104 protein-coding genes, 1 rRNA gene, 2 pseudogenes, 2 riboswitches and 1 other annotated feature (1 of these 110 only partly in view) are annotated in these 105,821 nt (G+C 37.8%); of the genes and pseudogenes, 80 read left to right on the top strand and 27 right to left on the bottom strand.

Annotated elements, in window-relative coordinates; all coding sequences use genetic code 11:
- The first annotated feature begins 8 nt into the window (after positions 1–8).
- The 3 genes from rrf to purB all read left to right on the top strand — a co-directional run bounded on the left by rrf (position 9) and on the right by purB (position 2,040).
- Positions 9–124, top strand: a 5S ribosomal RNA gene (gene rrf / locus RCJ93_RS12760).
- A 180-nt stretch (positions 125–304) separates the two neighbouring features.
- Entirely contained in the window at positions 305–496 is a 192-nt protein-coding gene (locus RCJ93_RS12755) for an NETI motif-containing protein (protein ID WP_446739207.1), read from the top strand.
- Positions 497–744: 248 nt separating this feature from the next.
- Entirely contained in the window at positions 745–2,040 is a 1,296-nt protein-coding gene (gene purB / locus RCJ93_RS12750; RefSeq protein ID WP_150285279.1) for an adenylosuccinate lyase, read from the top strand.
- Positions 2,041–2,090: 50 nt separating this feature from the next.
- Here the strand turns inward: purB and RCJ93_RS12745 are convergent, their stop codons facing one another.
- A complete protein-coding gene (locus RCJ93_RS12745; protein WP_446739206.1) occupies positions 2,091–2,819 on the bottom strand; it encodes a hypothetical protein in 729 nt (242 codons plus the stop codon).
- Positions 2,820–2,969: 150 nt separating this feature from the next.
- Between RCJ93_RS12745 and RCJ93_RS12740 the strand changes: the two genes are divergently transcribed.
- The 10 genes from RCJ93_RS12740 to gatB all read left to right on the top strand — a co-directional run bounded on the left by RCJ93_RS12740 (position 2,970) and on the right by gatB (position 15,924).
- On the top strand, positions 2,970–4,700 hold the full coding sequence (locus RCJ93_RS12740) for an adenine deaminase C-terminal domain-containing protein (protein WP_446739205.1): 1,731 nt from the start codon (positions 2,970–2,972) through the stop codon (positions 4,698–4,700).
- A 158-nt stretch (positions 4,701–4,858) separates the two neighbouring features.
- Entirely contained in the window at positions 4,859–5,176 is a 318-nt protein-coding gene (locus RCJ93_RS12735; protein ID WP_147197654.1) for a YerC/YecD family TrpR-related protein, read from the top strand.
- A gap of 149 nt (positions 5,177–5,325) precedes the next feature.
- Complete coding sequence (locus RCJ93_RS12730; RefSeq protein WP_446739204.1) at positions 5,326–6,018, top strand: heptaprenylglyceryl phosphate synthase; 693 nt, start codon at positions 5,326–5,328, stop codon at positions 6,016–6,018.
- Between the two features lie 31 nt (positions 6,019–6,049).
- The gene (pcrA, locus tag RCJ93_RS12725) at positions 6,050–8,287 is read left to right on the top strand and encodes a DNA helicase PcrA (protein WP_446739203.1); all 2,238 of its coding nucleotides are present in this window, start codon (positions 6,050–6,052) and stop codon (positions 8,285–8,287) included.
- An 18-nt stretch (positions 8,288–8,305) separates the two neighbouring features.
- On the top strand, positions 8,306–10,312 hold the full coding sequence (ligA, locus tag RCJ93_RS12720; RefSeq protein ID WP_446739202.1) for an NAD-dependent DNA ligase LigA: 2,007 nt from the start codon (positions 8,306–8,308) through the stop codon (positions 10,310–10,312).
- Between the two features lie 17 nt (positions 10,313–10,329).
- Complete coding sequence (locus RCJ93_RS12715; protein WP_446739201.1) at positions 10,330–11,475, top strand: CamS family sex pheromone protein; 1,146 nt, start codon at positions 10,330–10,332, stop codon at positions 11,473–11,475.
- A 613-nt stretch (positions 11,476–12,088) separates the two neighbouring features.
- Positions 12,089–12,319, top strand: a complete 231-nt coding sequence (locus RCJ93_RS12710) for a transposase (protein WP_446739200.1) — start codon at positions 12,089–12,091, stop codon at positions 12,317–12,319.
- 409 nt (positions 12,320–12,728) lie between these two features.
- The gene (gatC, locus tag RCJ93_RS12705) at positions 12,729–13,022 is read left to right on the top strand and encodes an Asp-tRNA(Asn)/Glu-tRNA(Gln) amidotransferase subunit GatC (protein ID WP_446739199.1); all 294 of its coding nucleotides are present in this window, start codon (positions 12,729–12,731) and stop codon (positions 13,020–13,022) included.
- A 12-nt stretch (positions 13,023–13,034) separates the two neighbouring features.
- The gene (gene gatA, locus RCJ93_RS12700; protein ID WP_147197663.1) at positions 13,035–14,495 is read left to right on the top strand and encodes an Asp-tRNA(Asn)/Glu-tRNA(Gln) amidotransferase subunit GatA; all 1,461 of its coding nucleotides are present in this window, start codon (positions 13,035–13,037) and stop codon (positions 14,493–14,495) included.
- Position 14,496: 1 nt separating this feature from the next.
- Complete coding sequence (gene gatB / locus RCJ93_RS12695; RefSeq protein ID WP_150285271.1) at positions 14,497–15,924, top strand: Asp-tRNA(Asn)/Glu-tRNA(Gln) amidotransferase subunit GatB; 1,428 nt, start codon at positions 14,497–14,499, stop codon at positions 15,922–15,924.
- Between the two features lie 50 nt (positions 15,925–15,974).
- Here the strand turns inward: gatB and RCJ93_RS12690 are convergent, their stop codons facing one another.
- Positions 15,975–16,427 (bottom strand): ASCH domain-containing protein, encoded by a 453-nt coding sequence (locus tag RCJ93_RS12690; protein WP_446739198.1) that lies wholly within the window; start codon positions 16,425–16,427, stop codon positions 15,975–15,977.
- Positions 16,428–16,442: 15 nt separating this feature from the next.
- A complete protein-coding gene (locus RCJ93_RS12685; protein ID WP_446739197.1) occupies positions 16,443–17,579 on the bottom strand; it encodes an MFS transporter in 1,137 nt (378 codons plus the stop codon).
- Positions 17,580–17,724: 145 nt separating this feature from the next.
- Between RCJ93_RS12685 and RCJ93_RS12680 the strand changes: the two genes are divergently transcribed.
- From RCJ93_RS12680 to RCJ93_RS12630, 11 genes are all read left to right on the top strand, one after another.
- On the top strand, positions 17,725–18,285 hold the full coding sequence (locus tag RCJ93_RS12680; protein WP_150285269.1) for a thioredoxin family protein: 561 nt from the start codon (positions 17,725–17,727) through the stop codon (positions 18,283–18,285).
- A gap of 148 nt (positions 18,286–18,433) precedes the next feature.
- Complete coding sequence (locus RCJ93_RS12675) at positions 18,434–19,351, top strand: diacylglycerol kinase (RefSeq protein ID WP_150285268.1); 918 nt, start codon at positions 18,434–18,436, stop codon at positions 19,349–19,351.
- Between the two features lie 359 nt (positions 19,352–19,710).
- Entirely contained in the window at positions 19,711–21,057 is a 1,347-nt protein-coding gene (locus RCJ93_RS12670; RefSeq protein WP_066790052.1) for a cytochrome ubiquinol oxidase subunit I, read from the top strand.
- A complete protein-coding gene (locus tag RCJ93_RS12665; RefSeq protein WP_446739196.1) occupies positions 21,054–22,079 on the top strand; it encodes a cytochrome d ubiquinol oxidase subunit II in 1,026 nt (341 codons plus the stop codon). The genes RCJ93_RS12670 and RCJ93_RS12665 overlap by 4 nt, the downstream gene beginning before the upstream one ends.
- 14 nt (positions 22,080–22,093) lie before the next feature.
- Positions 22,094–22,213 carry a cytochrome bd oxidase small subunit CydS gene (gene cydS / locus RCJ93_RS12660; RefSeq protein WP_371859453.1) on the top strand — a complete coding sequence of 40 codons (120 nt, stop codon included), beginning with the start codon at positions 22,094–22,096 and terminating at the stop codon, positions 22,211–22,213.
- A gap of 150 nt (positions 22,214–22,363) precedes the next feature.
- The gene (locus RCJ93_RS12655; protein ID WP_249774882.1) at positions 22,364–22,705 is read left to right on the top strand and encodes a hypothetical protein; all 342 of its coding nucleotides are present in this window, start codon (positions 22,364–22,366) and stop codon (positions 22,703–22,705) included.
- Positions 22,706–22,731: 26 nt separating this feature from the next.
- Positions 22,732–23,100, top strand: a complete 369-nt coding sequence (locus RCJ93_RS12650; protein WP_446739195.1) for a hypothetical protein — start codon at positions 22,732–22,734, stop codon at positions 23,098–23,100.
- Positions 23,101–23,116: 16 nt separating this feature from the next.
- Positions 23,117–23,596, top strand: a complete 480-nt coding sequence (locus RCJ93_RS12645; protein WP_446739194.1) for a hypothetical protein — start codon at positions 23,117–23,119, stop codon at positions 23,594–23,596.
- A 244-nt stretch (positions 23,597–23,840) separates the two neighbouring features.
- Entirely contained in the window at positions 23,841–23,993 is a 153-nt protein-coding gene (locus RCJ93_RS12640; RefSeq protein ID WP_446739193.1) for a hypothetical protein, read from the top strand.
- Between the two features lie 21 nt (positions 23,994–24,014).
- Positions 24,015–24,212 carry a hypothetical protein gene (locus tag RCJ93_RS12635; RefSeq protein ID WP_446739192.1) on the top strand — a complete coding sequence of 66 codons (198 nt, stop codon included), beginning with the start codon at positions 24,015–24,017 and terminating at the stop codon, positions 24,210–24,212.
- Positions 24,213–24,352: 140 nt separating this feature from the next.
- Positions 24,353–26,005: a MutS-related protein gene (locus RCJ93_RS12630; RefSeq protein WP_446739191.1), complete on the top strand. Its 1,653-nt coding sequence runs from the start codon at positions 24,353–24,355 to the stop codon at positions 26,003–26,005.
- Between the two features lie 47 nt (positions 26,006–26,052).
- Here the strand turns inward: RCJ93_RS12630 and RCJ93_RS12625 are convergent, their stop codons facing one another.
- Positions 26,053–26,466, bottom strand: coding sequence for a VOC family protein (locus RCJ93_RS12625; protein WP_446739190.1), 414 nt, complete (start codon positions 26,464–26,466; stop codon positions 26,053–26,055).
- A gap of 166 nt (positions 26,467–26,632) precedes the next feature.
- Between RCJ93_RS12625 and rlmD the strand changes: the two genes are divergently transcribed.
- Complete coding sequence (rlmD, locus tag RCJ93_RS12620; RefSeq protein WP_446739189.1) at positions 26,633–27,994, top strand: 23S rRNA (uracil(1939)-C(5))-methyltransferase RlmD; 1,362 nt, start codon at positions 26,633–26,635, stop codon at positions 27,992–27,994.
- A 255-nt stretch (positions 27,995–28,249) separates the two neighbouring features.
- Here the strand turns inward: rlmD and RCJ93_RS12615 are convergent, their stop codons facing one another.
- Positions 28,250–28,951: a type 1 glutamine amidotransferase domain-containing protein gene (locus RCJ93_RS12615; RefSeq protein WP_446739188.1), complete on the bottom strand. Its 702-nt coding sequence runs from the start codon at positions 28,949–28,951 to the stop codon at positions 28,250–28,252.
- A 74-nt stretch (positions 28,952–29,025) separates the two neighbouring features.
- Here RCJ93_RS12615 and RCJ93_RS12610 point away from each other — a divergent pair, with 74 nt between their 5' ends.
- The 13 genes from RCJ93_RS12610 to RCJ93_RS12550 all read left to right on the top strand — a co-directional run bounded on the left by RCJ93_RS12610 (position 29,026) and on the right by RCJ93_RS12550 (position 39,515).
- A complete protein-coding gene (locus RCJ93_RS12610) occupies positions 29,026–29,376 on the top strand; it encodes a MerR family transcriptional regulator (protein ID WP_446739187.1) in 351 nt (116 codons plus the stop codon).
- Between the two features lie 528 nt (positions 29,377–29,904).
- Complete coding sequence (locus RCJ93_RS12605) at positions 29,905–30,357, top strand: HIT family protein (RefSeq protein ID WP_446739186.1); 453 nt, start codon at positions 29,905–29,907, stop codon at positions 30,355–30,357.
- Positions 30,350–31,162, top strand: coding sequence for a protein phosphatase 2C domain-containing protein (locus RCJ93_RS12600; protein ID WP_446739185.1), 813 nt, complete (start codon positions 30,350–30,352; stop codon positions 31,160–31,162). The genes RCJ93_RS12605 and RCJ93_RS12600 overlap by 8 nt, the downstream gene beginning before the upstream one ends.
- Positions 31,163–32,115: 953 nt before the next feature.
- Positions 32,116–32,697 (top strand): hypothetical protein, encoded by a 582-nt coding sequence (locus RCJ93_RS12595; protein ID WP_446739184.1) that lies wholly within the window; start codon positions 32,116–32,118, stop codon positions 32,695–32,697.
- A gap of 613 nt (positions 32,698–33,310) precedes the next feature.
- Complete coding sequence (locus tag RCJ93_RS12590; protein ID WP_066790021.1) at positions 33,311–33,631, top strand: PadR family transcriptional regulator; 321 nt, start codon at positions 33,311–33,313, stop codon at positions 33,629–33,631.
- Positions 33,628–34,182, top strand: a complete 555-nt coding sequence (locus RCJ93_RS12585) for a DUF1700 domain-containing protein (RefSeq protein ID WP_446739183.1) — start codon at positions 33,628–33,630, stop codon at positions 34,180–34,182. Before RCJ93_RS12590 ends, RCJ93_RS12585 begins: the two co-directional genes overlap by 4 nt.
- Entirely contained in the window at positions 34,175–34,963 is a 789-nt protein-coding gene (locus RCJ93_RS12580; protein WP_446739182.1) for a DUF4097 family beta strand repeat-containing protein, read from the top strand. Before RCJ93_RS12585 ends, RCJ93_RS12580 begins: the two co-directional genes overlap by 8 nt.
- 612 nt (positions 34,964–35,575) lie before the next feature.
- Positions 35,576–35,890 (top strand): YfzA family protein, encoded by a 315-nt coding sequence (locus tag RCJ93_RS12575; protein ID WP_446739181.1) that lies wholly within the window; start codon positions 35,576–35,578, stop codon positions 35,888–35,890.
- Between the two features lie 15 nt (positions 35,891–35,905).
- Positions 35,906–36,277: a GntR family transcriptional regulator gene (locus RCJ93_RS12570; protein WP_392996937.1), complete on the top strand. Its 372-nt coding sequence runs from the start codon at positions 35,906–35,908 to the stop codon at positions 36,275–36,277.
- Between the two features lie 5 nt (positions 36,278–36,282).
- The gene (locus tag RCJ93_RS12565; RefSeq protein ID WP_446739180.1) at positions 36,283–37,149 is read left to right on the top strand and encodes an ABC transporter ATP-binding protein; all 867 of its coding nucleotides are present in this window, start codon (positions 36,283–36,285) and stop codon (positions 37,147–37,149) included.
- Positions 37,142–37,747 (top strand): ABC-2 transporter permease, encoded by a 606-nt coding sequence (locus RCJ93_RS12560; RefSeq protein WP_446739179.1) that lies wholly within the window; start codon positions 37,142–37,144, stop codon positions 37,745–37,747. Before RCJ93_RS12565 ends, RCJ93_RS12560 begins: the two co-directional genes overlap by 8 nt.
- A 565-nt stretch (positions 37,748–38,312) precedes the next feature.
- On the top strand, positions 38,313–38,801 hold the full coding sequence (locus RCJ93_RS12555) for a DinB family protein (protein WP_150285255.1): 489 nt from the start codon (positions 38,313–38,315) through the stop codon (positions 38,799–38,801).
- Between the two features lie 213 nt (positions 38,802–39,014).
- Entirely contained in the window at positions 39,015–39,515 is a 501-nt protein-coding gene (locus RCJ93_RS12550) for a DUF6584 family protein (RefSeq protein WP_446739214.1), read from the top strand.
- 25 nt (positions 39,516–39,540) lie between these two features.
- On the opposite strand, the gene RCJ93_RS12545 is transcribed toward RCJ93_RS12550, so the two are convergent.
- The 4 genes from RCJ93_RS12545 to RCJ93_RS12530 form a co-directional block, all read right to left on the bottom strand.
- Positions 39,541–40,179, bottom strand: a complete 639-nt coding sequence (locus RCJ93_RS12545) for a hypothetical protein (protein ID WP_251647937.1) — start codon at positions 40,177–40,179, stop codon at positions 39,541–39,543.
- Between the two features lie 488 nt (positions 40,180–40,667).
- A complete protein-coding gene (locus RCJ93_RS12540; protein ID WP_150285252.1) occupies positions 40,668–41,216 on the bottom strand; it encodes a hypothetical protein in 549 nt (182 codons plus the stop codon).
- Between the two features lie 465 nt (positions 41,217–41,681).
- Complete coding sequence (locus RCJ93_RS12535; RefSeq protein ID WP_446739178.1) at positions 41,682–42,731, bottom strand: 2,3-butanediol dehydrogenase; 1,050 nt, start codon at positions 42,729–42,731, stop codon at positions 41,682–41,684.
- Between the two features lie 18 nt (positions 42,732–42,749).
- Positions 42,750–43,388, bottom strand: a complete 639-nt coding sequence (locus RCJ93_RS12530; RefSeq protein ID WP_446739177.1) for a GntR family transcriptional regulator — start codon at positions 43,386–43,388, stop codon at positions 42,750–42,752.
- Between the two features lie 390 nt (positions 43,389–43,778).
- On the opposite strand from RCJ93_RS12530, the gene RCJ93_RS12525 reads away from it, so the two are divergent.
- Positions 43,779–44,258: an NUDIX domain-containing protein gene (locus RCJ93_RS12525; protein WP_150285249.1), complete on the top strand. Its 480-nt coding sequence runs from the start codon at positions 43,779–43,781 to the stop codon at positions 44,256–44,258.
- Between the two features lie 235 nt (positions 44,259–44,493).
- A complete protein-coding gene (locus tag RCJ93_RS12520; protein WP_446739176.1) occupies positions 44,494–44,874 on the top strand; it encodes a VOC family protein in 381 nt (126 codons plus the stop codon).
- Between the two features lie 76 nt (positions 44,875–44,950).
- Here the strand turns inward: RCJ93_RS12520 and RCJ93_RS12515 are convergent, their stop codons facing one another.
- The 3 genes from RCJ93_RS12515 to RCJ93_RS12505 form a co-directional block, all read right to left on the bottom strand.
- On the bottom strand, positions 44,951–45,529 hold the full coding sequence (locus tag RCJ93_RS12515; RefSeq protein WP_392996922.1) for a TetR/AcrR family transcriptional regulator: 579 nt from the start codon (positions 45,527–45,529) through the stop codon (positions 44,951–44,953).
- 57 nt (positions 45,530–45,586) lie between these two features.
- Positions 45,587–46,330 carry an SDR family NAD(P)-dependent oxidoreductase gene (locus tag RCJ93_RS12510; protein ID WP_446739175.1) on the bottom strand — a complete coding sequence of 248 codons (744 nt, stop codon included), beginning with the start codon at positions 46,328–46,330 and terminating at the stop codon, positions 45,587–45,589.
- A 472-nt stretch (positions 46,331–46,802) separates the two neighbouring features.
- The gene (locus RCJ93_RS12505) at positions 46,803–47,699 is read right to left on the bottom strand and encodes a LysR family transcriptional regulator (RefSeq protein ID WP_446739174.1); all 897 of its coding nucleotides are present in this window, start codon (positions 47,697–47,699) and stop codon (positions 46,803–46,805) included.
- Positions 47,700–47,864: 165 nt separating this feature from the next.
- On the opposite strand from RCJ93_RS12505, the gene RCJ93_RS12500 reads away from it, so the two are divergent.
- Complete coding sequence (locus RCJ93_RS12500) at positions 47,865–49,034, top strand: MFS transporter (RefSeq protein ID WP_446739173.1); 1,170 nt, start codon at positions 47,865–47,867, stop codon at positions 49,032–49,034.
- A gap of 137 nt (positions 49,035–49,171) precedes the next feature.
- On the opposite strand, the gene RCJ93_RS12495 is transcribed toward RCJ93_RS12500, so the two are convergent.
- Positions 49,172–50,524 (bottom strand): MATE family efflux transporter, encoded by a 1,353-nt coding sequence (locus tag RCJ93_RS12495; RefSeq protein WP_446739172.1) that lies wholly within the window; start codon positions 50,522–50,524, stop codon positions 49,172–49,174.
- Between the two features lie 140 nt (positions 50,525–50,664).
- Here RCJ93_RS12495 and RCJ93_RS12490 point away from each other — a divergent pair, with 140 nt between their 5' ends.
- From RCJ93_RS12490 to RCJ93_RS12475, 4 genes are all read left to right on the top strand, one after another.
- Entirely contained in the window at positions 50,665–51,345 is a 681-nt protein-coding gene (locus tag RCJ93_RS12490; protein WP_066789990.1) for a TetR/AcrR family transcriptional regulator, read from the top strand.
- 76 nt (positions 51,346–51,421) lie between these two features.
- Positions 51,422–51,694: a binding site (T-box leader), on the top strand.
- A 53-nt stretch (positions 51,695–51,747) separates the two neighbouring features.
- A complete protein-coding gene (metG, locus tag RCJ93_RS12485; protein ID WP_446739171.1) occupies positions 51,748–53,382 on the top strand; it encodes a methionine--tRNA ligase in 1,635 nt (544 codons plus the stop codon).
- 75 nt (positions 53,383–53,457) lie between these two features.
- On the top strand, positions 53,458–54,273 hold the full coding sequence (locus RCJ93_RS12480; protein ID WP_446739170.1) for a MerR family transcriptional regulator: 816 nt from the start codon (positions 53,458–53,460) through the stop codon (positions 54,271–54,273).
- A gap of 60 nt (positions 54,274–54,333) precedes the next feature.
- A complete protein-coding gene (locus tag RCJ93_RS12475; protein ID WP_446739169.1) occupies positions 54,334–55,017 on the top strand; it encodes a DUF554 domain-containing protein in 684 nt (227 codons plus the stop codon).
- 5 nt (positions 55,018–55,022) lie between these two features.
- Here the strand turns inward: RCJ93_RS12475 and RCJ93_RS12470 are convergent, their stop codons facing one another.
- Positions 55,023–55,724 (bottom strand): metallophosphoesterase family protein, encoded by a 702-nt coding sequence (locus RCJ93_RS12470; RefSeq protein ID WP_446739168.1) that lies wholly within the window; start codon positions 55,722–55,724, stop codon positions 55,023–55,025.
- A gap of 194 nt (positions 55,725–55,918) precedes the next feature.
- A complete protein-coding gene (locus RCJ93_RS12465; RefSeq protein WP_446739167.1) occupies positions 55,919–56,878 on the bottom strand; it encodes a polysaccharide deacetylase family protein in 960 nt (319 codons plus the stop codon).
- 285 nt (positions 56,879–57,163) lie between these two features.
- On the opposite strand from RCJ93_RS12465, the gene RCJ93_RS12460 reads away from it, so the two are divergent.
- The 8 genes from RCJ93_RS12460 (at position 57,164) to RCJ93_RS12425 (ending at position 62,573) form a co-directional block, all read left to right on the top strand.
- On the top strand, positions 57,164–58,132 hold the full coding sequence (locus RCJ93_RS12460; protein WP_446739166.1) for a tRNA dihydrouridine synthase: 969 nt from the start codon (positions 57,164–57,166) through the stop codon (positions 58,130–58,132).
- A gap of 127 nt (positions 58,133–58,259) precedes the next feature.
- Positions 58,260–58,490, top strand: coding sequence for a hypothetical protein (locus RCJ93_RS12455; protein ID WP_446739165.1), 231 nt, complete (start codon positions 58,260–58,262; stop codon positions 58,488–58,490).
- 164 nt (positions 58,491–58,654) lie between these two features.
- Positions 58,655–58,762: riboswitch (TPP riboswitch) on the top strand.
- Positions 58,763–58,865: 103 nt separating this feature from the next.
- Entirely contained in the window at positions 58,866–59,555 is a 690-nt protein-coding gene (tenA, locus tag RCJ93_RS12450; RefSeq protein WP_446739164.1) for a thiaminase II, read from the top strand.
- Positions 59,555–60,178: a thiazole tautomerase TenI gene (gene tenI / locus RCJ93_RS12445; protein ID WP_446739163.1), complete on the top strand. Its 624-nt coding sequence runs from the start codon at positions 59,555–59,557 to the stop codon at positions 60,176–60,178. Before tenA ends, tenI begins: the two co-directional genes overlap by 1 nt.
- Positions 60,179–60,210: 32 nt before the next feature.
- Entirely contained in the window at positions 60,211–60,414 is a 204-nt protein-coding gene (thiS, locus tag RCJ93_RS12440; RefSeq protein WP_446739162.1) for a sulfur carrier protein ThiS, read from the top strand.
- Between the two features lies 1 nt (position 60,415).
- Positions 60,416–61,183, top strand: a complete 768-nt coding sequence (locus RCJ93_RS12435) for a thiazole synthase (protein WP_446739161.1) — start codon at positions 60,416–60,418, stop codon at positions 61,181–61,183.
- Positions 61,180–62,199 (top strand): thiazole biosynthesis adenylyltransferase ThiF, encoded by a 1,020-nt coding sequence (locus RCJ93_RS12430; protein ID WP_446739160.1) that lies wholly within the window; start codon positions 61,180–61,182, stop codon positions 62,197–62,199. Before RCJ93_RS12435 ends, RCJ93_RS12430 begins: the two co-directional genes overlap by 4 nt.
- Before the next feature lie 92 nt (positions 62,200–62,291).
- Entirely contained in the window at positions 62,292–62,573 is a 282-nt protein-coding gene (locus RCJ93_RS12425) for a restriction endonuclease (protein WP_066789958.1), read from the top strand.
- A gap of 55 nt (positions 62,574–62,628) precedes the next feature.
- Here the strand turns inward: RCJ93_RS12425 and RCJ93_RS12420 are convergent, their stop codons facing one another.
- The 3 genes from RCJ93_RS12420 to RCJ93_RS12410 all read right to left on the bottom strand — a co-directional run bounded on the left by RCJ93_RS12420 (position 62,629) and on the right by RCJ93_RS12410 (position 65,558).
- Entirely contained in the window at positions 62,629–63,120 is a 492-nt protein-coding gene (locus tag RCJ93_RS12420; protein ID WP_251647903.1) for a hypothetical protein, read from the bottom strand.
- A gap of 373 nt (positions 63,121–63,493) precedes the next feature.
- Complete coding sequence (locus RCJ93_RS12415; RefSeq protein WP_446739159.1) at positions 63,494–64,906, bottom strand: MDR family MFS transporter; 1,413 nt, start codon at positions 64,904–64,906, stop codon at positions 63,494–63,496.
- Positions 64,907–64,979: 73 nt separating this feature from the next.
- Positions 64,980–65,558 carry a TetR/AcrR family transcriptional regulator gene (locus tag RCJ93_RS12410; RefSeq protein ID WP_446739158.1) on the bottom strand — a complete coding sequence of 193 codons (579 nt, stop codon included), beginning with the start codon at positions 65,556–65,558 and terminating at the stop codon, positions 64,980–64,982.
- 219 nt (positions 65,559–65,777) lie between these two features.
- On the opposite strand from RCJ93_RS12410, the gene RCJ93_RS12405 reads away from it, so the two are divergent.
- On the top strand, positions 65,778–66,263 hold the full coding sequence (locus tag RCJ93_RS12405) for an HIT family protein (RefSeq protein ID WP_446739157.1): 486 nt from the start codon (positions 65,778–65,780) through the stop codon (positions 66,261–66,263).
- A 63-nt stretch (positions 66,264–66,326) separates the two neighbouring features.
- Here RCJ93_RS12405 and RCJ93_RS12400 read toward each other — a convergent pair whose 3' ends face one another.
- Entirely contained in the window at positions 66,327–67,127 is an 801-nt protein-coding gene (locus RCJ93_RS12400; protein ID WP_446739156.1) for a helix-turn-helix domain-containing protein, read from the bottom strand.
- Positions 67,128–67,679: 552 nt separating this feature from the next.
- A complete protein-coding gene (locus RCJ93_RS12395) occupies positions 67,680–68,441 on the bottom strand; it encodes an SDR family oxidoreductase (protein WP_446739155.1) in 762 nt (253 codons plus the stop codon).
- Positions 68,442–68,700: 259 nt separating this feature from the next.
- Positions 68,701–68,814: riboswitch (SAM riboswitch) on the top strand.
- A gap of 92 nt (positions 68,815–68,906) precedes the next feature.
- Between RCJ93_RS12395 and RCJ93_RS12390 the strand changes: the two are divergent.
- The 5 genes and pseudogenes from RCJ93_RS12390 (at position 68,907) to RCJ93_RS12370 (ending at position 74,936) form a co-directional block, all read left to right on the top strand.
- Positions 68,907–69,986, top strand: a pseudogene (locus RCJ93_RS12390) (LLM class flavin-dependent oxidoreductase).
- Positions 69,979–70,926: an ATP-grasp domain-containing protein gene (locus RCJ93_RS12385; protein WP_446739154.1), complete on the top strand. Its 948-nt coding sequence runs from the start codon at positions 69,979–69,981 to the stop codon at positions 70,924–70,926. The pseudogene RCJ93_RS12390 and the gene RCJ93_RS12385 overlap by 8 nt, the downstream one beginning before the upstream one ends.
- A 339-nt stretch (positions 70,927–71,265) precedes the next feature.
- Positions 71,266–72,735 (top strand): FAD-binding protein, encoded by a 1,470-nt coding sequence (locus RCJ93_RS12380; protein ID WP_446739153.1) that lies wholly within the window; start codon positions 71,266–71,268, stop codon positions 72,733–72,735.
- Between the two features lie 11 nt (positions 72,736–72,746).
- Complete coding sequence (locus tag RCJ93_RS12375; RefSeq protein ID WP_446739152.1) at positions 72,747–73,277, top strand: hypothetical protein; 531 nt, start codon at positions 72,747–72,749, stop codon at positions 73,275–73,277.
- Positions 73,278–73,712: 435 nt separating this feature from the next.
- Positions 73,713–74,936, top strand: a complete 1,224-nt coding sequence (locus RCJ93_RS12370; protein WP_446739150.1) for an MFS transporter — start codon at positions 73,713–73,715, stop codon at positions 74,934–74,936.
- 136 nt (positions 74,937–75,072) lie between these two features.
- Here RCJ93_RS12370 and RCJ93_RS12365 read toward each other — a convergent pair whose 3' ends face one another.
- Positions 75,073–75,972 (bottom strand): LysR family transcriptional regulator, encoded by a 900-nt coding sequence (locus tag RCJ93_RS12365; protein ID WP_446739149.1) that lies wholly within the window; start codon positions 75,970–75,972, stop codon positions 75,073–75,075.
- A 122-nt stretch (positions 75,973–76,094) separates the two neighbouring features.
- Between RCJ93_RS12365 and RCJ93_RS12360 the strand changes: the two genes are divergently transcribed.
- From RCJ93_RS12360 to RCJ93_RS12330, 7 genes and pseudogenes are all read left to right on the top strand, one after another.
- The gene (locus RCJ93_RS12360) at positions 76,095–78,101 is read left to right on the top strand and encodes a YhgE/Pip family protein (protein ID WP_446739148.1); all 2,007 of its coding nucleotides are present in this window, start codon (positions 76,095–76,097) and stop codon (positions 78,099–78,101) included.
- 335 nt (positions 78,102–78,436) lie between these two features.
- A complete protein-coding gene (locus RCJ93_RS12355; RefSeq protein WP_446739147.1) occupies positions 78,437–78,904 on the top strand; it encodes a MarR family transcriptional regulator in 468 nt (155 codons plus the stop codon).
- A 142-nt stretch (positions 78,905–79,046) separates the two neighbouring features.
- Positions 79,047–80,455: pseudogene (locus RCJ93_RS12350) on the top strand (MDR family MFS transporter).
- A 382-nt stretch (positions 80,456–80,837) separates the two neighbouring features.
- Complete coding sequence (locus RCJ93_RS12345) at positions 80,838–81,821, top strand: ATP-binding cassette domain-containing protein (protein WP_446739213.1); 984 nt, start codon at positions 80,838–80,840, stop codon at positions 81,819–81,821.
- 11 nt (positions 81,822–81,832) lie between these two features.
- Entirely contained in the window at positions 81,833–82,648 is an 816-nt protein-coding gene (locus RCJ93_RS12340; RefSeq protein WP_446739146.1) for an ABC transporter permease, read from the top strand.
- Between the two features lie 67 nt (positions 82,649–82,715).
- Positions 82,716–83,396 (top strand): response regulator transcription factor, encoded by a 681-nt coding sequence (locus RCJ93_RS12335; RefSeq protein ID WP_446739145.1) that lies wholly within the window; start codon positions 82,716–82,718, stop codon positions 83,394–83,396.
- A gap of 14 nt (positions 83,397–83,410) precedes the next feature.
- Positions 83,411–84,460, top strand: a complete 1,050-nt coding sequence (locus tag RCJ93_RS12330; protein WP_446739144.1) for a sensor histidine kinase — start codon at positions 83,411–83,413, stop codon at positions 84,458–84,460.
- A gap of 220 nt (positions 84,461–84,680) precedes the next feature.
- Here the strand turns inward: RCJ93_RS12330 and RCJ93_RS12325 are convergent, their stop codons facing one another.
- Positions 84,681–85,460 carry an aminoglycoside phosphotransferase family protein gene (locus RCJ93_RS12325; protein ID WP_446739143.1) on the bottom strand — a complete coding sequence of 260 codons (780 nt, stop codon included), beginning with the start codon at positions 85,458–85,460 and terminating at the stop codon, positions 84,681–84,683.
- 56 nt (positions 85,461–85,516) lie between these two features.
- The gene (locus tag RCJ93_RS12320; protein WP_446739142.1) at positions 85,517–86,794 is read right to left on the bottom strand and encodes an MDR family MFS transporter; all 1,278 of its coding nucleotides are present in this window, start codon (positions 86,792–86,794) and stop codon (positions 85,517–85,519) included.
- A gap of 219 nt (positions 86,795–87,013) precedes the next feature.
- Here RCJ93_RS12320 and RCJ93_RS12315 point away from each other — a divergent pair, with 219 nt between their 5' ends.
- The 3 genes from RCJ93_RS12315 (at position 87,014) to RCJ93_RS12305 (ending at position 89,190) form a co-directional block, all read left to right on the top strand.
- The gene (locus tag RCJ93_RS12315; RefSeq protein WP_446739141.1) at positions 87,014–87,142 is read left to right on the top strand and encodes a hypothetical protein; all 129 of its coding nucleotides are present in this window, start codon (positions 87,014–87,016) and stop codon (positions 87,140–87,142) included.
- A gap of 209 nt (positions 87,143–87,351) precedes the next feature.
- A complete protein-coding gene (locus tag RCJ93_RS12310) occupies positions 87,352–87,819 on the top strand; it encodes a DUF2306 domain-containing protein (RefSeq protein WP_150285289.1) in 468 nt (155 codons plus the stop codon).
- Positions 87,820–88,317: 498 nt separating this feature from the next.
- Positions 88,318–89,190 (top strand): YitT family protein, encoded by an 873-nt coding sequence (locus RCJ93_RS12305; protein ID WP_066789928.1) that lies wholly within the window; start codon positions 88,318–88,320, stop codon positions 89,188–89,190.
- 459 nt (positions 89,191–89,649) lie between these two features.
- Here the strand turns inward: RCJ93_RS12305 and RCJ93_RS12300 are convergent, their stop codons facing one another.
- The gene (locus RCJ93_RS12300) at positions 89,650–90,078 is read right to left on the bottom strand and encodes a hypothetical protein (RefSeq protein WP_446739140.1); all 429 of its coding nucleotides are present in this window, start codon (positions 90,076–90,078) and stop codon (positions 89,650–89,652) included.
- Positions 90,079–90,364: 286 nt separating this feature from the next.
- Between RCJ93_RS12300 and RCJ93_RS12295 the strand changes: the two genes are divergently transcribed.
- From RCJ93_RS12295 to RCJ93_RS12275, 5 genes are all read left to right on the top strand, one after another.
- Entirely contained in the window at positions 90,365–92,158 is a 1,794-nt protein-coding gene (locus RCJ93_RS12295) for a S9 family peptidase (RefSeq protein WP_446739139.1), read from the top strand.
- Between the two features lie 191 nt (positions 92,159–92,349).
- Entirely contained in the window at positions 92,350–92,550 is a 201-nt protein-coding gene (locus RCJ93_RS12290; protein WP_066789923.1) for a hypothetical protein, read from the top strand.
- A gap of 354 nt (positions 92,551–92,904) precedes the next feature.
- A complete protein-coding gene (locus tag RCJ93_RS12285; RefSeq protein WP_446739138.1) occupies positions 92,905–94,635 on the top strand; it encodes a pre-toxin TG domain-containing protein in 1,731 nt (576 codons plus the stop codon).
- A 12-nt stretch (positions 94,636–94,647) separates the two neighbouring features.
- A complete protein-coding gene (locus RCJ93_RS12280) occupies positions 94,648–95,151 on the top strand; it encodes an Imm6 family immunity protein (protein WP_190323497.1) in 504 nt (167 codons plus the stop codon).
- A gap of 586 nt (positions 95,152–95,737) precedes the next feature.
- Complete coding sequence (locus tag RCJ93_RS12275; RefSeq protein WP_446739137.1) at positions 95,738–96,292, top strand: DUF5105 domain-containing protein; 555 nt, start codon at positions 95,738–95,740, stop codon at positions 96,290–96,292.
- 73 nt (positions 96,293–96,365) lie between these two features.
- Here the strand turns inward: RCJ93_RS12275 and RCJ93_RS12270 are convergent, their stop codons facing one another.
- Positions 96,366–96,941, bottom strand: a complete 576-nt coding sequence (locus RCJ93_RS12270; RefSeq protein ID WP_446739136.1) for a DNA-3-methyladenine glycosylase — start codon at positions 96,939–96,941, stop codon at positions 96,366–96,368.
- A 97-nt stretch (positions 96,942–97,038) separates the two neighbouring features.
- On the opposite strand from RCJ93_RS12270, the gene RCJ93_RS12265 reads away from it, so the two are divergent.
- Positions 97,039–97,683: a hypothetical protein gene (locus tag RCJ93_RS12265; RefSeq protein ID WP_446739135.1), complete on the top strand. Its 645-nt coding sequence runs from the start codon at positions 97,039–97,041 to the stop codon at positions 97,681–97,683.
- A 443-nt stretch (positions 97,684–98,126) separates the two neighbouring features.
- Positions 98,127–100,187 (top strand): sensor domain-containing protein, encoded by a 2,061-nt coding sequence (locus tag RCJ93_RS12260; protein WP_446739134.1) that lies wholly within the window; start codon positions 98,127–98,129, stop codon positions 100,185–100,187.
- A gap of 78 nt (positions 100,188–100,265) precedes the next feature.
- Here the strand turns inward: RCJ93_RS12260 and RCJ93_RS12255 are convergent, their stop codons facing one another.
- On the bottom strand, positions 100,266–101,504 hold the full coding sequence (locus tag RCJ93_RS12255; RefSeq protein WP_446739133.1) for an MFS transporter: 1,239 nt from the start codon (positions 101,502–101,504) through the stop codon (positions 100,266–100,268).
- Positions 101,505–101,660: 156 nt separating this feature from the next.
- Here RCJ93_RS12255 and RCJ93_RS12250 point away from each other — a divergent pair, with 156 nt between their 5' ends.
- Together RCJ93_RS12250 and RCJ93_RS12245 are read left to right on the top strand one after the other, a co-directional pair.
- Positions 101,661–102,278 (top strand): histidine phosphatase family protein, encoded by a 618-nt coding sequence (locus tag RCJ93_RS12250; RefSeq protein WP_446739132.1) that lies wholly within the window; start codon positions 101,661–101,663, stop codon positions 102,276–102,278.
- Positions 102,272–102,652, top strand: a complete 381-nt coding sequence (locus RCJ93_RS12245) for an enoyl-CoA hydratase (RefSeq protein WP_147197322.1) — start codon at positions 102,272–102,274, stop codon at positions 102,650–102,652. Before RCJ93_RS12250 ends, RCJ93_RS12245 begins: the two co-directional genes overlap by 7 nt.
- A 50-nt stretch (positions 102,653–102,702) precedes the next feature.
- On the opposite strand, the gene RCJ93_RS12240 is transcribed toward RCJ93_RS12245, so the two are convergent.
- On the bottom strand, positions 102,703–103,329 hold the full coding sequence (locus tag RCJ93_RS12240; protein WP_446739131.1) for a TetR/AcrR family transcriptional regulator: 627 nt from the start codon (positions 103,327–103,329) through the stop codon (positions 102,703–102,705).
- 156 nt (positions 103,330–103,485) lie between these two features.
- Here RCJ93_RS12240 and kynU point away from each other — a divergent pair, with 156 nt between their 5' ends.
- Together kynU and RCJ93_RS12230 are read left to right on the top strand one after the other, a co-directional pair.
- Positions 103,486–104,760, top strand: a complete 1,275-nt coding sequence (kynU, locus tag RCJ93_RS12235; RefSeq protein ID WP_446739130.1) for a kynureninase — start codon at positions 103,486–103,488, stop codon at positions 104,758–104,760.
- 125 nt (positions 104,761–104,885) lie between these two features.
- Positions 104,886–105,821, top strand: the 5' portion of a protein-coding gene (locus RCJ93_RS12230; RefSeq protein WP_446739129.1) for an amino acid permease. Its footprint extends 426 nt past the window's final position; the window shows 936 of its 1,362 coding nt (coding positions 1–936); its start codon is at positions 104,886–104,888; its stop codon lies beyond the right edge, outside the window.

Here is a 105,821-nt window from a genome sequence, read left to right as displayed (position 1 = left end):
GCCGTAAGTCTAGTAATGATGGCAAAGAGGTCACACCCGTTCCCATGCCGAACACGGAAGTTAAGCTCTTTAGCGCCGATGGTAGTTGGGGGCTTCCCCCTGTGAGAGTAGGACGTTGCTAGGCATATTAAGACACTGCTGATTCAATCAGTAGTGTCTTTTTTTTGTTTCTCGGAAGTCTATTGTTTCTAGCACCAGACGTCAAACTTAGGTAAACTATAAAAGAGAGCAAATGGCCTTTTACAAAAAACAAAATGCATAGGCGGCGTATAAAGCGTTGCGAATCTTATAAGGAAGTGGCAATGTGGCAAAAAAACAAATTTGGTATGAAGTCGAAGAATCGGAAACAATAGAACAGTGCTTGGAGAGAATGAAAAAGGATGGCTATATGCCGGTCGGCAGAAAAGAGGAGCCTCTTTTTCAAATTATCAATGGAGAACCTGTACCGATTCGCCAAATCATAAAATTTAAAGGTATGCCCTTTGAACAAGAATAGACTGACTGTTCAAAATCGAACTTTATTTTATTTTAGTTGAAGTAACGTTCGGATATTGCGTTGACTTACTACTTTTGCATTGATAAAATGAAATTGAAAAAGTCTTCGTTAGGAAAGTAAAAATTGCGTCGGTTACAGCGTAAAAATCAATGATAATGAGGAGGGAACCGTAGAGTCAAATATGTGACATCTAAAAAGCCTAGAGTGAATAAGCTGTGGCTTTTACGGATTTTGACAGCGGGAAAACGATGATCGAACGTTATACTCGTCCGGAAATGGGCGCCATTTGGACAGATGAAAATAAGTACAATAATTGGTTGGAAGTTGAGATATTAGCTGCAGAAGCATGGGCAGAGCTTGGTGATATTCCAAAAGAAGATGTAGCAAAGATTCGCGAGCATGCTTCATTTGATATCAATCGGATTTTAGAAATTGAAAAAGAAACTCGTCATGATGTTGTGGCTTTTACTCGAGCTGTATCTGAAACACTTGGCGATGAACGCAAATGGGTGCATTATGGTCTTACTTCAACAGACGTCGTAGATACTGCACTGTCTTACCAATTAAAACAAGCAAATGCAATATTACGTGAAGATATTAAACGTTTCATTGATATTTTGGCAGTAAAAGCAAAAGAACATAAATATACGGTCATGATGGGCCGTACACATGGCGTACATGCAGAACCCACAACATTTGGTCTAAAGCTTGCTTTATGGTATGAAGAGATGAAACGCAATATGGAACGCTTTGAAGCAGCCGCTAAAACGATTGAAACAGGGAAAATTTCTGGAGCAGTAGGAACTTACGCAAATATCGATCCATTCGTGGAAGAGTATGTTTGCAGTAAATTAGGTCTTCAAGCAGCACCTATTTCCACTCAAACATTACAACGAGATCGCCATGCTGATTATATTGCAACATTGGCATTGATTGCTACTTCTATTGATAAATTTGCTACAGAGATTCGTGGCTTGCAAAAATCTGAAATACGAGAAGTAGAAGAATTCTTTGCGAAGGGACAAAAAGGTTCTTCTGCTATGCCGCATAAGAGAAATCCAATTGGATCAGAAAATATGGTTGGCCTAGCGAGAGTAATTCGTGGCCATATGGTGACTGCTTATGAAAATGTATCACTTTGGCATGAACGTGATATTTCTCATTCGTCTGCTGAACGCATCATTTTGCCTGATACAACTATTGGTTTAAATTATATGTTGAACCGCTTCGGCAACATCGTGAAAAACTTAACGGTTTTAGAAGACAATATGAAACGCAATATGGATAGCACATTTGGGCTAATCTACTCACAACGCGTGCTTCTTGCATTGATCGACAAAGGACTATCTCGTGAAGAGGCGTATGATACTGTACAACCTTTAACAGCTAAAGCATGGGACGAACAAATTCAGTTCCGCGAGCTTGTGGAAGGGAATCCAGTCATTAGTTCACATCTTTCTGAAGAAGAGATTGCTGATTGCTTTAATTACCAATATCACTTAAAAAATGTGGACTTAATTTTTGAACGTCTTGGCTTAAACTAAAAAAACTGCCCAACTTTGGGCAGTTTTTTTTGCATCATACTGTTTCTGTCTTACTGTTTTTGTGAAGATTGATTTGAATTAGAGGACTGGTTATTTTTATTTTGTTGGTTTTTTGATGATTGATTCGATGAGTTCGATGACTGGCTCATGTTTGATTGTTGTTGAGAATTGTTCGATTGCTGGCTAATATTCGATTGTTGGTTATTGCTTGATTGTCCACTATTATTCGATTGTTGGCTGTTTCCTTGCTTGCCTGTACCGGATAATGAAGAGAAATCTTGCATTAGTTGCTCAATATCAGGAATGACGGAAGAGTTGGATGAAGCATTGGCATTTGAGCTAGAACCGCTTGACCCACCTGAACCTCCGTTATTGCTGTTTGACTTGGATTTGCCACCTAGGCCCATAGCAGCTGAAGCTATACTGGCAAGAGATGATCCTGATCCAGAATTGCTTGAGCCTCCTGAATTGCCTGAGTATCCAGAGTTACTTGTGCTTCCTGATGTGCCGAAGCCTCCAGAGTTTCCTGAGCTTCCGGAATTGCCTGATTGCAATTCACTAACCATGGTGGACAGATAGTTGCTTAAGAAGGATTTAGTTGGACAGAATTTCGCGACCCCTTCACCCATCTTCATCGCACCAATCATAATCATAGCCTTCGCGCGCATACAATCAGGTTTATGGGCTAGTCTACCGACACCTAATGCAGTCATAGTAGCACCGCATGCAAAACGCATATAAGCACTTTTTACACTGATATTTCCACCTGTTGTCGTCATCAATTTAACCTCCAGTTATCATTCAAATTTTATTTCTTTGCTTTCCAGAAGCGCTATGATACGATTATTTTACCATCCAAAATATTCAAATTACTTTTGGGCGTATCCCAACCATAACATAAGCACAAACTTAGAAAGGAGATGGATGTAATGCTTGAGCCGAATTGGAAAATTACTGAACTTAGAAAGCAAGTGGCAGTAATTGATGGTAAAACAGCACCCACGATTGTTATTACAAATGCACGTTATCTACATAGCATGTACAAAAAATGGGTGGAGGGGAATATATGGATTTTAGGCGACCGAATTGTATATGCCGGCCCTAAAATGCCTGTAAATATAGAAGGAACAGAAATTGTAGATGCAAGTGGCAAGACGATTGTACCCGGCTATATTGAACCGCATGTACATCCATTTCAACTTTATAATCCCCAAACTTTAGCGGATTATGCGGCACAATTAGGGACAACTACGTTAATTTCGGATAACTTAACATTCTTTTTGCATACCACAAATGAGAAAGCGTTTTCAATGTTAGACCAATTAAAAAAATTGCCATTTTCATTTTATTGGTGGGCTCGCTTTGATTCGCAAACCGAATTACATGATGAACACAAGCTCTTTACGCCAATAGCTATCCATGATTGGTTGGAAAGAAGCGATGTCCTTATGGGCGGCGAGCTAACTGGATGGCCCAAGCTAGTAGCAGGCGATGACCAAATGCTGTATTCATTGCAAGAAGCTCATATGTACGGCAAAAAAATAGAAGCACATTTACCAGGATCCTCTTCTCGGACCCTTGCAAGATTAAAATTATTTGGTGCGGACGGCGATCATGAGGCCATGACAGTAGAAGAAGTGGAAAACAGGGTTCTTCACGGCTATGGTGTCACTTTACGCCATTCATCTATACGCCCGGATTTACCTGACTTATTGAAAGGTATTTTAGAAAAGGATTTGAACCTCTTTGATCATTTGATGATGACAACTGATGGAGCGACACCATCATTCTATAAAAAGGGCATCATGGATCAATGCATTCAAGTAGCGCTCGATGCAGGAGTAGATCCAATTGATGCGTATCAAATGGCCTCTTATAACATTGCTAGATATTATAATATGTCTGATGTGCATGGATTCATTGCAACGGGCCGTTTCGCTACACTTAATATATTAGAGGATGAATACCATCCTGTTCCAGAAAGCGTGTTATCAAAAGGCGTATGGTTAAAACGCGATGGGCAAAAAGTAAGAACATTAGAAGGTGTCGACTTTTCAGCATTGCCGCCATTAAATCTGTCATTTGATTTAACAGAGGAAGATTGCCAGTTCTCCATGCCGTTTGGGATTGAGATGCTGAATGATGTAATTACCAAACCATATAAAGTATCTGTTCACCCAAATCATGGACATTTAAGCGAAGAACATGATGAATGTTTCTTAATGCTCGTAGACCGAAAAGGGCAATGGCGCGTGAATACACTCATCAAAGGGTTTGCGAATAAGCTCCAAGGCTTCGCATCTTCTTATTCTTCTACTGGTGACATTATTTTAATTGGGAAAGATATAAAAGAAATGCTACATGCGTTTAATGTGATGAAAGAAATGAACGGTGGCATCGTCCTAGTAGAAAGTGGAGAGGTTATTGAAACCATTCCATTGCCGCTTTGCGGTGGATTATCTGTAGAACCGGTTGAGCATTTAATCCAGCAGCAAAACGCTTTGGCTAATGCATTGGCTGAACGAGGCTATGCGCATGGCGATGCGATTTATACTCTATTATTCTTGCAATCTACACACTTGCCATATGTTCGAATTACACAGCAGGGAATTTATGAAGTCATGAAGAAAAAGGTACTATTCCCATCCCTTATGAGGTAGTAGTGCACTAAAGCGTGAAATTGATATATATCCTATAATGGTGGTAAAATAGAGTAGAAGAAAGTTGTCTTCTTGCTGTACTTTGCCCTTTAGGGTGTATGCCTTCTAAAGCCTAGTCACAAAGGCTAGTACACAAGCAAGGGAGGGGGAAAACGGTTATGCAAATTGATAAAATTAAAGGCCATCAAACAGAACAATTATTTAAAGCCGTTTTATCATTGAAAAATATAGAAGAATGCTATGAGTTTTTCGATGATTTATGTACAATCAGCGAGATTCAATCATTGGCACAGCGTTTTGAGGTCGCTCACCTTTTACGGTTGAAAAAGACATACGAAACAATCAAAAAAGAAACAGGCGCCTCTACTGCTACCATTTCAAGAGTACGCCGCTGCTTCGATTATGGCAATGACACGTACGATGAAATGCTAGGGCGTCTTTACCCAGACGAATCGCCTTATCAAGCGCCTAAATAGGGACCACAAAGAAAAGACTGGACCAAGTGTTCAGTTTTTTCTTTTTATAAAGATGTTGATCAACAAAAGAATGCATTTGTAGATTTAGCATGTGAAATAGTTTGTGTATACTAGGTATGATAGAAAGTGAATAGGGGGCTTTTGAAAAAATGATGGATTGGCGGCATGTATTTAAGCTGGACCCAGCAAAGGAGATTTCAGATAACGCATTAGAAGCAATTTGCGAATCTGGTACCGATGCGATTATAGTAGGAGGTTCAGACGATGTAACGATAGATGGAGTGCTCGACCTGCTAGCGAGAATTCGGCGCTTTACTGTGCCTGTAGCATTAGAGATTTCAAATATAGATAGTATTTCGCCGGGATATGACTATTACTTCATTCCAACGGTGTTAAATAGCAGTGATACATTATGGGTGAAGGATCTTCATCACGAAGCGATTAAGGCATTTGGCGATGTGATGATGTGGGAGGAGCTTGTAGCAGAAGGCTATTGTATCTTAAACGCTGATTGCAAAGCTGCAAAATTATCCAAAGCTAAAACGGACTGTGATCCAGATGATGTCATGGCTTATGCAAGAATGGCAGAGAACTTTTTCCGTTTGCCGGTCTTTTATATGGAATACAGCGGCACATACGGTGACCCTGAACTTGTAAAATCCATTGGGGAAGAACTTTCAACAACTAAGCTCTTTTATGGAGGCGGTATTGCTTCAGAGGAACAAGCGGCAGAAATGGCTTCTTACGCTGATACAGTTGTCGTAGGCAATGTAGTGTATGATAATTTGAAAACAGCCCTGAAGACAGTAAAGGCTGTTAAAGAGACAGTAAAAAATGTATAATAAGAACAAATGTTTGTAAAGGAGAGTGCATATGGAACAGCTGACAAGAAATTTGCTGAGTGGCATGAATAAAGAACAAGAAGAAGCAGTTAAAACAACAGAAGGCCCTCTCCTCATCATGGCGGGAGCAGGTTCAGGAAAAACGAGAGTATTAACGCATCGAATTGCTTATTTGGTCATCGAAAAGCAAGTCTATCCTTCCAAAATATTAGCGATCACCTTCACTAATAAAGCGGGCCGCGAAATGAAGGAGCGGATCAACAACTTGCTTGGCCAAGGAACAAGCGAACGGATGTGGGTATCTACGTTCCACTCGATGTGCGTGCGCATATTAAGACGAGATATCGACCGCATTGGCTATAGCAAGAGCTTTACCATCCTCGATACCTCTGACCAACTGACCGTAATTAAAAATGCTCTAAAAGAGCTAAACATCGATCCAAAACGATTTGATCCGCGTTCCATGCTGAATGCGATTAGCTCTGCCAAGAACGAGTGCATTGATGCTGCCTCGTACAAAGCTCAAATCAATGAATCTAACCCATATGAACGGACTGTCGCGCAAGTATATGAGAACTATCAAAAACGCTTGAGAAAGAATCAATCATGCGACTTCGATGATTTGATTATGCTTACAATCCGTCTTTTTGAAGAAGTACCTGAAGTCTTGGAATATTATCAAAACCGTTTCCAATACATTCACGTGGACGAGTACCAAGATACCAATAAATCTCAGTACCTGTTAGTCAAAATGCTTGCAAAGAGATTTAAAAATCTTTGTGTTGTAGGTGACTCAGATCAATCAATTTATCGCTGGCGCGGTGCAGATATTCAGAACATCTTATCATTTGAGAAGGATTATCCGAATGCCAAGGTTATTATGCTTGAGCAAAATTATCGTTCTACATCGCGCATACTACAGGCGGCTAATGACGTCATAGAAAATAATACGAGCCGTTATCCGAAGAAGCTCCGTACGGAAAACGAAGATGGAGAAAAAATCTATCTGTACCGCTCCTATGACGAAAAGCAGGAAGCACAGTTCGTCGTTAAGACTATTCAAGAATTGATGGAGACAGAGAATCGTTCTGCAGATGATTTTGCTATTCTTTACCGTACAAATGCCCAATCGCGGGTAATGGAAGAAATGCTTGTCAAATCAAACATGAACTATACCATTGTCGGCGGTACAAAGTTCTATGATCGAAAAGAAATTAAAGACTTGCTTGCCTATTTGCGTCTCATCGCCAATAATGATGATGATTTATCGCTCGCACGTATTATCAATGAGCCAAAACGGAGCATTGGCGCTACGTCATTTGAACGCATGGCTCAATTTGCTATTGATCAAGATCGTTCCATATTCGATGCATTGGCTGAAGCTGATTTTATGGGTTTATCTGCACGTGCAACGAAGGCAGCAATCGAATTCCGTGAGATGATATTAAATCTGACAAAAATGCAGGAGTTTTTGCCGGTCACAGAATTAGTGGAAGAAATCTTAACTAAATCCGGCTACCGCGATATGTTGAAGAATGAAAAAACAATTGAAGCGGAAAGCCGTTTAGAAAACATTGATGAGTTTATATCTGTTACTAAAGCATTTGAGGATCAAAGTGAGGACAAATCTTTGGTTGCCTTCTTAACTGATCTAGCGTTAATCGCTGATATTGACACATTGGATAAAGAAGATGAAACGAAAGGCTCTATTGTTTTGATGACGATGCATTCGGCGAAAGGGCTAGAGTTCCCTGTCGTGTTCATTATCGGTATGGAAGAAAATATCTTCCCGCATTCCCGTTCATTGCAGGATGATGATGAGATGGAGGAAGAAAGAAGGCTCGCTTATGTGGGTATAACAAGGGCTGAACAGCGCCTTTATTTAACATGTGCTCAATGCCGGACAATCTTTGGCCGCAGCAGCTTCAATACGCCTTCACGCTTCTTGCAGGAAATTGGCTCTGAAATACTGGAAGAAATAGCTTTGCGCGATCAAACAAATGGGCATACTAACTTTAATGCGCCAAGACGCCGTCCATCAGGCTATGCACAGCCACGTCAAACTGTGATTACACCTACCTATAAACAAACAGGTGGCGATCAGATTGGCTGGAAGGCTGGCGACAAAGCCTCTCATAAGAAATGGGGCGTAGGCACGGTAGTAGCAGTACGCGGAGAAGGCGAAAATACTGAATTGGATATTGCTTTTGCTAGTCCAACCGGCATTAAACGGTTACTTGCAAAATTTGCGCCAATCGAAAAAGTTTAAAAATGTGGAGGAAACAGAATGGACCGAGTTCAATTGGAAAACAGAGTGGCGGAGTTAAACAAACTTCTTCATGAATACGGGCACGCTTACTATGTATTGGATCAGCCCATCGTACCTGATGCTATCTATGATCAATTGATGCATGAATTGATTGCTATCGAAGAAGAAAATCCTGACCTTATTTTTCCGGATTCACCAACAAGACGAGTGGGCGGAGAAATACTGACAGGGTTTAACAAAGTGATGCATCAATATCCGATGTTGAGTTTAGGAAATGCGTTTAATGAAGAAGATCTAAACGATTTTGACCGCCGTGTACGCCAGGTGGTTGGAGATCAGGTCACATATGTATGTGAGCTGAAAATTGACGGTCTTGCGATTTCACTCCGTTATGAAGACGGGCTTTTTGTACAAGGTGCCACGCGCGGGAATGGGACAGTTGGCGAGGATATCACAGAAAACCTGAAAACTGTTCATTCCATTCCGCTGCGTTTAAAAGAACCTGTCAGTATTGAAGCACGCGGCGAATGCTATATGCCAAAGCGTTCATTTACTAATTTGAATAAGATGAGGGCAGAAAAAGGCGATGAGCTCTTTGCTAATCCGCGAAATGCTGCAGCTGGTTCGCTTCGTCAGCTTGATCCAAAGGTAGCAGCGAGCAGAAATTTATCGACATTCATTTATGCGATGGGTGGCAGCGGCGAAGCATATGGCCTTGAAAGCCATAGTGAAGCACTTGATTATATGGACCATTTGGGCTTTCAAACAAACCATGAGAGAAGAAAGTTCACTAATATGAAAGAAGTAATGGCGTATATCGAGGAATGGACAGAGCAACGCCCAACACTGCCGTATGAGATTGATGGCATTGTCATCAAAGTAGACAGCTACAACCAGCAAGAAGAACTAGGGAATACCGTAAAAGTTCCTCGTTGGTCTATCGCGTATAAATTCCCAGCTGAGGAAGTTGTAACAACTGTGTTAGACATTGACTTAACAGTGGGGCGCACGGGGGTTGTGACACCGACTGCCATCTTGCATCCTGTCCAAGTAGCAGGGACAACTGTTGGACGTGCAACGCTTCATAATGAAGATATCATTCGTGAAAAAGATGTGCGCATCGGCGATCAGGTCATCATCCGAAAAGCGGGTGACATTATTCCTGAAGTGGTATCTGTACTGTTTGATCAACGAAAAGAGGATAGCGAACCTTTCGTTATGCCGACACATTGTCCGGTATGCGACAGTGAACTTGTTCGCATTGAAGGGGAAGTAGCCTTGCGCTGCGTCAATCCGCAATGCTTTGCCCAAATATCAGAAGGAATGGCACACTTCGTCTCACGCAATGCCATGAATATCGATGGTTTGGGTGAGAAAGTTGTAGAACAATTGTTAAGGTCTGGGCTGGTTAAAGATGTATCTGATTTATACCGCCTTACTGTTGATGAATTGGTACAGCTTGATCGCATGGGTGAGAAATCTGCAACCAATCTAGTGAGCGCGATTGCAGCCTCTAAGGGGAATTCATTAGAGCGCTTATTGTTCGGCTTAGGCATCCGACATGTCGGGGCCAAAGCAGCAAGGCTACTGGCTGAAGAATTTGAAACGATGGATCGCCTAATCGGTGCGACAGAAACAGAATTAGTGAACGTCTTTGAAATTGGCGATAAAATGGCGGATTCAGTCGTAACGTATTTCGATAATGAAGACGTGTTGGCCTTGATCTCACGTTTAAAAGAAGCTGGCGTCAACATGAATTACCTTGGCAAGAAGGTGAACGCAGCGGAAATCGACAGTCCATTTTCAGGAAAAACAATTGTCCTGACCGGTAAATTAGAACAATTGACAAGAGACGATGCAAAAGTGAAAATAGAAGAGTTAGGCGGCAAAGTCACAGGCAGCGTCAGCAAAAAGACGGACCTGGTCATTGCCGGAACAGAGGCAGGCTCTAAACTCGCAAAAGCCGAAGATTTGGGCATTGAAGTGTGGGATGAGGACCGCCTGCTTGTAGAATTAAGAGAGTAAAGGAGTTTTCACAGGCAATGAACCGACTTCGCTTTATACCCGCAATGCTTGTTACAGCAATGCTTGCGGGCTGTAGTTTGCCTTCTTTATCGAAAGATTCATCCGTTGTTCAAACCACCACAAAAGATAAAGAAGAAACGACTATCATTCCAAGTATGCAAATCGATGACCAATACTACCGTACACTTTTACCGTATAAAGAAAGCGCAAGTAGAGGTTTGATTGTTTCCAATATCAATACAAAGTACGACGTGAAGGAAGCAGAAAGCGGGCTTTTACGTTTATCGCAACAGGCATTTGATCCGGATAAGTACTTTTTCCAAGAAGGACAATACCTAGATAAGGATACGGTTACTTCGTGGTTGGCACGGGGTAACCAAGACCCTGAGGGGTTAAACCCGAAAGAAACAAAAAATATGACGCCAGATGAGCGTGCCAAAAAAGCGCCAATCTATTTGGCCCATATTGTAGAGCAGAATTATCTGCAAAAAACGGGGAAAAACAAAGTGAAGCTTGCAGGCATTTCCATCGGCCTTGCGCTCAATTCAACCTATTATTATCAAAAAGAAGAATATGGCGCTACATATGACGAAGAAATTCCAGTGTCCATGATTGAATCTCAGGGAAAAAGGATGGCTTCGCAAGTAGTCAAACGACTGCGTCAAATCGACGGCTTGTCTGAAGTGCCGATTACAGTCGGGTTATTTAAACAACAAAGCAAATCAGCTATTACGCCAGGCACATACTTTGCCTATACAGATGTAGATAAAGGTAGCGCCTCAATTAAAAGCTGGAAAAAAGTAAATGAAAAATATGTGCTATTCCCAACAAGTGATTCAACAAACAAGTATCGGGATATCAATGAAAACTTCAATTACTTTAAGCAGGATATTGATAAGTATTTCTCAAACTACACTAATATCGTAGGCACTGGTTTCTATCAAAATAACAAAATCAAAAAGCTAGAAATCCAGATTCCTATTAAGTTTTACGGGACTTCCGAAATCATCGGGTTTACTCAATATATGGCGGGAGAAGTCATGGACCAATTCCCTAAAGGTCTAGAAATTGAAGTGAACGTAACATCCGTCAATGGTCCAGAAGCGCTTGTCGTGAAAGAAGCCAATGCGGACGAACCGTATATTCATATTTACAATGATTAATAGATGCATTAGAAAGAAGAGCTTAAAGGGGGTTTATCCTTTAAGCTCTTCAGACTGTAGACAAACTCTAAGGATTTGGAGTTTGCGTGCAGTCTTTTTTCTTTTAAAACGGAACCAACAGGAAAACTGTTGATTTCCGCTCGAGCGGACGCTTTCCGGGAGGCACGGCTTCAGCCGCTTCCTTCGCTTTGCTCCGTCCAGGGGCTTCAGCTCGTGCTAATCCCCCAGGAGTCGCCGCTCTCCTCTCCAATCAACAAGTGTCTATCTAGTCAACGAACGTAAAACAGATGGCGATTTTGACCATTGAGCAATTGAATCCGCAAGAACACTTCTGTTCGTAAGCTAGATGCGGCGCTTGATTTTTCATTCATTTATCAGTTGGTTGAGAACTTATACTCTGTAGAAAAGATTTTCTAACGTGTGCTCAAAGAAATAGATCCGGAGACGCTATTATTTATAGGACGAGCGACAAAACAGTTTGCCTATTTCTCCTACACTGCCATCGATGAAAAGGGCTGCGTGCTCGATAATTGATCAATGTACGCAAAGTAAAAACAAGCAAAAGATGATCCAGCGGCATATTTGACGGGATTACCTGGACGTTGGAGAAGACTTGAGACACCAATATGAGATCAAAGAAATCTGTGAGGAATGGAGAGAAACGGTTGAATGTAGCTTTGCGGATGTGGAAGAGAGGCACGGAATGCGATGGACAACCCTGAAAGGTCTTAAAAAATTGTCCATGCAGATGATGCTGTCTTTAGCTGCCCAACAAAATGTAAAAAAACCTGCCAGGTGGACATGGAGCCACCTGTCCAAATCGAGTATCCATTGGGACACCTAGTTGATTGGAGTGCGTGGTGGCGACTCCTGGGGAATCAGCGCAGCGCGAAGACCCCGCAGGAGCAACGCGACGAGGAGGCTGAGGGCAAGCCCCCGGAAAGCGTCCGCCAGGAACGGAAATCAACGATCGGTTTCGCCTATACGGATTTAGAAGCTGAAAACCCAAAAGGGCTGGAAATCATGTCGACTTCCAACCCTTTTTGTATACTTGCTTGATGGGTAAGCTACATTCTTCATGCGCTTAAAAAATCTGGCAGGAAGCTTTTACATTCTGTTTGCGATACAACAAACTGAAAAACCTTTGCCAGCAAGCGTTCAGACAGTGCTTTAGCGAAGGGAAGTGTGTTGCACATTCCTTTGGTATAATGATATTATTATCGGTATGGTTATTGAATTCGGAGGTGTAAAAAATGGCGAAACTTTCAAAGGAAGAAGTAAAGCATGTCGCGAAACTTGCGAGACTTGCGATTACAGAAGAAGAGGCAGAAATGTTCGCGGAGCAATTGGGCGCGATTACTGATTTTGCTGTGCAACTAAATGAACTCGATACAACAAATGTTCAACCAACAACGCATGTATTGCCGCTTGTTAACGTATTCCGTGAGGACGTAGCAGTTAAAGGTTTAGACCGCGATGTGATGATGAAAAACGTGAAAGAACAACAAGATGGACTAGTTAAGGTACCACCAATTATTAAAGATTAAGGAGGGAATCCCGTGTCTCTATTCAAAAAATCAGCGAAAGAATTGCAAGAGCTATTACATAGCAAAGAAATCACCATTGCTGACTTAACAAAAGAAGCTTATGACCGCATTGATGCATTAGACGGTGAAGTAGGCGCATTTTTAGCATTAAATAAAGAACAAGCACTAAAAGAAGCGGAAGAAATGGATAAAGTTCCATTTGAAGAACGCGGACCGCTATTTGGTATGCCAATCGGCGTGAAAGACAATATTGTAACAGAAGGTTTGGAAACAACATGCGCTTCTAAAATTCTAGAAGGCTTTAATCCAATCTACAATGCAACCGTTGTCAATAAATTGAAAGAAGCAGGCATGGTGAACGTCGGCAAAATCAACATGGACGAATTTGCAATGGGTTCTGCCAACGAAAACTCATCGATCAAACCTGTGCATAATCCATGGAATTTTGAACATGTACCAGGTGGTTCTTCAGGTGGTTCAGCAGCAGCTGTCGCAGCAGGCGAAGTACCATTCTCATTGGGCTCTGATACAGGCGGCTCTATCCGCCAACCAGCGGCTTACTGCGGTGTGGTTGGTATGAAACCAACATACGGCCGTGTTTCTCGTTTTGGTCTTGTAGCATTCGCTTCATCTCTTGACCAAATTGGACCGATTACACGTAATGTACGCGACAATGCGCTACTATTAGAAGCTATTGCAGGAGTGGATGCGCATGACTCTACATCTGCTAATGTAGAAGTGCCTCACTATGTAGATCAATTAACTGGCGATATTAAAGGCCTTAAAATCGCAGTGCCAAAAGAATACCTCGGCGAAGGGGTAGGCGAAGCAGCACGCAAATCTGTACTAGAAGCAATTGAAAAATTAAAAGAACTAGGTGCAACTGTTGATGAAGTATCCCTTCCTCACTCAAAATATGCTCTAGCAGCTTACTATATTCTGTCTTCATCTGAAGCATCATCTAACCTTTCTCGCTTTGACGGTATTCGTTACGGCTTTAGAGCAGAAGCAGACAACTTGGATGATCTGTATACAAAAACTCGTGCAGAAGGCTTTGGCGATGAAGTTAAACGCCGTATCATGCTTGGCACATACTCACTATCAGCGGGTACATATGATGCGTATTACAAAAAAGCGCAACAAGTCCGCACATTAATCAAACAAGACTTCGATAAAGTATTTGAAGAGTACGATGTGATCGTTGGTCCAACTTCTCCAACTGCAGCATTCAAACTAGGAGAAAACTTGGATGATCCGATGACTGTCTATGCAAATGACATTTTGACAGTGCCAATCAACTTAGCTGGCGTACCAGCCATCTCAATTCCATGTGGATTTGATAATGGTCTTCCTCTTGGTCTTCAAATCATCGGTAAATACTTTGAAGAAGGTACTGTATACCGCGTGGCTGATGCTTTTGAAAAAGCAACAGATTACCACGAAAAAACACCTCAAACTTGGGAGGTAAAATAACATGAATTACGAAACAGTCATTGGTTTAGAAGTGCATGTGGAGTTAAAGACGAATTCAAAAATCTTCTCACCATCACCAAACCAATTTGGTTCAGAACCAAATACCAATACATCTGTGATCGACCTTGGGTATCCTGGCGTGCTTCCAGTTGTGAACAAAGAGGTAGTTAACTATGCTATGCGCGCATCATTGGCGTTAAACATGGATATCAACCAACACACTAAATTCGACCGCAAAAACTATTTCTATCCGGATAATCCGAAAGCGTACCAAATTTCACAATTTGATGTGCCAATCGGCGAAAATGGCTGGATTGAAATCGAAGTAGGCGGCGAGAAAAAACGTATCGGTATCACACGTCTTCACATGGAAGAAGATGCTGGTAAATTAACGCATGGCAAAAATGCTTCACTTGTAGACTACAACCGCCAAGGAACACCATTGGTTGAAATTGTATCTGAACCAGATATCCGCACACCGGAAGAAGCATATGCATATCTAGAAAAATTAAAAGCAATCATCCAATATACAGGCGTTTCAGACGTGCGTATGGAAGAAGGCTCATTGCGCTGTGACGCCAACATCTCTATCCGTCCATATGGCCAAGATGAGTTTGGCGTTAAAACAGAATTGAAAAACTTAAACTCATTCAGCTTTGTGAAAAAAGGCCTTGAGTATGAGGAACAACGCCAAGCAGCTGTATTAAACGCAGGCGGTGAAATCAAGCAAGAGACTCGCCGATTCGATGAGAAAACAGGCAAAACAATCCTTATGCGTGTCAAAGAAGGAACAGATGATTACCGTTACTTCCCTGAACCTGATTTAGTGGATATTGTCATTGATGATGAATGGCTAGAACGTGAAAAAGCTGCTATCCCTGAATTGCCGGATGCACGTAAAGAGCGCTATGTTTCTGAATACGGCGTGCCTGCGTATGATGCGCATGTATTGACGCTATCAAAAGAAACTGCTGATTTCTTTGAAGCAACTGTTGCAACAGGAGCGGATGCAAAACTTTCATCTAACTGGTTAATGGGTGAAGTATCAGCATACTTAAATGCAGAGCAAAAAGAGCTTTCTGATACAGCTCTTACACCGGAAGGACTTGGCGGCATGATCAAACTGATCACAGCTGGCACGATCTCTTCAAAAATCGCGAAAAAAGTATTTAAAGAGCTGGTTGAAAACGGTGGCGAAGCAGAGAAAATCGTCAAAGAAAAAGGACTTGTCCAAATTTCAGACGAAGGCGCATTGCTTAAAATGGTCACTGAGGTGCTTGATCAAAACGCACAATCTATTGAAGACTTCAAAAACGGTAAAGACCGTGCAATTGGCTTCTTAGTAGGTCAAATCATGAAAGCTTCACGTGGACAAGCTAACCCTCAAATGGTGAATAAAATGCTACTTGAAGAAATTCAAAAACGCTAATTCTAATAAAAAACGCTTGGAGATGAAATGATCTCCAAGCGTTTTTTTATTTATTTTTTTTCATCCACTAATTCAAAACGTTCACATACGAGCAGCATATCTTCTGAAAACTCTAAGCCAACTTTACTTAACGCTTCTGTAAAGAATTCTACATGAACCTCTTTCCAATAGCGATATGTCCGGTCGCCTTCACCTTCAGCAATAGCAAATTCTTCTGGCACCTCATTCATCGGCATAATCTTGACATCCACTGTTTTGATAATAGCCAAGGGCTCGTTTTTGCTATTTAAAATAATGCTGTAGTCATTAACAGCAGGAAGTGGCTCCTGTTCTATTTCATACAAAATATGACCAGAACAAGTAGCTGTCTTCACCCCATCGATGACCAATTGCGCCAAGTAATCTGGATTACCGCCGAATTGCCAGGCACTGACCTTCGATGGCTTTTCTTTCTTTTGCTTATCCCAAAACGTATTCCAGTATAGTTGTGATGTTTCATTCATATTTAACCCCAACCTTTACTTTCTTTTTCTTATTAACAAGTAAACGCCAAATAATCCTGCAAGAAACGAAATGGAACCAAGGAGATAATAAAAGAGATGCCCACCCCATTCATGGTAAATAAAACCGCCAACAGAGGATGATACGATGCCGGAAAGACCAAAGAACAATAGCGCTAATACAGTTTGGCCTGTGGCACGCCATTCCCGTGGAACGATTCTGTATAAATTCTGGATGGCAGCCGTATAGTATATTGGGAATGTAAGCGCTTGGAAGAGCTGAATGATCGCTAGCAATAATGCGCTCTCCACAATACCTGATAAGAAAAAGCGAAGCGCATAAAAGAATATAGCGATCGTCATGATTAGCAGTTCTTTTCCTTGTCGTAGCCACCAAACACTGAGGGCAAAGATCACGATTTCACTACCAGCAGAGATAAAAAAGGCTATGCCGACAAGTGAAGGGTCGCCGCCAAGTGAGCGAATATGTATGCCTAAAAACGTATCATTCATCCGAGCCGGAATAGAGCTGAGGAAGACTAACAGTAAAAACAGCTGCATTTCTCTATTTTTTAATACTTTTTTCAGCCCATCGATTGTCACAGGGGCAGAGCTAGTCGGGACATCAGGCATTTTCCACATAACAGCAAAGCTAATAAACCCAATCACAACGAAAAGAATAGACACGCTGCTCATGCCGAACCATTTCATCACATAGCCGACAACCAGTGATAGGACCGCATAGCCGAGAGCCCCATATGTACGTACAGAACCATAGTTGGTGCCGATGGTTTCAGTCATGGTGAATGACAAACTTTCAGTTAAGGGATCGATTGGCATTAAGAAGAAATAAACAACCATTGCCGCTATGATCAAACCTACAAAGCTATTCATATGAAATAAAAGAAATCCGCTAATCGCTGCCATAAAGATTAGAAGCAGCAACACTTTCCGCAGCGTTTTCCTGCGGTCGCTAATCATGCCCCATAGTGGCTGTGCAATAATCGTCACAATTCCGCCAGCACCGATAATCAATCCAACTTCATTTGTTTCGAGCCCTTGTCCATCTAAGAAGACAGGCAAGAATGGAATAAACAATGCAAGCATACCGAAAAATAAAAAATTGTGCGCCTTTAAAAGACGTTGAACACTCAAAAAATAACCTCCTTCTATACTAACCTCCTGTAACATACTACAGCGAGGTAGAAATCCCATTATAGCAGGAATTTCAATGAATGGAGAGTGTCTTTTTGCGAAAAAGAGGTAAAGTGATTACACTAAAGAGAAGGAGGGGATTTTCATGAAAACAGAAGAACAGTATTTTGCAGAAGGAACACCGATCAAAGACTATATGGATCAAATGGATACCCATCAGGAAGCGAGCATGCATGTGTACAATGAATTCGAGCTGCCTGAGGACGGTCCATTTATCTCACTGCTCAAAGAAAAGAAACCCCATATTTTAGCGATTACAGAAGACTGGTGCGGAGATGCGATGATGAACAACGCCATATTAAGACGCATTGCTGAAGAGGGCGACATCGAAGTGCGCACAGTACTCCGTGATGAAAATGAAGAGTTGATTGACCAGTATCTAACGAATGGCGGACGCGCGATTCCTATCTATATTTTCCTAAACGAACAAGGAGATGTTATTGGTAAATGGGGACCGCGTGCGCCACAGATTCAGGAGTATATGACCAAGGGTAAAAGTGAATTGCCAGATGCTGAGGATCCTGCTTTTGAGGAAAAACAAGAAGAGCTATTTGCACATATTACAAGGGAATATGCTACAAATGAGAAGTTCTGGAGTTATGTTTATGAAAGCCTAAGCCGCGCGCTCATCTTAGCCCTATCGTAATGGGGCTATTTGCAGAAGGTGCCTATTCGTTATAAAATAGAGGTTGGCTATCCAGTAAATGGGGGCTTCATGGCCCCTTTGCTGGAACTTAAGCATGAAGGATTCGTTCTCTTTATAGAGAAATTTTGTAAAGTAGGAAGGTAGAATGATGAAGCGAGCACGTATCATTTATAACCCCACATCAGGCCGTGAAGCTTTTAAAAAGCACTTGCCTGACGTATTAGCTAGACTGGAAGTGGCAGGCTATGAGACATCTTGTCACGCGACTACATGTGAGGGTGACGCTACGAACGCGGCCAAAGCTGCAGTAGAAAGAGGCTTTGATGTCATCATCGCTGTGGGAGGCGATGGCACGTTAAATGAAGTGGTTGCAGGTGTAAGTGGTTTTGAAAACAAACCATTAATTGGGCTAATCCCAATGGGCACGACCAATGACTTTGCGCGAGCAGTCCAAATCCCGCGCGACATTGATAAAGCACTTGATATTATTATTGAAGGCAACAGCATCCCAGTAGATGTTGGATGTGCCAATGATCGTCACTTTATCAATATTGCAGGCCTTGGCAGAATTACTGAGCTGACATATGAAGTACCAAGTAAATTAAAGACAGTTTTAGGACAGCTAGCTTACTATCTAAAAGGCATCGAGATGCTGCCATCCATCAAAGCTACAAAAATGCGGATTGAATATGATGGAGAAGTATTTGATGACGAAGTAATGATGGTGTTAATTGCCTTGACTAATTCCGTCGGCGGCTTTGAAAAACTTGCGCCTGATGCAAGCCTAAATGATGGGCTGTTCTCTGTGTTCATTCTTAAAAAGTGCAATATAGCTGATTTCGTCAAGCTTGTTACACTTGCAAGTAGAGGCGAACATTTGCGAGATCCTCATATTATCTACACAAAGGCAAGCCACTTGAAAATCACTTCAGACGAAAAAGTGCAGCTAAACTTGGACGGAGAGTATGGCGGGGACGTGCCGGCTGAGTTCACCAACTTAAAACGCCACATAGAATTATTAGTCCCAATCGAAAAAATGAAAGAAATCGACCGACCACAAGATTAATAAAGGACTAGAGAGCAAAGATGCTTTCTAGTCTTTTTTTATGTTTTTCAACTTAGTCGACTAATGTAAGGCTACTTCATACATTCTCCAGCATCAAAAGTTCACCTCACTTCAAATTCTCGTTTGAAACATGAATAAAAGACGCATAATGCGAGTATCATACCTAATTGGGGAGATTTAAAAAGTATTTAGTTAGAATAGTTAAAAAATTATTGGTAAGAGGGTATACGTCCTAGAAGGGAGGAAAGAGCATGTATAAACAGCAGGAGCGAAAGTTAATCATTGCAAGTTTCATCGTGGCGGGTATTATGCTGCTCTCGATTCTGGGCAGAATTTTTGGTCATTAGGGAGGGAAATAGATGGTAAATGAACATGCCGTCTTTTACAGCAGGTTGCTGACAGAATTTACTTTAACTTTTCATATTATTTATGCCACGATTGGCGTTGGCGTGCCGCTTCTTATCATGATTGCTCAATGGATTGGCATTCAGAAAAATGATGAGCACTACATATTGCTTGCGAGAAGGGTAGCGCGCGGTTTCGTCATTACAGTAGCAGTCGGTGTCGTGACAGGAACCGCCATTGGACTTCAGCTGTCGCTGTTATGGCCGAACTTTATGCAGCTTGCAGGGAATGTCATTGCTTTGCCGCTCTTTATGGAGACATTTGCATTTTTCTTTGAAGCGATTTTCCTGGGCATTTATTTATACACATGGGATCGCTTTGAAAACCAAAAGAAACACTTTCTACTGCTAGTGCCGGTTGCCTTAGGCGCTAGTGCCTCAGCCGTATTTATCACCATTGTTAACGCATTTATGAATGCCCCTCAAGGATTTGAACTGGTAGATGGAGAGCTTGTGAATATCCAGCCGCTTGTTGCTATGTTTAACCCAGCCATGCCGACAAAGGTAGGGCATGTACTGGTGACAGCTTATATGACTTCTGCCTTTATCCTAGCTTCCATTGCTGCTTTCCGTTTGTTAAAAGGGTCTAATCATATCTATTATAAAAAGTCCTTATATCTATTTATGAAGCTTGGTCTCGTTTTCTCTATTGCAACGGCCATGCTCGGTGACTTCTCTGCGAAGTATCTCGTTGAATATCAACCGGAAAAACTTGCTGCGGCAGAGTGGCATTTCAAAACAGAAAAAGGCGCATCACTCTTGGTGTTTGGTCTGCGTGACGGGGAGGATGTAAAGTATGCTATTCGGATTCCTTATGGTTTAAGTATCCTGGCGCATTACAACCCGAATGCTGAGGTAACAGGGCTTGATCAATTCCCTGAAGATGAAATTCCGCCACTGTATATACACTTCCTTTTTGACTTGATGGTGTCAATTGGCTTCTTCATGGTGGCTGTTTCAGCGATTTATATCATTGGTAAGCTGAGGAGCTGGCGTTGGATTCATTCGAAGTGGTTTAGATGGATTATGGTATTAGGAGGACCACTGGCAGTCATTGCAATCGAAGCAGGCTGGTGGATGGCAGAGGTAGGGCGCCAACCGTGGATTTTAGTGAATTATATGAAAGTCGCCGAGGCTGCGACATCAAGCAATCATGTGGATCTTATGCTATTGCTGTTCTGCATTATCTATCTCATTCTTGGCGTCGGCAGCGTAGTTGTTCTTCGCCGAATGTTCAAACGGAATCCGATTGAGCGGGAGATTGCCGATCGGAAAGCGGAAAAAGGCGGTGATTTATCATGAGTTTAGAAATCCTCGGCATCTCTGTCCTATGGTTGTTTTTGTTTGGCTATGTGATGATTGGCTCTATTGATTTTGGAGCAGGCTTTTTCAATGCCTATAGCGTCATTACAGGGAAAAAGCATATTCTGACCAATATTATTCAACGCTATCTGTCGCCTGTGTGGGAGATCACTAATGTGTTTTTAGTCTTTTTCTTCGTCGGCATCGTAGGATTTTTCCCGAAAACGGCCTTTTACTACGGCACTACACTGCTTGTGCCTGCGAGTATCGCGCTTGCTCTGTTAGCAATTCGAGGGAGCTATTACGCGTTTGAATCCTATGGTTCGAGAGGACATGTTGGCTATTCCTTTATGTACGGTGCATCAGGGCTATTGCTTCCTGCATCTCTCTCGGTGGTCCTGACCATTTCAGAGGGCGGCTTTATCCGAATGCATGGCAATAACCCTGTGCTCGATTACCAAGCATTATTCACCAGCCCATTAACATGGAGCATCGTATTGCTCGCCATTGCCGCGGTTCTCTATATATCGGCCGTCTTCCTTACATGGTATGCGAATGCGGCAGGAGATGCAGATGCGACAAGGCTATTGCGTAAATACGCGCTCATCTGGTCCATTCCACTAGCCATCACTGTAGTTGGTATCATGGTAGAGTTGCGCAAGCACAATGAAGCTCATTATGCGCGGATGGTAGATATGTGGTATTTATTTGCTATATCGGCTCTTATGTTTATCGTGACTGTCGGATGTATCTGGATGAAGCGCAACTATGGATTAGCGCTATGGCTATTGGTCGGTCAATTCGCTTTAGCATTCTTTGGCTACGGCATATCACATTATCCATATTTGCTGTATCCTCATTTGACAATCTATGACTCATTCACAAACGAAGCCATGGCCATTTCCTTAGTCATCGCCTTTGTACTGGGGCTATTGCTGCTTGTCCCTTCACTCTATCTTGTCCTCAAATTATTTTTATTTGATAAGGACTATGTTCGCGGCAAAGGAAACCATCATGCGTAGAGGAGGAAAGCCCGATGGAACATTTTCTAATATTTTATGCACCATTTATCGTCGTCATCCTGTCCATACTAATCGGCTTTTTCGTTGCTTCTAAGGATGGAGCTGTCAGGGAGGAAGAGGAGAGCCAGTCTTAATAGCTATACATTATCCAAGGGTTTATATGACCCTTGGGTTTTTTTATTTATTTGGATGTTCGATAAATCAATAAGAGGTTTATGGTAAAGTAGACAAAAAGATACTTTTAAATAAAGTTAGCTTAGGTATAAGGATAAGGTAAGGTGAATATGAAGAAAAAATCACAAGCATACTTTAAGCTTAGCGCCGATGATGTGTTAAGTATAGTAAATGATTATCTAGAAGAAAAAATTAGTTGGGGAACGTACAATTCTAAGTTAAGCTTTATTCTGGATGACGATAAAGATATTAGAGTTATAGCTGCTTATGGAGATATTAATGATCAAAGTATAGATACTATTAACCTTGAAAAGTTAGATAAAGAAATAGATTTTAATGGGGAAGTGTCGACTTTACCAGACAGCTCTTTATTGAAGCCACAGGATTTTCAAACAAGAGAAAAAGTAAGAAAAAGAATCAAAGAGTTAAAAAAGGATATAGGAGATTTTTAAGATCTCACTACTTTGAGGGGGAAATGATGGAAATATATCCGGATGAATTAGATTTCATTTCTTTATTTTGTGTTGATGCAAAAACAACTAACAATCATCTACCTTATCATTATAGAGAAAGCTTTTACGAGTTTACTATTCATGAATTACAGTATAAGGTAACTCTTTTTCCAAGTGTTGATGAGTTTTCTATGAAAGTTAAGAATGTATCAATAGGCGCCACAATATTTGAGTCTTCTTACAAAAGGCTAAGTAAAATTGAGATTCTGAAGGATACAAAACATGAAGCAGCCTTTAGATTGTTTTTACATGAGGATAGCGATCGTTTCTGTATGATTATTGATATTGCCATTAAACCATACTTTTCTGTAATGATAAGAGAAGACTTTACATAGCAGGAGGAAATTTCATTTGAAAAAATTCCGAGGGAAGAGACGTTACTTTCGTAATTTATGGAGAGAGACAAAAGTTAATAATTATGATTTGAAGATTGAGAAGGATAGTTGGTTCGACTTATGGCATACGCACCTCAACTTTTATGGGTATGGAAATAATAGTTTGAAGATAAGAAAAGAACATATGAAAGCAAATATAGCGCTATATAAGGACTTTCAAGAAACACTTCAAGAACTTGAAATGCCTTATCAACTATGGATTGAAATAGTGGAAGAAGATGCAAGCTTAGATGCTATTTACCTACATACCTCAAACCCTAATGAAAACAATTTCCCCTTTAAAATAGATAACGTAAACAGAAACTGCACGATTCCAACATATTTAAAAGAGGTAATAAATCTGAATGAATTTAATGTGGGACAATATAAAAGTGAATCGAGTACTATCTATCTAATTCAGAAAAAGCTATTAGAAAAGAGAGAAGAAAGTATTTGAAAAAGAGTAAACTACTTAATTTATTTAGAAGAACTTTATTGAACAATGATGATTATGATGCGGAAAGTAAAAATCAAATAATGGATTATTCACCAAATGAAATAATTTGATTTTATCGACACATAGAGCATTATGCGAGGCTATTCCACATAATGTACGAGGTATTATTTGTAGGTATGATAAAGGAATACTCTCTTGGAAAGTATATTTTGACGGCCCCTATACTGAGGATGAGAAGGATATATTGAGCACTGCATGTACGGAAGTGTTTTCAGACTTTGTTGATTATATAGAACATGTGAATGAGCAATATATAGAGCTGCCTTATCCTTTGAAAATGGAATATGCGCCTATAAAGGAATGGGCTTTTAAGAGATTTGAAGGACTTAGTGAATAAAATTAAGAAGGAGGGATTATGATGGAAGTTTCATCTTCAAGTTGGGTGGATTGGCTTCTTTTAGGACCTGTAATTATATATTTAGTGCTAATTATAGTCGGAGTTTATATTGTAGTGAAAGTCATTAAGTTTATGAATGCCAAAATAAAATTGGACAAAGAGAGAAATGAAAAACTCGATGAGCTAATTAGAGCAATGAATCAAGATAAAGAGGAGTAACTTATATCTGCTAGACCTAATCTTTAAAGATTAAGGTCTTTTTTTATAGAGGCTCTCCCTTTCAGGGGATTAATTGAAATAAAAAGGAAAATAACCTAACATAAGGTTAATAACTGATTATCTGAAAATGAGGGACAAGTATGTTCTATATCCTTGGAATAGCCGTATGTATCCTATTGCTGCCTTACTTTAAATACACCAGATCGGTGGAAACGAAAAAGAGAGTGGAAGTTGAATGGGAAGAGAAACGATTTATACCACCCACAGAGCCTTTGGAATCTGTGAAGTCATACTGGGAGTCAACCCCCAAACAGCCAAACGTTCATCATATCGACTCGATTACCTGGAATGATCTTTCCATGAATGAGGTTTTTCAAAAAATTAATTATACGCAGACCTCGATTGGCTCTGAATATTTATATAATCAGTTGCACACCGTCCAACTTGAAAATCAAGATGCCAATGAACCCTTATATGAGTTAATGGGACAAGACCATGAGCTTCGGAACAAGCTGATTTATATTCTTAAAAAGCTAGGGAAAGAAAATTACTCTAATTCATCCTCTTTTTTTTATAAAAACTACGGGAACATTACTCATATTTGGTTTTATATCCTCTGTGGCTTTTTACCAGTAGCAAGCATTATTACAGCTTTTTTTAACCTAAAGGTGGGCATAGGGGCTCTTGTTCTATCCATGGTCTTGAATATCCTGATTTACTATAATAAAAAGCTACATCTAGACAGTAGCTTATACGAAACATCTTATATTGCGGGAATTATCCGTGCAGGCAAGCGTCTTGCCAAGGTAAAAAATGTCGCGTTTCAGCCCTACGCTACAGGTATTCGTAAATGCATTAAGCCCATTCGCAATCTATTACATTTCGAGAAGGTTATTTCAATCGGCAAGGGTAAAGGCGAACTAGATGGTCTGTTTGAATACATACGAATCATTTTTTTGCTGGATTATATTTCGTATTATTTTATGATTCGCATGATCTCAAAATATAAGGAAGAATACGAAATGCTTTGGAAAACAATAGGGGAGATAGATGCAGGCATTGCTGTAGCATTCTATCGACATTCTACAGAGGGCTACTGTACACCTGATTTTACTGAGAAAGAAGAAGTAACGTTTACTGATTTGTATCATCCGCTCATTAAAAACCCTGTAAAAAATTCATCAGAGGTACACAAACAGACATTGATTACAGGTTCCAATGCTTCAGGAAAATCCACCTTTATGAAGGCTGTCGCAATCAACTCTATATTGGCTCAAACCATTCATACCGTCCATGCTAAATCTTGGAGCATGAAGCCTAGCTATGTCCTTTCCTCCATGGCTATTCAGGATAATGTCATCGACGGGGACAGTTATTTCAAAGCGGAAATCAAATCGTTAAAACGTATCATCAAAAAAATCGAATCAGGTGTTCCTTGCTTAGTATTTATCGATGAAATTCTTCGTGGGACGAATACAGTGGAACGAATTGCCGCATCTGCCTCTATGATGGACTGGCTGACAAAGCATCCGGGCATGATTATGATCGCATCACATGATATCGAATTGACAACCATCGCTGGATTCGATAACTATCATTTCCGAGAAACAGTCCAAGATGATGGTGTCTATTTCGACTATCAAATTCATAAGGGTCCATCCACCACGAAAAATGCGATTAAGCTGCTAGAGGTTATGGACTATCCTTCTTCTGTTACAGCTTTGGCAAACTCATTAGCAGAGGAGTTTGATGAGAAGGGAGAATGGCGTTTTCCTGCAGAAACCACGAGATAACGATTCAAGAAAAAGAGGTAACATTCGAGTGGCTTTTGCCACTCGAGTTATATATCATATTTTTCTTTGAAAACCGGACTTAGTTCACTCCAAATATCAAATTTATTGCCATCCAAATCATAAAACACAAAATTTCTTCCGGCATGTCCTCTGTTTTCAACCTCTCCTACATGTACTTCTTTTTCAATAAATTTACGATGAATGGTTTCTAATGCATGCATCCCGTTGACTTCAAATGTCAGAGAAAGGCATTCATTGCCATGTGAATCATGAAAGTTGAGTCTTTCGTCTGCTGAAGATCGAACGAGGAAAACACTTTGATTAGCTAAGTCAAGAATCGCCTTTTCCTCGTCTTTATAATTTAATATCGCACCAAGTTTATTTACATACCATTCACTTGAGAGTCCAACATCTGAAACTGGTATATAAATAGTGCCAACTCTTTGTAATTTTTCCGCCATCATATTTTCTCCTTTTTCGGCCAATTTTATGTTATATATTGTTCTATCGATACCCAGCTAATTCCTTTTATCTTCAGGAGGTTGTAGGGATTCTTTTTCTAAGCTCTTGGATTTTTTCTTTTTCGCTCCCGTGATACAATAGAGGAACTGAAACGGAGGATGCAGAATGACAGCACCAGTTAAAAAAAATGATCGTTTAACGGTTGATATAGAGGATTTAACACATGATGGAGCAGGCGTCGCAAAGATAAACGGTTATCCGCTCTTTGTTCAAGGCGCGTTGCCCGATGAGCGAGTAGAAATCCATGTTTTAAAAACATTGAAAAACTATGGCTTTGCCAAAATTATAAATATAGAAATTCCTTCACCTGACCGGGTCGATGCAACATGCCCAGTGTATGATCAATGTGGCGGATGCCAGTTACAACACCTATCCTATGCGGGGCAACTGAAATGGAAGGAAAAAATGGTGCGCGATGTGATGGAACGCATCGGCAAAATTGATGTACCTGTCCTTCCGGTAAAAGGTATGGAAAACCCATGGAATTATCGAAACAAAGCGCAGATTCCATTTGGCGTAAATGGGGAAGCACCGATCGCTGGATTTTATAAAACAAAATCCCATTCCATCGTCGACACAGAACGCTGCTTGATTCAAACACCGGAAGCGGACGCCATATTAGAAGGGTTAAAACCGCAGCTTTGGAAGCTCGGCATCAAACCTTATAACGAAGAAACGGAACAAGGCATGCTGCGACACGTGGTAGTTCGAAAAGCGCGCGCGACAGAGGAAGTCATGGTTGTCCTTGTCACAAAGAAACGTAAATTCCCGCAGGCAGAAGAAGCAGTGGCACTTATCCGTAAGCTTATTCCGAATGTTAAATCGATTATGCAAAACATCAATGGGGAAAACACTAATGTCATCTTTGGCAACGAAACCATCAACCTATGGGGGCAAGACACGATTGAGGACCATATCGGTGACGTACGCTTTGAAATCTCAGCACGTTCCTTCTACCAAGTGAACCCAATCCAAACTGAAGTGCTGTACAAGCAAGCCTTAGATTATGCAAACCTAACAGGCGAAGAAACAGTCATAGACGCATACTGTGGTATTGGAACGATATCCTTATTTATGGCTAAAAAAGCTAAATTTGTGATGGGGGTTGAAATTGTACCGCAAGCGATTGAAGACGCCAAACGAAATGCTAAACTAAACGGCTTGGCCAACACTTACTTTGAAGCTGGCCCAGCCGAAGAAGTCATTCCTCGCTGGTACAAAGAAGGCAAAACGGCCGACGTTCTAATGGTAGACCCACCAAGAAAAGGCTGCGATGAAGCATTGCTTAAAACCATTTTAGAGCAACGTCCAAAACGCGTGGTCTATGTCTCATGCAATCCATCTACATTGGCAAGGGATTTAAGAATTCTAGAAGACGGCGGCTACAAAACAAAAGAAGTGCAGCCTGTGGATATGTTCCCTCATACGGGACATTGCGAAGCGGTCGCTTGGATGGAGTTAGTATAATAATAAAATAAAAAGCAGACGTTTTAGAAGTGCATTATGCACCTCTAATTGGCCGTCTGCTTTTATTATTATCTTATGAATGAACTGAGCCAAAATTTTGGGTGTCAGTTCAGTTAATAACTTTTTAGGATTACATACAGGTGCGTCAGTTCGTGTGCAGGAATCTGATATTTTTGGATAAATAACCCGTTATTATTGTTTAATAGTTTAGATCTTTCGCTAAAAATACGTTATGCATAGAAATTAAACTGACATCTACATAGGTGAAAATTCAAGTGATTTTAATACTTTAATTACTTCTTTGGCAACTGCGCCACCTGATGCGGGGTTTTGTCCTGTGACGATACGATTATCAGTTACAGTGAAAACTGACCAATCAGCGCCTTTTACATAATTAGCCCCTTTACGAATAAGTTCATCTTCAGTTAAAAATGGAACTGCTTTATCTAGCCCCACAGCAATTTCTTCTGTGTTAGTAAAACCAGTCACTTTAGTATTTTTAATTAAATATTCTCCGTCACCATTTTTAATGTTTAATAATCCAACAACTCCGTGACAAACAGCAGAAACAACGCCACCGTTAGCGTAAATAGTACTTGCAATGTTTTGTAGGCTTTCATCTTCTGCGAAATCCCACATAACTCCATGACCACCTGCATAATAGATAGCATCATAATCATTCGGGTTAATAGAGTCAGCCGATAAAGTAGTGCTTAGTTTATTTAAGAAATCAGGATTTGCGTAATATTTCCAATCTAATTCGGTCATTTGATCAGCTTGTAAACTGTGTGGGTCAAGTGGCGTATAACCACCTTTAGGGCTCACGTAATCAATTTGATATCCTTCTTTTTCAATTTCATCTGCAAAGTGAACAGCTTCCCCTAACCATAAACCTGTTGCACGTTCTAAATTGGGATACTTAGATATATTCGTTACGACTAATAAGATCTTTTTCATTATACAAGCTCCTTTATGTTTGATACTATCAAGCTTAAAGGTTAAACCATACTTTAAGTCAAGGAGGACACTTCGTGTATACAATTCAACAAGCGAGCCTCTTAATTGAAATTCCTGCAAGTTCAATTCGATACTACGAAAAGATAGATTTAATTCCACCAATTAAAAGAAATGAACAAGGGCATCGAATATTTGACGAACAAGATATTGAACTTTTAAAACTAATTAAGTGTTTTCGAAGTCTAGGGATGTCAATTGAGGGTATAAAAGTAAATATTTCAACGTTGAGATTAGAACAAGAAGAGATTAATACGCAAGCTATACTAATCCAGCATAAGAAAAAACTAGAAGAGCAAATTGGTGTTTTAAATTCATTTATAAGTGAAATTGATCAGAAAATCATTAAATTACCAGATACAGAATAAAAATAATCTATAACGATTAAGCTGCGTGTTTCTACCATGTCTCTTTATTTTATTGTCTACAGTCCGCACGCACTACATGTTGAATGTGTGGCGGTTTTAGAGTTAGTTTAATACTACTTCACTGGGAAAATGTGTTTTGAAAGGGTTAGTAAAGATTATAAATGTTTGGGATGAACCTCTCTAGATGATAGCTTTGCAAATTGTTGTTTTTCTACACTTTTAAGAGCAAAATTATAGTTAGAATTATTAATACTCCAGGTTGCTACAGACAAGAAGTAATGTGAAGTGTTTGCGTGATTTGAAAAAGTATAAGTTATTAAATAAAGAACGAATTCTGTAAAAGGAATTCGTTCTTTTTTATTGAACTAACGAAGTAACTTAGTTTAATAATCATATTAGACTTCTTCAACAATAGGGCCATATTGTTGAAGAAGACTTCTAAGTTGAATAGTAATATTTAGGAAATTATACAAATACTATAATGTTTATATTATAATTCTATAAATACTTAAAAGGGGGATAATTCAAATGAATGACTGTTTTATTTGTAATAAACACGCTGGAAATATTGAAACTTCTGGAGTTATGATTTATGAAGATGAATATGTGTATGTGGGACAGATTGATAGAAATGGTAAATCCAATTATTTAGGTCATATTATGATTGACCTAAAAAGACACATACCGACACTTGCTGAAATGACAGTAGAAGAAGCAAAAGCATTCGGTGTTATTATGGCTAGAGTTAGTAAAGCACTAAAAGATTCAGAAAACGCTGAGCATATCTACTCTCTTGTTTCGGGGAATTCTATTCCGCACCTTCATATGCACCTAGTTGCTCGTTATCCTAATACACCAAAAGAACATTGGGGACCAATGGAGGTTTACGATTGGGAAGATGCACCTATGGGTGAAAATAATGAGGTTATTGAACTTTGTAATCGTCTTAAAACATATTTAGAGAATAATCAATATGAATAATAATTTCAAAGATTTTAGTTGGGTTGGAAGTCAAGAAAACTTCGTGGATAAAGTAAAAATCCAGTATTTAAATCATATAATTGTGGGACGATATGGTGGAAATTCGAATGCAGGGCAATATAAGAATGAAGATGGATGTCTTGTATGGTTTAACGAAAAAGAAGATTGGGAGTTCGTTATTGCTTTAGATGCACATAACACAGCTGAGAGTGCCGAAAGAGTATTAGGATTGTTTGAAAATGAAAAGGCTCAAATAAAGCATTTATTATCAATGGAGACAACTCAAAACACTTTTAAGATGCTAGAAGAAAAGATATTAAGTATGTTTCAATCTAGGGAATTCTTATCTACTTGTAGAAATATAAAAGGAGAAACTGCTTGTTTAATTGTTGCCAGAAAAGATAAATATATTTGGTGGTTTTCTGTTGGGGACTGCGTTCTTTTTTTATTTCACCCAGAATTATCTGCGTTAGGTCAATACCAAATAAATCAAAGACAATTCTATGAATGGATTGGACAAGTCAATACTTTTGAGCAAGAAGTACCTTGTTACAGTGTGGGTATAAAAGAATTAAGACAAGGAGAAAATCGCCTTTTTCTAACCACAGATGGTCTAATTGAATGTCCTAATGAACCATATTCAAAACCAAAAAACATTTATAATTCATTCGTTAATTCTAAGGATGAGGAAAGCATTAAAACAATGTTTCAAAACATCCGAGAAAACAATGTACGAGATAGCACTACCATAATTTCCTGGAAAGTAAATATTATAAAGGAAGTTACTATACCAAGTAATCAATAAGATTAACTACTGATTGGTATGCTAAATGTGAAGTTAAATACTTAAGATCTTCAACAATCGGGCGCTTTCCTGGAAACAAGGTAAGTGCCTCTCTTGTATTTTTAACTGGATACTAATAGTTAGGAATTTATCAATGTCTTAGATTATTGAATAACTTCTGTATGAAAAAGCCTCTCTCTGAACATATTAGAATATAGAATACTAGATAAACCTTAGTAGGAGAGTGAAAGATAAATGTTATTATCCGAAGCGTGGAAAAAATACCAACAAGTTAAAAAAATCGAGGGATATTCAACACTTACATTAAAAACATATTGTTTTCAATACAATCTTTTATTGCGATTTTTTGGTGATATTGATATGAACGGATTTAATACAGAAAAATTAAAAGAATACTTGATACAGTCAGGAAATCACTTAAAGCCTTCTAGTTTAGGGCATTCGTTGTGAGCCCCTTTGCTTTATTTGGGTTTCAGACATTGGATAATTTGGTTGCCATTAGTCCCCTCAATATCATTTGTAGTCTCGGATTTAGTAATTAAAAAAAGGAATTCTGCTCAAAAGTAGTGGGTATTGCTTTGGATACTCTATTAAACAATCGGGCGCTATCCTTGAAAAAGGATAAGCGCTTCTTTTCATTAAAGAGCCTTATAATTGAACAACACCTTTAAAGAAATAAGGATGTTTATGTTAAAATTCAGGTGAGATTGTAAAGATATACTGAAGCTATTAAGGCCGGTTAAATTCCCATATGCCCCACAAGCGATAATGAAGAGTGGGTTAAAAAGATATTAGATTTCAAGACCGGGGCAAATGCAACATCTGTTACTTTTAATTACAGGTTTCGGGGATCAATCAAAAAAATATTTTTTTAATAATACTTATCAAGCTCTTAATAAATTAGCTCTTAATAAATTTGAATAAACACTTTTAGTTTTAGAGGAGAAAGAAAAATGGGATTTTATGCATTAAAAGATAATTTTGATGAAGGATTTACAACAGCTTATTGGAACAACAAGAATATTACTAACTATACATGTGAAGTTTGTGAAGGAAATAATAGCGAAAATAATGGTCCGCTTGTTATCTCTTTTGATGGAAAAGGGGATATGGCTGACTATTATCGAATTGTAAAATGGCATACTGTAAGTCCAAAACTCATGCAAGTTCTTGTAGATAACAAGATAACAGGTATTCGATTTAAAGATATTTTAATAGATGATGAAAAGGGAAATTTACTAACTACAGATTTAAAACAATTAGATGTTTATGGAAGAAGTGGACTTCTAACAGATTTAAATGGAGATGAAATACCTAATTGTCCAGTCTGTCATAGAGTCACTCCCGAAAACCTTGAAGGACAAAAAGGATTATCAATCAACTTAGACAAATGGGATAAATGGGATGGTTCAGACATGTTTTACTATGATAATTGGGAAGGAAATATCATTGTGACAGAAAAAGTGAAGGAAATCATTGAAAGAAATAACATTACGAATATTTATTTCGTTAATATACATTCATATGATTTATGAATCGGTTTTGAGGATAGTAATCTTAAATAATCGGGCGCAATTGCGAAATAAGAGTTTGTTTCCTTCTACAACTATAGATTATTTCAGTTACAAAAGTATAAGGGGAAATAGGCTAAATCCCACTAAAACAAGAACCGAGTCTATATAATTCCCATTAGCATCAATGTATTTCCACATGCACCTCGCACATTCTGAAGCAGTCGTTTGGTTGGAGTTAGTATAATAATTTACGAAAAACGGTTTCTGATTTTGAAATCCGTTTTTTGTTGCGTAGAAAAGGATTTGTTGAATTTATTGAACTATCGGAACAGCTCCAGTTTTATAGCGGTATTTAGGCTTGATTAACAATCGGTCCATAATATGGAGTACGCTTCTTTTATGAAAAGTTACCAAACGTGAACTGAGCCACAATTGTAAAACGCAAATAACAAGAAGATGAATTTTGCTTTCAATCAGTCTGAAATTTATTTACAGTTTTAAGTGTTTTTTTATTTTAGTACCTTGCAATGTACAGTAGCGTGTAGTAAATTACATTACAGGAGTTATTATTTTTTGTTCAGTACTGTTTAATGTGTAGTAGTACTTACATATACCATAAAGGAGCTGCGGTTTATTGAATGTACAATTTAAGAAAGGCATCTTGGAACTATGCGTGCTTGTGTTGCTTGATAAGAAAGACCGGTATGGATACGAGCTTGTTCAAGAAATTTCTGATCAGATTGAAATATCGGAAGGGTCCGTTTATCCGCTGTTACGAAGATTGACAAAAGAGGAATACTTTACGACATATTTACAAGAGTCATCAGAAGGGCCACCACGTAAGTATTATAAACTAACCGATAAAGGGCGGGAATATCTTTACGAATTGCTGACAGATTGGAAAGAGTTTTCTAATGGCGTAAATCAATTAATTGAGGAAGGGGTACGCAAATGAACAAAGAGCATTTTTTAAAGCAGTTAGAAAGTTCTCTAAAAAAGCTTTCTTTAGAAGAAAGACAGGATATACTGCAAGATTATGAGGAGTACTTCTCAATAGGAATCGAAAAGGGGAAATCGGAGCAAGAAATCGCAACATCCCTTGGCCAACCAAAAAAAATTGCGAAGGAGCTGCTGGCTTCCTATCATCTTGATATGGTCGAACAAAAGACTTCTGCAAGAAATATTACAAGCGCAGTTTGGGCTGTGATTGGATTGGGATTCTTCAATTTCCTTATTGTCTTCGCACCTTTTTTAACTTTGGTATGCCTTGTCATTTCAGGGTGGTTAGTTTCTGCAGCATTCATTCTTTCACCACTCGGAATCATAATTAATCTATTTATTGGTCAATTTAGAGTAGCTGATATGTTCTTATCGCTTTGTCTTTGTGGGATTGGAATATTCATAGCGATGGGGATGTTTGTTGCGACTAAAGCTATAACTAATGGATTTATTCGTTACTTGAAATATAACATTACTTTTGTGAAAAGAGGGATAAAGTATGAATAAAAAGTTATCAATTCTTGCCCTGCTTTTATTATTAATTGGTGGTGTAGGCAGTTACTTTACATTGTCACAATATTCTCAGGAAGAAATTACGTCAGAGAAAAAGGTGAGTTCTGATTTGTTAGAGGAAATCCAAATTTCCGCTGATAATGCAAGTGTAGAAGTTCTCCCCACTTCGGATACAGAGACTAAAGTACAGCTTGTAACAAAAGGTGTGGACGTTTCTAAGTTGGATTTTACCGCCAAAGTAGAAGGAAAGAAATTGATTATTAGGTTAAAAGATAAAAGGACCTTCTATATTGGATTTAACATACAATCATCTCATTTATACGTATATGTCCCACAAAAGTTGTATCACTCCATTATGATCGATAATGATAATGGAAAAGTAAAAATGTCGGAGCTGAATGTAAAGAATCTGAATGTGCAAACAGATAATGGCCGCATCGAATTAAATAAAATTGAATCAGAAAACGTTGACGTAAGAAGTGCAAATGGCAAGTTAAATCTTAATGAAGTGGAAGGAAATATTAAGGGCTCAGCAAATAATGGTAAAATATTGCTCGCTACAAAGGACTTAGATCGGAACATACAATTAGAAAGCAACAATGGAAAAATTTCAATTAAAACGGAGAAGGAACCGACTAATACCACTTTTAAAGTATCCTCCGACAATGGAAGTATCAACATCCTCGATAAATATGAGGGGAATACAGTCATTGGAAAGGGCGAAAATCTTGTTGATTTAAAATCTAATAATGGCAAAATCGAAGTGGTAAAATAAAATAGAATTTTAATTAGGATCATAAAAATGGATTATTCTTTATAAACCCACCAGCATTAATGTGTTGCGACTTACACTCCACGTATGTAGATTGTGTAGCACACTTATTTTAAAAGAAGACAATTAACCATGGCTAGTTGCCCTTCTATATAGTTTTTATTCTATTTGTAAGAGGTTCACGAAGGTGTAATATGGATATTCCTTCTTCGCTTTCGGATACTTTTTCATGTAGCTGAGTCTTTGTTTTAAAGCGTCAATTTCAAATTGAGTTTATTCAAGCTCTTTTTGAATTTGATGCTTTTTCTTATTGAGCTTTTTCGAGTAGGTCCTCCTCTTGTAATATCGAATATGAAGATTTCACAATCCCCTTATATTGTTTTGCTTTTCAGGTAAAACGTAATGCATATCGAACAAAAAATAAACAGGCCCTTGATAGAAACGGAATTTTCTTTCTTTTCAAATAATGAATTGCATAACATCTCATATATGTATATAATGTGTATATATTATATATACATTATATAGGGATATGGCTAATTATGTGTACTCGTTCATCAATGACAATTAATGAAGGAGTAACAACCAACACACTAACATTTTAAGAGAGGAGATGTGTTTCGAATAGAAGGCATAGAAAAAACTCATAAAATTAATCTAGGAAAACGCTGGATAATCACCATTGGTATATTTTTTATTGTTCAACTGATTTTTATCGTCGTTGACGGTACTTTCCTGGAACCAAACATAAACGATAGTGATAACTTATTTGCTAGGTTAGCAAGATGGATTTTGGACTTGAAGCTCTTTACTAAATGGATTGCCCCTTATTCCTTTCCATTTTTTAATATGTTCATGACAATTCACGTTATTGTTATACTGATTCAAGCAGTTCATGACATTATTTCTAGTATGTTTTCAGAAAAATAAAGAAGAGGGATTAGCATGCAAATTATTATTTCCAACAGTTCAAAGGAGCCAATTTATGAACAAATTACGAATCAAATAAAGTCGGCTATTTTAACAGGTGAACTTATGGAGGGTTCAGCAATACCTTCCATGCGTAACCTCGCAAAGGATTTACAAATTAGTGTTATAACGACGAAACGCGCCTATGAGGAATTGGAGAAGGCGGGCTTTATCTATTCCATTGTCGGGAAAGGTTCTTTTGTCTCAGAGCAAAATTTAGAGGTTATAAGAGAGAAGAAGCTAAAGGTCATTGAGGAGCAGCTAAGTGCGGTCATAACGAATAGCAGAGAAATTGGCTTGTCATTTGATGAATTGCAGCAATTATTGAAGATTTTATATGAGGAGTGAAATGAATGGAAAATGTGGTTGAATTAAAAAATGTAACAAAGCAATTTAAAGAGTTTTCCGTTAAAAATATTAATTTACAAGTGAAGCAAGGTTTTGTGACTGGATTCATTGGAGAAAATGGAGCTGGTAAGTCAACCACAATAAAGATGATGATGAATCTATTAAAGCCAGATGCCGGAGAAGTTAAGCTTTTCGGGTTGGATTACAAGTCACATGAGAAAGCTATCAAAGAAAGAATTGGTTTTGTCTACGATAGTAATATTTTTTTTGAAGGGCTAAATATAAAAGATATAAAGCGCATAGTTGCACCAGCTTATAAACAATGGGATGATACGTTATTTTATCGTTATGTTGATCAATTCAAATTACCGCTTAATAAACCAATCAAAACTTTCTCAAAAGGAATGCAAATGAAAGCTTCATTGGCTATAGCACTTTCACATCATGCAGAGCTGATTATCATGGACGAACCAACAGCAGGCTTAGACCCAATTTTCAGAAGAGAGCTATTGGATCTTTTACAGGAATTAATGATTGAAGATAATCGTACCATTTTCTTCTCTACGCATATTACAACAGATTTAGACCGTATTGCAGATTATATAGCTTTTATGCAGAATGGGGAATTAGTATTTAATCAGTCCATTCACAACGTAGCTGAAAACTATGCACTTGTTAAAGGTGGAGTGAATCTTCTGGATAGAGACACTGAAAAGGTCCTTGTTCATATTCATCGCTCATCAATGGGTTTTGAAGCATTAACTGATAATATTAAAGAAGTGAAAAATACTTTCGGAGACACAGTTGTCATTGAACGCGCCTCTCTGGAAGATATCATGTATTACTTGAAAGGTGGTATCCATCATGTTTAATTTAATCAGGCGTGATGTCATCCTACAGAAAAGGCAATTATTAATATTTATTCCTTTTATCTTATTCTTTATAATTATGGACTCACATCCAGCTTTGATTTTTCTCATTGCCAGTATTTTTATTCCCTTTAATACGTATGCATACGATGAAAAAGTAGAGACAAACATATTATTAAATTCCTTACCTTATACACGAACGGAAATTATCGCATCACGTTATCTAGGTGCTATTGTTTATATGGTTATAGCAATTGGTGTGACAAGTCTAGCATTATTTGCTTTCAATAAACCATTCACGATGATTGATATTGCGATTGGCAGTAGCTTATTCTTATTATTTGCTGCAATTACCTTTCCATTATTTCATATATTTAAACCAGGTTATATTTCAGCAGTTGTAATGATTAGCTTTCTCCTTTTAGCTGCTATTGGACCGGCTATTGTATTGTTTTTAGCTGAACATTTAACAGCAATAACTGATTTTATTAATAGTTTATCCGTCCCGTTTTTATATATAGGAGCGACACTTCTTATCATGTTACTCTATTTAATTTCTTGGGGGACTACGACTGTTATATACAAACGAAAGGCGTTCTAAGTAGGTTTGATAAAACAATCATTTTCTAAGACTTGGTTCGATTGATTGGATCAAGCCTTTTTGTTCTAACAACAATGGCATCAAGATTATGTAGAAGTCAATTGAATGTTAACTAAATTTTCCTTTTAATGGTTTATAATAAAGATTGATAATTTGAAAAAAGATGATTAAAAACCCTTTTTAGACGGATTTTCTTATTCAATATTCAGGCTGGATTGCTTGGCGCTTTATAGATTGATAATTCTTTAACATTACTGCTGCGATTAAAGTTGTAATTAACTGAATTGCCGTTGCAACCTGCATAGTAATGAAATTAAGTAAGTTTAGAAGTATTAACAATAAACTCTAAGTATTAATTCATTCGTTTTTATTGAACTAATGGCGTAGCTTAATTTAATAATCATATTAAGAGTTATTCCACAATCGGGCCTGAGGGTGGAATTGTAAGGGAGGTAATCTTGTGGTTTATCTCGAAATGTATGTTATGCCAAACAACAGGCAGAAAATGAAGGTAGGGTAAAAGGGATTATCAATATAAAGGGATTAATATTGGAGGTAATAGAAAATGGATGTAAGGACACTTTTGTTACAACAATGGGCAAGCTGCTTAGATAAAGAAGAATGGTTTCCAACACTTGAAAAAGTACTAGAGAATATTACTTTGGAACAGGCAATTTGGAAACCCGTTGAAGGGGCACATTCCATTTGGGAATTAGTTTGTCATTTACTTTTCTATGAAAAGAGAATTCTGTTACGCTTTCTTGGTGAAACAGCAAATGAACCAAAGGCAGAAAATAATGATGCTACTTATCGATTACCATCTGAGACCTTTCAAAATTGGAAGAAAACAAAACAAGAATACTTTTCTATTCATCGCGAACTTGAAAAAATACTAGCAAAATCAGAACTACAAGACTTGTATAGACCGATTCCTGATGACAATCCATTAATGCTTGAACTGAAGAGTTTAGCAATGCACAACGCATATCATATTGGGCAAATTGTATTCCTCAGTAAAATGCAAGGAGCCTGGGCAGGGAAACGCAGCTTTTAAAAAGCTTTAATAGCTTTACAGTTATTCCAATACAGGGCGCTTTTCTAGAAACACTATGAAACGACAGCTTATTGGCAGCTGACCCTTTTTAGGATTTATTTAATTGATTTTAGTTTTTGCAGATTAAACTTAAAATAATGCAATAGTATAATATATAAAAATACCATCATGAACTAATTAGAAAAAGAGTAATTTCCATAAAAGAGGGCGTTCATAATAGAAAAGAAAATAGCTAAGACTTTAAAACGAATAGAAGAAGATATTGAAAATGATGATTTGGGGAAAGCAAGGGATAGATTACATGGTTTAATATCAACTTTCCCTAATGAATTAGATCTCCGTAAAATGTTAGGAGACATTTATTTTAAATTAAAGTACCCTGCAATGGCTGGTCGATACTGGTATTTAGAAAAGAATAAGACTCCAAGAATGATAGAAGCGTGTATTGTATTCGAAAACTCCATGGGGAAGGACATTAATAAAATAGCCAGAGCCTTGAAGTATAAAGGTGACATTGAAATTTTAAGAGGACTGGAATTAGACCCAGAACTATTATCAATACAACATAAAGTAAAAGAAAAAATAATAGAAGAATCAGATGAACCAAAAGAAGATAATCATAAACCGGTGATTTTTGGTTGCCTATCCATAATAATTTTAATAATTACTTTTACATTAGTTGGAGTCTATACAGTTTTCAATTGGATATTTTAATATGATTTTTTTGTATTTTTTTGTGTTACCCATCTATCTTATATTTGTTAAACGCTTTAATGGGATGTTTACGCTTTTCAAAGATTTCGGTGTCATGGTAAGGAGCTTCTAGGTTCTCCCAATTGAATTGATCATTAACGCATGCTACATATAAATCATAGCCTTCACCATCATTTGGGAAAAACACATCTTTTTTCTCTCCGTATTGAAGCGCTTGCGTAATTTGATCTCGTAGTCTTTGAAGAGCAGCTCGATTACCAACGATATATGCGTTATCATGCCACATTTTTTGACCATAAATGTGTAAAGTTTCTTCTTCTTCAAAATATTTTATTGATGCTTCGATTTGCGCAATCATTTTCAAAGGTTCATTGTCCGTAATAAACATGTCTTGGTGAAACGAAGAAAAGTCCTTTGACTGTAGTTTATCTATAAACCGATTCTTTAAAGAACATTCCTGTACGAATAAATATATTTCTTGATGTATTTCACTCTCATACAAGATAACCTGAATAAACTCTGAATTTCTTTTGAAAATAAACTGTTTAAAGTTCGGCAGTAAAACTTTTTCTTCCGCTAAGAAAAAGCCTTTTGATGAAATAACGATTCTAGAAAAATGGACATGCTGTTTGCAGCTAGAAGTGTACCAATATAAGTTACTCATATTAAGACTCCTTTTTTAGTTGGTTTTATAATACAATGAGAAAAAAGATTGAAGATCGAATAGTATGAAGAAATTCTTCATTGGATAGGTTTAGTTAGCAATCATTAATTTGTTTGGAATAATTATAAGTTTATTCACTTCAATGGATTTAGTTAGTTCGTCTAATAGCAGCTTAAATACAAGGAAAATCGATAGAAACATAGAAAAGCTCAGAGAATTAGCATGGTTTAATGAGTTATATATAGATGAACGTCATCACAAAAGTTTTTATGTAAATTTAAAAGTAAGAAAGTATCTTCAAAGTCATATTTTCGTTTCACGTCTACAAAATAGTGAAAAAGGGAAGAAAAAATTTATTCATTTGTTAGAAGAGGTAGCACAATTACGCTAAAAAAATAATTTAAAACCGCATTTACTTACATTGATAAACCGTTATAAAAGTAAGTGCGGTTAACGAAAAAATCTTTAAAATGTTAAGAGAATACGTTTTAAAGGTTTTCCTTATTTTCAAAGATACGCGTAGTGGTAGCATCTAAAATCAATTTTATAGGTTGTCCTTCAAGAAATGTTTCAGCGTTTATGTGAAGTAAATGACCTTCCCAATTATTAAATTGAATATAACCTACAGGTATAGAGTTCTCTATAAGTTTAGAATTCTCTCGTTGAACTAATTCATCTATTGATTTAGTGATTGTAAAAATTGTATAGTAGTCTGAAAATAGCGGCTTTCCATCTGGAGAAAAGGTTACATTGGTAATTGAAAGACCCCTTTCGCAGAAGTCAAGTACTTGATAATTTGATAGGGTTTCACAATTAATCTCATATAAAAATGTATCTGTAAGAACATAACAAAATTTGTTTTTAGGAGAAAGGGCGACAGTGTTAGGTTTGCCTTGAAATTGACCATAAAACTCATTGTAATTCTCATCTTCGAATTTCACCCAAGTCCACTCTGCAGTCGAGAAAGGGGCAACAAAAATTTGTTCTGGATATTTTCCTGAAATGGGCTGTTTAGTAATTGTTGCAGATAAAAGCATTTGAATGTCACCTTCTTATGTCTAAATTATTCAATCCGTTTATATGTTTTATTATATAGTATTTCTATAGTTATTTATTTTTTGTTGGCAACTAGTTAAAAGAGGAAATGTTATAGTAAATTTAGTTCCTTCTTTTAGTACACTTCTACACAATTTCCATATCTAATCCAGTACCTTCAAGTGCTGGTGATATTAAAATTGAGCTACCAAGGTATGATAAGAAAACCCATATTATTTGCGATGGTACTATTATACTTTTAACTGTAACGGAAGATGGTAGCATTGTGATTAAATAGAAACATGGAATATTAATATAAGAAAAAAGTAAATTAAAGAATCCCCACTTCTATGGTAAATATCATATCATCATTAGAATGTGAATATTTGCACAGGAAATATAAAAAGAGCATAGCTATTTCAGCTGTGCTCTTTTTTAGCTTAGATATATATTAATCTCTCAATATATTATTTTTCGCCACTCATCGCAACTAGGATTTTTGATTGAGTTTTGTCGTTCGTTAACGTTACGAATCCATTATCAACAATTTCATCTAGTTTAATTTGACTTGTGATGATACCTTGTGGATTTAGTTGACCAGTACTCATTGCATCAATTGTTCTTTGGAAAATTGAAGGTGTGTAAACAATGGAAGATAAGATATTTACACCGGTGTTTGTAAGTTGAATTGGATTCCATTCGATTGGTCTTGCAAAAATTGAGACTATCATCATGTTACCACGTGGTTTAGTTACATCAATTGCTTGTTTAAAAGTAGGAGCAACGCCCGCCACTTCAAAGGATACATCCACCCCGTCAGCAGCAATTGTACGAACTGCTTCTACAGGGTCTTCTTTGCCTGAGTTAATAACATGTGTTGCACCTAATTCTTTTGCTTTTTCTAATCGGCTATCAGATAAATCCAATACGATAATTTTGCTTGCACCTGAAGCTTTAGCAGCAATTACTGTAAATAACCCAATTGGTCCAGCACCGAACACTGCAACTGAATCTCCTAAAGTAACGCCTGCATCTTTCACAGCTTGGACTGCAACAGCCATTGGTTCTACTAACGCGCCATCTTGTAATGTTAGGTTTTCTGGTAAACGATGTAACGATGTGACAGGAACATTGGCATATTCCGCAAATCCACCGTCTCCATGCAATCCAATGAAGTTAAACCCATCATAACGATCGACATCTTCATGTTTTTTTCTATATGTTAATGTAGGGTTAATTACTACACGGTCTCCAGATTTAAAGTCAGTCACTTTAGAGCCGACTTCTTCAATAATACCAGCAAATTCATGACCCATTGTGATTGGGGCCATTTCACCTGTTAAGTCAGCTTTCGCATCAACAGGAATGAAGACAGGTCCTTCTTGATACTCATGTAAGTCACTTCCACAAATGCCTGCCCATGCTACTTTTACTTTCACTTCATCTTCTCTTAAAGCTCTTAATTCAACCTCTTCAACTCTAATATCTTTTACACCGTGCCAAACTGCCGCTTTCATATATATTACCCCCATAAATTAATTAAAATGGTGCCATAATATAACATCTTTAATAGCCATTCGGGCCTTTTCGAAATCCGACAATTCTATACACTTAATAAAGGTATAAATGGATTCATGATAGGATTCAAGTAGATTCATTTTCCATTTTGTTTGAGCTGCTACATTTGTAACAAATATAGTTTCTTTAAAGAACCGCAGCATCGCAATATTTCCTGAAACCTCAAAAAACACTTCTAACAAGTGAGCAAATGAAACAACGTATTCATAAATATTCTCAGCTGACTTTTTTTGCTTCATCGATTCAAAACGAAGCATTAATTCATTTTGCAAATCGGTATTCCATTTCGGTTCACAACTGGTAAGAGCAAAATTCAAAAGAGAATAAAGGGCTTCCAAATAATCCTTCAATTCCTGATCTGAAATAGTCTTAACTCTTACACCTTTATGTTGTACTTTTTCAACCACACCATCTTTTTGCAAAAGATAAAGAGCCTCACGGACAGGCGCATGACTTACTTGCAGCTCTTTTGCTATTTCTGCTTCTATCAATCGCTGACCTTGCTCATAATAGCCTGAAAATATGCGGAATAATAATTGTTCAGCTATTTGTTCTGAAATTGTTTTTTTTGAAATTGGATTTTCATTGAACCCCATCAAACCACTCCAATAAATTTAATCCTTTTATTTTAACATAGTTTAATGTATAGAGTAGCTAACTAAGAGTGTTATTGATTATGGATTATAAATTATAGATTATCGATAATCTATGTGTAATACTTTAATATAAAAATTCATTTGTTACAATAAAAATGTTTTGAGACTATTTTTTTGTTAGTTTCATCAATTAATGAGGGACTGTAAATAACGATATGAATCCATTATAAATTCTCATTTACAGTATTTTAAATCTATCTTGATGTGTTTTATAAGCTAAAGAAGTTCACCTTAATCGGATTTGGTTATAGACTTGATATATCTAATGAAAAAATAAGCAGTTTGAGGTTCTGTGAAGGAGACCAATAAAATTCAACAAGGGGTGTTGGAATGAGTAAAGAAAATTTCGAAATACCTGTACGCTGTAAGGGGATTGCAGTGGTTTTATTGAAGATGTTTGGTGAGGAATATAAAGTGCTTTTGCTAAAACGAGCGACTTCTATTTTGAAAGATGCATGGTGTTATATTGGCGGGAGTATTGAAGAAGGCGAGAGTGCTTGGCAATCTGCTTTTAGGGAAATTGAAGAGGAGACTGGGATCACAGAGGTTTTATTATATACTTCAAATAAATTGGATCAATTTTACTCACCTTATGAAAACTATATTTATATGGCACCGGTGTTTGTAGGGTATGTGAATGACGACCAGAAAGTAAACTTAAACTATGAACATAGTGAGTATAAATGGCTAAGTTTTAATGAAGCAATTGAACAGGTCACCTTACCAGGAAACGATGAAGTTCTTACTTTTATTGAAAAGCATTTTGTGAAAAATACTCCCTCTAAGTTATTACGTGTTAGAAATAAGTAGATTCAGAGCGAGATAAGAGAAATTAAATAGTTACTCAACTCATGTTATGGCTGAACAAACGGATCTATTGTTGGATAAAAATTTTGAGTGATTTCGCCAATACATTTGTAGGATGATTAGTTTATTCAATATATTTCAGAATATTCATAACTTTATTGAAGAGATACTCAGGAAATGGTAGAATTCAAAGACTTCTAGTTTAACGCATAACAAACGAACAAAAGGGGTGTTATTCATGATTAACAATGTAGGTCAAATCATGTTGTATGTAGACGACCAAGACAAGGCAAAGGAGTTTTGGACAGAAAAAGTAGGGTTTAGTGTGATTTCGGAGGAAGATAATGGACAAGGTATGAAATGGATTGAGATTGCTCCAACCAAAGAAGCTGAAACAAGTATTATCCTCCATAACAAGGAGCTTATTGCGAAAATGTCGCCTGAGTTAAACCTTGGAACACCTTCTTTGATGTTCTTTTCAAACAACTTCGAAGGTCTATATAGCGATTTATCAAACAAACATGTGACAGTCGGAGAAATCGTAAATATGCCTTCAGGTAGAGTATTTAATTTCGCAGATAGTGAAAATAATTACTTTGCTGTAATGGAAAAAAGATAAAAATAAAAGAGCTAGTACGAAGAGTCTGTTGGATAACTCTTTGGTACTAGCTCTTTGTTTAACCTTCTATAGAGTGTTAGTCAATATAAGGACCATATATAGAAATTTCAATTAAACTGTTCGCCATTTCTTCTGGGCTTGTTTCATAATTTTCTTTGATCCAAAAGACGATGCTTTCAACATAAGCTCCGGTTACATAAGAGATAATTAAGTCTATCTTTACACGCAGCTTTTTATCCTGTAGCGCGTAATAAATACCCTCTGTTATATATTGTTTCATAATTTCTTTTACGCCATTGATAAAGATTGCATCGGGTTGATAAACAAAGAATGTCTCATATGCAATATGCTTCGCTTGAATATGTTGAAACAACAGCATTAGGTTTTCGGGAATTTCTTTCTTAGGAATCTCAGATAAACGCCTCGGATTTTTAATTGTTAATGCTTTTTTTAATTCAGCTAAAACACTTTCATGGATATCCAAGCGAAGTTCTTGGATATCTTTGTATAATTTATAAAAGGTAGGCCTAGTTACTTCAGCTGTATCACACAGTTGCTGAATCGTAAACTGGCCTTGTCCTTTTAATTGCATTGTTAAATACGCTTCATGCAATTTTTCTTTTGATTTCAATTGTCTTGGATCTATACGTTTCATTTATTTATCACCCAATACAATTGTATCACGATTTAATTTGGACTAACCACCTATACATTAAAGAGCAGTCCAACCACCATCAATCACAAGCTCTGCACCTGTCATAAAGCGTGATTCGTCACTCGCTAAGAATACTACCCCATGTGCCACATCTTCTGGATTACCAAAGTAAGGTAATTGTGTATGCATTTTATAATATGGCATTGCACCTTCCATTGATGGAGCAGTCATTGGTGTAACAATAATTCCTGGATGTACAGAGTTTACACGGATTTTGTCTTTACCGTATTCAACAGCAGCGGATTTTGATAAAGAGCGTAATGCACCTTTTGCTGCTGTGTATGGGCTTGAGCCTGCCATCCCTACAATGCCTCCGATAGAAGAGATGTTAATGACAGAACCGCCACCAACTTTTTGCATTTCAGGAATAGCGTATTTCATGCCTAAAACACAACCGTTTAAGTTAATATCCATTACCCGGTTCCACTCGTCCATTTCCATAGTTGCAAAGTTTTTGCTCATCGCAACGCCTGCATTATTAACAAGTACGTCTACTTTTCCGTATAGCTCAACTGTTTTAGCTACAACAGCTTTCCACTCATCTTCAGAGACTACATTTTGTTTTATACCAGTGATTTCTCCACCAGCTGCTTTCACATCTGCAACTACTTCATTTAATTTTTCTTCGTTTAAGTCTGTCGCTACTACTTTTGCGCCTTCTTTTGCAAACAAACGAGCTTCTGCTGCACCCATACCATTTGCTGCCCCTGTAATAATCGCTACTTTTCCTTGTAATCTCATTTTCCATACCCTCTTTATTTATAATTTTTTGGATTGTAATAAAGCTAAAGCTTAATACTTTCCTTTCAAAACTAATTTACATATTGTAAATTAGTTTTGATTTATGAGATACATTTTAGTGTATCAAGTATAAAAAGTAAATGGTAAATATAAACAATATCTCGTTGTTCAATTAAAATATAGATCTTTTAATTGAACCGATAATAGATTCAATTGAAGGGGATGGATTAGAGAAAGTAAATAAAATATCTCATCTAATTTAATTTACGTAATGTAAATTAGTTTTATCTATTATCAAAGAGGATTTAATAGGATGAATACTAGGGGAGGGAGATATCTCATCATGATAAGCACTGTGTAAAGAGGTACAAGCATAAAAAGGGTGACTCAAATTTTTAGTTTGGTCACCCTTTTTTAAAGGTTATAAAGCTGTATATTCAATACGACCACGACCCATATTGTTGAGTAATATTTAAACGGTAGAAAATTTGCTTTGAAATTCTTTTAAAAACATATCAGCAGCAGCAGAGAGAACTTGATGCTTTTTCCACACAATATTTAAACCAGATTCTAGTCGTGGGTTAAGTGGTCTAAAGCAAAGGTTACTATCGTTTGATGTATTCACTATTTTATCAATAGTGACAGCATAACCAATACCTTCTTCCACCATAATGGCAGCATTAAATGCAAGATTGTACGTCGTAATGATGTTGAGTTTATCAAAGTCTTCGCCAAACCAATCCGCAAATTCATTTTTAGAAAATGTCTGTTTTAGAGCCTGTCGTGAACAGATTAAAGGAACATCTAATAAATCAGCTGCTTGAATGGTATCTTTAGAAGCAAGAGGGCTATCTTTCCTCATGACAACACCCCAAACATCTTTTGCGGGCATATTGAGATAATTATATTTTGATAAATCAGCTGGTTGTATGAGTATTCCAAAATCCAGCAAGCCCTTGTCAAGACGTTCAGCCACGTCGTCTTCATTACCACTATATAGGTGATAACGTATGTTAGGGTAACGTATCTGCAAATCTCTTACTACCCTTGCAATCTGCTTCATGGCGTCTGTCTCTCCGCCACCTATGTAAATGTCTCCCTTTAATGTTTCTTCCATAGAACCAAATTCTTCTGCTACTTTATCCACCATATCAACGATTTCTTCTGCTCTCTTTCGTAAGAGCATCCCTTCATCAGTAAGAATGATACTGTGACTACTGCGAGTAAATAGCTTTTTTCCTAATTCTTCTTCAAGATCTTTTAGTTGTCTTGACAGTGTTGGTTGTGTGACGTTTAAAAAATTTGCAGCACCGGTGATACTTCCTTCTCTTGCAACTGTTAGAAAATAGCGCAAAACTCTAAATTCCATCTAATCCGCCTCCTACTTTATTGATTTAGTATATATAATTTTGATATGCCTATAAAGCATACTTTGATATTAAATATAGGTATTTTCTATATGAAGAGAGGAAAGTTAGAATAGTATTGAGAAGACTTAAGAAATCATTTTAAACAGATTGTTGGAGGTATATTCTTGGCTAAACAAAAAAGACTACTCATTCTTATATTGACTATAGGAGTTTTTGGTATTTTGAATACGGAGATGGGGGTTATTGGGATATTACCTGAGATTGCTGAACATTTTAATGTTAGTGTGTCAGCAGCAGGGTGGTTGGTGAGTATATTTGCAATAGGAGTTGCAGTATCTGGCCCAACGATGCCTTTATTGTTTTCGGGAATTGATCGAAAAAAAGTGATGGTACTAGTTCTGATAGTTTTTGTTATAGGAAATATCGTATCTATATTTACATCTAACTTTAACATTCTATTAATAGCTCGACTTATTCCTGCTCTTTTTCATCCCGTTTATTGTTCATTGGCATTTTCAGTTGCCGCTGATTCAGTCGATAAGGAAGAAGCACCTAAAGCTGTCGCAAAAGTTTTTATAGGCGTGTCGGCGGGGATGGTCGTCGGTGTGCCCATTGTTAGCTTTGTCGCTGGGATATCGAATTTACAGATGGCATTGGCAATTTTTGCAATCGTCAATATCGTAGTATTAATCGCTACATTACTATTTGTGCCATCGATACCTGTCCAAGAAAAAATCTCCTATGGAGCGCAATTAAATGTACTTAAACATTCGAACACATGGCTTGCAGTTATAATTGTTATTTTGTTAAACGCAGCAATCTTTGGGGTTTACAGTTATCTAGCTGATTTCTTGCAATCAGTAACACATGTATCATCTACTTTCACAAGTCTTCTTTTATTTATTTACGGTGCGGCCAATATTATAGGAAACATTCTAGCTGGAAGATTACTCGTTGATAAACCGGTTAAAACAATCGTAGCCCTCCCTTTTCTAATGGGAGCTACTTACCTCATATTATTTTTCGCAGGCCAATTTACGTTGCCGATGGCTCTACTCATTTTAATGTGGGGAGTATTAGCTGGACTGGCCGCTAACATTAATCAATATATAATTACAACTGCAGCAAGTGAAGCTCCGGATTTTGCTAACGGTTTGTTTTTATCGGCATGTAATATAGGAACGACTATAGGTGCTGCAGCAGGTGGGGTGTTTATAACAAAAATGGGTACGCAATACGTTGTACTAGTGGGATTGTTATCGTTGGTATTAACAGCAGTATTTATTTTCCTCAAAAATTATGGCCAAAAAGCTAGCAAGTATAATAAAGGATAAAGAATTTGGATTAATAGAAATGACAGAGACTCATAAAGAGTATCTATTAAAATGCTAAATTGGATTGTTGAAGCTGTTTTAAACTATAAAAAAGGCAGGGTTGGAGGTTACTCTTACTCTGCCTTATATACATGATTTTACTGTACTAAGCTATCAATCTCTGGTTGCAACTTATTTCGCAAAACATACAGCATAATGGCACCAACAAGGAATGCGACGGCTTCTGCAATGACTAGTGACCAGACAACCCCATGGAAGCCGTTTGTTTTATTGGCGATAAATAATACTGGAATCAGTGTAATTCCTTGAATTATTGACATGATAAACGCGGCTGTTCCTTGAGCTGTTGCTTGAAAAATCCCCGTAAACAAGGTCGTAATGCCTGTAATGAACAAGGATAAAAATGTCACATGCAAAATGTAGCTGCCCATATCAATTAATTGCGGGTCATTTGTAAATAGGCCAATTAAGTGATCGGAAATCAAATAGACAATGATGCCGAACAGGACTGCTAACGCGACAATCGCTTTAATAGTAAAACCAATCGTTTGCTTCATGCGTAATTTATTCGCTGTAAAAGAGAAGGCAATCAACGGTACAACACCCTCACATAATCCCATCAGAATAAACTCTGGAAATTGTAATAAGCGCGATGATATGCCATAAGCCGCTACGGCCTGATCGCCATATTCAACAAGAAAATGGTTCAGAATGAGTGACATGGCACCTAAAAAGATACTCATTATAAAGACGGGGACCCCAATTTTTAATACATTACTCAGAATCTCTTTGTTCGCTTTAAACCATTTTACGGAGATAGTTAAAAATTGGCTTTTATTACTCAGATGGACGGCATAAAATGCACTCGCAACTATATTCGAAATGACAGTAGCAGAAGCGACGCCAATTACACCCCAGTGCAACACGAAGATGACGAACGCATCGAGAATGATATTTACAACAACACTGAGAATCATACCGATCATCGAGGTGATAGCTGCACCCTCTGAGCGCACGATATTTTCTAACGTGAAGAATAAAATGACAAAGGGTGAACCAAGAATCATGATCATGACATAGTCCTTAGTAAATTTGAATGATTCAGATGTTGCCCCAAGGCCGTGCACAATAGAATTAATGAACGGGAGACCCGCCATGATTACAACAAGTCCGAGAACTAAACTGCTGTAAAAAGCGAAAGATGATACATGCTTTACAGAGTCATATTTTTTCTCTCCGAGTAAGCGGGAGATGAATGTGCCGCTACCTATGCCAATTAAGTTGCCTAGCGCCATAATGAATGCAAATAATGGCAAAGTTAATGCGAGTGCAGTCAACATGGCCGTGTCGTGAAGTGTACCTAGAAAGTAAGCATTTAAGATGGAATAGATGACACTCATCGAAGTGCCAAGCATCATCGGCACCGCAAAATGAGCTACAGTTTTTGCGACTGGTGCTTCTTCAAAATAATAGATATTATCTTTATCCATAGTGGATCACTGCTTTCTGTAAGTATTTTGATATCTTAATCTAACGGTGTAAGGTTGAGCCTTACAGTGTTAGATGTTATCATGGGTTTAATAATCTGTAAAGAAAAAACTTACACTGTTAGATAAAAGGGTGGATGATGATGAAAAAACAGCAGCCTCAAATTTCAGAAGATAAAATTTTAGAAACTTCATGGGAGCTTCTTGGGGAAAACGGCATTGAAAAATTCAGCATGAGACGATTGGCAGATCGCTTAGGAATACAGGCGCCCTCACTATACTGGTACTTCAAGAGCAAACAGAATCTCTACCAGCGTTTAGCGAATCAGATATCCAAAATCATTTTAGATGAGTTCCATTCAGAAGGGGATTGGAAGGAGCAGCTAACAGAGCTTGCGGTAACTGTGCGAAGTGTGCTGAGCCGATATCCTTGTTCTACGCAGCTCATGATGATGACACTGCCTCACGAGCCAGACATCATTCGATTTACGAACCGTATGCTACTTTGCGTGGAATCTACTCCGCTTAAGCAAGAGCAAAAAATGCAGGTAGTGACCACGCTTGTGAACTTTGTTTTCTACTTCGTGCTAGATGATTATCAACATGAGCGCAATATCTCCGTTATGCTGAAGGAACAGAGTGAGCTTCCTGGAGAGCAGATGATTAATCTTCTTAATTCAATGAGCGATAGCGATGCAGGACTGTTTCGAAGAATGTTCACGAATGGTTTGTTTGAGCTGATGGGGACGGATGAAGCATTTGATTTTGGGTTAAAGCTCATTCTATTTGGTGTAGAGCGTGTGATAGAGGAGCAAGTGAAGTAAAGGCTCATAAAATCATTTAATTCAGAAAATTATCATTGACTTCAGGAAAATATTTGAATAAACTAGTGATAATTCAACAAAGGCAATGAAGAGAAAAAGTAAAGTGAAAGTGTTTTTTAGTAGAGAGCTTCGGTAGCTGAAAAGAAGCAAAAACACTCATTTGAACAATGGTCTCTGAGCTTCGTACTGAACGTACTTCGGTATTAGTAGGATACGACGGGATTTGGCACTCGTTATTAATGTCACAGTATAAGAGTAGAGTTTATACTCCGTACTTGATGAGACAAATGGTGTGAGCCGTTTGTAAAATAAGGTGGTATCACGTGGATATTCAAACCTCGTCCTTAACTATTTAGTTAGGGCGGGGTTTTTTTGTTTTTTTAAAATGAGGAGGTTCTGATGATGAGTATTTTTATTGGTGGAGCTTGGGCTTATGCGAACGGCTCATTACATTTAGGGCACATTTCCAGTTTGTTGCCTGGGGATATTCTTGCAAGATATTACCGTTTAAAAGGAGAGAACGTTTTATATGTTTCGGGCAGTGATTGTAATGGTACACCTATCACCGTTAGTGCAAGACAGGAAGGAGTTTCTCCGAAAGTAATTGCTGACCGTTATCATAAGGAATTTGAAGAATGTTTTGCACGGTTGGGATTCTCATATGATATTTATACAAGAACAGATACATTGCATCATCATCGAATTGTTCAAGAGATATTTCTCGAGTTGCTACATAATGGGTTAATTTATAAAAAGGAAATCGAACAAACCTATTGCGAGCATTGCCAACAATTTTTGCCGGACCGATATGTCGAAGGAATCTGCCCGGTTTGTAAAGAGCCTTCTCGTGGAGATCAATGCGACAATTGTTCAACTATATTAGAACCTCTTGAACTACTAGAAAGAAAGTGTAAAATTTGCAGCAATGCACCTACGATAAGGTCCACAGAGCACTTTTACTTTTCTTTGAGTTCTTTCCAAAGCATTTTGGAGAACTATACACAAGAAGCGGAAGATCAGAAGCTTTGGCGGGAGAATGCTATTTCTCTTACCAAACGTTATCTAAAGGAAGGCTTGCAGGATAGAGCCGTTTCAAGAGATTTGCCGATTGGAGTAAGCGTGCCGGTAGAGGGATATAAGGATAAGAAAATCTATGTATGGATTGAAGCGGTATCAGGCTATTATACAGCTAGTAAACTTTGGGCAAAAGATACCAATCAGGATGATTCACCATTTTGGAACTCTTCCACTCAGTCCTATTACGTTCATGGGAAAGACAATATACCATTTCACTCAATCATATGGCCGGGCATTTTAGCTGGGCTAGGAAAAGAATCATTACCAACACATATAGTATCGAACGAGTATCTAACATTAGAAAAGAAGAAATTATCCACAAGTAAAAATTGGGCTGTTTGGGTTCCAGAAATTTTAGAAAGGTATGAACCTGATTCTATACGCTATTTTCTAACAATCAATGCACCAGAGAATCGAGATGCTGATTTCTCGTGGAAGGAATTTATTTATAGCCATAATAGCGAGCTGTTAGGGGCGTATGGTAACTTAGTAAATCGTACTTTGAAGTTTATTGAAAATTCATTTGATGGAAGACTTCCCGAAAAAGTCATCAATTCAACGATCCAAGATAAAGTAAATCATTTATACAAGGATGTCGGAGAATGTATTGAAAGAACCTCATTCAAAGAAGCATTGGAGAAAATATTTGAGCTTGTTCGATTTTCAAATAAATATTTCGATGAACAGCAACCATGGATACAAGTCAGAGAGGATGTTGAGAGCTGTAAGCACACCTTAGCAGTTTGTGTTTATCTTATTGCTAATTTAGCTCATATACTTACGCCATTTCTTCCTTTTTCAAGCGAGAAAGTGAAAGAGATGATAAATATAACAGAGAGCAAATGGAGAGCATTTTTTGTACCATCACAGCAATTGTCTAAAGTCTATCCATTGTTCCAACGAATAGACCCAGTACAGATTAAAAAAGAGCTTGAAAGACTAAATAACCAAACTGTTTAAACTAGAGTCCCTTGACAGTGTGAAGGAACTGCATTCATCCTTAAGGAAAATGTGCATGGCTAAAGGGGGATGGAGATGAAGAATAAATTTTCAATAGGTGAAATGGCGAAGCTTCATAATACGACCATCAAAACCTTGAGATACTATGATGATATTGGGTTGTTGAAGCCGATTCAAACTGATTCGCACAACGGGTATAGATATTATTCAACCGAACAATTTGAGCAACTCAACACCATCCATTATTTAAAGCAGTTAGGTTTTTCTTTAAAAGAAATCAGTAAACATTTGGAGCATCGGGATATTGATGGATTCCTGGAATTGCTGCAGAAACAGAAACAACTAACTGAAATGAAAATAAAAGAGTTAGAACGGATAAACCGTAGATTTGAAACCCGAATAGAAGAGATCCATTCAGCCAGAAAAATTAGGGAATTGGAAGTTGCCTCGATAAAGCATATAAAAGAGAGAAAAGTCGTAAGGTTAATGGAGAAGATTCAGTCGGAGCCAGAGTTAGAAGTATCCTTACGCCAATTAGAGAACATAGCCAATATGAATTCTTCTATATTTATCGGTGGTGTAGGGCTCACAGTGAGTCTCGATCATATTAAAAATAACAAATTCGATGTATATAACTCCATATTTATTCTCCGGGAAGAAGATAAGCAAAATTCATTAGAGACCACTATCCCTGAAGGGCAGTATGCATGCATCTTTTACAGGGGGAATCACAGCGATTCTCCCCATTATTACAACATCCTGTTGAATTACATACAAGACCAGCGTTTTCATATTATAGGGGATGCCATAGAAAGAACTATCATTAACCATTTTATTTCGGGAAGTAAAGAGGACTACCTGACAGAAATTCAAATTCCAATAAAGTATTGACCCTTCCCTTACAGGAGGGTTTATATTTTTAGTAAGAACATAGAGATAAGGAGAAGGAATATGTACGGTACAATCTTTAATACACTCATGATTATCATCGGAAGTATTGTGGGAAGTGTCTTTAAGAAGGGAATCAAGGATGAATATCATACGATTCTGATGCAGGCCATGGGGTTAGTTGCCATGGGATTAGGCATCAATGCCATCGTGCAGCATTTGCCTTCCAGCCAATATCCCGTACTTTTTATTGTTAGTTTAGCGATAGGGGGTTTGCTCGGCCAAAGACTTGATTTAGAAGGGAGATTCAATGCTTTAGTAAATAAATATTCTAAGGGCAATTTAGCTGAAGGGTTATCGACTGCTATCTTATTATTTTGTATTGGTACATTGTCTATCATTGGCCCTATAGAGGCCGCATTAAAGGGCAATTATACATACCTGCTTGCGAATGGAATGCTGGATGGAATCACATCAATTGTTTTAGCCTCTACATTTGGAATAGGGATCGCTTTTGCAGGGATTGTTTTATTTCTATGGCAAGGGTCTATTTATTTGATCGCGTTGTTAATGGAGAGCACTATTAATAATAGCCTTCTGAATGAAGTATCAATTGTAGGTGGTTTCTTGATATTGGCTTCTGGTTTAAGCATTTTGGGCATTAAGAAATTTAATACGTTAAATCTGTTGCCATCATTACTGATTCCACCGTTTCTATTTTTAATTATCCATTTTTTCCATTTATAATTAGATTAATCAACGTAGTAAACTTTAGTATTTAAAACGTCTAGACAATTCAACCTTCCACCATATGCACAGCCACCATCAATTCCAATAATGCGATTATCTCCAAAATAAACATCGTTGCTTTCGTGCAAATAATTGGTTGGTGTATGTCCAAACACAATAGTCTTGTCGCCGTTATATCCGTTATGGAATTCCTCGCGAATCCACACTAATGTATAAGGTTCTGTTGACTCTATTGGTGTTTCAGGGTGAACCCCTGCATGAACAAAAATATGGGTGTCTGTTTCATAGTAGTATGGAAATTCTTTTAATATTTCAATGTGTTTGCGGATGTCATCGTTTAATTTAATGGGCTCAGGCATTTCAGTAGTCGTATACCAATATTCTGCATTGTCTTTTTCAATCGTATATCCATAGTTTTGAAGGGTTTTTATGCCACCGTTATAAAGCCATCTTTTCAAATGCATCGGAATACCATCAAAAGCATCCATCATCATCATTTCATGATTGCCAATTAAAGCAATAGCTCCCTCACTTTTTAACTGAATCACTTTATCCAAAACGGCTCTCGAATGAGGGCCTCGATCTACATAATCACCTAATAACAGCAATTGATCTAGGTTTTTGTCATATTGTACAAGCTCTAAGAGTCGCTCGAATTTCTCTAAATCCCCATGAATATCACTTATAGCTAGGATTCTCTTCAAAACACACATCTCCTTTAACTGTTAAAATGGTTTATTTTAATAGTAACAAATCTATTTTTACTTTTATACTAGTTTTGTAAAAATTCAATCAATAAGGTTCTAAAATGAAATAGCTTTATAATTCTGCTAATTTTTAACGAATAAAGTAGACGCCCAATATGATGGACGTCTACTTTATTCACTATTCTACTGGATTATTTAAATGAGCTGCAACGATTACTGCATTGAAAGGTATATGGCGCCATGTTGTTGGCTAGGGTTTTTGTGTGATAGCCATTGTTATTCAGATAGGTTAATAGTTTTGGCAAATGGCGGATGGTCTCTGGTTTATCATGCATCAGAACAATTGGGGCCTGGCCCAATTTGTCCCATGATTGGATATCGCGGATTGTTTTTTGGACGTAGCGCTGGTCTTTCAATGACCAATCTTCCGAATCCACAGTCCAGTCCCAAATTTTAAAGTGTTGTTCCCCTAATAAAAGTCGCATATCGATTGTTAGATATGGGATGCTTCCATATGGCAAACGGATGAGTTGAGAATGTACTGCCGCAACATTTTGTAGGATTTCTTGAGCTTTCAACATTTCGTTTAGCGGTGCACTGGCTGCTGCGCTGTATAGTTTATTGGCATCGTGTGACATACTGTGCAACCCGACCCCAAACCCTTCATTCACCATTCTTTTAATTACTTTAGGATGGGCCTTAATATTAGAGCCAATCATGAAGAAAGTTGCTTTAGCATGATAGCGGTCAAGTATATCAAGCAAATGGCCGGATTCAAGAGTAGGGCCGTCATCAAAAGTCAGATAAACGGTTTTCTTCCTGTGTTCTTTTTTTAGATGATTGATTGCTTTTTTATGTACAACTTCCTCATGTGCGGTTTCCTTTTTCCTTTCTTTTTGCGTTATTTTCCGGTTTTTATCCGAATTCTTCTTTCCGGCTTGTCCGGTTACATTTGAAGAGGCAGTCGGCGATTTCTGGCTTTTCTTTTCTTTTGGTGTTGCGGCCTGCTTTTTTTTAACCGCAGGATTATCATTATCTGCTGAGGATCCAATAGGGCCAATCAAATAAACGCCCAGCAGGATTACTGCGAGTATAACTCCTAAGCCTATGCTGACTTTCCCTTTCGCTCTCTTTTTTCCTTGTCGTTTCATCTTCCGAGCAACCTCTCTTTCTTAGTGTGTTTTGTATGCTGGATTGAACCTGATTTTTGCGCTATTATGCATTTACCTTTATTAATATGACTTACCAGCACTATGAAAAGTTTTGAGGAAAACAAAATGTTTGTATTTAGTGGTTTCTTTTAAAAAAGAGTTTAAGAAAAAATGGATTAAAGATAAAATAGAAAAGCTAGGTTATACTCTAGAAATAAAATGTGTTAAATTCATAAACAATGTAAATAGGATATACAGGATATAGATGAAAGGATTTGTATGAATATGAAAGAAAATTTTTGGCGTGACTTGCCACGACCATTCTTTGTACTGGCTCCAATGGAAGATGTGACAGATGTTGTATTTCGCCATGTCGTGAGCAAAGCAGGACGTCCGGATGTATTTTTCACCGAGTTTACAAACACGGATAGCTATTGCCATCCAGAAGGAAAGAACAGTCTGCGTGGACGTTTGACTTTTACAGAGGACGAACAGCCAATGGTGGCACATATTTGGGGAGACAAGCCCGAGTATTTCCGTGAAATGAGTATCGGAATGGCTGAAATGGGTTACAAAGGCATCGATATCAATATGGGCTGTCCTGTACCTAATGTAGCCTCTAGAGGAAAGGGAAGCGGTCTTATCCTTCGACCAGATGCAGCTGCAGAAATCATCCAAGCTGCAAAAGCAGGGGGACTGCCTGTCAGTGTGAAAACACGGTTAGGCTACACAGAGCTAAATGAGTGGGAGGATTGGCTAACGCATATATTGAAGCAGGATATTGCCAACCTTTCAATACACCTGCGAACAAGAAAAGAAATGAGCAAAGTAGATGCCCACTGGGAGATGATTCCGGCAATCAAGGAATTACGTGACCGTATTGCACCTGACACAATGCTTACCATCAATGGAGATATCCCAGACCGCCAAAAAGGCCTTGAGCTCGCTGAACAATACGGAATAGATGGCATCATGATTGGCCGCGGTATCTTTAAAAATCCGTTTGCATTTGAAAAAGAACCGCGAGAGCATAGCAGCCAGGAGCTTCTGGATCTTTTAAGATATCAGTTGGATCTGCACGATCAATATCAAGAAGTAGTGCCTCGTTCCATTTCGGGTCTTCATCGTTTCTTCAAAATCTATGTCAAAGGATTCCCTGGTGCTGGTGAATTGCGAAATCAATTGATGCACACGAAATCTACGGATGAAGTGCGTGGGTTGATTGATGGTTTTGAAATAAAGAATGTTGATTAGAAAGTAAAACCCAAACCTAAAAAAGGAAAAAGATTATCTCAACCCGTGATTGAGATAATCTTTTTTTAGTTATAACGTTTCCTAGAGAAACTAAACTATATTAGGATTAATATAAGGGGGTTTACATATGGATGAAAATGTATGGAAAGAATTTAAAGTAGCCATTGAAGAGGGGCAAGAATTATCATTTGATTATAAGAATGAAGAATGGTGGATTAGTAGGGTACCTGAAGAAAAGAGCTTTCTTCTTACACGTTCCAAAGATTCTCATACTCAAGCATTTAAATCAGCAGAAGAGTTATTTCAACATGGATTAATAGATGGAAAGCCATTTATTGAAAGAGTTAAAGACTTATAAGAACCATAATAAAACGAATGTTTTTGAAAACTTCATACTAGACTAGGAAGCCCAACAGCAATCAATTCTGGGGAAAGGGATGTTACTAAATTTCACCATATATGTTCTTGACAATCCATTCAATAATGTTAAGATAATATCGAATGTTGCTAAAACTTCATATGATTTACCACTAGGGGTGCCATTAGAATGGCTGAGATCAAAGTGTGACTTTGAGACTCTTGGAACCTGATTTGGTTTATACCAACGTAGGGAAGTGGCACGGCAGAAATTTTATTTTTTGTACATATAATTTCTAATACCCACTTTCTTTGCGTAAAGGAAAGTGGGATTTTTTTATTCCATTTTCCTAACACTATTTTTGGAGGGATTATGATGAAATTTTCAGAGCAGTTACGACTTGAGGCAGATTCTATTTGGGAAGCAAGCTTTCAGCATCCTTTTGTGACAGGTATAGCTGATGGCAGCTTGCCATTAGAAAGCTTCCGCTATTACGTGTTGCAGGATTCTTATTATCTTTCTCATTTTGCCAGAGTGCAGGCATTGGCGGGAGCAAAGGCACCCGATTTGCACACAACGGCTCGCATGGCTGTTCATGTACAAGGTACAGCTGAAGCAGAATTGAGTCTGCATGCTAATTTTTCAAAGCAATTAGGAATTACTGAAGCTGAAATCGCTGAGTTTAAGCCTTCCCCTACGGCGTATGCGTACACATCTCATCTATATCGAGCGGCATTTACCGGTCATATCGGTGATATTATTGCAGCGCTTCTTCCATGTTATTGGTTATACGATGAAATCGGTCAGCGTTTAATGGGAAATACGCCAAATCAACCAATTTATCAAGAGTGGATTGCTGCATACGGTGGCGATTGGTTTCATGAAAAAGTGGTGGAGCAAATTCAGCGAATCGATGAGATTGCTGAGAGGGTAACAGAATCAGATCGCATGCAAATGCTCGAGCATTTTATGATCAGCAGCCAGTACGAATATTCATTTTGGGAGATGGCTTATCAGCATGAAGAATGGCCAATCGTGAATAAGGATTCGATGGTGAGAGGCTAATGAATCGAGAGCTACACATTGTTTCGACAGGCAGACAGCCCATTCCTGAAATGATTGGAATCGCCAAGGAAATTCATCCATACATCGACGCTTTCCATATCCGTGAAAAACAAAAAACTGCGAGAGAATTAATGGAAATCGTAAATCAACTGAAAGCGGAAGGTGTCCCATCGGATAAAATCGTCATCAATGATCGACTGGATGTCGGAGCGGTCACAAGGGTGAAGGGCGTTCAACTAGCTAATCATAGCTTGGATATCGCAGTTGTGAAGGATGTATTTCCAGGATTGCGGCTAGGATGTTCCGTTCATACCGTAGAAGAAGCGATATATGCGAGTGAATGCAGTGCAGATTATGTGATATATGGACATATTTTCCATTCACAATCCAAGCCGAACAAAGAACCGCGAGGCCTAGAAAAATTAAAGGAATTAACTATGAACGTAAAGATTCCAGTGATTGCGATTGGCGGAATCCAATTTAAGAATGTAGAGAAAGTGTTGGAAGTGGGAGCGCAAGGGATTGCGGTCTTGTCAGGAGTGATGTTGGCAAACAATCCTGTACAGGCAGTGAAAAAGTATTCTGCAAAATTGAGGTTAACGGAAAGTCCTTTATCAAAATAAATTGATTAGCAAACGTAAAAGGAAGTGAGCGGATGAGACTCCAAATAAACGGCGAATTTCTAAATGTTCCCGAGCAAATAAGGGTAGTGTCAGATGTGATTCATCACTTTGGGTTAGAATCTAAGGTTTTCATTATGGAATTAAATCATAACATTTTAGACAAAAGCAGCTATTTCGAAACAGCCATATCAGATGGCGACAAAATAGAGATTGTACACTTTGTTGGAGGTGGATGAAATGTTGAAAATTGGGCCATATGAATTTCAATCAAGACTATTATTAGGAACAGGAAAGTACCCAAACTTTGATATTCAGAAAGAAGCCGTGGAAGCTTCAGGAACGGACATCCTTACGTTTGCCGTTAGAAGAATGAATATTTTTGAGGCGAGCCAGCCGAATTTCCTGGAAAAAATAGATTTAGCGAGGTATAAACTGCTACCCAATACTGCAGGAGCCACTACGGCTGAAGAAGCGGTTCGCATCGCCAAGCTGGCAAAGGCATCTGGCTTATGTGACATGATTAAAGTCGAAGTCATCGGTTGCCAAAAAACACTGTTGCCTGACCCGTTCGAAACATATAAGGCATCTGAAGAATTATTGAAAGAAGGATTTATTGTCCTTCCTTATATCTCGGATGATGTATTGCTAGCTAAAAGATTGCAAGAATTAGGCGTCCATGCAATCATGCCTGGCGCTTCTCCAATAGGCTCTGGTCAAGGCATTATCAACCCGCTTAATTTAAGCTTTATTATTGAGCAGGCAACTGTACCCGTTATTGTAGATGCAGGTATTGGTGCGCCATCTGATGCGGCTATTGCTATGGAGGCAGGAGCGGATGGCGTCCTCTTGAATACTGCTGTTTCTGGTGCTGGTGATCCCGTGAAAATGGCGAAAGCAATAAAGCTTGCCATTGAAGCAGGACGCTTAGGCTATGAAGCAGGTAGAATAGCGAAAAAAACCTATGCAACGGCTAGCAGTCCAACCGAAGGAATGAGCATCGGGTGAGTGAGCGTTATTCAAGGCAAGAATTATTTGCGCCTATCGGCAAAGAAGGCCAGAAGAAAATCAGGCAAAAGCATGTACTTGTAATTGGTGCAGGGGCGCTCGGAACGGGAAGTGCAGAAAGTCTCGTACGTATGGGGGTTGGTAAGCTGACCATAGTTGATCGAGATTACGTAGAGTGGAGTAATCTTCAAAGGCAACAATTATACGATGAGGAAGATGCCAAGCAACGCGTACCTAAAGCTATTGCAGCTCATAAACGATTATCACAGTTAAATAGTGAAGTAGAAATCCATGGCCTTGTTCAAGATGTTTCAGCAACTGAAGCAGAGCATCTTATAAGGGATGTGGATCTTATAATGGATGCCACAGATAATTTTGACACGCGCATGATCCTAAATGATGTAGCACAAAAATATAACATTCCATGGATTTATGGTGCTTGTGTCGGAAGCTATGGCATAAGCTATTCCATTATCCCGGGGAAAACGCCTTGTTTAAATTGTTTGCTGGAGACAGTGCCGATTGGTGGATTAACGTGTGATACGGCAGGTATAATCAGTCCCGCTGTCCAAATGGTAGTGGCTTATCAAATCACTGAAGCGCTAAAGATTTTGGTTGAGGATGATTGTTCTTTAAGGAATCAGCTTATATCCTTTGATTTATGGAAGAATCAACATACTTCTATCAAGGTCGATCAGTTAAAGAAACAGAGTTGTCCATCCTGTGGCGATCATACAACTTATCCTTACCTAGAACATCAAAGCCAATCAAAAGTAGCTGTATTGTGTGGACGCGACACGGTTCAAATTCGACCGTCTCATAGAATCACAGTGGACTTAGAAAATGTAGCAAACCTACTATCTAAGCAAGCGGACTCAGTCGTACGAAATCCATATCTTGTTTCTTTTAAAATGGGCGATTTTCGTCTCGTCCTATTTAAAGACGGACGGGCATTGATACATGGCACGAAGAATATTGAGGAAGCTAAATCATTTTATTATCGTTATTTAGGATAGCTAAGGAGTATGTTTGTGGGGTATAGATGTCTAATCAACAGTTATACTAATTAAAACTGTAACAGGGAAATTCTTTAGAAAAGGGCGATAGAATGGTGGCAATATGTGAGCTATGTGGGCGAGATGGAGTGGAAGTGACCATCCATCATTTACTTCCGAAAGAGATGGGCGGTACTTTTGGTGATACTGCCAAACTCTGCATACCATGTCACAAACAAATACATGCCCTTTATACAAATAGCGAAATTGCAGCTCGATTATCCACATTACCAGAATTACGTGCAGATCCAGCGATAAGACGTTTCATCAAATGGATTCGAAAGCAGCCTTCTAGCAAGATGGTGAGGAATAAAAAGGTGAACCGGAGAAAATAGAGGAGCATGCTGTTTTGAGTAGAACAGCATGCTTTTGTTATGACTTGATGTGGTATCAAAGCTCCACATCTTCTGGATCAACCCATTCACCAGTAAGCAAATCAAGTGCATTTCCTGCATCATGGATTTCAAAATATGAAGGAATACCAATTTCTTTACCGTTCGCTTGGTTGAAGCATTGATAAACCCAACGACCGATTTCTGCAATACAGGCTTCCTCCACTCCCTCTTTTTCATAGAACTCTTCTAATGTATCTGACCACTCTTCCTCCAACCATTCATCTACTAAAAATTCATCAAGTAAATCGATAGAACCCGCGAAACCTTCATCTACCTCTTCTTCAAAAACCTCATCAAACATATCTTCTCGAGTAGATAATCTGAAGTAGAGAGTAGGTTCACCTATACTACTCTCGATAAATATAGCGTTTACCTCTTCCGCAAAACTCATCTCTACTAAACTGCCTATTTTCTCCACCAATTCATTTGTCTTTTTAGACAAATTGGAACGAATCATCTCTAAATAGTTTTCTACAATGTATTGCATATAATCACCCCTTAAACAAATATACAATTAGTATAACATTCCATTTATGGATGTAAAATGTATGATGTTAGGAATCTTTATAAACAAGTTATAATACCTTATGATTTAGTCCATTAATATACCTCTTATAGCAGTGTTAATAGTGTTTTTACGGTGATTTAAATTATCTTTTCTTGTTCCTTTGTCGGTTTCAAGCAGACGAAACCACCAAAAAAATTCTTCTTTAAAATAATTGCTCACTGTGTCTCAGATCGTTATTTTCTAATAAAAACAGCGACAAACACTAGATTAATAGTGCTTGCCGCTGTTTGAAATATTTCCAAGCTTACATTTTAAAAGGTTTAGTAGATTTGCTTTGTATAAATTACTTACCCTATTCCACATGCTCTCGCTTCACAAAAAGCGATAAAATAAGCCCGATGATTGAAAGTCCAAGGATAAAGATGTACGCATGCTTTGTTCCTTCTGCCATTAATTCACCTGGTGTAGCGTTCGGAAATTTCTCCATATGCAATGTTTGGCCATTTACCAATAATGTAATTGCCAACGCTGTTCCGATACCACCAGCAATTTGTTGTAATGTACTCATGACTGCGGCACCATCACCATATAATTTGCGCGGTAATTGGTTTAATCCATTTGTTTGCGCAGGCATGATAATCATTGAAATACCGATGAAAAAGATAGAATGTGCCAAAATTACTTGCCAAATTGGTGTATCTGCAGAGATCGTAAAAACAAAAAGTAAGCTTGAAATAAACGCTAAAAGATATCCAAGTGGCAAAAATTTCTTTGCACCATACTTATCAAATAGCTTTCCTACAAAAGGAGAACAAAAAGCGTTCAGTGCACTACCAGGTAAAAGAATCATCCCAGCTACTGTCGCACTAAATAGTAAAGATCCTTTTAAATACATCGGTAATAAAATGGCTGATGATAATATGAGAAGCATACCGCTGAATAATAACAATGCTCCTAATGTAAACATCGGGAATTTAAACACTCTCAAATTAATCATTGGCTGCTTCATTTTCATTTGACGGATACTAAATAATATAATGGACACGGCACCTACAATAAATGGTGCATATACCGAAACGGAGTTAAATGATTTTTCCGCAATATTACTTAAGCTATACATTAAACCGCCAAATCCAAGTGTGGATAACAGGATAGAAAGCAAATCAATAGCAGGTTTTGTAATCTTGGATACATTATCAATCTGTTTAAGCCCGATAATAATTAAAGCTACATAAAAGATAAGACTAATCCAGAAGATATAAGCCCAATCCAACGAATCAACAATAAGACCAGCTAAAACAGGGCCAACAGCAGGTGCTGTTGTAATGACAAGTCCCATTAATCCCATCACAGCTCCACGTTTATAGATAGGGAAAATAAGTAAAATAACATTCATCATTAATGGTAAAATAATGCCTGTTCCAAGAGCTTGCACGATACGACCTATTAGTAAAACTGTAAAACTAGGTGCTACTGCAGCTAAAATGGTTCCTACAATAGAGAAGGTTAATGAACCAACTACTAATTGTTTTGTTGTAAACCATTGAATGAGTAGTGATGAAACAGGTACGAGAATACCAATTGTTAATAGATAGCCCGTCGTAAGCCACTGGGCAGTCGCTGGTGACACACTAAAATCTGACATAATATTAGTTAGTGCCATATTCAAGGCGGTCTCACTAAAGAGTCCGATAAATGCGGCAAACATTAGTACAGAAGCCATAGCTTTAGGGCTACGTACTGGCACAACTTGAGATGAAGACATAAAATACTCCTTTCTTTCATAAAAAAAATAATTAGACCGGTCTATATAATTTTACGATAAATAAAGTCCCTTTTTACTGAGACAGTAGTAAAGGGATCATCTTATTCACGTGATGTAATGGCTCACTCGATTTTTTTGTAAAACATAGCGTAACGCCCCCTTCAATTAAGGCACTAATTGTTCCACTAATCAAACAAGCACGATCTTCACTATAGCCACTCATTCTTAATTTATCGTAAAAAAGTTTTTCCCAAATTATAAAGGTTTCTTCACAGGCCTGGCGTAAATTCTCATTGACAAATACGGTTTCCATCGCGAGCAATCCGAGCGGGACATTTTTAAATTGTGTTTTTCGTTCTATGTCTTTAAATCTTTCCGCAATAGTTCCAATATGATATTGAAATGCTTCGACTGGGTCATCGTAAGTGGCAAGATTTTCTTTAATGGCTGTTGAAATCGTCTTTGCAGATAAGTTAATCGCTTCAATCGCTAATTGCTCCTTACCATTAGGGAAATGATAATATAACGAACCTTTAGGAGCTCCACTCTCTTTAAGTATTTCACTTAACCCCGTAGCATGATAACCTTTCAAATGAAAAAGCAAGGTAGCTGCTTCTAAGATTTTCTCACGGGATGTTTCTTTACTAGACATAGATCATACCTCCATCAAATTATAACGAACGGTCTATATAATAATAAAAGTGTCGTTTGGTGTTGTCAATCTAAATTTATTACTACGTAAAAAGCAATCTAAAGGTGAACTCCTCTCACTTAACGAGTATGTGCATTGCTATTTTTATGTCAAATAGCTAATATAGAAAACCAAAAGCAGAACAGATTAACAGAACTAAAAATAACAAGGGGGAAATGTATGAGAGAAATAACTTTATCAAACGGAAAAACTGTAAAAGTTGAATGTCTAAGCTGTGCATTAATCAGTGGACTTATTGAGCCGGATGGTGGTGTCGTAATTGAAACCGAACATTTTCATGCCCATCAAGATGTTGCATATCCAATAAAAGGATTAATCATATTAGCGTCTAAACGACATATTAAATGCTTTGATGAATTAACTGAAGCAGAAAAATTGGATTACATAAACTTACTGACAAAAATAAGAAAAGCTCAAAGGGAAGTGTTAGGAATAGAAAATGTTTATTACTTTTACAATGAAGACACAACTCACCATTTTCATACCTGGATGGTTCCGCGGTATGAATGGATGTATCAATTTGGGCGTTCAGTAGAATCTGTCAGACCTGTGCTACTTCATGCTCGCAACAACATGAATAGCGGAGAAAATATTAAGGAAGTAATGAATGCAATTAATGCTTTGGGTAAAGAATTGAATAAATAGTATGATACAAAAAATTATCTAAAGATTGTTATCTAGGTAAGTGATAACAATCTTTTTTGATTTCTATAGATATTCCATTCTAACCTCACTCCCATTCCGACTCTCCTCCTCATAAAACTCCATCACTTCCACCATAAACCGATCCAGTTTTCTATCTAGCTTTTTATACATATAGCCAAAGGGGTTGCGGATGAATTGCTTCTTGGTCTGCTGAATGGTTTCTTTGAAGGCTGTAAAGCTGATGTCTTCGAGCTGTTGTTTGCGGACTTGGTAGATTTCCCATTCCAGCAACGGTTTTAGTTGCTTGTACACGACATCTACAAACTTCTTTGTTTCTGAGGTGTTGCCAGTTGTTGATGAAAGATAATGAAAAATTCTATTACGAAGAGATGTATTTAACATCGGGTATGTATGTTTACCGTATTGATGTTTAGGATTAGAAGAAAAAGATGGTTCCTGTTCCAGTTGCACTGCTTCTACCTTACTCTCGCAAGGGGTTTCAGCTTCTTCTTGATGTGCCACGACCAATGTGTCATCACAAGGTAAAATAGAAAAGATGTTGGCGCCTTTGATGCCATTCATCTTTTTTGTTTGGATGCGTTTGATAATCTGTAACTCTTCTAAACGTTTGAGCGTGCGGAACACAGTTCTTACAGAAATGCCTAAAGCACTTGAAATTGTTTGTGCCTTTAAGTGGCAGGCACCTGGATAATCCAATGCATGCGAAGCCATTTTATAGAGAACGGCCTTATCGGATGGGGTCAAATTGTAGTAATGCTTGCGGATGTGTTGTTCCACTTGCTCGTCCATTTCTTGTACAGTTGTAAAAGATGTATAAGGTGCTAAATATTCAAAACGTGCCATGTTTTTTCCTTCTTTCTGCTTTTATAAAGTAAATAGAAGAAAGTAGGGAAAAGGGGACATAAAATAAAAAATATTTTTGTTTACAATATAAAGAAGAATGTACAACAATTTGTTGTACATTCCTCAATTTAATGTGTGAGATGCGAATTTATTTTACATAAGATGATAATCTGAATGGGATGAGATGGTATTTGAATGAATGGGTTGACATTGTTTATACATTTTTTTAAATGTTTTGTGCAAGAGCGTTATCACGACCACGTATTTTATTAGATACTGCTTTAATTCTTACAAAATCATTTACTACGTATTGAATGCGATTAGATAATGCTTCTCCAGTAGTAACTATTTTTGTTTTCGCTAGAGCATCTTGTTTGTCGTGCTGTTTACCGCTCTTTTGTTATTGTGTATCTCACACATTAGTATTCTATGAAGTAAACGGTTTTCGATCTGTACTCATGTCCGTGATTCTTAAAATAATTTGAAGGATTGGTTTACCAATGGTACAGAAAAAAACTCGCCGATTGTGGCGAGTTTTTTTATTCAAGCATGTTATTCAATTGTATGTTTCATGGCATTATACATATTGGCTACATGCTCATCTGACTTATCTCGTGGCATGCGGAGCCGTTCAACGGAAGAGCCGTACCCGATTTCTTGTTTGCCTTCTCGTAAGCCCTTGAAAATGCCATCTGCGAATTCATCTAATGGCTCACCATTTGTATGCAGTCCGGCACCGCCTAGATCTGTGTTGACTGCTGGAGGGGCAACTTCAATCACTTCTATACCTGTTTCGGCAAGCTGGTGACGCAAGCTCATCGTAAAGGAGTGGAATGCTGCCTTCGTAGCTGAATAGATTGGCGCGATGACCATCGGGGTAAAAGCTAACCCAGATGTAATGTTGATAAAAGTAGCTTCTTCTTTTTTAGCGAAATAGGGTACAAAAAGCATGGTCATATGGAATGGCGCTTCAATGTTGGTGGTGATTTCTTGATTGAAATAAGCCCAATCGTTCTTTGCATCTGCCTTTAATATGTTAAAGCGTTGTTGCATTCCTGCGTTGTTCACTAACACATTCACTTCGGGATAGTTTTCTGTTACCCATTCGAATAGGGAAATGCGCTCAGATTCCATGCTTACATCGCTTTGATGAATGATCAGCTCTGGGAACTTTTCTTTTGCCTGCTGAAGAACATTTTCTCTCCGTCCTGTAACGATGACTTTGTTTCCTGCTTTTAAAAATCGTTCTGCAAAAGCTAAGCCAATTCCAGAACTTCCGCCTGTGATAAGGATTGTATTTCCTGAAAGTTTCAATGTAATTCCTCTTTTCTAATAGCATGTGATTCTGATAAAAATACAGTATGCTGTACTGACAATTTTTCAGTAGCCCATGGTAGTATATCCTAATACTACCCACTTACTATAGGGATTAACATCGTTCAAAGGCTAAGAAAATTTAATAAACCTCCTTTTCTTATTAACTTAGTAAGAATTAATGGCATAATCTATTGACAATGGTTCATATTATGGGTAATATTCATTTTAAGTTGAAATTTCAAAAATCAAATAATTCGATCTATCCAGAGAGGTGGAGGGACATGGCCCTTTGAAACCTCAGCAACAGGTTCTACTAATGTAGTAGAATACTGTGCTAATTCCATCAGGCATATAGCTTGGAAGATAGGAGAAGACAAACTTGTTTTGTTAAAAGTCTCTTTCCCTATCTCGGGAGGAGACTTTTTTATTTGTATAAATAGCAGGGGGAAAAGGAGTGGAGAAATGAAGTACGGATTTTGGTTGCCTATTTTTGGTGGTTGGTTAAGAAATGTAGAGGAAGAAAATATGCCACCCACGTATGAGTATGCGAAAACAATCATTCAATCAGCAGAAAAATGGGGATATGATACAACATTAATCGCAGAACTATATTTAAATGATATTAAAGGCACTGACCAAGATTCGTTAGAGGCATGGTCTACGGCGGCAGCTTTGGCAGCAGTAACAGAAAAAATTGAGATCATGGCAGCCGTTCGCCCCGTATTTCATAATCCTGCTGTAACTGCAAAAATGGCGGCAACTATTGATCATATTAGCAAGGGACGTTTCACATTAAATGTAGTTTCGGGCTGGTGGGCAGAAGAGGCGAAACAATATGGCGGCGATTTTACCGAACATGACGAGCGCTATGATAGAACGGCCGAGTTTATTGAAATATTGAAAGGCTTATGGTCGGAAGATACATTTTCTTATCAGGGGAAGTTTTATCAAATAGAGCAAGCAAAGCTTTCGCCTAAACCAGTGCAATGTCCTCATCCAATTTTATATGCTGGCGGGGAAAGTGAAAAAGGTAAACAAATCATTTCATCGCTATGTGATGCCTATGTCATTCATGGTCATACAGTAGGGGAAGCGAAGGCTAAGATTTCTGATATGAAGTCGCGTAGAAAAGAAGCTGGTCGTGAGCCCTTTAAAACCATTTGAATGGCAGCCTATGTGATTTGCCGTGATACGGAAGAAGAAGCGCAAGAAGAATTAAAGCGAATTACAACGGTGAACAATCTAAGTGGATATGTAGGCTTTAAAGACTTTACATCTAAGTCAGAGCTTGAACATCAAATTCAGTTACAGGATTATTCAGTATCTAATCGCGGAATCCGACCAAATTTAGTTGGCACACCTGAGCACATTGCGAATCAAATCATAGCCTTTGAGGAAGCAGGAGTTAATTTGCTACTATTACAATGTTCTCCACAGCTAGAGGAACTGGAGCGCTTTTCGAAACAGGTTATGCCGAAAGTGGAAGAATTAAGGTCCACAATCATAGAAAACAAAAGCAGGGGGCAGGAATATCATGTCTAAAATATACGTAATTCATGAGAATAGTGAATGGACAGAACATCTATTTAAAAGATTAGAAGAGTTAGAACTTCCTTATGAAGATTGGAATCTTGTAAAAGGGACAGTTGATCTTACATCTGTTCCACCTGAAGGGATTTTTTACAATCGCATGAGTGCTTCATCTCATACACGAGGCAACCGATTTGCTCCAGAGTTAACAAGTGCTGTTCTCTCTTGGTTGGAGCACCATGGCAGAGTAGTGATCAATGGAAGCCGTGCCCTTCAGCTAGAGGTAAGTAAGGTCTTACAGTACTTAGAACTAGAGAAGTACGGCATCAAAACACCGAAAACAATTGCTGCAGTAGGAAGAGAAGAAATTCTGAAAGCAGCAGAGGCATTTGGCTCAAAGAAATTTATAACAAAGCATAACCGAGCTGGAAAAGGGCTTGGGGTACAACTTTTTACGTCTGTAGAGGCCCTGCAAAACTATATTGATAGTGATAGCTTTGAGGAACCAGTCGATGGAATTACATTGCTGCAGGAATATATCGAGTCTCCTGAGTCTATTATTACACGTAGTGAATTTATTGGTGGAAAGTATTTTTATGCTGTTCGGGTGGATACTTCTGAAGGCTTTGAATTATGTCCTGCCGATGCATGTGCAATTGATGATCTTTTCTGCCCTGTTGGAGAAGAAAGCGCCAAACCTGCAAAATTCCAGATTAGAGAAGGCTTTGAACATCCTATTTTTGAGAAATATGAACGTCTGCTAGCAGCCAATGATATAAAAATCGCAGGTATAGAGTTTATCCAAGATAAAGAAGGTCATATTTACACATATGATATTAATACAAATACCAATTACAACAGTGAAGCGGAAGCCAACAGAGGTATTTATGGAATGCTTGAAATAGCTAAGTATTTAGGTGGAGAGCTTAAAAAATTGGAAGTGACTGTATAGGCTAGCGAGTTAATCTTGGATCCGTATGATCAAATCAATTGGACAATAAAAAACGGCTGAGGCCGTTTTTTTTTCCTAGTCGCTTTGCGAGGACTAACGCTTTTTCTAGGGGTTTATCTGAAGTCAACGTTTTTAGAAGATGTTAAATTAATGTAAAATTGCAAGTTTCATAAACTGATTTTTGATTATATGATGTTTTAGTATATTTTCAATGAATTTATAAACTATTGTTTGGATATCTGGCGCATGTTATGAAAATAACCGGTTTTTTTCTGTAGCTGACATTGTATAATGAACGTATTATTATTCCAGCTCACAGTACGACAGGGAGGAGTTGCTATGCCAAAGATAACCGAGCTACTCAAAAAACCGTGGTTTCTAGGGAGTTTAGTTGTTCTGTTCGTGGGTGCCATATGCTGGAACATCCCTATTGAGAAAAGAAAGTATGGGCTTTCCCAAAGCGGTTTAGTAACAGACTACACGGGCCTTCTTCCTGAACGTGTGGAAAAGGTCGTGACTGCGGAAAACCGAAATGATTTGCAAAGGATTGTAAAAGAGGCAAATAAGAACGGCCAGAAGATCTCAATTGCTGGGTTGCAGCATTCGCAAGGGGGTCATACATATTATAAAGATGGTGTTGTTCTCGACATGCGGACTTTCAACAGGATCCTAGAAATTAACAAGCAGGAAAAAAAGATTCGAGTAGAAGCAGGAGCTACTTGGGAAAATGTCCAAGAGGCAATACTCCCATATGGTTTAGCCTTGAAAGTGACACAGTCTCAGTCCATTTTTACAATCGGCGGTTCCCTTTCAGTAAATGCGCATGGGCGGGATATCCGCTTCGGTCCTTTAGCAGAAACAGTCATAGAAATGACGTTATTAACCCCAAAAGGTGAGATAAAGAAAATTACTCGAGATGATCCAGGTGAATGGATGAAGTATGTATTTGGCGGATATGGATTATTCGGTGTAATTTTAGATGTGACATTGGAATTGACGGAAGATGATCTATACACCATACATACACAAAAGTTAAAGACTAGCGAGTATGAATCCTATTTCAATCGGTTAATGAATCAAAGTAATACAGCAATGCATTATGCCCGAGTGAGTGTGGCGCCAAGCTCCTTTTTAGACGAAATGTACGTCATCGATTATAACTACACTGGTAAACAGGCGCAGAAAACTTCACTGAAAAAAGAACAAGGTATACGTCTATCCAAACTAGCCCTTGATTTGGGACGAAGAGGCGGTGCTTTAGAGGATTTATTTTGGAAATCACAACAAATATATATCAGCTCACTTGATGGAAAAGAGATTACGCGGAATAATGCCATGCGCTCGGAATCTACATTCATGGAATATACGAAACCTGGTCGGGTGGAAGTGCTTCAAGAATTCTTTGTACCAGTTCAAGCCTACGAAGACTATATAAATGAGTTGAAGCAGGTGATTCCAATGAACGACAAAAAAGAGGATTTCAAAGTTCATAACATTACGGTTCGATATGCGGCGAATGACAACTTAACGTCGTTAAATTACGCTAAAGAAGATATGTTTGGTCTTGTAGTACTAATACAGCATGGATTAAAGGAAAAAGAGATAGAAAATGCCATATCGCTCATCCAGAAGTGGACAAACTTAACGCTCAAATATGGAGGGACCTATTACCTGCCTTATTACCGGTATCAAACAAAGAAACAATTTAGGAAGTCTTATCCTAAGTGGCAAAAGTTTGCTGACGAAAAGCAGAAGAGGGATCCAAATCACGTCTTCCAGAATTTGTTTTATGAGCACTATATAAAGTGAAGGAGTAGAACATGAATCATAAAAATGCAGGCGTAATTCCGCTTGTGGCAACAGTAGGACAGGTCATTATTTTTCCTTATTATATTATTTGGCTGAAGGAAGTATCGTTGACATTCACTTTATTTGCCTGGTTCTTTGCTGCATTTTCGTTTGCGGCTGCTTGGGGGTACCAAATCTTTCAGTCGAAAAAGAATAAGGAACAGTCTTTTATCATTTTGGTGTATGCAGGAATGGGCGCTGTGTACCTTCTAGTGAGCAGTATCAATCAGTGGTCTGAAAGCCTTCCTTATGCGGTAGTGCTGTTGCAAGTTTTTCTTGGTGTATTACAAGGTTACTTTCGTGCATGGCATTCCGAACAAGAAACATATCATTTACATGCTGTTCACCATTATTTAATCGTCGGGTTCATGATGATCGGTTTTACCCTTGTTAAAATAATTTCTCCCGTTGTATATATTACAATCTTTGGTTTTTTGTTGTGTTTGTGCAGCTTGTGGGAGCTTATTTGTAAAAGAAAATTTCGATTATCTAAAAAGGCTTAATCGGGTCAATCGTAATTTTCTTGGGATTCCCGTATTTGCTGGCTAGAATATGGCGATCGTCTTTGCTTTAAAAGTAAATGAAAGGGTTACGAATGGGGAATTGAGCTAAGATCCTGGCATGGGCGTTGTTCGCCACGCAGATGCGGGTTACGATATCGCCATCGAAACGGCGAAAGAAAAAATGTATCCCGATGCTGAATAAAAAGGGATAAAAACATAGCAAGATAATAAAAGGCAATGCAGAAAAATCTGCACTGCCTTTTTTGATGAAATAAATTACCTAATGAATGAAATATATGTTTGACTATATGGTTACTATACACCTTAGGATATAAGTAAGGAGAATAATAAGTAACTAGGAAAATGGCTTGGCTATTTTAAAAGCAACAAACATTTTAGAAATTGAATGAAAAAGGAGATAGAAGAGGAAATTTTATGGTGAAATCAATGAAAGATCAAAAAATGGTTATTGTTATATTGTTAAGTAATATTTTTATAGCATTTCTCGGAGTTGGATTGATTATTCCAGTCATGCCATCATTCATGAATTATATGCATTTGTCGGGTGGTTCTATGGGGACCCTTGTAGCTGTATTTGCGGTATCGCAATTGATTGTTTCGCCTTTTGCAGGTAGGTGGGTTGATAATCTGGGAAGAAAAGTCATGATTGTCTCAGGATTATTTATTTTCAGTTTATCAGAGCTTATTTTTGGATTAGGTACGAACATTTTCATTTTATATATATCGAGAGCATTGGGCGGGATTAGTGCGGCATTTATTATGCCTGCTGTTACAGCATATATAGCAGATATTACAAGTCTTGAGGAAAGACCAAAAGCAATGGGCTATGTGTCTGCTGCGATTAGTACTGGATTTATTATTGGACCGGGTATTGGTGGGTTTATTGCTGATATGGGCATTCGTATGCCATTCTTCTTTGCTGCAGCGATCGCACTCCTTGCAGCCGTTTCTTCAACCTTCATATTAAAGGAACCCATATCTAAAGAAGAACGCAAAATAAATTTATCAAAGGGTAAAGAGACTACATTCTTTAAAGATTTAAAGGAATCAGTCAAGCCTATCTACTTAGTTGCATTTATTATTGTCTTCGTTTTGGCGTTTGGCTTATCTGCCTATGAAACCATTTTTAGCTTGTTCTCAGATCATAAATTTGGTTTTACAGCTAAGGATATTGCAACGATTATTACGCTTAGCTCAATTGTCGCTGTCATCGTTCAAATTATGCTATTTGGAAAACTGGTTGAGAAACTCGGAGAAAAAGGGCTGATCCAGCTTTGTTTAATCGTAGGTGCTATTTTAGCCTTCGTTTCTACTATGATTTCTGGATTTATAACCGTCCTGATTGTCACTTGTATCATATTCCTAGCCTTTGATTTATTGCGTCCAGCACTAACTACATCTTTATCTAAAGCAGCGGGCAATCAACAAGGATTTGTCGCTGGGATGAACTCGACATATACAAGTCTAGGAAATATATTTGGCCCCGCGCTAGGTGGTTTCTTATTCGACATCAACATCAACTTTCCATATATTATCGCCGGCATATTTATGCTGATAGGCTTAGGTTTTACGTTGATATGGAAAAGCAAGAGCAACGAAGAAGTATCAAATGAGTCTGGGTTGAAAGAAGCTAATTAATAAACAAAATCAATTCGACTATACGTAGCGCCTTTGCCAATTATAAAGGTTAATATACCAAATTCCACACTCAAATAATTATTCTGTAGCCCCCAATTCGAATGGGGGCTTTTTTGTATAGTATAATTATGAAATTTTAATCTTTTTTTAGTCTAGTAGACAAAACTTTAAAATAGTCTTTCACAAATTCTCTAAATTGCAGTGCAGTCTCTGACAGATAGTTGCTTTTAGACCAAGCTAGCCCGATTGTCCGTAGACAATGAGGCTCTGTAATGCGAAGGCTATGTGGGAATTGACCAAATTGATGAAGCAAAGTCATTTCTGGAATAAAGGCAATGCCTAATCCTTGTTTCACCAAGTCACCAATGACCGTAGGATCATCACCTTCAAATGCGATATGAGGAGTGAACCCTGCTTCGTAGCAAAACTGGTCCGTTAAATTACGGAATCCATAGCCAGTATGCATTTGAATAAAGGATTCATTTTTTGCTTCCTCTAGTTTAATCATATCTCGATTTGAAAAAGGATGCCCAGGTGGTACGATGAGATAGACTTCTTCCGTAATCAGCGGTTCCCATACGATATCTGGGGCGTCGATAGGAATGGAAGATAGGCAATAATCGATTTTCCCTTCCACTAATTGTCCCTTTACGAAAGAAGAGGGCTGTAGAAACTGCTGGAATTTTACATTCGGATACTGAGATAAAAAGCTCTTTAGAAGATCAGGTAGAACGCGTGGAATGGTAACAGCCAGTGTAATCTTGCTTTCCTGCTGATTGGAGAGCTCTAAAATTTCCTTCCTCCCTTCATTTAACTCCAAAAATACTCTATCAACCCGTTTTAAAAACAACTTCCCAAACTCATTTAATTTGATCTGACGATGTTCTCTGTTAAATAGAGGTGCACCCAAATCTTCTTCCAATCTTGATATCGTTTTACTGAGAGAGGGCTGGGCAATCTGCAGCTTTTTGGCCGCTTTTGTCATATGCTCTAGCCTTGCAACAGTCTGGAAATAATGTAGCTGTAATAGTTCCAAAGATGGTAGTCCTTTCATATATAGATTTGAAGCTATCATTTGATAATTAATAATGTATTATACAACATGCATAAAAGTAATTACTATAAGTAAGGTGAAAAAAATTGAGGATGTGATAATACTTGAAGGGCTTACAATTGATTAAGCGCGATTTTATGGCAATGTGGAAGCATTCTCATGGACGTATTGCATTAATTTTTCTTCTAATTGTACCTTTAATCTATGCCGGATTCTTCTTAGCAGGATATTGGAATCCCTATGGCAAATTAGATAACTTGCCCGTAGCGGTAGTAAACAAAGATACTGGTGCTATGATGGGCAAAGAACATATCAAAGCAGGTAAAGACTTTGTAAAGGAATTAAAAGAGAACAAGGAATTGGACTTCCACTTTATGTCGGAGGAGAAGGCCAATAAGGGGCTGAAAGATGGGGATTATTATATGGTGATTACCGTTCCCGAAGATTTCTCAAAACACATTAGTACCCTAATGGATAAACATCCAGTTCCTGCACAACTTTTGTCAAAGACAAATCCAGGCGGAAATTTTGTAGCTTCGCAGATCAGTATAACTGCAATAGAAAAAATAAACGAGAAGATTTCAAACAGTATTACCAAAACATATGCAAAAGGTGTGTTTGATAAATTCCAAACACTCGGCAAAGGTTTAAAGAAAGCTGGAGACGGAGCAGATGAACTTCACACAGGCATAACGAATGCTAAAGATGCCGTTGCAAAATTGAATAATGGATTTGGCCAGCTTGATCAAGGCATGAATCAATTGTCCACAGGTAGCCATAAGCTTCTCAATGGGGAAGAGACACTTTCAGCTGGTGCAGCCAACTTGGAAAAGGGTTCACTTTCATTAGCGGATGGCACCAAAAAACTGTCGGCAGGCATGAATACGCTGAAGTCTGGTGAACAGCAGGTTGCTAACGGGGCAAAGCAATGGTCCTCTAGCAATGGAAAACTGCTTCAAGGACAATCAAAAGCAAATGACACGGCAAAGCTTTTGCAGCAGCAAATGGATGCCTATACAAAATCGCATCCTGATGCGAAGAAGGACCCAGCATTTCTAAAGATGCAAGCAATGGCAACTGGACTTGTTCAGGCAACTGAACAGCTTGAAACAGGACAAACACAGCTTGCACAGGGAGCTGAAAAGATAACTGCTGGACAGGAAAGTGTTCATGCAGGAATGGAAAGTTTTTCTGCTAATTTGGACAAAGCAGCATCTGGAGCGAGTGAATTAGCAGCAGGCACAACTAAATTTAGTAATGGCTTCGAAGAATGGAGCAAAGGCTATACGACATTAAATAGTGCCATCGATAAAGCGGCCGAAGGAACAAAACCGTTTAAAGAAGGCACAGCTAAATTAATGGATGGAATGGGCCAATTATCTGATGGCTCTAGTACCCTTTCTTCCAAATTAAAAGTTGCTGCTTCAAAAACAAGTGGCATCTCTAATAATGATGCGTTGACGGATATGTTTTCTGAGCCAGTAATTTTGAAGGAAACAAGTCTTTCTAACGTGCCTAACTATGGATCGGGCATAGCACCTTACTTCCTATCACTTGCTTTCTATGTGGGTGGTATTATGGCATCAAACATCCTGCCGCTTGGCAGAAGAAAAGAACGCATTGTAAATGGTACGCATCATTTGATCAACAAATTGGGGCTTGTATATACGATTGGTTTTATACAGGCAATGATTGTGGACGCGATTGTATTAGGCGTCATTAAGCTAGAGGTGGCAAGTGTTCCACTATTTATGCTTTCTAGCGTAATTGTCTCCTTTACCTTTATGACATTTATTTTAATGCTGGTTACTGTATTTGGTTTAGTAGGGAAGTTCCTAGCCGTTACTTTCCTTGTTTTCCAACTAGCAACCTGTGGTGGGACATTCCCAATGGAGCTTGGAACTCCACTGTTAAGCAAGGTAGGGCAATGGATGCCTATGGCTCATTCGCTCAAGAGTATGCAGGAGGTCATTTCTCTAGGAAATTGGCATGAACTGCAATCTCAATTACTTTACTTAGTCATTTACCTTGCTGCAGCTATTTTGATTGCATGGGTGGCAAGCCATATTCAACATCGTGAAAAACCGGCTGAGGAAGTCGTAACTTCATAAGGAAAAGGGAGGGCATATGCCTTCTCTTTTTTGTTATATTGAAACAATCGTGAGATTATATGAGAGGAGTAATGTATAGTAATTTAAGATTTAAAGTTAAATCCTATCATAACGTCACCAATTAACAATCGACTAACTTCTCAATAAACTGATTCATCTACTCTACGAAATATTTAGTTTTGGATTATAAGTATTTATGTATATTATCTATAGAGTGAAAGCTTATAAATGAGGAAATAATCGCCATTCTGCACTAATATAATGTTGAATTATAAAAATAAAAACGAAAAAAAGCTATAATAGAAGTGATGTACCAATTTAACGGGGGGCAGGCAATGAACAAAGAAAAACAGCTCTTAATGAATTTCAATGATGTATACAACAAAATCGTGATGCTTAATAAGCCAAAGATGGAAGAGAGCCTGAAGGGGCATAAGCCTTCTGAAGTGCATTGTATTGAATCAATTGGAAAAAACGGCAGTGCAAATGTAACGCAGCTTGCAGAATCCCTTTATATGACGAGAGGTGCCATAAGCAAATTAACGAAGAAGCTATTAGAAAAGGGCCTAATCGAAAGCTACCAAAAGCTTGATAATAAAAAAGAAATTTATTTTAGACTTACTGAATCTGGGAAAGAAATTTTTACAATACATGAAGAGTTACACAATGAATTTCGAGAGCGAGATAAAGTTGTATTTGAACAACTAACCGAGACGCAATTTGATAACATGCTCGGTTTTTTGGAAACCTATAGCAGGCATTTGGACGAAGAAATAAAGAAACAAGACGTACCTCATCACTAAATACTTATTCATAAATCTTATTGTAACAGTCTGATCCATCGATCAAGACTGTTTTTTTAAATTATATTTTTGTTGACCGGGAAACAAAATAATGTTATTTTTGTTTCTGCGGAAACTAAAATAATTTAAAGGGGCTTAATATATGAACAAAAACATATCACAGAAAGCAGGAATACCTAGAGAAATTCTTACAGCTGCTTGGGCAATTGCGCTTGGTGCGATTGCTCCAATGCTTGACTCTACCATGGTAAACATTGCAATTGACAAACTAACAAATGATTTTCATACAACACTTGATACTATCCAGTGGGGGATTACAGGATATATACTGGCTCTTGCAATTGCCGTTCCCGTATCTGGCTGGCTTATGAACAAATTTAACGGAAAGAAAATCTTCATCGGGGCAGTTATTGCCTTTGGTCTTATTTCTGTTTGTGCAGGGCTGAGTTGGAATATTTCCAGCTTTATCATCTTTCGATTACTGCAAGGGTTCAGTGCAGGGATTATTACAACGCTTATGTCAACATTATTGGTCAAAACAGCCGGCTCAGAAAATTTAGGGAAAGTAATGGCCATCGTCAGTACACCAATGATTTTAGGTCCAATTTTAGGTCCTGTGATTGGCGGTTTTATAGTCCAAGGAGCATCATGGCATTGGATTTTCTTTATTAATGTGTTTATCATTTTGATTTCTGTTCCGTTTATGCTGAAAACAATTCCCGATTTCGAGCCATTCAATAAAGAGAGCAAACTGGATGCATGGGGAATTATCAATTTGTCTGTCATGAGTGCGACATTGATTTACGGTGTAACAAAAGCAGCAGCCTATGCATCATTCTCCAATGAGAAAACTATCTTTTGGATTGGGATAGGTTTTGTTTTTGGTGGAATTTATCTCTTATATAATCGAATAAATAAAAATCAAACTGTGCTACCGCTGAATTTATTTACACATAAGAGTTTCTTAGCCTCTAGCACTGGACTGTTTTTGGCGAATATTGCTATTATGGGACCCATGTTAATACTGCCATTGTTTTTTCAACGAATATTGCATTTTACCGCAATGGAAGCAGCGCTTGCATTAATCCCACAAGGAGTGGGAATGCTTGTTGCGCGTCCAATAATCGGGAAAATGATTGATAGGATTGGAGCTAGAAACGTTGTTATCGTTAGTCTTGTTCTTTCTCTATTTGGAACCTTTCCGCTTCTCTCTATTACGGGTCAAACAAGCCTGGTTTGGATTTCTATTATATTATTTATTCGTGGAACTAGCGTTGGTGGAATAATGCTTCCATTAATGAGTGACGCTTATACGGGTCTCGACGATAAGGAACTTCCAGAAGCAGGCGTTGGCATCAATATGATTGAAAATATTGGTTCAAGTTTGGTTCGGCATTAATTGCAACAGTTGTGGCAACGACCGTACAAGGTTTGCAACCAACACTCAATAATGAATTAAAAGGATATCATGCTGGTTTTTTGGTTTCCGCCCTTGTCCTTATAGTCATTTTTATTCCAAGCATCTTCCTTACACATAAAAGGAAAGGATGATTAGAAAGAACTTAGGTGGGATGAGAACACTGAAAAATTGAATTGATAGAAAGGCTTATTTAATACTCGATACTATATTGAATGTTAAATCTTCAGAGTTTAGCGAGACAAGCGATACTCATCGAAAGAAGTGAAGAGGCAGCTTCAATTAAGAATGAAATTAATAGATAAACAAAAAACGAACAAACTATCCCATTTGTTCGTTTTTTTCATTAACTAAAATCTTTCCAACCATGCTCTTTCTTTAAAGAAAACATCACCTCTGTAAAACAATATGCTGCTTAGTTCATATTCAGTTCACATTTGGGGTTTATGCTCTGTACATATCAACAAGAGGAAAGAAGAAGGAGGAAATAAATTGGATCAATTTACTAATAAAAAAATGATGAATGATAATAGTGAGTGGGCTGTAGAGGCCAAAGGTTTAGTTAAAACGTTTGGGAATCATCGGGCCGTTGATGGCGTGGACTTAAATGTTCGAACGGGAACGATATATGGTGTGCTTGGCCCGAATGGAGCTGGGAAAACGACTACGATTAAAATGCTGGCAACGTTACTAAAAGCGGATGCTGGTTCAGCAAAGATTTTTGGATACGATGTGGCAAAGGATGCACAGCTTGTTCGTCAATTAATTGGTGTCACAGGACAATATGCATCTGTTGACGAGTCACTTAGCGCAACAGAAAACCTGATTATCTTTTCCCGATTGTTAGGCTTGGGACGGAATGATGCAAAGCGAAAGGCAGCTGAATTGCTGGAGGAATTCGGCTTATCAGAAGCGGCTAAACGCCCGCTTAAAAATTTTTCAGGCGGTATGCGAAGGAGATTAGACTTAGCTACGAGCCTTATAGCACAGCCACCGCTAATCTTTTTGGATGAACCAACGACAGGGCTAGACCCACGTACGCGTAATCAGATGTGGGACACAATTCGCAGATTAGTGGATGGGGGTTCGACCGTTCTATTAACGACGCAATATCTTCAAGAAGCGGATGAGCTGGCAGACCGGGTTGCTGTTATTGACCATGGTCAAGTTGTTGCAGAAGGGACTGTGAATGAACTGAAAGAATCTGTCGGCACGAGTTCCTTACATTTAAGGATTCAAAACGAACAATCAATTCAAGAAGCACAACGTATTGTAGAGCGAGTACTGAAAGTCCAATCAGCCGTATCTCCAGAGGGTGGAAGAATTACTGCCCCGATGGCTGAGCCAGACAAAGTGACTGACTTGTTAATTACACTGAAAGAGGCTGACATTCAATTAGCCGAATTGAGTGTTCAAAAACCAACTTTAGATGAAGTTTTTCTGTCCATTACCAGTCAAAAGGGCAGTGAAAAGAACACTAAGGAAATTATAAATAAATAGGAGGAAATGGAATGAGTAATACAACGATCAAAGTTTCAAATAGACGAAAGCTTAGTAATAAAACTAGTTTCCGGCAGACAGTAAGAAATTCATTAACAATGGCACATCGAGGACTGCTTAAAGTTAAACGGACACCTGAGCAATTATTTGATGTTACATTACAGCCGATTATCTTTACACTAATGTTTACGTATATTTTTGGAGGGGCTATTTCTGGTAATGTTCATAGTTATTTGCCAGTTATTATTCCTGGAATCCTCGTCCAAACTGTCATTACAACTTCTGTAGTAACAGGAGTTCAGTTACGAGAAGATATGGATAAAGGGGTATTTGACAGGTTTAAGTCACTGCCGATTGCCAGGATAGCACCACTGGCTGGTGCTTTGCTGGCTGATACGATTCGCTATACGATAGCCACAACAATGACATTTACAATGGGCTATATCATGGGATATCGTCCAGAAGGCGGTTTAGCTTTTGTATTCCTAGCAGCACTTCTTGTGATTATTTGTTCGTGGGCTATTAGCTGGATTTTTGCTTTCCTCGGTGTCATTTCACGTACAGCTTCAAGTGTACAAGGGATATCGATGATTGTCCTATTCCCACTGACATTTCTCTCTAACGCGTTTGTACCTGCAGACACTATGCCAAAGTTAATTCAATGGTTTGTAAAGTTTAATCCTATCTCACATCTAGTTACAGCTGTAAGGAATCTTACCAATTCTGGTACAATAGGCTGGGACTTTACTATTTCACTTATTGGAGCAGCCGTAATTGTGGCTATATTTGCACCACTAACTGTACGTGCTTATATGAAACGTGCATAGAAATAAAGAACTCCCCCTCATGTATTAACGGGGGAGTTCTAATTATATATCCAAAGGAATGATCTATATGGCGAAATTATTAATTGTAGATGATGATCCTAATATTCGTGAATTAATACATGTCATCTTAGCAAAGGATGGCTTCTCAATTGAAGAGGCGGCAGATGGAAAAATGGCCCTTTCTATGCTAGAGGAAAATAAAATTGATTTAATCATTCTTGATATCATGATGCCTAATATGGATGGCTGGTCATTCTGTCGGGAAGTCAGACATTATTATACGGACACTTTGCCCATTCTTATGTTAACGGCAAAAGGGGAAACAACTCAAAAAGTAAAAGGCTTTGAACTTGGGGCCGATGATTATTTAGTAAAGCCGTTTGCACCAGCTGAGTTGGCCGCAAGAGTAAAAGCGCTTCTAAAACGCTATCAAATCACCTTATCGAATCAAATTGTGATTGGCAATGTAGTGATAGACCGAGAATTCTATAGGGTATCAGTTGGAGAAGAGAATATCACGTTGCCGTTAAAAGAGTTTGAGTTATTGTTTAAGCTTGCAACGCATCAAAAGAAAACATTCTCTAGAGAACAATTGATTGAAGATATATGGGGGTTTGACTATGAGGGAGATGAAAGGACAGTTGACGTTCATATTAAACGCCTGAGGCAACGATTCTCTTATGAGAACTGCCCGTTTAAAATTACAACAATTCGAGGACTTGGATATCGCTTGGAGGTCGAATCGTGAAGGGGATAGAGATCATGAAACGTATCCTAGGAGTTCTTGCTGTAACAACATTTTTACTCATATGCTGGAGTTTTGCTTATTGGGGCGTAACGTATTTTTTTAAGTGGATACAATTTACTCCGCATGAATTAACTAAACAATTAATCTGTTCACTTGTAGGATTCTTCATCTTTGGCTGCTTAATATCTCTACTACAACATTTGCCTTGGATAAAGAGAAAAAAAGATAAATTTCTCCTCCCCATAATTCAAGCAATGAAAATGATGTCAGAAGGAAACTTTAATATTGATCTTTCTGTTTATAGAGCTCAGTTTCATGAAAATGATGATCATCCTTATTCAAAAATTTTAAAAAGCATGACACATATGGCCGGGAAATTAGGAGAGATGGAGGAAATGCGTCAAGAGTTCATCTCGAATGTATCACATGAAATCCAGTCTCCGTTGACCTCCATTGCTGGTTTTGCTCATGCGTTAAAGAATGATGATTTAAATATAGAAGAGCGAAAGCATTATTTAGAAATTATTGAAATGGAAAGTGTCAGGCTATCCAAATTAAGTGAAAACCTATTAAAGCTCACATCTCTTGAAGCTGAACACGTGCCTTTGGAGCTTAAACCGTATCGATTGGATTATCAATTGCGTCGTATTATTCTTGCAAATGAACCGCAATGGATGGAAAAAGAAATAAATATGGACATTTTCCTTGTCCCTTTAACAGTTACTGCGGATGAAGGTATGCTGGATCAAGTATGGATCAATTTGCTTCATAATAGTATAAAGTTCACACCAGAAAAAGGGACAATTATGATAAAAGCATACCAAGCAGACGGGGAAAGAATGCTTGTAAAAATAAAAGATACAGGGATGGGGATGGATAAAGAAGCAATCATGCATATTTTTGAACGTTTCTATAAAGCGGATAAATCGAGAAATCGAAATATTGGGGGAAATGGTCTTGGACTCTCGATTGTCAAAAAAGTAATTGATTTGCACAATGGTGAAATTCATGTGCATAGTGAACTCGGAAAAGGGACTGAAATTACCGTTATTTTGACACGATAGTTTATGAAAAAAGTAGCTGACTATTTTTTATTAAAAGTCAAAACATAATCAAAATTATAATGAACATTAAATAATGTATTGTGAAAAGGATAGATGAACAGGATTTATACCTTCTATCCTTTTTGTATAACATGACTACAATTACTACTACAAATTAAACTTCCTACTACATACTATTCTACTCACTTACAACGTTAGTTTTAAAAAGTAGCTTTAGTTATTAGAGTAAGTCATTCGAGCTATATCCATCACAAAATTGATTGACAATGCTCATTAGCCGTTTATTTTCTTCAGAAGATACGTTTTCGTCTAACATGGCTCCTGCAATTATTGGCAACCATTGGAGTATTTCGCTTTTGGATATGTTTATATTACAACAATATAAGTGTAAATATAGCTCAGCTAATTCAATGGAATGCTGAGATAATAATAAATAAGTACGACATACGTCTGCACGGATATCCCCAGCACTAGCATCTACCCAATCAATGATACTCACTACATCTTCGTTCATAATTAGATTAAATGGATGCAGATCTCCATGGCATAATCTGGGTTCATACTTTAAAGAGTTTAACCTACTAAATAACACCTTTTTTTGACTTTGATTTAGGGATGGAGCTGATTCAATCTTACGGCTAACTTTTATATCGATACGTTCAATTTCATCTGATTCTACCTTGACTTCATGTATTCTTTTTTGAATATTTACAAGGACATTAATATATTGCTCAGCCTCATTTTGATTTTTTAATAGACGATGCCCTAAGGTTTCACCGTTGATGTATTCCATTATTATTGCCTGTATTCCGTTTATCTTTCTAACCTCTAATACTTTTGGAACATTCAGCCCACGTGAATAGGCAAACTCTTGTTTCTGAGCTTCATATAATGATTCAGTAGGTGGTAGATTTTCTTTGAAAACCTTTACTATTTTATTATTCCATAGATATAGATTGGCAGTATTACCGGTAGCGATCAGATTTCCTTTAAAATTCATACCTTTCCTCCAATCAATCATTTATTAAATTTTGAACTCAGACTCCAAGGGTCCTTCTATGACACACTTCGCTTCACTTTTCCACTCAACTGAAAAGTCAGCAAATACGCGAATGCACCGATGAGGGTAGAAAAAGCCAATAGATTAAAAGTCCATGTGTAGCCAATCCAAGCAGACAGCGGAATAGCAATAGGTGCAAGCGCTCGACCAATCGTGAAGCGAAGGCTGCCTGCCGCAAAGTATTGACCTCTCATATGCTCCGGTGAGATTTTGGCGATAAAGCTATCTTGAATACCTACGACAATTAGTTCCGCAGTTGTGAAAACAAACATGCCTAAAATGATCACCCAAATACTGGCCGTATATCCGAAGATCAGCATAGCAACGCCGTATAAGCAGGAAGACATGATAAATACATTGCGTTCCTTATATTTCGTCATCCATTTTGAAATAAATACGGTAAAGAGGGCAACGAGCAGTCCATTTTCGGCAACAACCCAACCGAATGCCTTCTCTCCTGAAGCTTTAAGGGACCAATCACCGAAAGAAAACAGATTCTGTACTGGAACCATTTCTTTCATATAAACGGCGAGCAATAGATCCATTTGCATAAAAGCTTGCGCTGCGAATATGCCGCCTATGATAAATAACAAAAAGACCTTATCCTTAATAATGACCTGATAATCCTTCAATTGCTCTTTTATCACAGTGAGCCAATTACTAGCTTGCTCATTGGATGTGGATGCCCCTTCTAGAGATGCCGGCGTTGTTTCTCTGATGAATGCATAAATTAAAAAAGCGACAAAAAAGCTGGCTGCGGCACTTGTGATTAAGAGTCCAAATCGATGATCGAAGAAAAAGATGCCGCCTAGTATGGGGCCGATTACCACGGAGATATTGATAGCTGTATAGAAGACAGCGAACACCTCGCTGCGATGCTTTTCAGGAACCACATCGGCTACCATCGCATGGCTGGCCGGCATATAAAAGGAACCGAAGAAACCAAGTATGGAGAAGCAAATAAAGCTGAGCATAGCCGATTGAAGCCATGGTGAATTGGCTAAAGCAAAGGCAATGAAAGCAAGCCCTTGGCCGAACATCGAGATGAACATCATTCTTTTTCGGCCAAATTTATCGGCGCAATAGCCGCCAATCAAATTGGTGAAGACGCCTACAAGCTGAGAGACGATAAGTAAGATGCCTGCGAGCCCTTTTCCCAGTCGGTCTGAAAAATAAATGGCCATATACGGCAAGAACATCCAAAGCAACATGTTAGTTAGAAATTCACCGTAAAGCCGGACCTTCAAATTGCGGTCCCAATCCTTCCATTTCATATGTAATTCCCTCAATTCTATGATGTTTACAAATAGGGATTCCTTTCATTATTTCTATTAATTAAAAATTTTCCCACTTTTAAAAGTTACCATTTCCTTTCCCTACATACAACCGTTTTTGAAGAGGTCAGATTTCTCTACATGCTAAAGAAGGGGAACCCCTTCTTTCTATTATTATCCTTGATACTGTTTTCAGGGTGATGCATAGGAGGATTTCATATGAACTGGGACAACCTAAAGCAATTTGTTAAAATTAGCTTCATAGCTTTCTTACTTACTCTATTCTTATTAAAGTTGAATGTTTATCTTAAATGCCAACGTTATAGTATTGCGAAAAATAAAGAGTAGGGTATGATGTGAGTACTTATTAAGTATGGACACCAAAAACCCAATTCATTATAATTACAAGACAACACTAACACTGTTAGCAATGAAGAGTAGACGCGGAAACGTCTACTCTTTTTTATCACTGTTTTCGTAAATATTGTTCCTTTAAAGAATATTTAACTTTACACTAAAAGGAAATTTAAGATATATGTGTTATAAGTATTGAGGTGATAAAATTGTTTAACATTTTTTTAATAACTCATATACTTACAGGGATGATTTGTTTAATAAGCGGGATATTTGCAATGTCTTCTAAAAAGAAGAGGGGGAAACATTCTGTATCTGGTGAGATATATCACTGGTCTTATGTTCTTGTATTTATAACAGCTTTGATTATGTCGATAATTCATTGGGAAAAAAGCCAATATTTATTCTACATCGCTCTGTTTTCTTATGGGCTTGCTTTATTGGGCTATTTAGCGGTCAAGAAGAAGTGGGAAAATTGGATAGGTGCTCATATTGGAGCAATGCTAGGTTCTTATATAGGTATTGTAACTGCAACTTTAGTAGTTAATATTCCTAGTATACCAGTTTTAAATGAACTGCCTATTTTGTTATTCTGGTTTCTACCTACAATAATAGGAACTCCGCTCATATTTAAAGTAGGTAATAAATACGCTCCAAAAATTAGAAGATAATTGTTAAGTACTCCTTATTAACTAACGCTTAATAGCGGTACCTGCTTCCGCTGTTTCCGTGTATGAAGCCGCACGTAGAACTGCTCCAGAGCAGTATGAATGATTTTATTATTGAATCAGCTTTTAACCCAAAAGGGACAAAATTCACTTTCATTTTTGAGTGATTTTTATCTTTTTATATACTCATTTTCTTGATATGCTCTGGGCAATTGCTTTGACCAGATTGCTGATATATATGCACAGGCCAGGCGTATTGCAAGCAAAGCAGTTATTTGGGATTGTATGGCTGAAGATAGGGAAGAATAGGAGTTCTTTCTAGAAAAGCATTGGGAATTAAAGTGCCTAAAAAACCATTCTAAGGTTCAGAGGAAACGAAGAGAGCATTTTATTTAGAATGCCAAGGGATAACTTCCGTTGCAGTAAACCTATTCATCCTAGTACAAGAATGAGCGTTGTTTAATATGTTATACTTTTAAAAAAACTAGAAGTGAGGAACTTATGGAGACAAGCAAGAAACAAAGGACCAATAAACTAAAAATATTTTTTCGAGGATTATTAGTTATTTTAGGGGGATTTATAGCTGCCTATGGACTAGAAACAGTATTAATTCCAAACCACGTATCAGATGGAGGGGTGACTGGGCTAAGCATCGTGGGTTCTGAGCTTTTTGGACTACCATTGGGAGCTCTCATTGCAATCATAAATATCCCTTTTATTTGGTTGGGTTATAAACAAATCGGAAAAACTTTTGCCCTATTTTCGATTATTGGCATTGTTTCATTATCGTTTGGCACCATCCTATTTCACCATACGCCGGCAATTATTCAAGGGGATACTTTGTTGATTACGGTTGTTGGTGGTATTATTCTTGGTTTTGGGATGGGACTAGCCTTACGTAATGGCGGTGCATTAGATGGAATTGACATGCTTGCCGTACTTCTATCGCGAAAATTACCATTTGGGACAAGTGATTTCATTCTCTTCTTAAACGTGTTTGTATTTATAGTCGTTTCAACCGTATTTGGTTTACAAGGAGCGATTCTTTCGGCTATTGCATACTTTATAGCTTCTAAAGTAGTTCACATTGTGGAGGAAGGTTTGAGTGGTTCTAAAACCTTTAAAATTATCACAAGCCAACCTGAATTAATGGTAGAAACTATACGCGACCGCTTAGGTAGAAGTGCAACGTTTAACGAGGTTTATGGAGGGTTTTCCCACGAAAAATTTAAAGAAATCAGCTGTGTCATTAATCGCTTAGAAGAAACCAAACTAAAGGAAATTATAAATGAAATTGATCCAAAATCTTTTGTTACTGTTTATGAGGTATCAGAAGTGAAGGGCGGTAATTTTAGAAAGAATGATATTCATTAGAAAAAAATTTCTCAACATTACACTTAGACTGTAAAGGGCAGTATCTTTGAATGAATTATTCCATAATTGACGCGATTGTGGACGAATAAGAATAGAAAATGGACAACCTTTCTCGCAAAAAGGGTTCTCTTAATGTAAGGTAAAATCCAGGTCTGCAAGCTGTTTTTAAGATAACTTTATTTTAAAACTACAAAAAAGACAAAATTCACTTTCAGCTACGAGTGAATTTTGTCTTTTTATATTATCATTTTCTTGATATGCCTTGTGCGATAGCCTTTCCTTTTAAATAGCCACACGAAGAACTTGCTGTCCCATGATAAAGTAGCGATCTAATTCGAGTCACCAGATTACCACAATCACATTTACACATAAGGTTTTATCTTCAGTTAATAGAGTCAGATGGCCAATTTTTTGTTGCAACTTTACTCATATTGCTTCATTGTCCAGTATTTAATAACGTTAAACAATTCCGTGTTTTTCTCTTTTGAATTTCCTAAATAACGAAATCTGACAGAAGATAGAACCGATTATGCATTGTAAAATCGTTAAATAATATATTAATGTGGCGATACCTGCTGACTCATAATCAGAAGGATTATCAGGCATGCCATGTTTTAAGGTTATTCCTGTATTTAAAAAGTAAAAAAACAAGCCTACAGCATTCCCTAAAACAATAAAAATTATATTCATCCACCAGAACTGAGCATTTTCTTCTTCAACTTTTATTGAATAATTAATTATAAATAAAATGAGAGGTGTTATTAAAATTAAATCAAATTCTAGACTTTTTAACTCTGCCGAATTTGTTGCTTTAGAAAAGATAAATAATAATAAGTGTAGAACAAATAAGGGTAATACATTCACTAAAAATAATTGTTTTATATACATATCTTTTATCCTTTCTATTTATTTCTTATATTTTCTATTTGAACCTTAGTTAAGGCATTAGATTTTAATATATCATTCGAAGACATTTGCATACAATTAGTAGTCAGTACATTGTATTTTAACTTACTTTTTTAACTAATTGTTTTGCATAACGATATGATGCAGAAAAGTCTCCTTTAATATCTTTTTTCTTAGATTTAAATTTTATAAGGTCATAGTAGTAATGTTTGCTATAATTAAGAATATACTGATTTTTGTGAATAAATAATGAGGAGTGTGTTTAATAATGATTTCTTTTCCGAAACCAGATGTTTCTCAGTTTTTAAGAACGTTTTCGATTGAAGATTTTGCGGTCAGCCCTGATGAAAAGCAGATTGTTTTCAGTACCAACTTGAGTGGAAAGTATAATTTATGGGCGATGGACTTGCCTAATACATTTCCTTATCCTCTGACAACGATTGATCAAAGCTGCCAGGCACTCTTGTATGATAAACAAAGCCAATTCATTATTGCTGGATTTGATTATGACGGGAATGAAAATACCCAATTCTATGGGATCCCGCTCAAAGGCGGGGTAATGAAAGAAATCGTCTATCATGAAAATACGCGTAATTTCCAACCGTTTTTATCTGAAGATGGGAAAAAACTTTATTATACATCATCTAAGGAAAACCCTTCTTACTTGAATTCCTATTGTCTACATTTAGAAACAGGGGAAGAAACAAAGGTTTTAGAAGGGAATGGAGGAGCAACCTATCTGATTAGTCAAAGTCCAGATGAGTCTTCGTTTCTTTATTTGAAAATGTTTGCGAATACGTATATGTTGATGTATGCAAAACGTGGTGATGAGGATATCTTGCTCACGCCTCCAACGGATAAGCAACATACTGTAAGTGATGGCGTGTTTGTATCAGATTCAGTGGTCTATTTGTTGACGGATTATGAAGCGGACTTCACATACCTGGCTTCTTATAATCTAGATACGCACGAATTTAAAAAAATAAAAGAAATAGAAAACGAAGGATTTAACAGCTTGCAATATGATAAGGAACGAAAGCTTTTGTATATTGCTAGCGAAAAAGGTGTAGAAGATCATCTGTATGAATACAATTTGGAAAATGGAGAATGGAATCAGCTCGAGGCTCCTGCTAGTGTCATTGAAAAGCTAGTTGTAGCGAAATCCGGGACATTGTATTTATTAGGAAGAGGTGCCACAAATCCTCGCAATATTTATAAAAAAGTAGAGGACGAGTGGGTATCTTTAACAAACTACACTGTGCCGGGTGTAGAAAAGGATGATATGGTCGAGCCTGACGTGATTACATACCCGTCCTATGATGGGCTTGAAATCGAAGCATTATTTTTCAAGGCGAAAAAAGAAAATGATAATGGTGAAATTATCTTCTGGCCGCATGGCGGGCCGCAAGCATCAGAGCGAAAATTTTTCAGAGCTTCTTTCCAATTCATGCTGAATCAAGGATTTAGTATATTTGCGCCAAACTTCCGCGGTTCTTCGGGTTACGGATTAGAATTCATGAAGATGGTGGAGGGAGATTGGGGTTACGGGCCACGCCTCGATAATGTCGCTGGTTTGGATTGGCTCATCGACAATGGGTATACAGAAAAAGGGAATATATTATTGATGGGCGGAAGCTACGGCGGTTATATGGCATTGCTTTTACATGGACGCCATGCGGACTACTTTAAGGCAGTTGTCGACATTTTTGGTCCCTCCGATTTATTCTCGTTTATTCAATCAGTGCCAGAAGACTGGAAGCCAATTATGGATCAATGGGTAGGGAATCCAGAGAAAGATAGAGAAAAGCTGATTGAATACTCGCCAATCATCTATCTAGACACGATGACCAAGCCGATGCTTGTCATCCAAGGTGCAAACGATCCTCGCGTCGTAAAAGAAGAATCCGATCAAATCGTCAAAGCCTTACAGGAAAAAGGGCGCGATGTGGAATATATGTTGCTAGAGGATGAAGGACACGGATTCTCGAAAAAAGAAAATGAAATTGCCGTATACCAAAAGATTCTCTCGTTCTTTAATCAGTTTATTGGGGTGAAAGTTTAACAATTACAGGTTCAGAGAAGTGCTATAGCACTTCTCTTTTTATGTGAATATTTTCAATAGGTTTAATTAGCTTCATTATGTATTTAACAAATATGCATTTGTATGTTAATTTTTGTATGATGTATAGTACTGTTGATATTATAAATAATAAAGCAGTTATTGAAAGTATACATAGTAGAGGAGTGATTCTATTGAATTTATTATCTAAAAAGTTATTAGGAAACTCTATGTTTGAATGGTTAATATTCATTCTTGTTTTTCCTATCGGTGTGTATATTATATTTATCAAGCATAGTCCTCTCGGCTTTATCTTTTTGGTAGCAGGCACAACCTTAATTGTTCTTTTTGAGGCTGCAGTGAAAAGAAAAAAAGCCAAAAGCAAGATTAATTAAGTAAAACCTAATACATGACCTCTTTAACTTCAGATGGCAAAGTACTTAGTGATCTATTTTTTGCAATGCCTATTTACCAAAAGAAGCAGAAGGAGTAATTAGATATATATCAATAAACTTATGATGCAATTTCAAATACAGGGCTTATTTAGTGGGAGAAAGCGAATGTTTTTATTTTTATTTCATATTTTTAATAACTTTATATTTTTTATTAAAAAAATGAGGTGCTTTGCTTAGGTCCTGTATAACCTATAATGCTCATTGACGCCTATATGCCCCTTTTTTAAAATTAATTTATAAATTTTTTACAATTGAGGAATTAATCTTAATTTGTTTTATAAGGTGGTGTAGCAGGTGAAGATTCTCTATGAAGAGGCCAAGTGGAAGAGTATAGCTTCAGCACTTGAAAAAGTGAATGAAGCGCACAAGTATGACAATAAGTATGAGCATGCAGATGACCTATTTAAGGACTCGAAGAGCGAAATAGCAGACAAAGATATCGATAGAGCCATTTCTTTTAGCCCCCAGACATACCAACCAGAAGCGAAACCCATACGCGAGAAGTACAAAAAATTATATGATTATGCCAAGGGAATTGGTAAAATTATAGATGAAAAAGTAGACGATCCTTTCTATAAAAGCATCGATGAATATATGCAAAAGATGGCTGATATGAATGTTTCTGCGTACACAACAGCGAATACGATTAACGTTCAGACAGGTCCCTTTTATAATAGACATGATAAAAAGGAAATCAAGCTAACAGATCTTTACGAAGCGGACACGGAGTATTCTGATAACCTGAAAGCAGAATATGAGGCGTGGAAACTGCAAAATCCAGATGTCAAAGCTTCGCAAGAGGATTACGAAACAGCCGCTTTAAATAGTGGTGCGTTTGAATATGAAGGAATCCGTGCTGGGCAGGAGAAGAAGGAATTTTGGTTTAATTTAATTGCTACAGGGGTTGTGGTGGGCTTAACTATTGTCTGTCCACCTGCTGGACTCGTGGCAGGCGCTGCCTATACGGCTATTGATGTCGGAGGAGCCATCAAGGGAGAAGATCTCATATCCGGCAGAAAACTCTCTGATAACGAACGACTAGTAAGGGGGGCATTTGCGATTGTGCCGGGAGTTGGCGCAGCTGCGGGAAAAGCCTTATTAAAAAATATGCCAGCTCTTGCGAATGTAATGAAATCAGCCTATAAAACTGTTGAGCATGCAGGGGGATCTGCCTTAAAATCAACATTAAAAAATGCGAGGAATCTAGGGAAAGCCCATGGCGATCAGCTGAAATTCACCCTAAAGCATCCCGTTCTCGCTGTAGTCACATCAAAGACAGGCCAACAAACACTCCGTGAATCCGCCAAATTTATTGACAATGCTCTCCGTCCAATCGAAGTCCGTGCGGTTCAAACAAACGCTGGGAATCTAGTCACTGGTGTAGAGCGAGGACTTCCATCAGGCAAACTCCCTGCGAAAGCGGATGAGTATCTAGCTATCAAACAGGCCGAGAAGGATGGGGTATTGGCTGGTAAGGGTACTGGTAGGGATATAAGTAAAATAGAAATCGGGAGGGCCGATTTAGATGTTCTACGTAAAAAATTAAATGTACCTGAGACACATACAATAGCTGTGGGAAAAACTGATATATCAGAATTAAAAGGCAAGCTTTTTGAGGGGAGTTCAATTAAGGTTCGAAGAGAAGCTGGATTACCCGATTTAGATGTGATAATGCCCAATAGAGATATAAGAGCTCCATATGATGGAAGTAATCCGCGTCATATACAATTTATGAAGCACGCTGAAGAAGGAGTTATTAATGAATTTGATATTGAAATCAAAAAATTAGGCATTGATCCAAATAAGGTAGAAGGAACTCTTGCGATACATCAATCAAATCCAAGAGGTGTTTGCTCGATATGTACTCAAGGAATGACTAATCCAAAAAAAGAAGCAGGAATATTTATGCAGTTGACTAAAAAATATCCCAATTTAACAATTGAAGTAACAACTGAAGTTAAAGAAGGTATAAGGGTATCTGGAAAGGAAAGTTTTATTCTTAAGAATGGAAAATTAATTAATTAAATGAGGGATTTCATGTTAGAAAAATTTGTAAAGTTAGAAGCAGATAAGCAAGTTGCATTTTTATTAGGATTAAGTGAAACAATTGTTGATTTGTTAAATACTTCACCAGCGTATAAGGATATAAGTAAAGCTTTGGAAGTTTGTTGGGGATGGCTTGAAAATAAGGAGTACTCTGGAGATGATATATATTTTTTATTAGACGATGGTACAGAATTTACAGGGTTATTTATGCAAATGCAAGATGAAGATAATGCTTTAAAAGGATTAGTTTGGGGTTGTATTGTAGATGCAATATCTTTTACAAATTGGAGAGCTTATCAGTTTGATAATGAAGAATATTTACCTGCACCCATAGAAAATGTAGACGAAAGTATATTACAACAGTTTCTAGATGGTTTTTATGAGATAAAAACTATAAATATAAGAGTTGTTCAAGAATTCATTAATTATTTAAAGGATATTAATACGTCGCTAAAAAAAGATGATATTCTAAAATTTTTCGAAAAGCAACAATAAATTTTAAAGCACATGATTATCTAAGATAATCATGTGCTTTTTTGCTTTTATTCCTAAGAATTCTTTCTTGTCAGAATCTCATATCTAAAATAAGAGGAATGAAAAAATTTTTACAATTGGTATTAAAGAATATTTAGTTATTTATTACCTAATTTCAAAAAGTATTTAAGTAAATTATCATTGAAATAGAGTGAAAGAATATAATCCTTGTTATTCATTTTTTCTATCTCTCTTCTTGCTCTTTAAATAATCGAAGAAACCTTTACCATAACTTAATTAGGATTATTATATTATGGTGAGATAGTGAAGAAGTAAATATTTGCGGTGAAAATAATTGTGATGGCAAGTTTAGAAACTTAAATTACGGCTTGTTGTATAAGGGATTACAGTATAAAAATTGTCTATTCTCGAAAGAATGAGTCATTATTTGTCTAATCATAGAAAGAAAAAGTATAAGTCTAAAGAATTAAAGCCTTCAGGAGTACTCATCTGTCATCATCCTTATTCCACTAATGCTAAAATTTAGCTTTTTATTTGTTATAATGGAAATATATTAGGAGGTAGATTGATGTAAAAAGTATTTAGCATGATTGGTTTATTGTTATTAACCAGTATTTTAATGGTAGGATGTGGAGCGGCACAACCAAAAGATACGGTAAAGGATTTTTTCACTGCTTTTAAAGATGGAGATTTAAAGAAAGCTAGTACATATGTGAAGGGCGATATAGATCTTACTAGAAACGGAGATGCGGCTGAGAATAAGAAAGTGTTAGAAGCGATCTCCAAAAGATTTTCTTTTGAAGAGCCGAAAGAGGTTTCGAACGAAAAAGATAAAGCTGTTGTATCTGTCAAAGTAAAATCAGTTGATGTAAGTGAAGTCTTTAAAAAGGTGATAGAAGAAATGAAACCTCAACTTAGCAGCGGCAAAATTACGGATCAAGAAGAAATGAATAAAATGGTGAGTGAACTATTAATTAAGCATATGCAAGATAAGGACATAGATTTAGTATCAAGAACAGAGAAACTGAATCTTAAAAAGAACAAAGACGGAGAATATAAAATCTTGAGTGATGATAATTTCCGTAACGCATTTTTTGCTAATCAAGATAAGGTACAAGGTATATTGCAAAGCATGGAGTAAAAATTTTATGCTCCATTAAAAAAACGGCTATAAACGCCGTTTTTTTTAATAGAAAATTGTAGTTTTCTACAATCTATTTGGATACATAGGGATTCCCAGTTATCCAAAAACGCCATGGATAATCCTTGGCTTCTCCAGAATTGCCGATGCCGATACGTGGGCCAGAGGAGATATGCTCTGGTAATATTCCTGCTGCAATATAGAGAGGTGGTTCAGTAAAGAGCCCGCCATAGTCATTCATAGTTATGCCAAGAGCTTTTGTTAATTTGCCTGGACCGCTCGTCAATTTTCTTAAATCTGTCATTCCTCTCCGTTCTTCCATTAATTCAATTCCCGTATGAGGTTCTACTGCCCGAATGAGGATGGCTTCGGGCTTATCCGTGCCGGAGCTTACGACGTTTACCAGTGTATGGGTATGCATTTGGTACGTATAAATATGGCCGGCTTCTGAATACATGATTTCAGTTCGTTTGGTGCGTCTACCGCCAAAGCTATGGGCTGCACGATCACCGGGTCCCATATAGGCTTCGGTCTCAACAATATAGCCGGCAGTGGTTCCTTCATTTGTTTCCTTTACAAGTAAGCAGCCAAGCAAATCTCGGGCGAGCTCCAGAGTGTTTTTTTGGTAAAATTCAATAGGTAGGATCAACTTGTCCGCCTCCTTTCTTTATATTTTTTCCCTTTGCACCATAAAAATAACAGGTTACGTACATACCAATTTAATAATAAATAAGGAGAAAATCCAAATGATTAAAAACAAAAAATCTTTCATCGCTTCCTGTATTCTTTTAGTAATTTGTATGAGTTTATTTTTTCCATTTCCAAATAACAAAAAGCTTGGAGCTCGTTCAGTCTTTATGTCTTTTCCTATTCAGAATGAAAATGGTTATGTTTTGATGGGCATTGTAGGGTCAATTTTATTCGTTATAGCTATGATTTTGTTCGCCCGGTCTCTGAGAAAATATCATATACGAACAATTCTAGTAGTTGTTATTATATATTCTCTTTTGCCATTGCCTTTGATTGCAGTCTATCAGAAGACAATCGCAAGCGGAATTGCTGCAGTTTCATATGATGGAAAGGGTACCTGTAATTTTGAATCCCCGATTAATGGGCTATTGAAAGGGAAGTGTGATCTCTCACTGTATAATCACAGCAGTAAAAGAGTCATCATTGAATTAGAGTTTTTAGATGAATATACAGAACCGATGGAGTCATCAGTAATGAATATAAACGGACCTTTTAGGATTGTACTAGAACCCAACCATAAAAAAAGAGTTCATCTTAAAGAGTTGCTTGATGTTTCCGACTTGTCCGAGTACATAGAAAGTGGGACTTCAAATGAAGTTCACTTTAAGATAAGTGACAAACATAAAACACGTATTTTTTAGTTAAAGGATAACTGTAAACTAGTATTTTTATGAAAATAGTCTCTATGTATATTAATTCAAATAGTAATAAAGTTATTTGTTTACATTTAAAATTAGGTCATTGTATAATTATATATACTTATAAAAAATAGAGGATTTTAAATATCATGGTAAATTCTTCGTTCTACTTTTTTAATGTTTATAGTGTATTATTGACCATTTGCCTTTCTTTTTTAGGCTGCTACCTTGCCGTTGAATTTAGCAGAAAACTAAGAATCGCTATACATAAATTTAAAAAAATGATTCTTTACTCATTTATTTTAGGCTTTACTTTTTGGTCTGCGAACCTGTTAATAGTCTTTTCGGTTGGTGCTCCGGTAGCTAATCAATACTACTACTTTTTATTGAATTTCTTGTTTAGCTGTATCGGTGCCTTTGTGTCTTTATATGGGGCTCAAAGGGAAATGGAGACAGAGATACAATACATTGCTACAAGTCTGTCGTTAGGATTGTTTATTATAGTTGCAGACTATGGTGCATTTACTGTTTTATATCATCAATACATAGAAATGAAGCCTGTTTTTGTAGCAATGGCCTGCTTGCTGATTTTCGGTATGTCCTTTTCTTTAGTACGTTTTTTAATTCAGATTACGAGAGAAGAGATATATAGTATATACACAAAATGGAAGTATATCGGTTGTTTAATGGCTGGTATATCCTTAGGGATTATTCCATATCTCACACTGATATCATTTTTTGATTTTTCAAGTGTACATGCAGGACAGCAAGAGCAACAGTTCATTCTTTTGCCTTTTATCTTATTAATTGGAGCTAACATCTTTTTAACTCTTATTCCAGATTTATTTGGTGAAGTAATTCTCAAAAAAAATGTGGAGTCATATAAATCGCTGTTCAATCATAATCCGGATGCTGTTTTTTCGGTTGATTTAGCAGGCAATATTCAAGATGTGAATGAAGAGGCATCTCGGTTGTCTGGATACAGTATTGAGGAATTATCAGGTATGTCCATTCAAGCACTCATCAATGAACCTGAAAAAAATATGTCCAAATTATTTAAAGAAGTGATTAATGGCAAAGTGACGCTGACAGAATCAAAGCTCTTACGTAAGGATGGCAGTTATGCAGAGGTCTCCATAACGGCGGTCAGAATGATTATTGATCATATGACCATTGGCGCCTATGGCATTGTCCAAGATATTACAGAGCAGAAAAGGGCACAGGAGAAGCTTACATATATTGCTTATCATGATGATCTAACAGATCTTCCGAATAAACGAAGCATGGAAAAAAGAGTAGGTCAGACAATTGAAGAAAATGAACATTTTGGTTTAATCTATATTGATTTTGATCGATTTAAACGAATTAATGATAATTATGGACATAAGTACGGAGATATGGCATTAAAAAAAATGTCTGCTCGTTTAAATGAGTTAATGCCTTCAGATAGCCTACTTGCAAGAATTGGGGGAGATGAGTTTTTAGCTTTCATTCCCCAAAAGCATGATATAGAAGAGCTTGCAAAAGACATTCTATCGGCTTTTTCTTCGCCTATTAAGGTACATGACAATGAATTCCAGATTACCTGTAGCATTGGCATTTCCTGTTACCCAGAAGATGCAACTACGCTAAAGGATTTATTCATTTTCGCAGATTTAGCCATGTATCAGGCGAAAGAAAATGGTGCTAACAACTATATTCGATACAGCAAAGAAATGACTGGGCATGTGTTAAATAGGCTCGAGCTTGAGAATGATTTGAGAGATGCGTTAACAAATCATTCGATTATGGTTTATTATCAGCCAAAATACAATAGCCAAAGCAATCGTATGATTGGAGCAGAAGCCCTAGCAAGATGGCAGCATCCGAAATACGGCTATATCCCACCGAATATATTTATAAGAATAGCGGAGGAGTCGCAGCTCATCATTGAATTAGAAAGAGAAATCATTAAGATAGTCTTCGGACAAATTCGTAGATGGCTTGATGAAGGAAACCAAGTGCCGAGAACGTCAATTAACTTATCATCAGTGCAATTTTATCGTGATGATTTAATTCCTTTTTTGCAACAAGCATTGGAAACATATCAAATAAGCAGTGAGTATATTGAGTTTGAATTAACAGAATCGATTATTCTAAGAGACAGGGTAAACGTAAATGAACGTTTTGATGAACTCATTGACATGGGCTTTGAACTATCGATTGATGATTTTGGCACAGGCTACAGTTCACTCAGCTACTTGCATAAATTGGCGATCAACCGTTTAAAAATTGATAAAAGCTTTATCGATGATTACCAAGAAAATGCAGAGGTTATTGCGACGATTATCTCTCTGGCAAAACAACTGAAGCTGAATGTGATTGCAGAAGGAGTCGAAACGAGGGAACAAATTGATTTCTTAAGCGACCTATCCTGCTATGACATCCAAGGGTATTACTTCTCACCACCGCTTCCAGTCTGTGAATATGAAGGGAAGCTGCAATCTCTCAGATTAAACAACCTATAAACAAATAAAATATTTGAAAAAAAATGAAACACCTTATTGTTTGGCTTTTGAAGCAAAACAATAAGGTGTTTTTAAAACTCAGCTCATGGCAACTTGAGTATTCTTTTTTGTAAAAGCTTTTAATACAAAAAAGAAATATAGAGTTGCGATGAAATAAATAAAGGATGTAATACTGAAAACAGCTGCATAGCCCCAGTAAGAGCCATAAGTGACAACCAGTGTTGTGGAAACAGGGCCCATAAAAGCCCATCCTAGGTTGAAGGCCATCTGGTTTGCAGAATTAGCAACGCCTTTAGAACGATCGTTCACTAACGACATCATCAAAGACATTTGAATGGGATTACCTGCATTCATAAGGGCTTGCCGAAATAGAAAAGCAATCGATGCTACAAATAGGTTTCCGGTGAAAGCTGTGATGAGTAAAAAAGGTAGAGATAGCATTTGCAAAAGCACAACTGCTTTCACCTCGCCGAACCTTTTGACCACTGCGGGCCCTACAAACATAGCGATGGCAGTTCCTGCTTGGCCAACGGATAAAATTAGGCCAATCGCTGAGTTGGATGCATGGAAACGGTCCGCAAAATATAGATTCAAATAGGGAATGACAAGACCAGAACCTGTTCCAATCAATAGTTGGGAAAGGAAAAAAATTAAGATTATCTTGCGACTTACCGATCCTATCGGCTCTCTTAATAAAGGCGGCTGTTCAGCAGCCTTTAAAGGCTCTGCTAATTTAGCGAAAGGAATCATGGCGCTTGCAAAAATGATGGAGCCAATCAACAATGCCAAGCGAATAGCGCTAATATCTTCAACAAGTAGTTTGAATACATCTGTTAAGAAACCGCCTAACAAGTTGCCGATAACATTCGCCGCTGTGGTAATGGCAAAGTGAAAGCTGAATAGATGTACCCGCTGATCTGCTGTTGAATTTTCTGCAAGCATGGGAATCACCATAACCTGAAAAAATGCTGTAGCTCCACCTAATAAAAAGGCGATGCTTAATAAAAGGCTCGCTGATTCTAACACGGATCGTAGTAGCATAAATATACCTGCTGTGGCAAGGCCAAAGAGAAGTATCTTTTTTCTGCCTTTACGATCGCCCATTATGCCGGCTGGCAAAAGAAATAAAGCCGTGGCAAGTGATGTGAGAGAGATAACCTGCCCGTTCATCGTATCTTCATAGCCTAGTGACCGAATATAGAAATTATAAATAATCGCTGTAATGCCTAAACCAATTTGGATAAAGATATTTCCTAACAATAGTAATTTAATATTTCGGTTATACGACTTGAAAAAAGTAAGAGATTCACGCAACATACTATAATTCGCCTTTCTAATAATTCGTTAATCTAAATATAATGTGACTGATGAAAATTGTAAATACAAAAATTTTAAAATAGACTGAAAAATTATTAGACGTTAGACTGAATGTGTATAACAAAATTAGTAAAGTGGTAAGGGGAGCGGATGGGAATGGAATTATTGGTCATAAGGCATGGACAATCAGAGGCGGATATTCTGGAGGTGCACGAAGGAAGAGCTGATTATCACTTGACCGAACTGGGACAAAATCAGGCTCGAAAAATGGCTAGTCGTGTACAGGAACATTTTCCACCGGACATTATCTTGGCAAGCACGTTGAAAAGAGCCAGTCGGACAGCTGAAATTTTACAAGAAGCGATTGGTTGTGAGATTAGGTATTTTGATGAATTAAGAGAGTTTGATAATGGCGTTTTAGCAGGACTTTTAAGGAAGGAAGCAGCCGTGAAATATCCATTGCCATTAGGGGGAAGGCCAGCCCATATTCCAATACAAGATGGGGAATCAGCAATCGAGTTACGTTATCGGGCTGAGAAGATATTTCAACAAATCATATACGATTTTAAGGAGACAGAAAGGATTGCCATTGTATCCCATGGGGGACTGATTTCAAATCTCCTGGGTGCTTTTCTCAATCTGCCATTTCAGTCGAAATTTCAATTTCATACAGGAGATACAGGAATTCATTTGCTCGAGTTAAAGGAGGAAATACGTGCAGTAAAGTTTATGAATAGTCTGCAGCATCTAAAAAAGGGGAAATTACATTGTTGAAGACAGGGGACATAATCCATTTTGAACGGACTTTTACGAAGAGAGATGTAGAGATGTTCACAGCGTTATCCATGGATGAGGGTGACCATCATACACAGCCTGATGGACTTGGAAGAGTGGTGGTTCAAGGTTTGCTGACTGCTACTATGCCCACAAAAATAGGTGGAGAATATAATGTACTGGCACGCACGATGAACTTTGAGTTTTTCAGGCCTGTCTTTACTGAGGATACGATTCAGTGCCAGGTAAAGATTGAGAAAGCAGAGCCGGATCATGCAAATAGAATCGCTATATTGGCGAGTTTTCTTTGTACCAATCAGTTGGAGAAACAAGTTTTGAGTGGCAGCTTTTCTGGCGTCATCTTAACAGAATAACGAGATAACCCAGTGTCCCAGACGTGCTGATTACGCAGGGACACTTTTCTTTATTCATTCGTTTGGTAGAGTCCTCCTGTATAAACAGCCGTGATAGTTTTTGCGATCTCTTCCACTGTACCTTGCTGTTCATTGCGGACAATTTCCCACAGGTACATTTCATTTGTATAGAACCAGCTGCGGGCTACAAGCTTGTGGTTGAGTTCTGCTTTGGCTAGTCCGTATTTTTGAGCGTATGCAATATCCTCTGAAATTCGTTGGATGAACTTTTCGCGGATAGCATTCCACTTTGTTGAAATGGAGGACGAAATGCCAATGGCTTGCTCGAACAATTGCAGCATGTTACGTTCCGTTTCGGCCATTTTCAAAAAATCCATTGCCTGTGAAAGGATAATATCGCGTGCTTCTTCCTTTGAAGAGGGTGAAAATGAAACTTCCGCTATTTGATAGAACTTTTCCATTACATGGTCCATTAAGACGATGAGGATTTCTTCTTTCCCGCTGAAATGGACATAGGCAGTGCCATAGCCAACCTCTGCCTTTTTAATAATTTGGGAGATGGTTGCTTTTTGAAAGCCTTCCGTCAGAAATATTTCGCGAGCAGCTTGGAGGAGCTTTTGTTTTGTTTTGATAGAACGTAAATGGCGTTTGTCTTGAACCTCTTCTTTGTTAGTCATCAGTTATGCCTCCTCATATTCTTTCACATTAGCATATAAAGAAATACTTTAAAAGGAAAGATGTATAATAGTATAAATTTTCAGAATATATTATTGACGTGATGTCATATTTATTGGTATAGTCTTTTAAAAAGATGACAAGAGGGAGGATTTACAATGACAAAGTCAACTTTAGAATACGCGAAACAACTAGATGAAAGAGATACATTAAGAAGATTCCGAGAAGAATTCTATCTTCAACCAGGTACTATTTATATGGATGGGAACTCTTTGGGTTTACTTTCAAAAAGGGCGGAGCGTACGCTTTTCGAGTCAGTGGAGGATTGGAAAAAATACGGTATCGACGGATGGACACAAGGCCAACATCCGTGGTTTGAACTATCTGAGAGATTAGCAGAAATGCTGGCGCCGCTAGTAGGGGCGAGAGCAGATGAAGTGATTGTCACCGGTTCAACAACGGTCAATCTGCATCAATTAGTAGCAACTTTTTATCAGCCTGAGGGGAAACGCACAAAAATTATTGCGGATGAACTGAATTTCCCAACAGACATATATGCCCTGAAAAGCCAGCTTCGCATTCATGGCTTTGATCCTGAACATCATTTAATCGAAGTGAAAAGCAGGGATGGCCGTACAATTGAAGAAGACGATATTATTGCTGCAATGAGCGATGAAGTGGCATTGGTGATTCTTCCAACTGTACAGTATCGCAGTGGTCAACTATTGGATATGAAACGATTGACAGATGAAGCGCATAAACGAGGGATTTTAATTGGCTTTGACGGTTGTCATTCAGTTGGCTCGATTCCGCATGCTTTTAGTGACTGGGATGTGGATTTTGCCTACTGGTGTAATTATAAATACTTGAATGGTGGACCTGGGGGTGTGGGCGGTTTGTATGTAAATCGGAAACATTTCGGTGCAGAGCCTGGCTTGGCTGGATGGTTTGGTTCAAGAAAAGATGTTCAATTTGACCTTTTGCATACATTTACTCCTGCAGACACTGCTGGCGCCTATCAAATCGGAACTCCGCATGTATTGAGCATGGCACCGCTTTTAGGCTCGCTCGAAATGTTTGCAGAAGCGGGAATGGAACAGATTCGAAAGAAATCACTCGAAATTAATGAATACTTCATGGAGTTAATTGATGCAGAACTAGCTGATTTTGGTTTTGAAATCGGAAATCTCCGTGATGATGTTCGTCGCGGCGGCCATGTTTGTCTCGAGCATCCGGAAGCTGCCCGTATTTGCAAATCTCTAAAGGAACATGGAGTTATTCCAGATTTTCGTGCTCCAAATGTGATTCGCCTTGCACCGATTGCCCTTTATACATCATACGAGGATGTGTGGAATGTAGTGCAGATTTTAAAAGAGATTATGGATGAGAAGCAATATGAGAAGTTTACCAATGAGCGAGAAACAGTTGCATAGATTGATAGATTTATATATCTTGTAATGAATAAGGAATACCACAGTGTTATGACTAACCTGTAAAGGAAAGGCGGATTCATATGGAAAAAGGTTTAAAGAGGGAGCTGAAAACCAGGCAACTGACAATGATTGCGATGGGATGTGCAATTGGGACGGGGCTATTTCTAGGGAGTGGGCTCGCCATTAGTACGGCAGGTCCCGGCGTCCTTCTCAGTTATGCTTTGGGCGCGTTTATCATTTTGTTGCTTATGGGGTGCTTAGCTGAAATGACTGTCGCCCATCCTTCATCAGGTTCGTTTGGGTTGATTGCAGAGAAATACATTCATCCTTTCGCAGGCTATCTTGTCCGGTATTCCTACTGGATCGCAAATGTGCTGGCTGTTGGAGTAGAAGTAAGTGCCATTGCTGTTTATATGAAGTACTGGTTTCCCCACGTGCCGGGCATGGTCTGGATTCTGCTTTTTGGTGTAGTGCTGATTTATGTAAATGCAACGAGCGTAAATACTTTCGCAACGTTTGAATACTGGTTTTCAATGATTAAAATTAGCGCAATCATCGGTTTTATTTTATTGGGGGCGTACATCTTGCTCGGGCCATCTGGCGGCTCTTCGACAATAGGACCGCAAAACCTTGTGGATAGCGGAGGATTCCTTCCATTTGGTTTAAAAGGCGTCTGGATTGCCGTATTTATTTCCTTGTTTAGCTTTCTAGGAACAGAAATGATAGCGGTTACTGCAGGAGAAGCGGAGGACCCGGATGTGGCTGTACCCAAGGCATTGAAAGCGACAGTTTTCCGCCTTTCCACTTTTTATGTCATCACCTTAGCGATTATGCTGATGATTGTTCCTTGGAAAAGTGCGGGCATTGATAAAAGTCCATTTGTGAAAGTAATGGAGATATTGAATATCCCGGGTGCATCTGGCATTATGAACTTTATTATTTTGACAGCTGCTTTATCTGCGATGAACAGCCAATTATACGCGTCAACAAGGATGGTATTTTCTTTGTCTCGGGCAAAATCAGCGCCAGCAGTTTTTGGTAAATTAAACAAAAAGGGCGTA

It is taken from the genome of Rummeliibacillus sp. BSL5, assembly GCF_052928305.1.
The sequence above is the reverse complement of the archived record's forward strand: the minus strand, read 5'-3'. Positions and strand labels throughout refer to the sequence as shown.

Coding starts and splice junctions, on each gene's coding strand:
- ligA (WP_446739202.1), top strand. CDS start 8,306: ATGGACCGAGTTCAATTGGAAAACAGAGTGGCGGAGTTAAACAAACTT.
- RCJ93_RS12510 (WP_446739175.1), bottom strand. CDS start 46,330: ATGAGATTACAAGGAAAAGTAGCGATTATTACAGGGGCAGCAAATGGT.
- RCJ93_RS12255 (WP_446739133.1), bottom strand. CDS start 101,504: ATGTTGCGTGAATCTCTTACTTTTTTCAAGTCGTATAACCGAAATATT.
- RCJ93_RS12570 (WP_392996937.1), top strand. CDS start 35,906: ATGCAAATTATTATTTCCAACAGTTCAAAGGAGCCAATTTATGAACAA.
- RCJ93_RS12515 (WP_392996922.1), bottom strand. CDS start 45,529: ATGAAACGTATAGATCCAAGACAATTGAAATCAAAAGAAAAATTGCAT.
- RCJ93_RS12260 (WP_446739134.1), top strand. CDS start 98,127: ATGGAGACAGAGATACAATACATTGCTACAAGTCTGTCGTTAGGATTG.
- RCJ93_RS12560 (WP_446739179.1), top strand. CDS start 37,142: ATGTTTAATTTAATCAGGCGTGATGTCATCCTACAGAAAAGGCAATTA.
- gatB (WP_150285271.1), top strand. CDS start 14,497: ATGAATTACGAAACAGTCATTGGTTTAGAAGTGCATGTGGAGTTAAAG.
- RCJ93_RS12300 (WP_446739140.1), bottom strand. CDS start 90,078: ATGTATATAAAACAATTATTTTTAGTGAATGTATTACCCTTATTTGTT.
- RCJ93_RS12735 (WP_147197654.1), top strand. CDS start 4,859: ATGCAAATTGATAAAATTAAAGGCCATCAAACAGAACAATTATTTAAA.
- RCJ93_RS12250 (WP_446739132.1), top strand. CDS start 101,661: ATGGAATTATTGGTCATAAGGCATGGACAATCAGAGGCGGATATTCTG.
- RCJ93_RS12595 (WP_446739184.1), top strand. CDS start 32,116: ATGGGATTTTATGCATTAAAAGATAATTTTGATGAAGGATTTACAACA.
- RCJ93_RS12320 (WP_446739142.1), bottom strand. CDS start 86,794: ATGAAATGGAAGGATTGGGACCGCAATTTGAAGGTCCGGCTTTACGGT.
- RCJ93_RS12740 (WP_446739205.1), top strand. CDS start 2,970: ATGCTTGAGCCGAATTGGAAAATTACTGAACTTAGAAAGCAAGTGGCA.
- RCJ93_RS12520 (WP_446739176.1), top strand. CDS start 44,494: ATGATTAACAATGTAGGTCAAATCATGTTGTATGTAGACGACCAAGAC.
- RCJ93_RS12690 (WP_446739198.1), bottom strand. CDS start 16,427: ATGAATGAAACATCACAACTATACTGGAATACGTTTTGGGATAAGCAA.
- rlmD (WP_446739189.1), top strand. CDS start 26,633: ATGACAGCACCAGTTAAAAAAAATGATCGTTTAACGGTTGATATAGAG.
- metG (WP_446739171.1), top strand. CDS start 51,748: ATGAGTATTTTTATTGGTGGAGCTTGGGCTTATGCGAACGGCTCATTA.
- RCJ93_RS12325 (WP_446739143.1), bottom strand. CDS start 85,460: ATGAATTTTAAAGGAAATCTGATCGCTACCGGTAATACTGCCAATCTA.
- RCJ93_RS12480 (WP_446739170.1), top strand. CDS start 53,458: ATGAAGAATAAATTTTCAATAGGTGAAATGGCGAAGCTTCATAATACG.
- RCJ93_RS12385 (WP_446739154.1), top strand. CDS start 69,979: ATGTCTAAAATATACGTAATTCATGAGAATAGTGAATGGACAGAACAT.
- RCJ93_RS12715 (WP_446739201.1), top strand. CDS start 10,330: ATGAACCGACTTCGCTTTATACCCGCAATGCTTGTTACAGCAATGCTT.
- RCJ93_RS12535 (WP_446739178.1), bottom strand. CDS start 42,731: ATGAAAGCGGCAGTTTGGCACGGTGTAAAAGATATTAGAGTTGAAGAG.
- RCJ93_RS12370 (WP_446739150.1), top strand. CDS start 73,713: ATGGTGAAATCAATGAAAGATCAAAAAATGGTTATTGTTATATTGTTA.
- RCJ93_RS12555 (WP_150285255.1), top strand. CDS start 38,313: ATGGATGTAAGGACACTTTTGTTACAACAATGGGCAAGCTGCTTAGAT.
- RCJ93_RS12670 (WP_066790052.1), top strand. CDS start 19,711: ATGGTAAATGAACATGCCGTCTTTTACAGCAGGTTGCTGACAGAATTT.
- RCJ93_RS12675 (WP_150285268.1), top strand. CDS start 18,434: ATGAAGCGAGCACGTATCATTTATAACCCCACATCAGGCCGTGAAGCT.
- RCJ93_RS12465 (WP_446739167.1), bottom strand. CDS start 56,878: ATGAAACGACAAGGAAAAAAGAGAGCGAAAGGGAAAGTCAGCATAGGC.
- RCJ93_RS12380 (WP_446739153.1), top strand. CDS start 71,266: ATGCCAAAGATAACCGAGCTACTCAAAAAACCGTGGTTTCTAGGGAGT.
- RCJ93_RS12280 (WP_190323497.1), top strand. CDS start 94,648: ATGTTAGAAAAATTTGTAAAGTTAGAAGCAGATAAGCAAGTTGCATTT.
- RCJ93_RS12335 (WP_446739145.1), top strand. CDS start 82,716: ATGGCGAAATTATTAATTGTAGATGATGATCCTAATATTCGTGAATTA.
- RCJ93_RS12295 (WP_446739139.1), top strand. CDS start 90,365: ATGATTTCTTTTCCGAAACCAGATGTTTCTCAGTTTTTAAGAACGTTT.
- RCJ93_RS12540 (WP_150285252.1), bottom strand. CDS start 41,216: ATGCTTTTATCTGCAACAATTACTAAACAGCCCATTTCAGGAAAATAT.
- RCJ93_RS12435 (WP_446739161.1), top strand. CDS start 60,416: ATGTTGAAAATTGGGCCATATGAATTTCAATCAAGACTATTATTAGGA.
- RCJ93_RS12585 (WP_446739183.1), top strand. CDS start 33,628: ATGAACAAAGAGCATTTTTTAAAGCAGTTAGAAAGTTCTCTAAAAAAG.
- RCJ93_RS12265 (WP_446739135.1), top strand. CDS start 97,039: ATGATTAAAAACAAAAAATCTTTCATCGCTTCCTGTATTCTTTTAGTA.
- RCJ93_RS12275 (WP_446739137.1), top strand. CDS start 95,738: ATGATTGGTTTATTGTTATTAACCAGTATTTTAATGGTAGGATGTGGA.
- tenI (WP_446739163.1), top strand. CDS start 59,555: ATGAATCGAGAGCTACACATTGTTTCGACAGGCAGACAGCCCATTCCT.
- RCJ93_RS12420 (WP_251647903.1), bottom strand. CDS start 63,120: ATGCAATACATTGTAGAAAACTATTTAGAGATGATTCGTTCCAATTTG.
- pcrA (WP_446739203.1), top strand. CDS start 6,050: ATGGAACAGCTGACAAGAAATTTGCTGAGTGGCATGAATAAAGAACAA.
- RCJ93_RS12745 (WP_446739206.1), bottom strand. CDS start 2,819: ATGACGACAACAGGTGGAAATATCAGTGTAAAAAGTGCTTATATGCGT.
- RCJ93_RS12650 (WP_446739195.1), top strand. CDS start 22,732: ATGGAAATATATCCGGATGAATTAGATTTCATTTCTTTATTTTGTGTT.
- RCJ93_RS12680 (WP_150285269.1), top strand. CDS start 17,725: ATGAAAACAGAAGAACAGTATTTTGCAGAAGGAACACCGATCAAAGAC.
- RCJ93_RS12240 (WP_446739131.1), bottom strand. CDS start 103,329: ATGACTAACAAAGAAGAGGTTCAAGACAAACGCCATTTACGTTCTATC.
- RCJ93_RS12505 (WP_446739174.1), bottom strand. CDS start 47,699: ATGGAATTTAGAGTTTTGCGCTATTTTCTAACAGTTGCAAGAGAAGGA.
- RCJ93_RS12565 (WP_446739180.1), top strand. CDS start 36,283: ATGGAAAATGTGGTTGAATTAAAAAATGTAACAAAGCAATTTAAAGAG.
- RCJ93_RS12410 (WP_446739158.1), bottom strand. CDS start 65,558: ATGTCTAGTAAAGAAACATCCCGTGAGAAAATCTTAGAAGCAGCTACC.
- cydS (WP_371859453.1), top strand. CDS start 22,094: ATGGAACATTTTCTAATATTTTATGCACCATTTATCGTCGTCATCCTG.
- RCJ93_RS12665 (WP_446739196.1), top strand. CDS start 21,054: ATGAGTTTAGAAATCCTCGGCATCTCTGTCCTATGGTTGTTTTTGTTT.
- RCJ93_RS12405 (WP_446739157.1), top strand. CDS start 65,778: ATGAGAGAAATAACTTTATCAAACGGAAAAACTGTAAAAGTTGAATGT.
- RCJ93_RS12375 (WP_446739152.1), top strand. CDS start 72,747: ATGAATCATAAAAATGCAGGCGTAATTCCGCTTGTGGCAACAGTAGGA.
- RCJ93_RS12330 (WP_446739144.1), top strand. CDS start 83,411: ATGAAACGTATCCTAGGAGTTCTTGCTGTAACAACATTTTTACTCATA.
- RCJ93_RS12340 (WP_446739146.1), top strand. CDS start 81,833: ATGAGTAATACAACGATCAAAGTTTCAAATAGACGAAAGCTTAGTAAT.
- RCJ93_RS12475 (WP_446739169.1), top strand. CDS start 54,334: ATGTACGGTACAATCTTTAATACACTCATGATTATCATCGGAAGTATT.
- RCJ93_RS12730 (WP_446739204.1), top strand. CDS start 5,326: ATGATGGATTGGCGGCATGTATTTAAGCTGGACCCAGCAAAGGAGATT.
- RCJ93_RS12600 (WP_446739185.1), top strand. CDS start 30,350: ATGAATAATAATTTCAAAGATTTTAGTTGGGTTGGAAGTCAAGAAAAC.
- RCJ93_RS12530 (WP_446739177.1), bottom strand. CDS start 43,388: ATGGGGTTCAATGAAAATCCAATTTCAAAAAAAACAATTTCAGAACAA.
- RCJ93_RS12345 (WP_446739213.1), top strand. CDS start 80,838: ATGATGAATGATAATAGTGAGTGGGCTGTAGAGGCCAAAGGTTTAGTT.
- RCJ93_RS12615 (WP_446739188.1), bottom strand. CDS start 28,951: ATGAAAAAGATCTTATTAGTCGTAACGAATATATCTAAGTATCCCAAT.
- RCJ93_RS12495 (WP_446739172.1), bottom strand. CDS start 50,524: ATGGATAAAGATAATATCTATTATTTTGAAGAAGCACCAGTCGCAAAA.
- RCJ93_RS12305 (WP_066789928.1), top strand. CDS start 88,318: ATGGAGACAAGCAAGAAACAAAGGACCAATAAACTAAAAATATTTTTT.
- thiS (WP_446739162.1), top strand. CDS start 60,211: ATGAGACTCCAAATAAACGGCGAATTTCTAAATGTTCCCGAGCAAATA.
- tenA (WP_446739164.1), top strand. CDS start 58,866: ATGAAATTTTCAGAGCAGTTACGACTTGAGGCAGATTCTATTTGGGAA.
- kynU (WP_446739130.1), top strand. CDS start 103,486: ATGACAAAGTCAACTTTAGAATACGCGAAACAACTAGATGAAAGAGAT.
- gatC (WP_446739199.1), top strand. CDS start 12,729: ATGGCGAAACTTTCAAAGGAAGAAGTAAAGCATGTCGCGAAACTTGCG.
- RCJ93_RS12605 (WP_446739186.1), top strand. CDS start 29,905: ATGAATGACTGTTTTATTTGTAATAAACACGCTGGAAATATTGAAACT.
- RCJ93_RS12355 (WP_446739147.1), top strand. CDS start 78,437: ATGAACAAAGAAAAACAGCTCTTAATGAATTTCAATGATGTATACAAC.
- RCJ93_RS12580 (WP_446739182.1), top strand. CDS start 34,175: ATGAATAAAAAGTTATCAATTCTTGCCCTGCTTTTATTATTAATTGGT.
- RCJ93_RS12455 (WP_446739165.1), top strand. CDS start 58,260: ATGGATGAAAATGTATGGAAAGAATTTAAAGTAGCCATTGAAGAGGGG.
- RCJ93_RS12525 (WP_150285249.1), top strand. CDS start 43,779: ATGAGTAAAGAAAATTTCGAAATACCTGTACGCTGTAAGGGGATTGCA.
- RCJ93_RS12460 (WP_446739166.1), top strand. CDS start 57,164: ATGAAAGAAAATTTTTGGCGTGACTTGCCACGACCATTCTTTGTACTG.
- RCJ93_RS12315 (WP_446739141.1), top strand. CDS start 87,014: ATGAACTGGGACAACCTAAAGCAATTTGTTAAAATTAGCTTCATAGCT.
- RCJ93_RS12625 (WP_446739190.1), bottom strand. CDS start 26,466: ATGGCGGAAAAATTACAAAGAGTTGGCACTATTTATATACCAGTTTCA.
- RCJ93_RS12425 (WP_066789958.1), top strand. CDS start 62,292: ATGGTGGCAATATGTGAGCTATGTGGGCGAGATGGAGTGGAAGTGACC.
- purB (WP_150285279.1), top strand. CDS start 745: ATGATCGAACGTTATACTCGTCCGGAAATGGGCGCCATTTGGACAGAT.
- RCJ93_RS12635 (WP_446739192.1), top strand. CDS start 24,015: ATGGAAGTTTCATCTTCAAGTTGGGTGGATTGGCTTCTTTTAGGACCT.
- RCJ93_RS12545 (WP_251647937.1), bottom strand. CDS start 40,179: ATGAGTAACTTATATTGGTACACTTCTAGCTGCAAACAGCATGTCCAT.
- RCJ93_RS12655 (WP_249774882.1), top strand. CDS start 22,364: ATGAAGAAAAAATCACAAGCATACTTTAAGCTTAGCGCCGATGATGTG.
- RCJ93_RS12415 (WP_446739159.1), bottom strand. CDS start 64,906: ATGTCTTCATCTCAAGTTGTGCCAGTACGTAGCCCTAAAGCTATGGCT.
- RCJ93_RS12400 (WP_446739156.1), bottom strand. CDS start 67,127: ATGGCACGTTTTGAATATTTAGCACCTTATACATCTTTTACAACTGTA.
- RCJ93_RS12490 (WP_066789990.1), top strand. CDS start 50,665: ATGAAAAAACAGCAGCCTCAAATTTCAGAAGATAAAATTTTAGAAACT.
- RCJ93_RS12630 (WP_446739191.1), top strand. CDS start 24,353: ATGTTCTATATCCTTGGAATAGCCGTATGTATCCTATTGCTGCCTTAC.